The organism is Mangrovimonas xylaniphaga (genome assembly GCF_001280435.1).
In the GTDB taxonomy this organism is placed as follows: domain Bacteria; phylum Bacteroidota; class Bacteroidia; order Flavobacteriales; family Flavobacteriaceae; genus Mangrovimonas_A; species Mangrovimonas_A xylaniphaga.
This window is the reverse complement of the sequence record NZ_LBIP01000016.1, coordinates 1-115343: the sequence shown is the minus strand read 5'-3', so window position 1 is coordinate 115343 and position 115343 is coordinate 1. Positions and strand designations below refer to the sequence as shown.

Sequence of the window (115343 nt, the reverse complement as noted above, 5' to 3'; positions counted from 1 at the left end):
CAAAATGGAGAACATCGAGGAGCTTTTAAATGGTATTAAGGATTTCGTTGAAGGTCAAAAGGAATTGGCAGATGCTACGGGATCATTGACTGAGTTTTTGGAGGATGTTGCATTGGCAACCGATATGGACAAAGACAATGAGGATGATGATAAAGTCGCGTTAATGACCATTCACTTGGCAAAAGGATTGGAATTTCCTTATGTGTATATCGTTGGGATGGAGGAAGACCTGTTTCCGAGTGCTATGAGCTCGAATTCCAGAAGCGATTTGGAAGAAGAACGCCGTCTGTTTTATGTGGCGCTTACTAGGGCAGAGAAGCAGGCATATTTAACCTATACAGTTTCGCGTTATCGATGGGGGAAATTGGTAGATGCCGAGCCGAGTAGGTTTATTGAGGAAATCGATGATCAATATTTGGAAATCTTGACTCCGGTTCAAGAACAACGCTTTAATCCAATGTTGGATGCGGATATTTTTGGAGACGTGCCACCTAATAAGGTAAGGTTCAAAAAGCCTCCAATGAAAAAGATGTCAGAAAAGCAGCCGCCTAAGTTTATTCCGCCTGCCAAATTGAAGCCGATGGCAAAAGCTAAAGAGAATGAAGTGACCAATTTATTTGATGGGGAGCTTACTGTGGGCAACATTGTAGAGCACATGCGATTTGGAAAAGGAGAGGTCTTGAAGATTGAAGGACAAGGTGCCGACACCAAAGCGGAAATCAATTTTGAAGTAGGTGGGGTTAAAAAATTATTACTCCGCTTTGCAAAATTGAAAATGCTAGGATAGTTATTTTACCATCATCACAGAATTGATGTAGCCGTGGTCATCGTATTCCTTTACAGGATTGTCTGGATCTACGATCCAGTTGCCATCTACAATGTATTTGTAATGGTGCTTTCCTCCTGAAAGGAGTATGGTTGCGGTCCATCCAGTTTTAGTTTTGCTCATTTCAATTTGCTGTTCATTCCAATCATTAAAAGAGCCCGCTAAAATTACTTTTTCTGCATTAGGATAGCCGTTAAGAATAAACGTAACATTCTCCTTAATGCTGATATGGGAATTGTATTCGCCAAACTCATTGGTGACTCTGTCTGGATTTGTAGGGTCTTCCATCCAAAGGCCATCAACAATGTAGCGGTATTGATAATCGTTTGGTCTTAGTTGCAGGATAATTTCCCAGCCTCCATCAATTTTATACATTTTAAAGGCATGCTCGTTCCACTTGTTGAAAGAGCCGGATAAAATCACTTCTTTGGCATCTTCATGACCTTTCAGCCTGAATCTAACATTGCCATCTTTTGAAGGGTAGGCGCCTGTAAAAAGGTTTAGATTAAGTACGTTAAGATGGTAGCCATCTTTAGTGGCTTGTACCGTGTTGCTTACCTGAGCAGAAGGTTCGGCCCAATATTCATGGTTAATGACAAATTTAAATTCCCATGAAAAGGCATCTGTAAAGTCGCTGAGTTTCTTACGAAGTTCGTAGGTGTTCTCATCCACTTTCTTCATTTTCCATCGATGCATCGACCAATTGTTGAATTGTCCAGCAACCACGACATTATCGATAGTGAGGTTTTCAAAAGGGATGGAGGGTTTAAAACCGTCGGGAGATACAGATTGGTAGTCGTTTCTGTTGAATGTGAACACAACCTCGTCGCCTTCAATTCTATATCCTTTCACGTTTTGGTTTTGGCAAAGAGCGCTTGTGCCCACTAGTATGAGCAGGATAAACGCAATATAATGAACAATTTTTCTCAATGCCGTTGTAATGGATATTGTACAAAGTAAAGTTTTTCTTTTTTATAATTGATGATTGTTCGTTTTTGTTTGAAAAATTCATATCCCAAAATGCCGTCCAAAGTTGTCCCGAAGGCTTTGTTGAGATTGTCTAAATTTGTTACAATGGTTTGCATCGGTCCTAGGTAAACAGTTTCACTTAGTTTAACACGGTGCAAATTTCCTGCCAAAACTTCAATTTGTTTATTACTGGCCCCTGTAAGCATTAGGCGTCCCTTGGGGTGGAAATACTTTAAGGCTTTTCGGGAGGCTTTGTTATTAATTTGGTTGACTTCGGCAGCTGTATCCACTCCAAACGTTAAAGGTTGCCCATTGATGGAGGCATTTACCACAATGGTGTGGTTTTTCAATTTAAACCCAACGCTATCAACTATTTTTTCCAAATAGCCGCGAGGATCTAATTTAACTCCTTTGTTATCAGTTTTGGATAAGGTAATTTGGTTAAGATATAGGTCGACAAAAATTTCGTAATCTTTCAAAATACTATAACCAATCACTCCTAAGAGTTTCATTTTCTTTGAAGTTTCAATATGGGACAAGTCAATGATATCTGAAGTTTGGTTTTCCAAAACAAGATTTTCAATGACAAAAGAATTGAGCTTTCTTTCAAAAGGGTTGTCAATAATGCTTACAACCCCAGTCATTTCTTGACGCTTTCTGTTGTGGGCATATTTTTGAGGGAAATGAACTTTATTGAGGATAAGGGCCTCAGAGCCTGTATCGATAATGAAATTCCCCTTCTTTCCCATCAATTCCGCCTTTACTACAATAAGGTTGTCGATAAGTTGAAAAGGGATGCGGGAGGTATATTGATTGAGGATTTCAGCTTGAGGAAAGGAGACCTGATTGATAGCCAAATTGGCAAACGCTGTTTGAAGCCCAAAGATGAAAACTATTATAAAAATGAAAACCCTCATGTATTTAAGACTCCAAAAAGTGAAAGATGTTACAGAGTTTAAATGTCTTAAGTTATGATTTTTGTAAAATGGGAATGTTGCTTAAGTTTTTTAGGCTAGTGAATTGTTAGTTTGGTCGGGGCATAAGGTTTGAAGTAATGTTGTTTTTTGAATTGACAAAATACATTTTCATGATGCCTCTGTTTTTTACTTCAACTTTGCCGCGATATTCGCAATGAAATTCGTCTTTTACAATTTTGTAAGTATTGTGGGAAATATTGATTTTTCCTGGTAGAGAGCAGGATTCCATTCTTGAGGCTACATTTACGGTATCTCCCCAAATGTCGTAAGCAAATTTTTTGGTACCTACCACACCGGCCACCACGGGCCCTGTGTTAACTCCAACACGAATATCGAAATTGGAAGCTAACTGTGTGTTTGTTGCTTTTGCTTGATTAACAAAGTCAACAATATCCATTGCTGCCAAAAGCATGTTATGAGTATGGTTGCTGCTATGGTTGTGCAATCCACTAGCACACATATAAGCGTCTCCCACCGTTTTTATTTTTTCCAATTGGTAACGACCGATAATTTCATCAAATTTTGAAAAGTAGTAGTCAATGCTTTCCACCAACTGCTGAGGGGGTAGATGTTCTGAATATCTTGTAAAGCCTACAAAATCGGTAAACAATACTGTAGCGTGCTTAATTTTTTGAGCTTTTACTTTGCCGTGTTGCTTGAGTTCTTCGGCGGTTTGTTCGGGAAGAATGTTTTTGAGTAAGTCATCTGATCGTTTCTTTTCATTTTCAATAATGATTTTGGTTTTATTAATGAATTTATAACGTCTGTAAAGGCCCCATGCTAAAAGAGAAATCAAAAATATAATAGCGGCAGTGGCATAAATGGCAGCTCTTTGCCGACGTGCTTTGAGTTGGGATATTTCGGCTTCTTTTTGAAGGATATTAACTTCGGCTTCTTTTTTTGAAACCTCATAATCGGTTCTTAGGGCAGACATTTTTTGAATATTCTCTAAGTTTGCAATACTGTCCCTATAGGCTATATGTTGTTTGAAATTAAAATGGGAATCCTTGAAATTTCCTTGCGCTTCATAAAGGTTTGATAATTGTAAGTAGGTTTCGCTTAACTGTTCATCGAGCTGGTGTTTTTGCGCAAGGTGAAGGCTCTTGTTGGCATAGGCTAAAGCTTTTTTTATCTCTCCCTTTTTTGAATAGATATCGGCCATGTAAGTTAGAAATTCTGATATAGGGTAGTAGTCCTCAAATTTTTCAAGAGTTACGATAGCGGAGTTTATTTTTTCTAAAGCAAGTTCATCCTTTTCCTTTTCTGCATATACTCTTCCTAGGTTGCCATCTACATAGGCTAAAGCTCTAACGTCATTTAATTTTTCAAAAATATTGCCAGCTTCTTTTGTGTAGGAAAGTGCATCATTGGAATTGCCAGTTTTTAAATATTGATCTCCCAAATTGTAAAGGGCATACCCTAGTTTTATGGAATCATTGGTATGTTTTAATTTTTCGATTCCTTCTAGGTAATACTTTTGGGCGTTGGATGGATTTTCTACAATAGAGTAGGTGTCGGCTATTCCAATTAGAGCAGCTCCAATAAAAGCGTCGTTTTTGGTTTGTTCTGCATATTTCAAACTCGAAAAGTAACATTCCAGCGCTTCGGGAAAGTCAGCTTTTTCACTAAAGGCATTGGCTTTTTGTAAATGGCCCGAATACTGCAGTTTTAAGGAGTCTTTTGGAGCTTTTTCAAGGAGGAGGTTTGAGAATTTTAGTTTGGTATCTGCATTTAATGATTCATTTATAATCTTGAAAATTAAAGAAAGGTTGTTTTGATTGGACACATTGGTTTCGTAGACAGCAATTAAGCTATCAGCAGTTTTTTGGTTTTGAGAAAACCCAGTCTGTAAGAATGTTGCAACCAATATCAGGGTTATGCAAATTCTCAATACACTAAAGCGCATATAGTATGTTGAAAATAAATTATATTTTGTCTGTCATTTTTAGTTTTGGATCTAAGACATAGGGATTAGAAGTATCATTATTGACAGTAAACACTACATAATAGTTTTCCTCTCCTTCTATATCACTGTCATGAATTTTTCCGGAAACATTTCCGAGGCTATCTACTTCGATTATAGATTTTTTTAAAATTTTGGCACCCCCGCTATCTCCTGGTTTTCGTGCTACCAAGATAATTTGGACAGTATCACCGGAATCCGGATATTTTGGGAGGCCTTCCCAGGTAACAGATTTGTTTTTGTCGACTTTGGAGATAAATTTACTTGGGACACCTGCAGGATAGGAGACATCGTCTCTATTGTCTGAAAATATGGCCGTGAAATTTACATTGCCTAAGTTGATTTTACTTGTATCTACAGTGAGATAAACCTTTGTGTCTTTTTTGTCATTATCGGAGTTCATATTTCAATTATTTAATGGTTACTTTCATTTTAAGTGCTATTAAATAATGAAATGAGGCAATTATCTGTCTTAAGGAGAGCGATATACAATTAAAGATAGTGATTTTTTTTAAATCACTGATTTACAGATGTTTAAATATATTTTCTAGGCAGGTTCTATTGGGAATATTTAACTACTTTTATAGTGATATAAGAAACTTGAAAAATGGCCCAGTTTATTAGAATATATGAGGAAAATCCTAACCCAAGAGAGATAGATAAAGTAGTCAAAGTTCTTAAAAATGGCGGGTTGATAATTTATCCTACCGATACAGTTTATGGTTTGGGATGTGATATTATGAATACGAAGGCACTGGAGCGTGTAGCCAAAATAAAAAAAGTGAAGCTTGAAAAGGCCAACTTTTCATTTATATGTGAGGATTTGAGCAATTTAAGCGATTATGTAAAGCAAATAGATACCAGTACCTTTAAAATTTTGAAAAGGGCCTTGCCTGGGCCTTATACCTTTATTCTTCCAGGTGCTAAAACACTTCCGTCTGTCTTTAAGAAAAAGAAAACCGTAGGGATAAGGGTGCCTGCTAATAATATTGCTTTGGAAATTGTGAGGCAGTTGGGGAATCCCATCATTTCAACCTCTATTCGTGATGATGATGAGATTTTGGAGTATACTACTGATCCAGAATTGATTCATGAAAAGTGGGATAATTTGGTAGATCTTGTTATAGATGGTGGTTATGGGGATAATGAGGCCTCTACGGTTATAGATTTTTCAGAAGAAGAACCTCTTATTGTTAGAGAGGGAAAAGGATCTCTTGAAATATTTTAGAATTCTATTGTTGGAGTATGGGCGTAACAAATGGGTTGTACGGTTAATAATTTAACGGACAACTAAGGGCTTTGTTATGTAGAAGAAATACACTGAAAAAGTTCAAAAAACACTGCTCTTATTGAAGTTTTGTGCTGAACTGGACATCTTGTTGTAGGTGTGTTCTACAATGATAGATTCGGCTTCATGGTACTTTTCAGATTTGATAACATTTAATAACCAATCGAAATGGTTTTTTGAACGTCTTTTAAAACGATAGGGTAATGCTTGTTCCATGGGTTAAATAAATTAGAAGCAGGCATTTACAGTTTTAGTTCTTAGAAAAAACAAAGGTAGCTTTGGGTCTTATAAATATAAGTGATGCGAAATTATAAAGTGCTGTTTTTCTTTTAATTACCGATTTTAATCGTTTAATGGATAAAATTTAAATTCCTCGTAAGACAAACTTCACAAAAAGAACGGATAGAAGATAATTATCTGTTTTTGTGAGGTTTAAATTAGTCGTTTTTTCGACTTTATAAAAGAAGATTAACAAAAAAAGCCCACCATTTGGTGGGCTTGTAATTTATAATGTTTTGAAGAATTAACCTTCGTTACTAAGGTTTTTCATTTCTTCCTCGATCATGTCGTAGAACTGATCAATTTTTGGAAGTACAACAATTCTTGTACGTCTATTTTTAGCTCTGTCTTCAGAAGTATCGTTAGAAGCTAAAGGCACGAATTCGGCACGTCCAGCAGCAATAAGCTGTTGTGGGTTTACGTCTAAGCTTTCCAATACTCTTACCACAGAAGTTGCACGCTTCACACTTAAATCCCAGTTATCCAATAACACCCCTCTTTGGTAAGGTACATTATCGGTATGGGCTTCTACCATAGCTTCAAAGTTTGGCTTGCTGTTGATAACTTTAGCAACTTTAGCTAAAACTTCTTTAGCTCTTGAAGTTACATTGTAGCTTCCGCTTTGGAATAACAATTTGTCTGCAATAGAAATAAATACAACTCCTTTTTCAACATTGATTTCAATGTCTGGATCGTTAATACCTACTTCTTTTTTCAAGCTAGATACAATGGCAAGAGTGACACTGTCCTTTTTGGTTAACGCTTCTTGAAGACGCGTGATTTTTAAATCCTTTTCTTTTAGACTTTCCAATGATTTCTCAAGATTTTCAGCACCTTTTTGGGTTAAGGTTGTCAAATTTCCTTTAGTATCAATCAAGTCTTGGTTGGTTCTGCGCAAGTCGGCAAGTTGTTCTTGCATCCCTTCTAAACGAGCAGTGGCTGCTGCTTTGTCTGAAAGACAGCTGTTTAGTTTTACGGTTGCGCTATTTAATAAGTCCTCAGTTTCTTTGTGTTTGGCTTCAAGTGCGGCATATTCTTTTTTAGATACACAAGATCCGAAAAGCAACATGGCCGAAGCACTCAATAACATTAGTTTTTTCATAATTGTCCGTGATTATTCGTTGTTAATTTAACGTCCCAAAATTATAGAAAAGAATTTTCGTTTGGGAATAAGTTAACAAAAAGTTTAACAAAATTTATAAACAAAATATGAGGGCGAAAAAAAAGCCAAACCGGCTTCAAAATATGAAGTGGTCTGGCTAAAAGCAAGGTTGGTTGAGTTGTTACTGCTAAGATTAAACTTTTGTAAAAAATCCCTGCTTCTGTTAAAGGTAAAGGTAACTACATTTAGCTCTTATTTAGTTCAAAATATTACCTGAACCGAAAACCTTTATAATGTTAAATTAATAATCAAAAAAATATAAATGTATGACACACACTTAAAAAATTCTGAAACCGAAACTAAAAATTAAAAAAGGCTTGAAGGTTAAATTAATGTTAATGGGTATAAAAATATTAAAACCGTCCAACTTTTTTGATTATTAGTTTGACTCCTGCTTTTTGTTATCCTTTTTTTGAGTTCATTTGTCTTAATCTTTTAGAAATTGGTGTTACTCTTTTACAAATTGTCTAGTGAAATTGCCTTTGTCGGTGGTTACTTTTAAAATATAAACACCAGCGGTAAGGTCTTCAACATTGATTTCTGCTTCAGTGTTACTCAATACTAATTGTCCTAAATTGTTGTATATTTCTGATGAAGTGATATTAGTAACACCTTTAATGTATATGATGGAGGCCGTTGGGTTTGGATAAATAGTTACTTGTTCCGCTGATAATTTGGGTATACTCAAAGCTTCAGTTGTAACGACTAAGTTATCAAAAATAATAGGAGTAGGCTGATTTGCAGTTACTGTAAATGAGGTTATGCCAGTCCATTTAAGCGATACTTCGGAAGCATTGCCTGTAAATTCAACAACTACAGGTGTATTTGTACCTCCTGTAGGAGTAAATGTATAAGTTTCAGGTGGATTACCATTCATGGCAAGAATCGAAATGACATTTACGGCTGTGTCAAAAGTAAATACAACACTACTTGAGTTATTGCTAAAAATACAATTTCCAGATCCACCATATGAAATATTAGCTAAGGATACAACTTCTTTTGATGAGTTGGAGTCTGAAAAAGTTACAGTTATACCATCTCTTGTCTCGCTTAAGGATGTGGATCCAACTGGAGAAGGGAGCGTTTCCCAATCAAAAGTTGTTTGTGATAATGTGGCTGTTGTTTGAATGGCTAGTGATAAGAACAAAAAAGTAAGTTTTTTCATGGGATTGGGTTTTGATTTAAAAGTTCACCGGTTCTAATAAGGAAACGGTACGTTTGGTAGTTACAAATGACTTTAGGTTGTTTTTACTGTTTTATAAATTGTTTTGCGAAGTTTCCTTTATCGGTGGTTACTTTTAAAATATAAACACCGTTGGTAAGCGGTTCTATATTTATTTCTGAAGCAGTAGTGCTCAATACCAATTGACCTAAACTATTGTAAATTTTTGAGATAGTGATAGCTGTAAGTCCTTTTAAGTATAAGGTAGAATATGCTGGGCTTGGGTAAACGGTTATTTCTTCCATTGATAAATCAGGAGAACTTAAGGAGGTGTTTTCTACTATTATATCATCAAACCAAGCAAATTCTTTTGCTTCAGAGGATATAGTAAAGGACGTTACACCTTCCCAATTTAATTCAACAGTGGCGTGATGATAGTCTAAGGTTACTATAACCGGTGTGTTGTCTCCACCGAAAGGCGTAAATGTATATGTGATGTCAGGATCCGAATAGCTCATTGCAATTATGGAAATTAAATTCACTGGGGTGTTGAAGCTGAATTCTGTGGAATTTGTGTATTGTGAATGGAAAAATTTTCCAGAACCTCCATGGGGGCTACTCGAGCCTAAGGTAACATTTCCATCACGACAAGAACCGGTAATGGTAATACCATCTATAGTTTCCGACTTAGTTTTAGCTGCGCCACTTGGAGCTGTTTCCCATCCAAAAGTTGTTTGGCCAATAGTATTGGTAGTTCCAAATGCTGCAAAGCAAAATAAAAGTAGTAGTTTTTTCATGGTTGTTTTTTTAGTTGATTTATGGTGTGTAAACTAAAAACTACTTTTTTTTTGAGAGTTAAATCAAGGTTAATGTGGGAAATCACATATATGTTTTCTGTCCTTTAATATAGTATCTCGTAAGTATCGAAGTGTATTTATAGTAGTGCTTTTGCTGGGTGATTTGGTTACGCTGTTTAATTAATTGGGGTAAGTGGGCATAGTAGCTGAAATGCGCTTTTAAAATGGATAAAATATGTTTGAATTTTAATTCAAACAAAAATTTAAGGGCAGCAATGCCATCTAAAACCAAACGTGTAAAAACCAATATAAAAATTGGTCCGCTGGCATTTTTGGTAAGGGTGTAGAGGCTGTTCCTAAAATTAAGATAGGTTTTCCTAGGGTTGCTGGATTGAAGTGTGGCGCCTCCCACATGATAAACAGTGGAAGTACCTATATACTTAGTGGTGTACCCTAAATTGAAGGCGCGCCAGCAAAGATCGATTTCTTCCATATGGGCAAAAAAATCCTCATCAAAACCATTTAAGGTGTTGAAGACTTCTTTTCTAATAAAAAAACAGGCGCCGGAAGCCCAAAAAATGTCGGTGTTGTCACTGTATTGTCCTGTATCGGCTTCAACCGTTTCAAAAATTCTACCTCGGCAAAAGGGGTACCCGAACTTATCAATAAAACCTCCTGCGGCCCCTGCGTATTCAAAGTGATCTTTTCGTTTGTAATCTAGAAGTTTTGGTTGTACAATGGCGGTGTTCGAGTTATTATCAAACTCCGTGATGATTGGAGGAAGCCAGTTTGGGGTCACTTCAATATCACTGTTCAATAAGCAAAAAATATCAGCGTCTACCTGTTTAAGAGCATCATTATAGCCTTTAGCATAGCCACCATTTTCCTGATTTTGGATGATGGTAATTTCTGGATATTTAGCTTTTACAAAGGCTACGGAATCATCCGTAGACGCATTATCGGCCACATAAATGTCAGCGCTTTGGGAATGTGATACCACAGAAGGCAGAAATTGCTCCAAAAGTTGTTTTCCGTTCCAGTTTAAAATGACAATAGCTATACGTGTGCTCACAGAAATGGTTTCAGGGGGTTGAGGGATTGGAATCATAGGAGGGGAGCTCTCTTAAAAAAGTGTAACGCTCCTCTTCAAAATCCATTTGACAATAATAATGATTAATTCCGTTGGTTACCATCAAAAATGAGGCATCCAAGGTTAAATTGTATCTCGCAATTTGGTCGAAGGTAGCTTGACTGATAGGTACAGAAGGTGCTTTGCATTCCACAATAAGGTGAATGCTTCCGTCTGTGTTGAATACCACAATATCGTAGCGTTTCTTCAAGTTGTTTACGGTCAGCTCCTTTTCAACATTAATAAGTGATTTGGGATAGTTTTTCACTTGCATCAGGTAATGCACGCAATGCTGGCGCACCCATTCTTCGGGTTGGAGAATGATGAATTTTTTACGAATCTCATCGAAAATAGAAATTTTATTTTCGCTACTTTTGAAACGGAATGAAAACTTTGGAAAGTTTAGGTTTTGCATGCGCGCCACTTGAATTTTTTCAAAAATACACTACATATAATAAATACCAAATGCCGGCTTTAGTTTTTCAATGGGCATTTGGATACATGAAATTTTACGCTTTTGGACGAGGTTAAACAGATAGTAACAGATATTAGGAACGGAAATTTAAAACCTATCTATTTTTTAATGGGCGAAGAACCTTATTATATAGATAAGATATCCGATTATATTGAAGACAATGTGCTTGCGGAAGAGGAGAAGGGCTTTAACCAAATGGTGTTGTATGGACGTGATATTTCTGTAGATGATATTGTGAGCAATGCCAAGCGTTTCCCAATGATGGCAGAACGCCAGGTGGTGATTGTTAAAGAGGCCCAGGACTTGGCACGGCAAATTGAAAAGTTGGCTGCTTATGCCGAAAATCCTCAGCCTTCAACCGTTTTGGTGCTCAATTATAAGTACAAGAAAATCGATAAGCGTAAAGCGCTTTATAAAAGCATTAAAAAGACAGGTGTAGTTTATGAAAGCAAAAAACTTTACGATAACCAAGTGGCCGATTGGATTAGACGTGTGCTTTCTGGGCAGAACTACAGTATTACACCAAAAGCCGCCCAAATGTTGGTGGAGTTTTTAGGAACCGATTTGAGCAAAATCAGTAACGAGCTGGATAAACTTAAAATTATTCTTCCAAAGGGTACTGAGATTTCTGCGGAACAGATTGAGGAAAATATAGGGATTAGTAAGGACTATAACAATTTTGAGCTCAGAAAGGCAATAGGGGAACGTAACACTTTAAAGGCTTTTCAGATTGTTAACTATTTTGCAGATAACCCAAAAGATAACCCTATGGTGATGACGGTATCCTTGCTGTTCAGTTTCTTTTCTCAGTTATTGCAATTTCACGGATTGAGTGATAAAAATCCAAGAAATGTGGCTTCAGCCTTAAAAATCAATCCTTATTTTGTAAACGAATACACCGTAGCCGCACGCAATTTTCCTATGCGAAAAGTGAGTGCCATTGTAGAAACCTTGCGGGACTTTGACGTTAAAAGTAAAGGGGTGGGGGCCAATGCTATTCCTCAAGGTGATCTATTAAAAGAGCTGTTGGTGAAAATCTTCAATTAACAACAATTTCACAAAGGTTAATCAAGTGTTAACGGTACACTTATTTTAAAGGTCAGGAAAGGCCTTTTGGTTACCTTTGCAACGTAGTTTTATAAATGAATTGAAGATTTTTTTAGCTGTCATTTGTTTGAATTTCAGTACTCTAAGATCATTAGATTTTTTTATTAAGTTAAGTTTTTAGTTGATTAAACGAATTCAAATTATAAGGAAGTAGTTAGCCTTAAAATTTGGACGCAAAAGGCCTTTAAGGTCTTATGCAAATTGTGTTATGTTATTAAAGAGTCAATCCTTTTGGGTTGGCTTTTTTTGTTGGGTTAAATTAAGGTTAAACGAGGTTTGTATAGATGAGGATTATTGAAGGCTTATTTATTTTCGTTGCAACAAAAAATTAACAATTATGATAAAAAAACTACACAAGAAAATGCTTTTACCTGCATGTTTTGCGGTGTCTATGTTAACTTCCAATGCACAAAATGGTTTGGAATTTGATGGTATCAATGATTATATAACCACCACGGCGCCTTCTATAGAAGGCAGTGCTTCTAGAACAGTTGAAGCTTGGATTAATGCTTCATACGACGCAGGTCAGAGGTTTATTGTGGGTATGGGCTCCATGGATGGTGGGGGAACACGATTTTCATTTAAAATTAATCCAGGTGCTTCGGTTATCAGGATTGAAGTTGGTGGAGGTGGATTAAACGGCACAGCCTATATAACAAATTCTCAATGGCATCATGTAGCGGTAGTGTATGATAATTCTCTTTCCAGTAATAAATACAAGTTATATGTTGATGGTGCATTGAATGTTGAGGGGGATATTACAAGTCAAACTCTGAATGTAGGAAGTAATAATATTGTGATAGGACAAAGAAATGATATGGATCCATCTACCTCATTTGATGGAAAGATAGCTGAAGTGCGTATTTGGGACGTGGCAAGAAGTGCAAATGATATTGATCTTAATAAAGGGGTTACATTGTGTGGGGATGAAGAAGGTTTGGTAGCTTATTATCAATTTAACGAAGGAACTGCCAGTGGAGAGAATGCAGGTATTACGACAGTATCCGAGCTTAAAAATGGCTATAATGGAACGTTGCATAACTTTTCTTTAAGTGGTGCTTTTTCTAATTTTGTTTCGGGTCCAACACTTACAAGTTCTGTTGATAACACGGTTACATTAGATGGATCTACACTTATGGCAACTGGAACAGATGCAACTTATCAATGGTTTAACTGTACAGATGGAAATACAGCTGTAGATGGTGCCACAGGGCAGTCGTTTACTCCAGAAGCATCTGGAACCTATGCGGTTGAGATTACAGATAGTGAAGGCTGTACCGTAACATCAACTTGTATGGCGGTAGAGGTTGAGGCATTAGGAGTGGAAGATACCTTATTTGCCAACAGTTTAAAATTGTATCCTAACCCAACTTCAGGAAATGTAAATGTAACTTTAAACGGTGTGTACCAAACTGTAGATGCACAATTGGTATCTATCACAGGAAAAGTGGTGGCAACATACCAATTCAGCAATACCAATGAATTTGCAATCGATCTTAACAATTTCAATTCGGGGCTTTATTTCTTAAACCTTAAGGCAGATCATTTAGATGCTGCTACAGTTAAAGTGGTAAAGATGTAATTGTGTAATGTGTTTATTTTGAAAAGCCAACCTTTTTAGGTTGGCTTTTTTTTGTTTGATGAAATTGATTATATGGTTAAGGTTCAGGTTTTTGTGAAATTTACAAGTTAAATTAATGTTAATAGGTCTATTTAATTTAGTGTCACCTATAGTGTGCGGTAATTTTAAGAAACAACTAAAATTTAACAATTATGATAAGAAAACTACGCAAAAATATGTTTTTTACTGTATGTTTCATGGTTTCTGTGTTAACTTTTAATGCGCAAAACGCATTGAATTTTGATAAGGTTAATGATTATATACAAACACCTTATGCGGGCGTGCTTGGATCGGCCAACAGAACTTTTGAAGCTTGGATTTACATACCCTCCTCTTCACCAACATCCAATTTGGCAATTTTAGATTATGGATTGAATCAAACCGGAGGTAGAAATACGTTTGCGGTTGGCGGTGATAGAAGTTTAAAATTTATCGCCGGATCAGCCAATGTATCTACCGAGGCAGATACCGTACCGTTGGATACCTGGGTTCATGTGGCTTTTGTTAAAAATGGTACTACAGGTTATTTGTATATAAATGGTGATGAAATGGGCTCCGCTTCTGTCACTGCACTGAATACACCTTCTACTGGTGATAATCTGAAAATTGGAGAGCGCGTTACAGGAGGGTCTATTTTGTTTCAAGGTAATATCGATGAGGTTAGAATATGGAATATTGCAAGGACCCAGGCGGAAATCCAATCTACCATGAATACTGGAGTATGTGAAGATGTGGCTGGATTACAAGCCTATTTTAAGTTGGATGAAGGGATTGCCGAAGGAGATAATTCAGGGGTAACAACAGCCATTGATGCGGTCAATGGGAATGATGGTACCTTAATGGGATTCGATTTGTCTGCAGGAGCCGTTTCTAATTATGTGGAAGGTCATGGTTTGGTTGCGCTGGAAGGAGCTGCCCTTACAGCGGCTCAAACAGGAGCTACTTACCAATGGGTAGACTGTGATAATGCCAATACAGCAATTGTTGGTGCTACAGAACAGGTCTATACACCAGTAGAGCCGGGGAGCTATGCTGTAGAAATTACTGTAGATGGTTGTACCACGACTTCGGAATGTGTAGAGGTGTCTTCATTGGGAGTGGAAGATGAGTTGTTTGCCAACAATCTTAAATTATATCCTAACCCAACCTTAGGAAATGTAAATGTAACTTTAAACGGTGTGTACCAAACTGTGGATGCACAATTGGTATCTATCACTGGAAAGGTGGTGGCGACATATCAATTCAGTAATACCAATGAATTTTCATTAGATCTAAACAAGTTCAATTTGGGGCTTTATTTCTTAAACCTTAGGGCAGATCATTTGGATGCTGCAACTGTTAAAGTGGTAAAGATGTAATTGTGTAATGTGTTTTTATGAAAGCTAACCTTTTGGGTTAGCTTTTTTTTTTTTTTTACACGGGGTCAATACGTTAGTGTTTCTGTGGGTTAAAAATAGGTTAAAAGCTAATGTTTTATTACTCTTCCGTGCGGATTGGAATATTTTTAAAGACAACTAATAAATTAACAATTATGATAAAAAATCTACGTAAAAAACTATTTTTTACTACGTGTTTTGCGGTGTCTGTGTTAACTTCTCAGGCGCAAACAGGTTTGCATTTCGATGGTTCCGATGATTATATTTTAACAGATCTTGGTGGAGTTTTAGGAAATTCGCCGAGAACAGTTGAGGCTTGGGTAAAATGGAGTTACCAATCTCGCCAAGCACTTATTGTGGAATGGGGTGGTGGAACTCCAACAGAGAACGGGGGGCCTCGTTTCACCTTTAAAATCCAGAGTAGTAAAGTGAGAATTGAAACGGGAGGGACTAATAATTACTTGGATGGTTCAACTTATTTAAATTCAAGTTGGCATCATGTGGCCGTAACTTACGATCCATCTCAAGAAAATGAGTATAAATTATACGTAGACGGGAATCTAGATGCTGAAGGTAACTTTACTGGCACTGGTACAGATACTCAAGATGCAGCTAATATTCAATTAGGGGGTAGGAATGTTAATATTGGAGCAACAGCCTTTAGCGGGACTATTGATGATGTGAGAATTTGGAACGTGGCAAGAACTCAATCTGAGATTCTGGCAGACATGAATAATGAGTTATGTGATTTGCCAGCTGAATTGGTTGCTTACTATAAGTTAAATGAAGGGACGGCAAACGGAAGTAATTTAGCTATTACTTCGGTTGTAAATGAAGTGTCTTCTACAGATGTTAATGAATTGAAAAACTTTGCCTTATCAGGAAATGCGTATTCAAATTATGCGGCAGGAAAAGTAACTTCTGGTATTGATACTACGATAACTAGTGATGATGTTACATTAACAGCGAATCAGGTAGATGCTGTTTATCAATGGGTAGATGTGGACAATGCTAATGCAGAAATAGAGGGAGCTACAGCTCAGGATTTTACTCCTAGTGAAAGTGGTAATTATGCTGTAGAAATTACAGTAGGGGATTGTACAGAAATGTCCGTTTCAATGAGCATTGTATTGGCAGAGCCTGTTTTTAACAAACGTACGGGGCTCCATTTTGATGGTGTTGACGATTACGTACAAGGAACCTCAACTCCTGTTGCTGGAAGTACAGCAAGAACTGTTGAAGCTTGGATAAGAACCACAAAAGATTCGCGCCCTGCTAGTGATGGAGGGGATGGGCAAAGTGTAATATGTGATTGGGGGTACTCAAGTTCTGGTATGCGATTTACTTTCAATCTTTTATGGAGTAATAGTATACGTTTGGAAACCGCAGCGGGAGGAGTGTCTGGTACTACACCTGTAAATGATGGTACCTGGCACCATGTGGCAGCAGTTTATGATCCATCAGCTTCACCTACAGTAAAAGTATTTGTGGATGGTGCAGAGGATGCCTCTGGAAATCCTACAGTTAATACTAGTACTATAAGTAAGATTAGATTAGGAAAAAGAGTTGATGGAGCTGGACTATTTGAAGGAGATATGGATGAAGTTAGAGTATGGAATATTGCCTTGACGGAAGCGCAAATAAAAAGCAGAATGAATGTAGAGCTTTGTGGAGATGAAACGGGGCTTGTAATCTATTATCCTTTTGGAGAGGGAACTCCAGGAGAGGACAATACGGGGATTACTACACTTACAGATAAGAGTACTACTGGTGACGATGCTACCCTAAACAATTTTGCTTTGTCAGGTACTGAGTCTAACTGGGTTGAAGGCCATGGTTTATTGAGTTTGGAGGGAACTACCTTAACAGCGGTTCAAACAAATACAGAAACTACTCCAACCGAGCTTGTTGCAACATATCAATGGGTTGATTGTGATAATGGCAATGCCGTTATAGATGGCGCAATAGAGCAAACTTTTACTCCGGAAGTTTCAGGTAACTACGCTGTGGAAATTACTGTAGATGGTTGTGTAACTACTTCGGCCTGCATGGCAGTAGATGTAAATGCCTTGGGGGTTGACGAAAACTTAATGGGCACTTTAAAAGTGTTTCCTAACCCAACATCGGGAACTTTGAATGTAGCGATGAACGGTGTTTACCAAACTGTAGAGGCCCAGTTGGTGTCCATTACAGGAAAAGTGGTTGGTCAATACCAGTTCAACAACACCAATGGTTTTGAATTAAATACCAACAATTTTAATTCTGGACTTTATTTCTTGAAACTTAAGGCGGACAATATGGATGCTGTAACTGTTAAAGTTGTAAAGATGTAATTGTGTAATGTGTTTATTTAAAAAGCCAACCCCAGAAGGTTGGCTTTTTTATTACATAGTAAAGAGGAAGATGTGATTCTTTTGTTATTCAGTATTTTGTGTTCTGTTTAGGTTAAATTAAAGTTAAAGGACTGTTTTTTTGTGTGGGTTCTATATGTCTAAAATACTTTTAAAGACAACTAAAATTTAACTATTATGATTAAAAAACTACACAAAAAAGTGTTTTTGCCTGCATTTATCGCGGGATCTGTATTGATTTCCAGCGCTCAGACTGGATTGAATTTTGATGGTACGGATGATTATGTTCAAACAGATTATGCGGGTGTACTAGGTGCGGCCAATAGAACCTTTGAAGCTTGGATTTATGTTCCATCTCCTGTTCCTTCGTCTAGTTTTGCGATTTTGGATTATGGTACTAATGATGTTGGATCAAGGAACACCTTTCTTGTTAAAAATGATAACAGCTTGAAGTTTGTTTCTGGGGGTACAAATGCAAATATGGGAACCGATCCAGATACGGTGCCTTTAGATGTTTGGACACACGTAGCTTTTGTTTTAAACAATGGAACTGGTTATCTATATATTAATGGTGTGGAGAAAGCTACGGCAAATTTAACAACTGTTAATACGCCTTCAGGTAATGAAAATGTGCTTATTGGAAATCGTGTTTCTGGACCTAATACTATGTTTTTTGGAGGTTCTATGGATGAAGTTAGAATTTGGAATGTGGCTAGAACCCAAATTGAAATCTCAGATAGTATGAATGCTGAGTTTTGTGAGCTTCCAGAAGGTTTGGTAGCTTATTATAAATTAAATGAAGGTGCCGCAGGAGAAGATAATACAAGTATTACAAATGTTGTTGATGAAGTAAATTCTTCAAGTGTAAACACGATGGAGGGATTTGTTTTGTCGGGTACAGATTCTAATTATGTATCTGGTAATGTTGATAGTGATATAGATGCTACAGTAAGTGTTGATGGATCTGGCTTAACGGCTAATCAAGCGGATGCCACTTACCAATGGGTAGATGCTGACAATGCTAATGCAGCTATCGACGGTGCCACAAGCCAATCATTTATTCCTAGTGAAACAGGTAATTATGCTGTTGAAATTACGCTAGGAGCGTGTTCGGTAATGTCTGATGCTGCGAGTTTTGTGGCTGAGCCAGCTTTCAACAAGCGTACTGGTCTTCATTTTGATGGGGTAGATGATTATGTGCAAGGAACAACAATTCCTGTTGCTGGAAATGGAGCAAGAACCGTTGAGGCTTGGGTGAGAACTACCAAGGATTCACAGCCGGCCAGCGCAGGGGGAGATGGGCAAAGTGTGATTTGTGATTGGGGATATTCAAGTTCTGGTCAAAGATTTACTTTCAATCTTTTATGGAGTAATGGTATTCGTTTGGAAACCGCAGCGGGAGGAGTGTCTGGTACTACACCTGTCAATGATGGAGCATGGCACCATGTAGCGGCTGTATACAACCCATCGGCTTCACCTACGGTAAAAGTATATGTGGATGGTACAGAGGATGCCTCTGGGAATCCTACGGTAAATACTAGTTCAAGTAGTTGGGCGACAAAGATTAGGTTGGGTAAAAGAGTAGACGGGTCTGGTCCATTTGAAGGAGATATGGATGAAGTAAGAGTATGGAATGTAGCCTTGACTGAAGCGCAAATCCAAAGCAGAATGAATGTAGAGCTTTGTGGAGATGAAACAGGGCTTGTAATTTACTATCCGTTTGGAGAAGGAACTCCTGGAGAGGACAATACAGGCATTGCAACTCTTACTGATATGAGTGCTACAGGCGATGATGCTACCTTAAACAATTTTACATTGTCAGGCGCTGAGTCTAACTGGGTAGAAGGCCATGGTTTATTGAGTTTGGAAGGAACTACTTTAACGGCGGCTCAAACAAATCTAGAAACTACTCCTACAGAAGTTGTTGCTACATATCAATGGGTTGATTGTGATAATGGTAATGCTGTTATAGATGGGGCGACAGAGCAAGCTTTTACTCCAGAGGCGTCTGGTAACTATGCTGTGGAAATTACTGTAGATGGTTGTGTAACTACTTCAGGCTGTATGGCAGTAGATGTTAATGCATTGGGAATAGAAGAAAGCTTAATGGATACTTTAAAAGTGTTTCCAAACCCAACTTCTGGTAACTTAAATGTAGTTTTAAACGGAGTGTACCAAACAGTAGATGCGCAATTGGTGTCCATTACAGGAAAAGTGGTTGGTAAGTACCAATTTAGCAATAGCAATGGGTTTGACTTGAATTTAAGCAATTTCAATTCTGGACTTTATTTCTTGAAACTTAAGGCAGACAATATGGATGCTGTAACCGTAAAAGTGATTAAAATGTAATTGTATTTTGGGGTTATTTAAAAGAGCCAACCTGATATGGGTTGGCTTTTTTGTTTTTAGTTGTCAGTAAGTTAGTTGATTTAGGGTGTTAAGGAAGGGTTAATGGTCGTTGAATATGTTTAGCTGTGTTAACTTTTTTAGTTCCTTGTAACAAAAATTAACTTACTCATGATTAAAAAAATACACAAAAAATGCTTTTTTGCTGCTTGTTTGGCAGCTTCTATGCTAACTGCCAATGCGCAAACTGGATTAAGATTTGATGGTTATGGAGATTATATTTTAACAGACCTCGATGGACCACAAGGTAATGCACCAAGAACGGTTGAAGCTTGGGTTAATCACTCTGGTAGCGGCCAGGATATTATTGTAGAATGGGGTGGTGGTGATTTAACTCCCGAGGGAGGGCCTCGCTTCACCTTTAAATTTCAAGATTATTATCTAGAGGTAGAAACAGGAGGAGGGATAACAAATAGACTTACTGGAACCACTCGTAATCCTATGGGATGGCACCATGTGGCCGTAACTTATGACCCTTCCTTGGAGGAGAATCAATATAAACTTTATCTTGATGGAGTAATAGAGGCTCAAGGGAATTTCACAGGGACAGGGACTTATACTTCTAATTTTGCTCCTATCCAAATTGGAGCTAGAGCTAAAAACCCATCTGGTACAGGCTATAGTGGTACTATTGATGATGTGCGAATCTGGAAGGTAGCTAGAACTCAGGGCGATATTCTAGCAGATATGAATAGTGAACTTTGTGATTATTCAGATGAATTAGTAGCTTATTATAAATTGAATGAGGGGGTTGCTGGTGCTGATAACACTGCAATTACTACAATTGTAAATGAAGTCTCTCCGACGGATGTTAATGAATTACACAATTTTGGCATGAATTTGTTTAACTCAAACTTTGCTGAGGGGTATTTGACTTCAGGAATTGATACTTCTGTTGCAAGTGATGAGACTACTCTATCAGCTAACCAAGAGGATGCAACTTACCAATGGCTAGATGTTGACAATGACAATGCTGTAATTGAAGGTGTAACTACCCAAACGTTTACACCGTCTCAAAACGGTAACTATGCTGTGGAAATCACTGTTGGAAACTGTACTGAAATCTCAGAGACAGTTAATTTTGCAAGTAGTACATTGGGTATTGAAGACAATCTGTTTGCTAATGGACTTCAATTGTATCCTAATCCAACTTCTGGAAACTTAAACGTGTCTTTAAATGGTGTTTATGAAACTGTTAACGCTCAATTGGTAGCTATTACAGGAAAAGTTATTGGGCAATACCAATTCAATAATACCAATGGCTTTTCATTAGATCTTAATAATTTCAATTCTGGGGTTTATTTCTTGAATTTGAAAGCAGCTGAATTGGAAGCTGTAACCTTAAAAGTTGTAAAAATCTAATCGGGAGAATTTACATTTAAAAAAAAAGCCAATGCATTACGCATTGGCTTTTTTTTTAATTATAGCTTTTGGTATATGATTTAAGAAGTGGTAAGATCCACTATAAAACAGTCTGGATATTTTTCTTCAACCTTATCTCTGAAATTTTCAGCTTTACTACGGGTGTTGAATTTTCCCAAAATCAGGGAATAGATTTTTACACCATTAATGGTTTTTACCTGAACGGTAACTTCTTTTTGATAGCTTACTTTTAGGTTGTCGGCCAGACGAATAAGGTTGGCCAGCTCTTGGAAACTGCCTATCTGAACGCCAATCCAATCTGGTTTTACTCTATCAATCGCTAGTTCGTAAAACTCAGATTCTATGGGGGCTGCGGTTACGGGATTAGGACTCTCGGAAGTGTTTTCCGGAGTAACTGCGATGGTTTCTTCTGTAGTTTGGATGGACAAATCTCCAGCATCCAATACTTCTATAACAACATCGGCAACTCCAGCGGCTACAAAATCCAATTTTTCCGCGATAGACTTTGACAGATCAATAATACGGCCGCTTACAAAGGGACCTCTATCGTTTACTTTTACATAGGCCGTTTTGTTATTGGCAAGGTTGGTCACTTTTAGCATGGTGCCAAAAGGCAAACTTCTGTGGGCTGCCGTAGCATTTTTGTGCGAATAGGGCTCTCCACTTGCAGTTAAGCGTCCTTCAAATTTATCGCCGTAAAAGGAGGCTTTACCAGTCTGTACCTGAGCGGAAAGGAGTGAGGTGAACATGGCAAATGCTAATAAAATAATAGGTTTCATGGGGTTTTGGGGCATTGATTAGTTAAACTGACCGGCAAGATACAGAAAGTAGATAAGAAAATTCAAGTAAGAATTATAAGATTATTCTAAAGAAATCTAAAGTGTTTTAGGAAAGTGTGCCTTTAAAAATTACGTTTGTGGTAGTGTTTTGGAATTGTAAGGTTAAATAAGGGTTAATCGTTTTTGTCTTAACATAACTCTTGTTTGGAATTGATTTTTTTTGCAAAAAAAATAAAATTATGATTAAACAATTACACAGAAAAATAGCGGTGTCAGCTTTAATGGCGGGTTCGTTTTTGATTGGAAATGCTCAAACAGGAATTCATTTTGATGGGGAGGATGATTACATTCAAGGAAATACAGTACCTGTTCAAGGAACTGATCCTCGAACTATTGAGGCATGGATTAAAACGACTAAAAATTCGACGGCTTATAATGCAGACACTAATCCAACTGGAGAAGGACAGAGTGTGATATGTGATTGGGGAAAGGAGAGTAAGGGTAATCGATTTACATTTAATATTTTACCTAATAATGCTTTAAGACTTGAAGTCAATGGGGGAGGTGTAAATGGTGTTAAATCTGTAAATGATGGTTTATGGCACCATGTGGCTGTGGTTTTTGAGTCTTCTACTTCAACGAATCATTCTGTGAAATTTTATGTGGATGGAAAATTGGATGCAGAAACGACTCTTGCTAAATATGCGTATACGTCCTCTTATGGCGAAAAACTTAAAATAGGAGTGAGAGTTGATGGGGTTAACTTTTTTAGAGGTGAGATGGATGAGTTGAGAATTTGGAATAAAGTATTGAGTCTGGAAGAGTTAAAAAGTAGAATGTACACAGAACTTTGTGGAGACGAAACTGGTTTGGTTGCTTATTATCCATTTAATGAAGGAATTCCTAATGCCGATAATTCTGGAGTTAGTACAACTGTAGATGGAAGTCCAACAGCAGATACGGGAACTTTAAAGAATTTTGCATTGACGGGAACTACTTCAAACTGGGTAACAGGACGCTCTTTAGTTTCGGTTGAAGATAACACCTTATCAGCAAACCAAGAGGAAGCTAGTTATCAATGGTTAGACTGCGCGAATGCCAATACAGCTATAGAAGGAGCTATTGGGCAAACTTTTACACCAGAGGCATCTGGAACTTATGCTGTTGAAGTGACAGTAGGAACTTGTGTAACTACTTCAGAATGTGTGACAGTAGATATAAATGCATTGGGGCTTGAAGAAAATTTAATGGACACTTTAAAAGTATTCCCTAATCCAACTTCAGAAAACTTAAATGTTGCTTTAAATGGTGTTTATCAAACAGTAGAGGCACAATTGGTGTCTATTACAGGAAAAGTGGTAGGGCAATATCAATTTAACAATACTAACGAGTTTCAAATTGAATTGAGCCAGTTTAATTCTGGAGTATATTTCTTGAACTTAAAGGCAGACCAATTGGATGCCGTAACAATAAAAGTTGTTAAGATGTAATCGAAAGATTATGCCTTTAGTGATGAAGCCAATGCACTTGCATTGGCTTTTTTTTGCGGCATTAAATTGAAAGGATAATTGGGTTTTGAATCATTCAGTTAACGCTTCCAATTCTAAAGTATAGTCGTATTGTAAATCTTCGTGCAACACGGGAATTTTCTTTTTGAGCCCATTTATTTGCCGGTCGAATAGATTGTTTAAAGTGACATTTTCAAATATAGAAGGGCTAAAGTCCTTAAGTTTATGGCAGAAATAGAGCAGTAATTCCACTTCGGTTTCCTTTTTAAGGGAATAACGAATATACTTCTGCACGCTTCTTAAAATTTTACGCACACTTTTTTTGATGTAGAAATAGCTGTTGGTATTGATCTGTTCAAATTGGGAGTCCATATCCATTTTTACAGCATCAATGTAGCCTTGTTCGTCATGCGATTCAAAAAGGAGGTATGTAAGTAACTCTTTGTTTTCCTTTTTAAAACGAGCCAAGCGAAGGCATAGGTTGGTGAGCTCTTCATGGCTTCGGTGCTGCAATTCTTTTTTGATATTAGAAACGGTTTCTGTGTGCATAAATGATGTTTAATCAGGCATTGTAGTGTTTTCTAATCAATCGTCTCACGTAAATTAAACGAACAATGCCAATGGAAAGAATAATGGGAGCAACAGTAATAAGAATGATTCCAAAGGGTTTCATACTGTTGAAAATTTCGATTTTTAAAATGGTGATACCCGTTCCCAAAAACACGATTGCAGTTCTAAAATACGCCAAAAAGGTGCGCTCATTGGCAAGTTTAGTACGCTCAATAGCTAGCCAATCGCGAGTGATTAATTTAGGTTTGGTTTCCGAAGTGTTCATTTTTTTAAACGATTATCCAAAGAGTAACTCCCAGGTCCCATTAAAAATATAGCGATATAAGCAGCAAGATACAACAAGGCTTTTTCTTTATTCCCAATAGGGTCTTGTAAATGGACTACAAAGGCAGCAACTGCCATGGTGATGATTATTGGAATGCTGCTCAGTTTGGTTTTAATACCTAAAATTACAGCTATTGGAGCTAAAACTTCGGCTATTAATGTCAATATTAAGGAAGTGGTAGCCCCCAAACCTATGGGGTCTGCAAATTCAATGGGTGTTGCAAAAAGTCTTGGAATTTTAGGAATGCCATGTGTGAGCATTAATCCTGAAAACACAACTCTTAAAATTAGTAAGGCAAAATCTGAATGTGGTTTTTTCATATAATGGGCTAGGATGAAACTCCTTTAAATAAATTAATACTTACTGTTGCTAGGTCACTATTGGGGAATTTGGAGGTATACTGTGCTACCGGGGCCAATCCAGCCTCTTTCGCCAAGGCTATAAAGATATCAATTTCCAAGATATATTGGTCGCTATAGCCATGGGTGGCGTCATAGGCAGTAGCTGGGGTTTTGCCTAGGTTTTTGCTTATCAATTCTGGAGCAATAGTGTGCAATTCTATAATTAGCAGGCCAAACCGCTCCACATAGGGTTTCCAGCGCTGAAAATGTTCTAGGAGCGAATCTTCCACCAAGCTATTTTGAAGACGCTCACCTTTATAAGCGAAAGCACCAGAAGAGATACTGGTTCTTTGGGTAGGATTTTGTGGCGCTGTCCAAATCCTGTTGTGGTCTAAAAAGGTTCTTACATTCAATAAATCTCCTAAATCGATACCATAATCTTCTTTTAGGTCTTGAGCCAATAAATCAGGTCTGCCTACATCGCCCCAAATCACTTTGGCCCAAATATCGGCAGAAATTAAATTGGCTCTGGTGACTTTCAATGCAGCTTGGTTCAAGTCGGCACCAACCAAAAGTAAAGGATGTTCCTCTAGCATTTTTCCTCTTAGGGTTTGGTGTTCGATGACATCGAAAATATGTTGAAGAAAAGCTCCGTTACCACAGCCCATGTCTAAAATTCCTTTTGGTTGCTCATCGATGGGTTTGTTGAACAATTCAATAATCACTTCATCTATGACCTTGAAATAGGTGGAATGGGCGCCACCGCTGCCCCAAACATTCATTTCTCTGTCTACATGCTTTTCCGTTTCGTTTATATTATCGGTTTTTAAGATGATGGGATTTCCAAAAATAAGCGCTTCAAGATTTATAAAGGTAGGGAGGTAGGATACGGTAACGCCATAAGCAGTGGCTCGCTTGGCAAAAAACAGACCTGTATCAGTAAATTGATAAGTGTTCTTTTTTTTGGTAAACCATCCCAAATAGGCAAAAAAGTCTAGGATCTTTTTAAAACTTTCAGGGTTTCTATGGTATTCTTCTGCAGTAAAAGAGGCTTCCATAAAGTATTTGTGGAACAGCCCGCGAACTCCCATCAGCACAATAATAGGGGCTACTATTACACCTTCGATATGTTTCAGAATTTGGAATTCCAGACTATCTTCTGGCGGTTTTTTCAATCCAAAATGATTTTCATAGTTCTTGAAAATACGTTCCAATGCTAAAAAGGCATCCGGACCAATGCGTTCCTCTGGAAATTTCACGGAATAGGATAGGAGTTGAACAGCTTCTTTGTACAATGGAATGAGTTGAAAAGCCTTTTTACTTTGGTCATTAATAGCGTACTGAATGGTATTGTTCTTTGTTATTGGTTCTTGGTTCAGCCAGCCTTGAGCACAAAGAATTCGCAGAGCCACATTTAAATAGCCCTCATTTGCCTTGAATTTTACCGTAAGTTGTTCTAGATCTACTTGTTGCTGTTGCAATATGTAATTGAGCACACCCTTTTCATGCAATGCATGGGCAGTGGTAGCCGTAGCAATACCGTCAAGATGCCTAAAAATAGTGCTTCTTAACCGCTGTTTGTCATGTTGAGTAAGCATACAAGGAATGTGAGTTCCTTATAAATATAAAAAAACCTTTTAGGAAGTCCTAAAAGGTTTTGTATATAAAGTTGATAATAAATTGCTTATCTCAAACTTGGGAAGTTTGTAGGGTTTGTTTCATGCATCATGTTGTAAACCGCTTCAAAAATGTCTTCGGCAGAAGGTTTTGAGAAATAGTCACCATCTGTACCGTAGGCAGGTCTGTGCTGTTTAGCTGTCAATGTCTGAGGTTGACTGTCTAAATATTGGAAAGCATTTTGGGTATTCAAAATTTCATCCAAAATATAAGACGAAGCACCTCCAGGAACATCCTCGTCAATTACCATCAAACGATTTGTTTTTTGAACACTTTTCAGGATGTCGTGGTTCAAATCGAATGGTAACAATGACTGTACATCAATAACTTCAGCATCAATACCAACTTCCAATAAATCCTTAGCTGTTTGCGCTACAATATTTAAAGTCGATCCGTAAGACACCAAAGTAATATCTGCACCTTCCTTAACGGTTTCCACGACACCAATAGGTGTTTTGAACTCCCCAAGGTTTTCTGGCATTTTTTCTTTAAGTCGGTATCCGTTTAGGCATTCCACAATCAAAGCAGGCTCGTCACTTTCCAACAATGTGTTGTAGAAACCAGCAGCTTTGGTCATGTTGCGAGGTACTAAAACATGCATACCGCGAACCAAATTGATGATACCTCCCATTTGGGAACCAGAGTGCCAAATACCTTCCAGTCTGTGGCCTCGGGTTCTAACAATTAAAGGCGCTTTTTGTCTACCGGCCGTACGATAATGTAGCGTAGCCAAATCGTCACTCATAATTTGAAGTGCGTACATTAGGTAGTCCAAATATTGGATTTCGGCAATGGGTCTTAAACCTCTCATGGCCATTCCAATTCCTTGTCCTAAAATGGTAGCTTCTCTAATTCCTGCATCAGAAATACGGAGGTCTCCGTATTTTTCTTGTAAGCCTTCCAAACCTTGGTTAACATCTCCAATATTTCCAGAATCTTCACCAAAAATCAAAGTGTTTGGATATTTGTTGAAGATAGCATCGAAGTTATCACGGATCACCACACGGCCATCTACATCAGTTGTATTATCAGCATAACTAGGAACAACTTCTTTTACATTTAAAGCCGACTTTTCATTTTCTGAATATAGATGTGAACTGTATTTAGGTTGTACCTCTTCAAAAAACTTGTTGATCCAATTTTGAAGGGCTGTTTTTTCAGCAGTATTTTCTGTAATTACGTAACGTAACGCCTTTCTAGCTACAGAAATAACATCTTTTCGAATCGGTTCTTTTTTTTCTGAAAGCTCATTGGCCAATTTGCTAATAAATGCCTTGTTGTGGCTAGAATTTGCCAATTGGTTAAGCAAGGTGATAGCTTGCTGTTGTTCTTTTTTTATAGGCTTTAGATAAGCATCCCAAGCCAGATTTTTGATGTTTCTAACATCTTTCTTTATGGTCTTTTCTATCTCGCGCAATTCTTCTTCGGTTGCCATATTGTTGGCAAGCATCCATTCGCGCATTTTTGAGATACAGTCGTGCTCTGTTTCCCATTCCAAACGGTCTTTACTCTTATAACGCTCATGCGATCCTGAAGTAGAGTGCCCTTGTGGTTGGGTCAATTCCAACACGTGAATCAATACAGGTACGTGCTCTTCTCTGGCGATGCGAGCCGCTTCTTGATACGTTTCAATCAAAGCTACATAATCCCAACCGTTTACTTTTAGGATTTCATAACCATTACCGTTTTCATCTCTTTGGAATCCTTTTAATATCTCGGAAATACTCTCCTTGGTAGTTTGATATTTGGCGTGAACTGAAATACCGTATTCGTCATCCCAAACACTAATTACCATAGGCACTTGTAATACACCGGCAGCATTGATGGTTTCAAAAAACAAACCTTCACTGGTACTAGCGTTACCAATGGTTCCCCAAGCTACTTCGTTTCCTTTTACAGAAAAGTTAGTAGTATCAATTCCTTTTACATTTCGGTAGATTTTAGAGGCTTGTGCCAATCCCAACAATCGTGGCATTTGCCCAGCGGTAGGAGAGATGTCGGCACTGGAGTTCTTTTGTTTGGTCAAGTCCTTCCAATTGCCATTGGCATCTAAACTATGGGTGCCAAAGTGACCTCCCATTTGACGTCCAGCAGACATTGGATCGGCTTCAAGGCTAGGATGCGCATATAAACCAGCAAAAAACTGTTGCACGGTCAATTCGCCAATGGCCATCATAAAAGTTTGGTCTCTGTAATAGCCAGATCTAAAGTCTCCATTTTTGAAAGCTTTGGCCCAGGCTAATTGAGGTACTTCCTTTCCGTCTCCAAAAATTCCAAACTTAGCTTTCCCAGTAAGTACTTCTCTTCTTCCTAGCAAACTACACTCTCTACTGGTGACAGCAGTTTTATAATCGTTGATAACTTCTTGTTTAAAATCATCAAAGGTTATGTCTTGTATAGTGGTTGTTTCAGTTTGCATAGTGTCGATTTTATAGTTGTTGCAAATTTAGGTAATCTTTCGAAGCTTTACAACGATGGAATGTGTTATAATTTTGATGATTTGATAAGGAAAATACTCTTTTTTTGTAAAAAAATTATAATAATGCAAAAAATAGCATTTTCGCTGAGAAATCGCTAAAACCACCTTCTGCGGAACAGTCCCAGAAGCGCTTTAGGGTCTACCGTAAACTTGAAGCGAATTTTTTGGTCGTATTCCGGTTGGCCTACTTCCCATCCTAAATTGGAATAGATGGGGAAGTAGATTTCAAAATAATCGGTGACCAAATCAAGTTTGATACCCGAGTCGTAGACAAATTCGGCATTATTATATTTGTTTTTTACAACTCCCATGTCTCCATAGGCTTCAATATAGCGCCAAATGGTGGTACTCAGGTTCATGGTTGCCATCCATTGGTTGGCAAATGCCGGATCCAATTTCGATTTAAAACCTCCTTCCGCAATGATAATTTGCTGACTGAAAATCCCTGATTGCTCAGAGCGTCCCAAATAATCATAATCAAAAAGGTAGTCCGTAGGTCTATCTAGTGCAAAACTAAAATAATCGGAATCATCTGCGTTGTTGTTGTAGATAAAAGTTCCGGCAAAGAATCTTAAATTTAATTGGCGGTTGTTTTGGTAAAGCTTTCTGTACTCATAATTCACGGCCAACTTTCCAAATTTGTCAGCCAACTGAAAATCGGTATACCATTTGGAATAGTTCACCAAACCTGGGTTAGCGTAGATGTAGCGTATGTTGAAAACACCATAATCCGGCGTTTCGGACGGTACTACTAAAGGATCGTTATAGGTTCTTGATATATCTACATAGCGCATGTTGATATATTGCGATTGGTTGGATCTAAAGTTCTTGTCATCCCTAAAACTAAAGGTTAGGGAAGGAGTGAAAATAGACACAAAGGCATCTTTAGCAAAAGAAGAATAGCTGGAATGTAAGCCGTATGTAATGTTGTATAAATCCTGATTTTCCAAATTATGAGTATAGGATACGGATGCGGACCCCGTTAAAATATTGGAATGGGTAGCGTATTTAGGTGAAAACTTATAGTTGAGACGCTTGCGTAATAAGGTTTTATTGTAGAGTTTGGTACCAAGGGTTAAACCATCGTAAATATTGCGGTATTCAATAATTGGCATCACGAATACTTGGTTATAATTAGGATCTTCAATATCCTTGAATAGGCGAATTTGCAAAGGTTTGTTATTAAAAAACCAGCCTTTGGGAGATTTCCAATTGTCTCTTAGGTTGATTTCAGGAATAACTTTATCATAGTTAAGTACCAATTTGTCAATACTGTCTTCTGGAATTTTAATGGTCCTGCTGCCATGAATATTCTCAATCCAAGTTTTGGAAAGCACACTGTCCTCTGCCATTGTAAAAAAGGATACCGGCATCGAGTTATGCCGTTTATTTTTTATGGTCAGGCTTATCGAATCATTTTCGCGTTTTACATTTTTGATTTTAAAATCAATTTTCTTCCTCGTATTGATGTAATCTTCAAAGAACCAATCAATGTCTTTGGAGGTGTTTTGTTTCAATAGGGCTTCAAAATCTTTGGAATAAGAAAGCTGTTCATGATGTGCTTCAAAATATTGGGAAATGGTTTGGTCCAAAATTTCAGGTTGGATAAAATCGCCCAAATACTTCAGACCAACTCCTGCTTTATATTTACCCGCAATATTGGCATTGAATTTTAATAGGGAATCTTTGGGCATGGTAAGCGGTTGATCTCTATTGGTACGTGCCATTTGCATGAAAAACAAGTTGTATTGATCGTTGTACTTAAGGTCTGAAGCGTGAAAAGCCCGGATTCCCCAAATGTCTGCCAACATCCCTAGAAATTTCATGTCTGGGTAATACTCCTCAATATATTTCATCAAGAAGTACACTTGCAACCCATCCTTAAACCAATAATCATCCCTTGGATTGAGCAATAAGGTGTTTTCAAGATAATTGTTCAGGGCTGTTTTCAATAACTTTAATTCATACTGAAATCCATCGGGGAAAGGTCGAATAAAGTTTGGCAACTGGTTGAGTCCGTACAGCGGATTCTTTTTGTACTCGATTTCTGTAAGTAAAAGGCGATCATGTGGATATGGAATCATGTTCTCACTCATAAAGTTGACAATTTTGTCCACAACTAAGGCTCTTTCATGAGGTTTTAGCCCGCCGTCATCAATGTTGGTAACCACCGTGACATTATTGGCTTTTACATATTTATAATTAGGGAATTTCGTTAAAACAAAATTGGTGTTTACCCTGTTTTTACCATTCAAAACTACAGTTTGTGTAGAGTCTGTTTGTCTTAAAGAAATGGTATTTAGTTCAGAAATCAAGGCATAGTTTCTAGGGTGTACTACTTCCAAGGTTATTTCGGCAGGTGGTGTATAGAAATCATCCAAGTTTTTATTACTGTAATAATGCCATTCGCCATCATATACGGCTGGTGCCAAATACCAATACTTCAGATTAAAATCCATACCGTCAGAGACCCCATAACCTGTAAAAGTGTTATTGGGAACCAGTAGGTTGTAATGTAAAATAATAGTATAGTTTTCGCCAGGAGGCAAAGGCGTATTCAAATCTATTTTCAAAACATCTAGATGGTCCTTTATTCGGTCGTAAGGTAACTCAACACCCAAGGTGTCCTTTACCGAAGTTACAATGGTATAGCCACGTTGGTCGCTTTTGGCAAAGTGGAACTTGTTATTGAATTCTTCCGTAAAACGAGTGGCCAAAGGCGTGTTTTTGGTAGAATAACTATTGTTCCAGTCGTTTAGGTAGATGGTTTTTAAGGTGTCCTTTGAGGTATTCTTCCAAGCAATGTACTGCTTAATTTGAATGGTTTTGTTGGGAACATCGAAAATGGCTTGCATCTCAATTTTGTTTTGAGAAAAAGCGGAGGTGCTAATCAAGAGCACGAGAATGAGTTTGAAATATATTTTCAATGTGCTAGAACAATCATTAATCGGCTTGCCAAAGGCACAAAACATGACAAAAGGCAAGTTACTTTACTAACGTATTTTTTTTAATTATAGTTTTTTGGAGAGTTACAAAACGCCCTGCATCCTTCCATATAAAATATAATATTACAAAGTTTTGTGTGAAAAGAAAACCTTTAATATCATAGATTTAATGTTGAAACCTGTTGTTTTTGTTATGTTGTTTTGATACAAGGAGTTAAGTGTGTTAGAAATTTGGACTCAAGTTGAATTCTTGGTAGAATTCATCTAGAATATCAATAACTTCTTCCGGGGTGTCCACAATATGAAAAAGGTCTAAATCTTCTGGGCTGATGTTGCCAGCTTCCAAAAGGGTAGATTTGATCCAATCCATGAGGCCGTTCCAAAATTCGCTCACCACCAAAATAATGGGGAAACGCTCAATTTTGTGGGTCTGAATAAGGGTGATGGATTCAAACAATTCATCCAAAGTTCCAAAACCTCCGGGCATCACTACAAAGCCTTGTGAGTATTTTACAAACATGACCTTTCGCACGAAGAAATAGTCAAAATCCAAGCTCTTATCAGAATCGATATAAGGGTTGTCATGTTGTTCGAACGGTAATTCTATGTTGAGTCCTACCGAAGTGCCTCCGGCAATATGGGCACCTTTGTTCCCAGCTTCCATAATACCGGGGCCACCACCTGTAATGATACCGTAGCCTTGGTTGACAATTTTCTCGGCAATGTTTTCGGCCAGTTTATAATATTTGTGGTCAGGTTTTGTTCTGGCCGATCCAAAGATGGATACACAGGGACCTATAAGGCTTAACTTTTCGTAGCCATTAACAAATTCCCCCATGATTTTAAAAATGGCCCATGAATCATTGGTTTTTATCTCGTTCCATCGTCTGTGATGTTGTTCTCTGGTCATATTTGAAATTTTAAAAAGGTATCAGGGCGTTGTATTCAAAATTCTTAAAACTGCCCTTTTTTAAGGATTTCAAGATACAAATTAAAATTTGGTAAGCATGTTAAATGGGAGTGACTTTACGGTAAAAAAAGAGACGGAATGAATTCCGCCTTTTCTTAATTTGAAAGTTATTTATATAAAGATGTTTCTATAATGGTTTCCTGCCAGAGATGATGTTGTAAAGAATTGCGATAACGGCAATAACGAGCAAAATATGGATTAAGCTACTAGTTCCAATTCCTTCCACGATCCCGAAAAATCCCAGAATCCAAACAAGGATACAAATAACGGCAACAAGCCAAAGTATACTTCTCATAATAGTTGTGGTTTTGATGTTATGATACTAATATACTAAAGAATTTTCCTAAATAATAGTAAAATGTTGATTTTTACTAGTTTAAATTGTTGAAAACTAATTTTTTATCAAAAAATATTACTCCAATTCTTTCTTAAGAAACCTGGCTGTATGGCTTTTTTTGTTTTTGATAATCTCTTCAGGAGTACCTTCCGCAATAATTTGTCCGCCACCTTTTCCGCCTTCATAACCAACATCGATAATATGGTCAACGGTTTTAATGACATCCAAGTTATGTTCTATAATCAGTACGGTGTTGCCTTTGTCAACCAATTTGTTAAGTACCAGCATCAACACACGGATATCTTCAAAATGCAATCCTGTAGTAGGTTCATCCAAAATGTAGAAGGTGTTACCGGTGTCCCGTTTGCTCAATTCTGTAGCCAGTTTGATGCGTTGGGCTTCCCCTCCAGAAAGCGTGGTACTCTGTTGCCCCAATGTGATGTAGCCCAATCCAACATCCTGAATAGTTTTCAGTTTTTTATGGATTTTAGGAATATGCTCAAAGAAGTCTACTGCTTCGTTAATAGTCATGTTCAAGACATCACTAATCGATTTGCCTTTGTAACGAATTTCTAAAGTTTCCCTGTTGAAACGTTTCCCTTGACAGGTTTCGCACTCAACGTAAACATCAGGTAAAAAGTTCATTTCAATCACTCGAAGTCCACCACCTTGGCAGGTTTCACAACGCCCACCTTTCACATTAAAGCTAAAACGTCCAGGTTTGTAGCCACGAATCATGGCTTCCGGTACTTTGGCAAATAAACTACGTATTTCGCTAAAGGTTCCAGTGTAAGTCGCAGGATTACTTCTTGGGGTACGCCCAATAGGGGATTGGTTGATATCGATAACTTTGTCAATATGCTCCAATCCTTTGATGCTTTTATAAGGCATCGGTTTTTTAACCCCGTTAAAATAATGGGCATTCATAATAGGGTAGAGGGTTTCGTTGATCAAGGTGGATTTTCCACTTCCTGACACCCCCGTAACACCTATCATTTTTCCTAGAGGAAAAGTTACCGATACATTTTTGAGGTTGTTTCCTGTGCAGCCTTTCAACTCGATGGATTTTCCGTTGCCTTTACGGCGTTTTTTAGGAATTTCAATCTGTTTGCAGCCGTTTAGATAATCGGCGGTAAGGGTGTGATGGGTTTTGAGTTCTTCGGGAGTTCCAATACTAATGATTTCCCCACCGTGTTTTCCTGCTTTTGGACCAATATCGATTACATAATCGGCACGTTCTATCATGTCCTTATCGTGTTCTACCACAATCACAGAATTACCTATATCTCTAAGTGACACCAAGGAATTGATCAATTTTTCGTTGTCACGTTGGTGCAATCCTATACTTGGTTCATCCAAGATATAAAGTACACCCACCAATTGTGAACCAATTTGTGTGGCTAATCTTATACGCTGCGCCTCGCCTCCAGAAAGCGATTTTGAGCTGCGGTTTAGGGAAAGATAATCCAGTCCCACATCCAGCAAAAACTGAAGTCGGGCCTTGATTTCCTTGATAATTTCTTCTGAAATTTTAAGCTGCTTGTCACTGAGGTGATTGTGTAAATCTGCAAACCATTGGGACAGATCCACAATGTCCTTATGTGCCAAATCGGCAATGCTCAATCCGTTGACCTTGAAGTATAGGGATTCTTTTCTCAGTCGAGATCCTTCACATTCGTCACAAACCACTTTGTCCATGTATTCCTTGGCCCATCTTTTCAAGGAGGTAGAATCGGAATTATGGTACTGACTTTCTATAAATTTAGCAACCCCTTCAAAATCGATTTTATAATCGCGGGTCACGCCTAAAGTTTTACTTTGGATGGAGAACTTTTCATTGCCTCCATAAAGAATCATTTGTTTGGCTTCCTCGGGAATGTCTTTGTAAGGGGTGTTAAGGTCGAAATTGAAGCGTTGACCAATAACCTCCAATTGTTTGAAAATCCAACTGTTTTTTTGAGGTCCATGAGGCGCTAAAGCGCCATTTTTAATGGAGAGTGTATCGTCTGGAACAATTTTCTTTTCATTGACTTGATACAGTCTGCCAATCCCATTACACTTTGGACAGGCACCTTTAGGTGAGTTGAATGAAAAGTTGTTGGGTTCTGGATTGGGGTAAGAAATACCGGAAGAAGGACACATTAAATTTCTACTGAAATAACGCGCTTCCTGAGTGTCTTGGTCCAAAATCATCAAGACATCATCACCATGGTACATGGCCGTATTGATGGTTTCTGTCAAGCGTTTATCGTTGTCGGCCGAAGCATCAATTTTCAATCGGTCGATGACAATTTCGATATCGTGGGTTTTGTATCGGTCAAGTTTCATGCCTTTTACAAGGTCCTTGATTTCACCATCGGTACGTACTTTTACAAAGCCTTGTTTGGCAATCTGTTCAAACAACTCGCGGTAGTGTCCTTTACGTGATCTGATGACAGGCGCCAAAATATTGATGCGTTTGCCTTCGTAACTTTCTGTGATAAGTGCTTTGATTTGCTCATCGCTATAGCTCACCATTTTTTCACCAGTATTGTAGCTATAAGCATCACTAGCCCTGGCAAAAAGCAATCTCAGGAAATCATAGATTTCTGTGATGGTTCCCACGGTGGATCTTGGCGATTTACTTGTGGTTTTTTGCTCAATGGCAATCACAGGGGAAAGACCGTCAATCTTATCTACATCGGGGCGTTCCAAGCCACCCAAAAATTGGCGGGCATAGGCCGAAAAGGTCTCAATATAGCGACGCTGTCCTTCGGCGTAAATGGTGTCGAAAGCCAAAGACGACTTCCCACTTCCAGAAAGTCCAGTAATGACTACCAACTGCTCCCTTGGGATGGTAACATCGATGTTTTTTAAATTGTGCACACGGGCACCCTTAACTTCAATATGTTCTTCAAATGCGCTCATAAAATTGGCAAAGTTGCAAAGGTACAGATTATGAACTGAAAAAGGAAGTATCCCTTATTTTGTATACTGTTAATTATTGTAAAACTGAGGTAGATAAGTTCTGTTTTTAAAGCCAATTAAAACAGTGAAAAACTACTGTATTTAGGTTTAAAGCTCTTAGAAAATGCTTCAAAAATTGTTATACTTGTGCTGGTGCATAGTTAATGTGTCAACTGTATTTAAAAATTAATCAAAACCTATTAAAATAGGTCAAAAAATAAAGCATATGAAATTATTGGGAATAGGGTCTAGGATAGACCATCCAGAATTGGGAAAAGGGGTCGTGACCAACGTAACCTCCAAGCACTATTGGGTGACTTTTATTGAAAGTGGTTTGGAAACTATCGATTTAGATAGTGAGTTTGAAATTATCGAAGCGATGGAAGATGATGTGGACACTATTAGTTTTGCCGAAGTAGAGAGTAGTTTGGTGCAAATTTTGAAACGTTGGAGCGATGTGACCGAAGTGGTGCCAATTGGTGATAAATGGAAGGGAGGAACTATGATTTTGAAACCAGAAGATAGTTCGTTACAAAGTAAGGAAATCCCTATTGATAGTTTTTTTCATAAAATCACTATGGTACGTGATCGCTTGCGAGTAATGGAACAAAAGATCAATAGTAGTAATTTGGACGAAAGTGAAAAGATAGATTTACAGCAATACATTACCCGTATTTATGGCAGCTTAACCACCTTTAATGTGTTGTTTAAGTTGAAGAATCATCAATTCGTTGGTCAGAAATCTGCCAAGTAGGGTTATTTGGTAGCCGTAATATGGTTAAGTTGGATTCCAAATACCAAGAATTTATGAAAGGTAGGCAATTGGGCCCCACTTTCGGTGGTGGTCCAATCTTTCCAAGACATTTCAATACCTCCAAAAGGAAGTTTCTTGGTCCACATTTTTAAGCTTTTGGGGAAGTTGTTTTTGTCCAGTTTCCATACATAGGATTCTTTGGGGGAGTAGGTGGCCATTAATCCTTTACTGCCATCTTCTAAAGTTACAATGCTTCTGGTAATGCCTTCATCAAAAATGGTATAGGGAGCTACCAACCAAAACGAATCATTTTCAAAATAGGAAATAGCGTCTTCTAGCAGGTCATCGCCGGTGTCTCCGTCAACCTGGAAATTATGCACATAGCATTTACTTTTACTATAATCGGAAAGGTTGAGGTCTACTTTGTAGTCTTTCCAGTAAACTGTACAACTGCCTTCCTTTTTTTTCCATTTGTAATGTCGACGTTTCTTGTGGGTCCATTCAATAAAGTTTGTTTGCTTGTATGCTTCATAATTAAGTGCGTCCAACATATTTTTTGCCATAATATCGGCAGCTTCACTTGGGGAAGCTACAGGCAAAGGTTCGCCATATTTAAAGTAGGCGAAACCAAAGAGCAAGAGGCTAGGCAAAGTAAAAAAGATGATGACACCTAAGATTATTTTTAAGGGCTTGCTCAATCGCATACACGTTGGTTTTGATCTTTACTAGAGATTTTAAGGTTTTGAGGCATATCTCGGAATTCCCTACTTAGAAGACTTTTTCTGAAGCAGTTTTCTTTTAAATGTAATAGTTTTTTTTGATTGTTTTAAATTAATACGCTCAGCATCCAAATGCATCGATTAATAACCGGCCGCTGTATCGTCGCCTCTATGGTCGGCTCCGCCTTCCAAATTACCGTTGTCAAGGACTAAAATGGCATCAACCCTAGCGGAGATTGGTGGCGCCGTTTCATTGATAGGATAGCCGTGGGCTTCGAGTTGGTTTTTAAGGGATTCTGGAAATAAATTCACCTCCATTCTAATTTCATCTGGCAACCATTGGTGGTGAAAACGCGGGGCATCTACAGCCTGTTGCATACCCATGCCAAATTCCTCAACGTTTAAAATAGTCTGTAACACTGAAGTAATGATGGTGGAGCCTCCTGGTGTGCCCAACACCATAAATAGTTTTCCGTTTTTTTCTATAATGGTTGGAGTCATGGCGCTTAGCATCCGTTTTTGTGGTGCTATGCTGTTGGCTTCGGCCCCCAAGAGGCCATAGCTGTTGGGAACTCCCGGCTTGCTGCTAAAATCGTCCATTTCGTTGTTTAAGAAAATACCAAGTTCATCCACATACAGTTTGGAGCCATATGCCCCGTTAAGGGTAGTGGTGACCGATACTGCATTTCCAAAAGCATCTACAATAGAATAATGAGTGGTTTCATTACTACCAAAACCGACAATATTGCCATAGGAAAGCGCTTCAGATTTGGTGGGAGTTTCAAAAGAGAAATTGGCCATGCGTTCTTTTAAATAGTCGGTATCCAAAAGCGTTTCGGTTGGAATCTCAACAAAATCGGGATCTCCCAAATAGAAACTTCTATCGGCATAGGCTCGTCGTTCGGCTTCAACCAAAACTTGAATGGTTTTTAGAGAATTATGACCATAAGATTTGAGGTCGAAGGGCTCGACCATTTTCAGGATCTGTCCCAGACAAATACCACCACTAGATGGAGGAGACATGGAGGTAATCTGTAAATCTTTATACTGAAATGTAATGGGGTCGCGCCACTTAGCTTCGTATAGCGCTAAATCTTCCATGGTGATGATGCCTCCCTTTTCCTGCAAATATTTCACTAGTTGCTGCCCAGTTTGGCCTTCGTAGAATTCTTTTTTGCCATTTTGGGCAATGCGTTCCAAAGTTTTGGCGAGGGAGATATTTTTAATGGTATCTCCAGCTTTAATAGACGATGAAAACAAGATGTCTTTTCCGTTTACAGCTTTAAAAATACTGTCGTAGGTATCGAAGCGTTCTTCTTGGTATTTCGTCACCCTAAAGCCTTTTTTTGCTAATTCAATAACAGGAGCTAGAATGTCTTTTACAGGAAGTGAACCAAACTTTTCGTAAGTGGCAAACAAACCCGCAACAGTGCCAGGTACACCAACAGCAAATGGACCAACTGTACTTTTGTTGGGAATAACGTTTCCTAAGGAGTCTAAATACATATCCCTAGAGGCTGCTAAAGGGGCCTTTTCCCGAAAATCCAAAGCACCTGTTTCCCCATTGTTCAATCGGTAGACCATAAACCCGCCACCACCTAAATTTCCTGCATAGGGAAAGGTGACCGCCAAAGCCATTTCGGTAGCCATCATAGCATCGAAGGCATTACCGCCATTCCTTAAAATGTCTACACCAATTTTGGAAGCTTCCTCTCTTGCGGAGACCACCATGGCATTTTCGGTAATCAGTCCATTGGGGGAATTTTTGGAAGCTTTAGTACAGGAAAATATAAAAATACTAAGGAGTAAGTAGGGCAAAAGTTGTTTCATGGAGAAGGATAGTATTGTTGTTTCAATTGATGGAGCTTGTTGTTGGAAAAAGCCCTAAGTTCCTCAAAGAACTCGGTGAATTCAGTTTCAAATTCAGTGTAATATAGTTTCAGTTCGTAGGTGGCCGTATGCATTCCGGATTTGTGGTTGGTTCGTCTGTTCATACCGTTCAAAACCCGCTGTATACCTTCAATTTTGGCATAGCTCAGTAGCCAATTATCGGCAATCATATAGGGAGTTAAATGCTTTATCCTAGAGGTGAGCAATTCTCCATTGTTGGAAAGGCTGTCATAAAAATCATCTACATAAACGCTCAAAGGCGTATCGGAATATCGAGTCCAATTTCGGGCTAAAAAATGATCATAAAGAATATCCACAATCACAGAGCTGTAGTGGCTGTAATTAGGGTGCAAGCGTTTGGTGCTCTGTCTCACAATGGGGTGCGAGTCTGTAAAGGTGTCGATTTCGCGGTGCAGTAAAATACCAATTTGAATATCTGTAGGGAAACTTTTGTATTGGGAACCCTTGATACCATCAGCCATAAAATTACCAATACGGACAAGTTCGTCGTCTCCAGAGAGATAGATGTGTGCGAGAAAATTCATTAGGGTAATTTACAAATTAGATGCGATACTTTGCCGATAGTTTTAAGAATTTGAATTGTTATCTTTGCTGAAATCAAGAATACAAACATATGACACTTATAAAATCAATTTCAGGAATTCGTGGTACTATCGGCGGTTCAGTTGGTGATAATTTAACGCCGATTGACGCTGTGAAATTTGCTTCGGCTTATGGTACTTGGCTCAAACAACAACGTCAAAAAGATCGGCATACTGTGGTAGTTGGAAGAGATGCCAGAATTTCGGGAGACATGATTCAAAATTTGGTGATGAACACTTTGGTAGGGCTTGGGATCCATGTGGTGGATTTAGGCTTGTCAACCACCCCAACGGTGGAGGTAGCAGTGCCTTTGGAACATGCCGATGGAGGAATCATCCTTACGGCGAGTCATAACCCAAAACAATGGAATGCCCTAAAGTTATTGAATGCCAAAGGTGAATTTTTGAGTGGTGCTGAAGGCGCTAAAATTTTGGAAATTGCCGAACAGGACAGCATGACTTTTGCCGATGTGGACAGTTTAGGGTATATCACTAAAAATGATGCATATATCGACATGCATATCGATGAAGTTTTGAAATTGAATCTGGTGGATGCCAATGCTATTAAGGCGGCTAAATTTAAAGTGGTTGTAGATGGTGTAAATTCAACGGGAGGAATAGCAGTGCCTTTATTGTTGGAGCGTTTGGGAGTGGAAACCATAAAATTGTATTGTGAGCCTAATGGGCATTTCCCGCACAACCCAGAACCATTAAAAGAACATTTAACCGATCTTTCCGAAGCTGTGGTAAAAGAACATGCCGATTTGGGTATTGTGGTAGATCCAGATGTAGACCGTTTGGCCTTTATGGATGAGCGAGGCGAGATGTTTGGGGAGGAATATACCCTTGTGGCCTGTGCCGATTATGTGTTGGGTAAAACACCTGGTAATACCGTAAGCAATATGAGTTCTACCCGTGCCTTGAACGATATCACCAAACAACACGGTGGGACTTATGAGGCCAGTGCTGTTGGGGAAGTGAACGTTGTGGAATTGATGAAAGAAAACAATGCTATTATTGGAGGGGAAGGTAATGGCGGCATCATTTATCCTGAACTACATTATGGTAGGGATGCTTTAGTGGGGATTGCTTTGTTCTTGAGTTTGTTGGCAGAAAAGAAACTGTCGGTTAGCGCTTTGAGAGCCTCTTATCCAAACTACTTTATGAGCAAAAAGAAAATAGAGTTGACGCCAGAATTGGATGTGGATGCTATTTTGAAAACTATGGCAGAAACGTATTCCAATGAAAAAATTACAACTATTGATGGCGTAAAGATCGACTTTGCCAACTCATGGGTGCATTTAAGAAAAAGTAACACGGAGCCTATCATTAGAATCTATACGGAAGCGCCTTCACAAGAGGAAGCCGATACTTTAGCCGATAGATTTATTGCTGAAATCAAGGCAATTGCAAATAGCTAAAAGCTGATGCTTATATAAAATGAAAGAGCTCCAAATTGGAGCTCTTTTTATTTTTAGGATTGATATTCCTCAGGGACACTGTCTCGGTGTTTCCAACGCTTATGTGTCCACAAGTAGTATTCTGGGGCTTCTTCGATTTGTGCTTCTACCAACTTGAAATAATGGTCGGTAATATCGTAATTATCGTATTCTTTTGGGTTTAGGGTAATGGTTTCAAAAGTGGTTTGGTAATACCCACGTTTGAGACGTTTCACCTTGAAGAAAACAACAGCGAGATCTAAACGTTTGGCCAACATTTCGGCTCCTGTGTGCATAGGGACTTTTATCCCCATAAATTCACCCCAATGGAAGGCTTTGCTAGGTTTAGGTGTTTGATCGGAAACAAAACCGCAGATAATTTGTTGTTTGTTAGCTTTTGCTTTCAATAATACCGGAATGGTCTCCTTGGTAGTGATGAGATAACTGTTGTATTTTGCTCTAATTTCTTTGACCAATTTGTCAAAATATTTGTTTTCCAAACGTTTGTAAACGGCATATCCCTTGACATCACAATAGGTTTGCAATACAAAAATCCACTCCCAACTTCCGTAATGGGCACACATTAAAGCAATACTTTTTCCATCGTCCACTGTATTTTGTATTAGGTCCACATTGGTAAAGGTGAAGCGTTTTCTCATTTCTTCTTCAGTAATCGACATGGATTTAAGCGCTTCTACAATCATATCACATAAATGATGGTAAAACTTCTTGGTAATGGTGTTGATTTCTTCTTTGGACTTATTTGGGAATACCAAATTGAGATTTTCCTTCACTACTTTTTTGCGGTAGCCCACAACGTAGTATAGCAGAACGAAAATACAGTCGGAGAGGGCGTAAAGGAGTCTGAAAGGAAGTTTGGAAATGAACCAGATAATTGGGTAAACCAAAATGTAGACAAGAAATTGCATTTTTTAGTATTAGATTTGCAAGAGCAAATATATGCTATAATATAAATATACCTCTTGAGTTTATGGATTTAAGTTTAGTGACCATCGTTATCATTGCGGCCAATGTAATTGTTTCTTATAAAGGTTTTGGAGATTACGGCTTTTTTGAACGCTATAAATTTAATGTAGGAGGCATCAAGAGGGGAGAGCAAATCAGGATGTTCAGTTCTGGGTTTTTACATGTGGATACTGCCCATTTATTGTTTAACATGCTTACTCTGTACTTTTTTGCCGATGTGGTAATTAGCTATCTGGGAAACCTTCATTTTATCATTATTTATATCAGTAGTTTGATTTTGGGAAGCTTGTTTTCTTTGTTTTTTCACAAGGATGAATATTATTACAGTGCTGTGGGAGCCAGTGGAGCGGTAACCGGTATTTTGTATTCTGCCATTTTGTTGAATCCGGGAATGAGTTTGTATATGTTTTTTATTCCCATTCCAATTCCAGCCTATCTTTTTGGGATTGGGTATTTACTGTATTCCATCTACGGAATGAAAAATAAGGTGGGTAATATTGGTCACGATGCGCATTTTGGTGGTGCAGTTGGAGGCTATCTGGTAACGCTTATTTTGGCACCTTATTTATTGCAGACCAATTTATCGATGGTATTGCTTTTGGCAGTCCCAATTATTATTTTGTATGTCATGCACAAAACAGGAAAGTTATAAAACAAAAAAGTCTTCAATATTGAAGACTTTTTTGTTTGTATATGTTTCATGAAAGAACTTAATCCAAAAGCTCTGCAATTTTAGCTTCCAAAGCTGGACCTCTCAAGTTTTTGGCTACGATAATTCCGTTTTCATCCAAAATATAGGTTGATGGAATCGATCTGATGTTGTATTGCTGTGCCACCGGGTCCTGGAAATACTTTAGGTTAGAGACATGGTTCCAAGTTAAATTGTCGGCTTCAATCGCTTGTAACCAACGGTCTTTTTGGCCTTCTTTATCCAAAGATACGCCAATAATTTCCAGACCTTTGTCATGATATTTTTCATAAACCTTTACCACATTTGGGTTTTCTCTACGACAAGGACCACACCAAGATGCCCAAAAATCGATAATGGTGGCTTTACCTCTTAGGTCTTTTAAAGCAACCACATTACCATTGGTATCTGGAGCTGAAAATTCAGGAGCCGGTTTTCCAATTTCTAAATAGGCAGTTTTAGCAGCCTCTTGTTCTTTTTGTTTGATTTTTCCACCAACAACTACACCGTATTCCGAGTTTTTGATGTCAGCATCTAAGCCATTGTAAGCTTCAGTAAGTTTGGCTAAATCGCTATCTTTTCCTTGAATCAAGGATTCAATTAATAATAAAGAGAAGAAGGAAGGTTCTCCCGTTTTTAGGAAATCGTATGGGTATGTCTGCATTCTCGTGGTAAGCTCCGAAAGGTCTTTTCTGGCCTTTGCAATGGCTGCAGTATCTTTAGCCTGACTGGCTTTTCTGAAATCGGAAGTGATATTTTGACGCTCCATAGACATGGTTTTCATCGCTTCGTTGTAATCAGAAAATATTTCGTTGGAATGACTTCCGGTTACTTTGGAGGCATGCAGACTGTCCTTGTAAACAGTAGCTTCAAATAGGGCATTCTCCATTAAAATAGGTTTTAAGCCATTTACATTATCAATGGAAAGGAACCATAGTTTTGGAGAGGCAATAGAACCTTCAAATTTAAATTTACCATCCATTACCACGGCTGTATCTTGAGCTACGGGTCTTCCGCGGTCGTCCATGGTATTTAGGTAAACCCTAATGCCATTGGTAATACCGTCTGCGGTTCCATCAATTACATAGCCATCGTGTTTCTCTGGCGATTTACATGCCGTAATAAGTAGGGAAAGAGATAATACACTAAGTATTTTTTTCATTGTTATTTATTTTTTTGAGTTGCACAAATATAGGAAGTCTGCCTTTAGAAAGTCAACCCTTTTATGGTGAAACCCCAAAGAAATGGTGCTCAATTGGGCAGAAACAGCAATTTTGCAATACATTTGCTTAAAAATTATCCATCATGTCTCATAATGATACTATAGTGGCTTTGGCAACGCCTTCGGGCAGTGGCGCCATTGCGGTGATTCGTTTATCTGGGCCAGAGGCCATTAATATTGCCTCAGGTGTGTTTCGCTCTGTTTCTGGAAAGGAATTATACAAACAACGTACCCATACGGTGCACCTAGGTCATATTGTGGACAATGAAAAAGTGGTGGATGAAGCTTTGGTGACCATTTTTAAAAATCCAAATTCCTATACGGGTGAAGATGTGATTGAAGTGTCCTGTCATGGAAGTGTCTACATTCAGCAGGAAATCATCCAACTAATGTTGCGTCGAGGTTGCAGAATGGCCAATGCGGGAGAGTTTACCCTTAGGGCTTTTTTAAATGGTAAACTCGATTTAAGTCAAGCAGAAGCTGTAGCCGATTTGATTGCCAGTGACAACGAAGCATCGCATCAAGTAGCCATGCAACAGATGCGTGGTGGTTTTTCTTCGGAAATTGCTAAACTTCGTGAAGAGCTTTTGAATTTTGCCTCTTTGATTGAATTGGAATTGGATTTTTCGGAAGAAGATGTAGAGTTTGCGGATAGAAGTCAGTTTAAGGAATTGGTGGAGCGCATTGTGTTTGTATTGAAACGACTAATCGATTCCTTTGCCGTTGGAAATGTGATCAAAAATGGGATTCCTGTAGCGATTGTTGGAGAGCCTAACGTTGGAAAGTCAACTTTGTTAAATGCTCTTTTAAATGAAGAGCGTGCTATTGTAAGTGACATTGCGGGAACTACCAGAGATACTATTGAAGATGAAATTTCCATTGGCGGGATTGGTTTTAGGTTTTTTGACACGGCTGGAATTCGTGATACGAAAGACGTGGTGGAGAGCATAGGGATTAAAAAGACCTTTGAAAAAATTGAGCAGGCCCAAGTGGTGATTTATTTGTTTGACAGTACACAATACCAAGAACAAAGTGACAAGTTTAAGGTGGAACTTGAAAAAATCAAAAACAAATATCCACAAAAACCGTTGATTATTTTAGCCAATAAGGTGGATAAAATTGATGCCGAACAACAGGCCAAAATGAGAGCGGAAATTCCTGAAATACAAATGCTGTCTGCTAAAACAGGAGAAGGTGTGGAAGACTTGACCAAAAACCTTCTCGATTTGATCAATACAGGAGCGTTGCGAAATAACGAAACCATCGTTACCAATTCACGCCACTACGACGCCCTGTTAAAAGCTTTTGAAGAAATCCAAAAGGTAAAATACGGTTTGGAAACAGGCTTGTCAGGTGATTTATTGGCCATTGATATACGCCAGGCCTTATATCATTTTGGAGAAATAACTGGACAAGTCACCAATGATGAGTTGTTGGGGAATATTTTTGCTAATTTCTGTATCGGGAAGTAATTTTCTTGCTACTTCAATTCAAAATAAATTACTTTTTCTTTGGGCAAGGTCCAATATTAAATTTTACTGCTGCCTGTAAACTTAACATTGCCCTTTTGTTAATTCAATGTATTTTTGCCAGCCTAAATTAACTAATCGTTATGAAAACCTTAGATACAACGCTTTTAAATTTAATTACCTCAAAGATTTGCAATTTCGAAAAAATGGATAATATTGAGTTTTTGAAAGAGGACAGCAGTGAGGATTATCAATGTTTTAAAATGTCGTATTTCACCAACCCAAGTGGTGTTCATGTTTGCCGAGTGGAAGTTAATTTTAAAAAGGAGAAATTTTCTATAGGTGTTGAGGGGGATTCGTTTTTGGGAACCTTCAAGTTTTCTAAAGCCAATCCAAATGACAAGAAAGCTGAGGCTTGTACTTGCGAGACTGAGGAGTTTAGTTTGTTTTGCTAATAATTGAAAGTATAATCATCATATAAAAAGCCGCTTATTTATAATTCGCGGCTTTTTTCATGCTTATTTCCAACGCTCAGTTAGGGAGGACTGAATTTTTTTGAAATCACATGAAAACTCAATTTTTTAGTTGATGGAGCGTTTTTGATAGCAACGATCTTAGGTTTCCTACTTGGGAATAAAAGGCTATCTTTAATATAAAAAGCAGTTAATGTTAACAACCATCCAAATTATTACCTTGCTCCAAGGAGTATTTTTACTCTTTGTACTTTTTAAAAATAAAGCAAAATATAGGAGGATTACTTTCTGGTTGTTTAGTTTAAGTATAGTTTCAATACTATTGTTTATCATAGGTGATGACGACAATAATCTCTTTCGGGAACAGGCAAATTGGTTTCTGTTTGATGCTTCACTTTTTATCACATTTTTATTTCTGTTTTTTAGGTATTATAAGTCGGGCAAGGAAGTGTTCGATAGGAAAGATCTCCTCTTTTTTATTCCAAACCTCTTGTATTTCACTATTGAAATAATTGAAAAGATAGGTCTTGAAGGGCATGTGTTTTTGGAAGCAGCGGAGTTTGTTGTAGAACTATCCTTTTTAAGCTATTTGGTTTATATGCTATACGACCTTTTTAAGAATAAGAGCAACAATTGGATACTGTATACGGCCATTCCAATTGTGCTTATTTTAAGTTTGAAATACATCAATGAATTTTTAATGCCCATCGGAAAGGAACCTATATTCAATTTAAATAATTCCGATTTTAGTAGTTATTTGCTCATTGTCATGGCTTTTTTGTTTTATGTCATTACGTTTTATTTTATCACTTCCCCAAAAGAGTTGTTGCCCACCGAAAAGCAAAAAAAATACAAAACCTCCAATCTTAATGACAAACTTATAGAACGGCATAAAACAGCTTTAATAAGTGCTATGGAAAAGGACAAACTCTATACAGATCCTAAATTGTCTATTCATAAGCTGTCTGAAGAACTCCAGATTCCTCGTCAATATATCTCAGAAGTACTCAACCTTCATTTGGAGAAAAGTTTTCTGGATTTTATAAATGAATACCGTGTTGAGGAGTTCATAAAAAGGCTTAAAGATGACCAGTATGCTCATTTAACACTCTTGGGCATTGCTAATGAGGTGGGCTTTAATTCGAAATCGACCTTCAATGCTACATTCAAGAAAATTAAAGGAATAACCCCTTCGGAATACAAAAACTCCCTTCAGCAAAACGTCCAATAGGTCCAATATAATTAGTCTGGACATCATTTTGGTAATTTCTCTCACAACAACTACGTTATTTGAACAGAGAATAAACGACCAATTCCATATAGGTTGGTGTGAATTTTGACTGTGAAGACAATCATTTTTCAGGAATTGAAATTTTACGGACTAAAATACCTCACAACAATCTTCTTTGGTTTCAATTATCATTTTAATGGACACCATCAAAAGGTTTACACGATCCATAGATATCGTAAACACTAAATTTTTATTGGGAAGCTTGGCAGTGCTTCTATTTGTTTTGCTGTTAACTTCCAGCAAATATCCCTTGGCCGAAACCAGTGAAGCCCGTTATGCCGAAATAAGTCGCGAAATGTTAGTTAGTGGCGATTTTTTGCATCCGCAATTGTTGGGAATTTACCACTACCATAAACCGCCAATGACCTATTGGATCACTGTAGCAGGCTATAAACTGTTTGGCGTCAATGAATTTGGTAGTCGTTTTTTTCTGCAAATAGCGGTCATTTGCCAAGTAGTTTTGGTCTTTCTTTTAGGGAAGCTATTGTATAATGATAAACGGGTAAGAGTTCTAAGTGCATTGACCTATCTAGCTTTTCCCATTGTGCTTATTTCAAGTAGAAATTTAACCACCGATGCCTATCTAACAACTTTTATTATGGCTTCGGTTTTCTTTTGGTTGAAGCATTTTAAAACGGGAAATCCCCTTTATTTATATGCTTTTTTTATTGCTATGGCGGCTTCTATAGTTACCAAAGGACCGGTATCTCTAATTTTTATCCTCAGCTTTGTAGTCTTGTTTTGCTATTCCCAGAAAATGGGATTGAAATTGACTTGGAACCATGTTTTAGGGTTCCTTTTATTTCTAATATTAGCTTCAGGATGGTTTATATATTTGATACTGGAAGATTCGAAACTATTGGATTATTTTGTGGTAGATCAATTGGCGCATCGCATTAGTTCGGATTCATTCAATAGAGGCAAGCCTTTTTGGTTCTATATTCCTGTGGTATTGGGCTTGTTGTTGCCATGGGTTTTACTACTGATTTTTAGAAATAGAAAAATTTTGAAGGAATTTGAAATTCAAACTAGCGACAAAGCGCTATTGATGGCATCGGTTTTGGTTTTTGTGGTTTTTTCACTTTTTAAAACTAAGCTGTTGATGTATCTATTGCCCATGTTTTGGATGTTGGCACTACTGATAGGGCATCAACTCACAAGGATTTCTAAACTAAACGTAAGGGTTTTGATGAATGTGGTTTTAGGGATTACCTTACTTGTGGCGTTAGTACCCATTCTGCTAAGTTGGCTCAAACCTAATTTCATTGCATCTTCAGGAATATTAAGGGCATTGGTGTTGGCCGTGATACTACTGGCAAGTATAGTAGCTTATGTTTTTAGAAACGCGCCTCAAACGAAATTGGTATTACAGTTTATGGTATTTATCATTTCTACACTCGCCATGGCTCAAGTAGTGTTGATGCAAAATCCGCATTTGTCCAATAGTGTCAAGCCCATGTTAGCGAAAATAAATGAATTGGATCAAAGCAGGAATGATAAGGATACCATTTTGGTTTATGATTATTTGTTGTCTTCGGCACCCTTTTATTCCAATCTTAAAACTATTACACTTCATTACGATCATAATACTTCCGAAAGGGATTTGCAGTTTCAACACAGTGAGGAATGGAAAAATGGTTTAGTGGATTTAAAGAATGAAAATGATGTCTTTCGTTTGGCGCCAATGTGCGCCAATGGTAATACATATATGTTGGTAAGAAGAAAGAAACCAGTAGCGGAAGAATTTTCATTTTTAAACAAGTCCTTTTCTCATCATATCGACTATCCCAATTGGATTTTGTATTACAATTAAAGGGGAGGAAGGCTTATTAAGACAGATTATCCCTTTAGGAACAATTGTAAATGATATTGCTTCAAAATTACTTTTTGTTAGTGGTTTTTAAATCATTTAGTTGTCCTTTGTAAATAAGGGTGTCCCTTCTAACACTATTGTCTTCTAAATTTAGTTGCTCTTCATAGGCCTTTGCATATGCTTCGCGTTCACTTTCACTAATCCAACCGCCTCCTAAAGCTTTGTAAAGTGTTATGTATGCCAAAAATACCTCTTTATAGGTTTGTGAATATTCCAGTTTGGCTGCAAAGGTTTGCCTTTGATTTTCTATAACTTCCAAATAACTTGTGACTCCTTTGTCATATCTTAAGCTAGAAAGATAGCTGGCACTTTCAGCTGCTTTGTATCGGAACTCTTTTATTTTTAGTTCTTCCTTAAGGGTTTGGACAGTAATCAAGGCATCATCTACTTCCCTAAAGGCATTCAATACCGTATTTTCATAAGCGAATAAAGCCTGCTTAGCACCTTCTCTTTCAATATCAACTCTCCTTTTGTTTTTGCCCCATTCAAAAAGAGGTCCTACAAGACTACCTTGTACACCCCATCCCAACCCATTGGAAATGATATTGGACAACTCTGGACTTCCATAACCTAAAACGCCTGTCAAACTTATCGTAGGAAAGCGTAGGGCTTCGGCGACTCCTATTTTGGCATGTTGCGACCAATAGTCATATTGGGAGGCGATGATATCTGGACGTCGCAATAGCAAGTCTGAGGGGAGCCCGGCAGGTAGTGAATCGGGCAATTTTTTTTCTATGAGGGTTGCAGGGCTGGGTACTGGGCCGGGATAATTGCCTAAAAGTAATTTTAATCGGTGCTCTGTACGGGCAATTTGTCGCTGATAGAGAGGAATGGCCACTTCTGCAGTGGCACTCTGAACTTCAGCTTGATTGACATCCAATAGCGGGATAATGCCCTTTTCGTAGCGCAATTTAATAATGGTCAAGGCGCTGTCCCTAACCTTAAAGGTATTTTGGGCAATGACCAATCGGGTACGGTAATCCAACAAATCATAATAGCTGGAGGCAACCTCACTGATCAAACTTAGTTGCGTGGCTCTTTTTGCATAGGCCAGAGACAACAAATTTGCTCGAGCAGATTCATTGCTACGTCTTATGCGGCCCCATACATCAATTTCCCAGTTCAGGAATGTTTGAAAGGAATAGTTGCCTGTTACCTCATCAACCGTGACGTATTGAGGGTAATTGGTAGGTGTTAGGTTCCCTGAATAGCCTATGGCCGGTCCAAAATCGGCTTTACTGACGCCCAGTACAGCCCGAGCCTGTTCTATCCTGCTACTGGCAATTAATACATCTCTGTTATTTTCCAAGGCGGCTGTAATCAAGGAGTCTAGGACAGGGTCTTTAAAAAGTTCCCACCAATTTAGATTGATAACCGTATCCTGTTGAACATTAAACCTGAAATCAACAGGTTCGTTAACTTTTGGAGGTGTAAAATTAGGTCCAACGGCACAGGAGTAAATGGCTGAAATCAGCGTAACAAAGAGGCTATATTTTATGAGTTTGCGTGTCATTCCTCTTTATTTTCTATAGATTCCGAAGTCGCCTCTTTCAAGCGTTTTTTCTCATAACCAAATAGTTTGCCTACAAATACAAATAACATGGGATATAGAAAAACACCAACGAAGGTGGCTACAACCATGCCTCCCAATAAGGTCATTCCCATTACTTTTCGTGCTTCAGCTCCGGATCCCGTGGCAATGACCAAAGGGAATATCCCGAAAATAAAGGCAAAGGCCGTCATGAGAATGGGTCTAAAACGTTCTTTGGCAGCCATTATGGCTGCATCATACAAGCTTTTTCCGTTGTGGAATTCTTCCGTAGCAAACTCAACAATAAGAATCGCATTTTTGGCTGCCATACCAATAAGCATGACGAAGGACACTTGGGCAAACACATTGTTTTCAAAAGAAGGGGATAGGAACCTAGCAATGTACAATCCCAGAAATGCTCCAAAAATGGCAAAGGGAGTTCCTGCCAAAACACTTATGGGTAGGGACCAACTTTCGTATTGCGCAGAGAGAATTAGAAAGACGAAAATCATGGAAAGTCCCAATATGGGCAGCAAACCTCCAGAGGCCTTTTTCTCTTGATAGGAAAGCCCATTCCACGAATAGCCTACATCGCTGGGTAATACTTCTGCAGCTACTTCCTCTAGAGCGTCCAAAGCTTGCGTGGTACTATAGCCAGCGGCCGCTGCTCCAGAGACCTCAATAGATCTAAACAGGTTGAAACGATTGGTGTAATCTGGTCCTGAAATATGTTCCATGTCAATGAAGGTAGACATGGGAACCATATCGCCATTCCTGTTTTTCAGAAAGAAACTATTCAACCCCGATTCATCCTGACGGTATTCAGGTTTGGCTTGTATATAAGTTTTATAGAGCCTTCCAAATCTGTTGAAATCATTAACATAGGTCCCTCCCATATAGGCACCAACAGTGGCATAGATGTCATTTAAAGGGATGCCTAGTTTAAGGGCCTTTTCTTTGTTGATTTCCAATAAACGCTGGGGTACCGAAGCATTGAAAGGGGTGAAGGCTCTTCCTATTTCAGGGCGTTCCATAGCTTTTTGCGTAAATATATTGGCTTGTTCGGCTAGATATTTTGGAGTATTGCCTCCTCGGTCCTGTATCATAATGCTGAATCCTGATCCCTTGCCCAAACCGGGAATAGGAGGAGGACCAAAGGCCAAATTGATACTGCCCGGTATTTTTAGGAGCTCTTGATTGATGTTTTCAACAAACGCTTTGGCAGTAATACTCCGTTCATCCCAATCTTTTAGTTTCACGAACATCACTGCCGAATTATTTAAAAAAGAGGTAGACAGCAAACTGTAGCCCGTTACATTGGTAACATATTGCACATCTTCTTTGGCTACTAACAAATCTTCTACTTGTCTAGTGATGTCGTTGGTCCGTTGAATAGAGGCTGCAGGTGGCAACTGAATATTCACAAAAAAGTAGCCCATGTCCTCTTCAGGGATAAAGCCCATAGGAACTACTTTTGATAAGACTCCCATACCCAAAATCAAAATTCCTATAAATATCAATCCTCGTTTGATCTTACCTGTAACCACATTGGTCACGGACATATAGCCACCGGTAGATTTTTTCATAAACTTATTGAACCCTCCAAATATTTTGCCTAAAACGCCTTTATAAGGCTTGGGTTCTTTTAAGAGTAAACTACAGAGGGCAGGCGATAGGGTTAAGGCGTTTACAGAGGATACAATCACAGACAAAGCAATGGTAATGGCAAACTGTTGGTAGAGTTTTCCTGTGATACCGGACATACCCGCCACAGGAATAAAAATAGCTACCAATATTAAAGTGGTTGCAATCACGGGACCTGTAACCTTTTTCATGGCATCGATAGTGGCTTCTTTGGGTTGCATGCCTCTTTCAATGTTTACTTGTACCGCTTCCACCACAATAATGGCATCGTCCACCACGATACCAATGGCCAAGACCAAGCCCAACAGCGATAGGACATTAATGGTAAATCCTAGCATTGGAAAGAATATAAAAGCGCCTATAAGCGACACAGGAATCGCGAGACAAGGGATGAGGGTGGCTCGCCAGTCCTGAAGGAATAAAAACACCACGAATATTACCAAGATTAAGGCAATGATTAAGGTTTCAATAATGTCATCAATTCCTGCAGTAATGGCCAAAGTGGTGTCTAAGGAAATGTCATAGGAGATGCCCTCGGGAAATCGTGTGCTCATAAAGGCCATGGCTTCTTTTATGCCATTGGCAACTTCCAAAGCGTTGGATCCTGGCGCTTGGTATATGGCAATCACGGTACAGACTTCTTTATTTAATCGGGTGAAAGCATTGTATTTTTCAATGCCCAATTCAACCTCTGCGATGTCCTTTATTTTTATTTCGGAGCCATCGGGTTTTTCCCGAACAATGATATTTCCAAATTCTTCTTCGGAATTAAACCGAGAGGGCATTCTAACGGTATAGGTGAATTCGGTGCCTTGAGGCGCTGGTTCTGCTCCCAATTGGCCTCCTGGTACCAAGACATTTTGTTCATTAATGGCTTTGACAATTTCCGGTACCGTCACTCCCAATTGGGAAAGCCTGTCCGGTTTCACCCAAATCCGCATGGAATAATCGGAGCCAAACACGGTAACATCCCCAACGCCGGGAAGTCTTAAAAGTTCGTCCCTAAGGTTTATCAACGCATAGTTCCCCAGAAATTCTTGGTCAAAACTGCCGTCGGAGGCAAGTGTAACCACCATCATTACATTAGACATGGCCTTTTTGGTGGTAACTCCTAATTGCTTGACCGATTCTGGTAATCTGGCCGTAGCCGCGGCAGCTCTGTTTTGGACCAAAACCGCATTCATATCTGGATCTGTTCCCACATCAAACGATACCCTAATGGCCATAGTACCATCATTGGAATTTGTAGACAGCATATAAAGCATATTGTCCACCCCATTAATTTGTTGCTCTAGAGGTGTGGCTACCGATTCTTCGATGTCTATGGCGTTGGCGCCAGGATATTTGGCTCTCACAACCACTTGTGGTGGACTCAGACTAGGGTATTGTTCAACAGGGAGTCCTGTTAAGGTAATAGCGCCAACTAGCGTAATGATGATGGCAATTACCATTGCTAATACGGGTCGACGTACAAATAAGTTACCCTTTGAATCGGACATAAAATTGGATATTAGTTTTCTACCTTGCTTTGATACTGAACTAATTTGGGGGCAACTTTCATTTTGGATTTTACTTTTTGAACTTCGTCAACCACAATTTGTTCACCGGGCTCAAGTCCTTTTTCAACAATGTAATAATCCTTATAATTTTTAAACACTTCGATATTTCGTATTTGCACAATGCCATCATTACCCACCACAAACACCATATATTGTCCTTGAATTTCCTGGACGGCCTTTTGAGGAACTAAAATGGAATTCTCCCGCATGTTGACCAAGGCCCTTACCTTAGTGAATTGCCCAGGACGGATAAGTCTATCCGGATTGGGAAATGAGGCTTGAAGCAATATAGAGCCTGTACTAGGGTCGATATTGCGGTCTATAAAGTCCAAGTGCCCTTTGTGGGTATGTATGGAATTATCGGAAAGAATCAATTCCAAGATTTGCTTGTCTGCCAAAGTTTTGAATTTTTTATCGGTATCACCTTTTTTTACCAATAAGCGTTTCATAAATGTGAGGTATTCTGCTTCCGAGAGAAAGAACTGCACTCTTATTGTGTCAATATCCGAAACCGTATTTAAGATGATAGGGTTGGGTTGTTTCCCAACATATTCGCCTTCTCGAGCCAACGTTTTTCCAATGACCCCATTTATTGGAGCATAAATTTTACAGTGCCCTAAATTGATGGTTGCAATTTCTAGGGAAGCAAGGGCCGCTTTAAGCTCTGCATCTGCGGCTTCTTTTCTTGCCGTGGCTCCATCCAAATCACTTTTACTAATGGCATTCAAATCGGCCAATGGTTTAATTCTGTTATAATCGCTATTGGATTTTGCCAGTAGTGTTTTGGCGGAAGATACTGCACTGTTGACTCTGGCAACTTCGGCTTCAAAAACTTGGGAATCGATACTGTAAAGAAGTTCTCCTTTTTCCACCCGATTGCCTTCTTCAAAATGTATGCCTTCCAAAAAGCCGTCCACACGCGCACGGATGGGAATATCCTTGATGCCAAATACCTGTCCTACAAAATCTTTGTAAATGGGCACTGTTTCGGTTTTTAGCTGTATCACGCTTATGGGAGCCGCCTGTGCGATGGGCTTTTCCACTTCATGTTTGCAGCCAAAAAGGAATAGTACTAAAAGAACAATGGAGTAATTTTGGTTTGGCATGTTTTGTACTTTAGTTCCTATAAAAATATGAAAAATCTAAAGAAAAACATTGTGATTTGAAATGTAAATAATTGTTTTTTAGTTAGTTGTGTTTTTTTTGTAAGTATTGTGATGTGCTAAAAAGAATAAGGACTTTGCCCATAGACTGACTGCAAGTCTTTTGAAGGTTGCCTATCTATAATTCATCTAGGCTATTGGAGGTCAATTTTTGAATGTTCTGGGTGATTTTTTCTATGTCCCAATGCCACCACTGCAATTCCAAAAGCTTCTTTATGGTGTTTTCGTCAAATCGTTTCCTTATTTCTTTGGCAGGATTGCCACCTACAATAGAGTAGGGCGCCACGTCCTTAACTACTGTGGAATTTGCGCCTATAATAGCGCCGTCCCCAATGGTAACACCCGCCATAATTGTGGCGTTATGCCCAATCCAAACATCGTTTCCAATGATTACATCGCCTTTATAGGGATATGTTTTTCCTTCCATGGCTTTTTCCCAACCATTTCCGAAAATGGCAAAGGGATACGATGAAATTGAATTAGTGAGATGGTTGGCGCCATTCATGATAAAGGATACCCCAGAAGCAATCATGCAGAACTTGCCAATTATTAATTTATCGCCTGTAAAATCAAAAAGGTATTTGACGTTCCTCTCAAAATTGTCAACATTTTCAAAGTCGTCATAATAGGTGTAATCGCCTACAATGATATTCGGATTTTTGATAATGTTCTTTAAAAAGCAAAGTCTATCATAATTTTCAAGGGGAAATTTTAGGTCTTTGTCAGGGCCGTTCATTATAGTTTCAATGTTTTGTGGAATTGATAGCTTTAAAGATAGGGAAAGGAAAGTAACTTTAGAAGTTGCACGTGCTTTTCCGATAAGGAAATCTAAAGCAATACCTATTGCATTTTGAAAAAGGTTGGCTATTGTATGCTATCAAAATACATTGTTAGTCTGGCTATGACAGTAATAATTATTGCTATGAAAAGAATAGTGATGCCAGAATTGATGATTAACCCTATGATTTTTTTGGGAGTATTGGGTTCTTTTAGTCCCTTCATTGATTTAATAAACCCTATAATGCCAATAATAATTGTTGTTAGTGATAAGACACCAATAATTTCGTCAAAAATTTTAAAATTACTTTCAAGTGAATATTGAATTTTTTGAAATAGAGATGAATAAAGGAATACGTTGATTAATAGCAACAGTCCAATAATACCATATTTAAAGGCACTTTGTGAATATCTATTAAGGTTTTCCATGGTTGGGATTAGGGGCTTTTTTGGTTGTGACACTTCAAAATTCACTTGCTTTAGTTGCTGTAGGAGTAAAGGTAATAAAACTGAGAGGATTTTCTGTCGCGCAATGGGCCCAAAGTTGGAACTTGCGAAAGCAAAATCCAATAGGATTTTCGAGTTAATAAATCAAGAAAGTAAAAGTACGAGAATTTTCAGCTAAAGCATGAACAATGAGATATGCCTTTATAAGCAATAGTTTTTATATCGTTGCTGAGATATCCGATTCCTTTTTTACAAAATACCTTACATATATGAGCACTAAAAGAGGCACAATAATCAAACCAGTTGTAAAATTCAATAATGAAGCCCAATCGGTCAACTCTTTCCCGCCCTGAGAAATCAGGACTAAGTCTCCCAAGGGCCCTTTTGAAAATAAGGTGTTGTAAACAAAATTCCATCCCAAATGAAGTCCAAAGGGTAACATTATAGATTTGGTTTTGGCAAAGGCCCAGGCCCACGCGTAGCCCATTAATCCAGTTCCGATAAATACCAAAATCATTGCCATGACATTTCCTAAAACACCATATGAGAACCAATGATAGACTCCAAACGCCATTGCGGAAATCAAAATACTTTTTCTTGGGCCTATTTTGTAGATGAGAATATAGAGTAGGGCGCCTCTAAACATCAGCTCTTCTGTCAACACCGATTTAAAATCCCACCAAAATGAGTTGAAAACAATTCTGGTAGTAATGGTATCATTCAAAACCCAATTCGAAGCTTTTAAATAAGCCTCAAGATATTGCACAAGAACACAAAGTATTCCAGTGACTAAAAACCCCATTGAGAATTGTTTTAGCCTTTTTGCCAAGGGCAGAATTCCTAAGGCTAGGATACTCTGCCTCTCAATGAGATATAAAAGCATCCACGAAACGGCAATTGCAACTAAAATTCCTATCATTTGGTTGGTTTTAAATGATTCCTAATGGGGTGTTTATGGTTTTGTGATTGGGAAATCTTTTAGGATTTGTGAGTTAGATCTCAAGATAGCAAAAGTTCTAGGATTTTCTGTTAGGTTAGGAACTCGAAGTGATAACTGGCAAAGCAAAACTTAAATTGATGAATTACCCTTTGTTACCAACCGTTTTTCATTTTTTTGAAAGTTCTCTTTTTGATTTCATTTGGAGAGTAAAATTTATGGAGCTCCTCAATTTCTAGTTTGTCACTGTCTAAATAGATTATTTTCCATATTTCATTTATGGAGTCTTCATTAAGAGGGAAATAGATAAACCTATTGGTGGAATTAAGTTTCCACTCCATGACTTTGATTTCGTTATATTGCTTTATAAAAAGCGAGTCCTTTTCAAACTTCAAATATAACTGACTATCAATAGAGTCTTCCGGGCTTGGATAAGGAGGAGGAACAGGAAGGTTATTGTTATCATCAAAAGGGCTTACCCAATATCCTGATAGATTAATATCTTTTGTTAAGTTGTTAATTTTGGTTAGTTTAAAGTTTTTAATTCTTGGTCCGAAAAGTTTAAGGTTTATTTCTTGATTATTATATTCCTCAATTAGAAAAGTTGTTGATTTAAAATCATCAAGTATTAGAAAATTGAAAGACTTATAAGTGTATAAAGTCCAATTGGAAACCCTATTATCATTATTGTAATTATTTCCCAGATGGAGCAAAGCTGAATCATTTAAAAAGTCTAATGAATCCAGATAATTTGGTCCTGCAAGTTCAAAAGCTTTATTGGCTATTTGAGGCAGTTTCTTTTGAGTTTTTGGTTTAAGTTTTTTGAAAATAATATCTCTTTCATAATCTGCATAATAACTAAAAACCAAACTGTCTTTAGATACGTTTTTTACATTTAAGGTATCATTTCCAATTATTAATAGTTCATTTTCAAGAGTGAAGTTTTCAATAGTTTTAGTATCCACATTCTTAAATATGTGGTAATCGATATTTCTTATGATAACCTTATTTGAGGAGAAATCAAGAATCGAGTTGAATGGTGTAATAGTTGGAGTTTCACCAGAGTGATGTATCCGGTAAGCTCCAAGCCATATTCCTTCCAATTGACTTTTTGTATTGCAGGAAATAATTGTTATTGAAATAAAAAGTAGGAATATAAAATTCTTCATTATGGTTGGTAAAAGTCTTTATAATACCACCATTGCGGTATTGGTGGCTTTAAAGATAGTTAAAGGAAGTTAACTTGAAAATCGAGTAGTGATTTCCGATAGAAACAAACAAAGTATAGACTGAAAACTGAAAGCAAAGTACTCTAAATAGTGCTGCCTGCCATTATTTTGTACTATTTCACAAAAACCTTAAAAGCCCATGGATCCATTTCAATTTTGGTGTTTTTATTGAGTTCCACAGGTTCATTTGAAATGAAGTCTTTATAGTTCCCATAACACAAAGATTCCTTAAACTCTACAGTCCTTTTGTTTTCTGAAAAATTAAAAACGGCAAAAACTTTATCCTTGTCATTTTGCCTAACAAAACTAAAAACTTCACTTTCTGCATTGTTGGGAACTTTTATCATGGTTGTGCCCCATTTGGCATGCCATAAAGCCGTGTTGGTTTTCATTAGCGCAAACAATTTCTTGTATAAATCGCCTATATAGTGTTCTCGCCATTGAATAGGATCCTTTTCAAAAAATGCCAATCTCTTTTTGTTTCCTGCTTCCTGACCGTTATATATCAAGGGCATTCCTTCCCCAACAACAGAAAGTACAATTGCAGCTTCCAAACCGTCTCCAAATTGCTCCCACATGGTACCTTCCCAAGCATTCTTATCGTGGTTACTTACAAAGGTCATGCGCATACTATTTTGAGGAAAGGCACATTCATTCCAAGAATAGTAAATATACAGGCCATTAACATCTGCTTTTCCGGTACAGATCTTATGGACAGTTTCATTCCAGCTCCAAGCATAGGTCATGTCAAAGGCTTTGGCATGTAAATCTCTAAATTCCCATTCGGCCAGCATAAAAACGGGTTTTATGGCATCGAGCTCCTCACGGGCATTATTCCAGAACTCTACAGGTACAAAACCAGCAACATCACAACGGTAGCCATCAATATCAGCTTCCTTAACCCAGTATTTCAAAGCGCCTGTCATGTTTTTTCTAACCTCGGGATTGTTATAATTTAGATCAATGATATCGTCCCAATTCCACCATGGGGTAGGTCTAAAATCTCCCTTATAATCTTTCTCATACCAATCGGGGTGCTCTACCACCCAAGTATTATCCCAAGCCGTGTGATTGGCAACCCAATCTAGAATGACATACATGCCTTGTTTATGGGCATCATCAACAAAGTTTTTTAAGTCCTGTAAATCGCCAAATTCAGGGTTGACGCCATAATAATCTTTTACCGAATACGGACTGCCTAAAGTTCCCTTTCTGTTTTTGACACCAATGGGATGGATGGGCATTAACCAAATAATATCTACCCCTAATTCCTTTAAACGAGGCAGTTGCTTTTGAGCCGATTCAAAGGTACCCTCGTCCGTAAACTGTCTTGTGTTTAATTGATAGATCACGGCATTCTTTGACCATTCTGGATGAGTGAGCTTGACATATTCCTGAGGTTGATACCTATCTTCAATCTTAGGCTTAACATGCTCTTGCTTGTTTTCTTTTACATTGTTTTGACATGCAGTAAGAAATGCTATTAAAAAGAAGTAGTAGACTGTGTTTTTCATATTGATGATTTTAATAGCAGGCAATGGTTTTGTTTAATTTGATTAAGAGGAAACCTCAAAACAATAAAGGGACATGGTGTTGATATTAGTTTATTTGTTTCAATACTTTTATTTGGTTAACTAACTTGTTCAAGCCATCATAAACTTCTTTACAAAATCCAAATTTTGTTTCTTCATTATTTATTTTTAAATCTATTTCATATCCTGTACCACCGGCATATCCGCCACATCCTGAATTCGATTCTTTGGCTTCACTTTCAAAAGCAATAACTAAATCAATCAATCCATTAATAGACCCTGAGAAATGCTCGGTTTCAGATTCCTCATTCGTTGATGAATGATAAAAAAACATTTTTTTGTTCCGTTGTGTTATATAGATTCGACCATAATTTAAATCGACGCATCCTGATAATTGTTTGTATATTATTTCGATTTCTAAGGAATCAGTGTTTTTGAATTTTTGACTGATTATCTCGGGATACGTTTTATCTATCTCAGTTTTATGTTTTAATCCACTACAACTAATTGAAATTATAAGAATAAAAAGTACTGAGTTTAGTTTCATTAAATTTTAAATTAATGTCAAGCCTTTTATAAATATAGTTGTTTTTGTGCTTTATAAAGCTATCAGTTTCTAGAACTCTCAGACCGCTTAAACAAATATTCCATTACAAAGCAGCTAGCAATAATTACAAAGGATACCAAAATGCCAAGCAAATTAGTGCGATACTGTTGCTGAATGAGTACCACAAGGGCGGTCATGCACAAAACAAAACCAATTAAAGGAATGAATTTATAACTTCCCGTGTCTTCAGCCAATCTGAATCCAACCAGATTAACGATTCCAAAAATTAATAGAAACCCAATACTGCCAGCTGTGGAAATGCTTTCCAATTTCAAAACATTCACCAGAATCAAAGTGGCGATAGAGGTGATGAGTAACCCAATAGGGTGGTTCCAGAATTTGGCTAAAAAGTGATGCGGTAGTTCATCATCTTCGGCAATTTCATAATTCACCCTACTACCGCCGTAAAGCGAAGCATTAATGGCAGAAAAGGTCGAAATCAAGGCTGCTATGGTGATAATAGTAAAGCCTACTTGCCCCAACATGGGTTTGGCGGCTTCGGCCAATACATAATCCTGTGCATCCGCAATATTTTGGAAAGGTAAGGAGCCCACGGTAACCAAAGCGATTATGAAATATAGGACAATCACAAAAATGACTGAAGTATAATAGGCCCTTGGAATATTGCGGCTGGGATTGGCAATATCTGGAGCGGCATTGGCAATGAGTTCAAAACCTTCATAAGCCACAAAAATAACCATACCTCCAGCAAACAAATGGATAAAGGGTTCCCAATTGGTAACGGCCAATTGTTCGATATTAGGATTCCCCATTAAACCATAGGCCCCAATACCAATAAACCCGATAAGAATAATCAGTTTAATAACGACGGCATAAGATTCAATTTTACCAACCACAGCAATACTGTAATAATTAATGGCCGTGGCCAATACAATAATGGCACTGGCGTAAATATGAAAATTGATGCTTTTGTCATGTGTGATTTGCCACAGGTTAGGGGCATAGGCTCCAAAGGCCGAGGCATACAAAGACAACATGATGATATAACTTACCCATAACAGATTATTCATAGCACCACTAAACACCGATTTCCCAAACCCTTGATTGATAAATTTTACAGTACCGCCGCGGTCAGGATAGTTCAGGGAGAGTTTTACGTAAGAGTAGGAAGTAATCAAGGCAAGAAGTCCTGCCCATAAAAAAGCAATTGGTGTGCCGCCTTTTGCCAAACTTACGGCTAGACCCAACACTGCAAAAATGCCGCCACCAACCATACCGCCAATGCCTATGGAAATCGCTTCTTTAAGGCCTATCTTTTTGTTCATATAGAGGTGTCATGGTTGCACATTACTTGGATGCGGTTTTATGGGATGTTACCCCGTTTTTTGGGTAAGAAATAAGGCATTCAAAATATTCACCGTATTGGTAATGGCTAATTGTGGGGTGAGTGCTGTATCGGAGATGCCTGAAACCACCTTGGATATATTGTGGTCTACAGTGCCTTTTTTTTGCCATACCGAATTAGGGGCAACGGTTAAATAGGCCGAAAAATTATGGTGGCCCGAGCCTGGACGTTCCCCGATGATATGGACGATACCATGAGGCTTTGGTTCATTGGATGTATTGCCAAACAGAAGTTCTCCACAGGCATATCCGGCACGGACACGACCGTTGGTTATCATGATTGGTTGCTTGCTTAGGCTGTAGCCCTGTGATTTCATTGCTTTGATCAATCCATCCAAAAAGGGAATCAAATGGCCTTCATCCATCAATGCTCTGGCATTAAGTCCGTCTGAAATGATGATTTGAATGTCTGGAGGGCTTTTCCAAGTATTTTTTAGGGAGTTAACCTGGTGTATGGCATCGGGGTTTAAAACTTCACCCGATTCTGGATGGTACACGTAATCTTTTCGATTATGGGAAGCCGTAGCAATAGCTAATGATGCTGGAATGCTTTGTACAAACTCAGGTTGCATTTCAGTCCAAAGACTGACCTTGGCATCATCATATAAATACTGTACTTGCTTCTCCAGTTCCGGCTTTAAATCCCAATAGTTTTTGCCGTAACCCTTAGCAATAGGGACACCGCGGTTTTCTATACGTTCAATGGCAGCTTTGCCTTCATTGTAAATAACCTCCAAAGTTCTAGTGTCATTCTTGGCTTGTCGGTATTTATAATACACCCAGATAGGATCTCCAAAATGTTTCGTGGGGCGTCCTTCCTTGTCGATAACTTCTAATTTTTTAAAGAAGTCCCACATGGTATCATTCACTTTATAACCAAAGTCTTCTCTAATTCTGACATGATTATTGAAGGCCGTAGTCAAATAGCTCAGCATAGGATCGTTTTTGGTGGGAAGTGCCATTAAATAGGCTGGATTTGCAGGCATGACTTGTTCGATACACCAGTCCAGATCCTGTAAATTCACATCCATATGCAGGGTGGAACAGATGTCCAATCCTATGGTGAGGCCGTGGAGTTTGCCCATCACGGTATCTTCCAGACAACAGCGTACCAGTTGTTCTTTGGTTCTAAACACTTCAGGACCAATAAATCCGGCGACATCATTCACGTGGACCCAGGAGTTGTTATCTCCTTTTAAAGCACTGATTTTTTGTTTTAAAACCCTCAAGAAACCATATTTCCGAGATTCATGCATTACCATATCAAAGCCTTCGGCATGGCCGTTGGTGAAATCGGCGCCTTGTCCTGTTTCGGCATAAAAGCCAAAATGCCCATCACGAAGCGATGCATATTGCAGCATTTTATCGATGGTTACATCAAAGGTATTGTTGGCATTCACTGTGCCGGCAATACTCTGAAACCAGATGCCGGTGCTTCCTGGATGTTGACGTTCCACTTCCGCTTGCACATCTACATGGGATAGCACACAGTTTGGGATGGTAGTTTCCAAACCAAAACCTGAAATAATGTCAAACAAGGTTTTTTCAATAGCAGCTACAGATTCGGGGTCACTGGAGACAGGATTGGTGCCCAACACCACATCACCAACCGCATAAGACCAAGAATTAAACACCTGCCATGAAATATCTTCGGTATTATCTGTGGGGGAATTGGGTTGTACACGAGCGCCCATATACCCATTACTGCCGATGTTACTGTTGGGCAGCGGATTAAACACCTTGCTTCCAATGGCAATGAGCTCGTCGTTGGTCATTAATTTTACCACACAGGCTATGGTGTCACTGCTAAGGCTTGGCATGATGTTTTTAATATCACCTTCGGTACTGTGTAGCAAAAATTCTTTGAGCTGTTGTAAGGTCCAGGAATCGACCTTGGTGTTGGTAGAGAGTGAGTTTACAATCAAGTCCGATAGTTCATCTTGAAACACATTGTGAGCAGAAAGGTCTTTGATAGCGGTATTGCCTAGTAATTGTCTAGCATGAATCCTGGATTGTTCATTGTCTGCAGCTATGTTCAGGGTTTGGTCACCTTCCTTAAAGTCGTTTGCGGCCCCTAAAATCTGTTTGTAAAGAGTATTGTCAAAACTGCCTTTAACCCTGTTGATGTATCCAAAAACGTCTTCATCCTTTTGGGGTTGTTCAATGTTAGGGGCTTTTGGGCCAGAAAGAGTCGTTTTAGAATCAGAGGCTAGGATAGGAGAGCCATTCAACAATAATAGGGAGGCTCCAGTAATACCTACTTGTTTTAAAAATTCTTGTCTGGTCATAGCGGCACGGAATTTTTAGTGAATAACCAAGATACTGAATTTCAAAGTAATTTCCGAAATAAGACTGGATTGGGATTCCTTAAAACCCATTTGTGCTCAGTTTCTACCTAAAAATCATCTCATGTAAGCTTTCGTCCTGTTCCATCACTCGTTTGGCATAAGGACACAGAGGCAGGATTTTAACTCCTTTGGATTTGGCATATTCCACACCTTTTAGCACCAATTGTTTGCCGTAGCCCTTGCCTGAAAACTTTTCAAAGGTTTCGGTGTGGTCTATAATGAATTTGTGTTTACCGGCCCAAACATAGGTCATTTCTCCTGCGGGGATGCCATTTTCCAAAATGGTAAACTTTCCTTTTTTGTCCTGCTCTTCTCGAGTAAAGCTCACAATATTCTTTGGTTTATTATAGTTGGGCAGAGGAACAAATTCCTCTTCATCTCCAGGCACTTTTGGAAAGGCCTCCAGATTTTGTTCACTCCAATTGATTTTTGCTTGTTCTAAAATGTTTTTATTTGAACTCACAAAATTCCAATGGATAAAACGTTCTTCAGGAAATGGAGTCCCTCCAAAAATGTACACCGTAGTATTGGCTTCCATTTCAAATGCGCACAGAGTACTGTCTTTGGCAATTAAAATTTGCTTGGGACCATATTGATGGCCATCACTTTTAATGCCCCCTTCCAAGATGTAAAGGGCCGATTCCCCATAAAGATCTTTGCCAATCGATACCATTTGCTCATTGCCGCTTTTTAACTCTAAAAAGTACAGGGAACTGTGAACCGGTACAGGTGATGTTTTGCCAAAGGCTTCCCCTGCAATAAGTTTGATGTGGATATCATTATCTTCCCACGAGGGGATGTCGGAGGCCTCAATATGGTGAAAAGACGGTTCCGATTGTTCCAATTCTTTAGGAAGACCTACCCAAATTTGAAGGCCGTGGAGTTTTTTATCCGTTGTTCTCAAGTAGTCTGGAGTCCTTTCTGAATGGACCACACCTTTACCGGCGGTCATCCAATTAACCGCTCCAGGTTGTATTTCCATGGCCGTTCCCAAACTGTCTCTGTGAAAAATAGCGCCTTCAAACAAATAGGTGAGGGTAGATAAGCCTATATGCGGGTGTGGTGGTACATCCAAATTTTGATAGTCCTTAAGTTCAGCCGGTCCCATATGGTCAATAAACACAAAGGGCCCCACGGCTCTTTTTTGGCGAAAGGGCAAAAGTCTACCAACTAGAAAATTGCCAATATCGGCAGCGCGTTCTTCGATAATCAATTGAATGTTGGACATGGTGGCATGAGTTTTTATTGAAAGATGGATTAAGGGGATTTTTTATTTGAAATACCGTCAAAAAAATAGCCACCTAATTAGCTTAAAGGTGACTATTTTTTTTGGAACCTGCAATCCCTTTTTATGGAATGTAATGACTGTTAAAGGGTTATTTTGGGGCAATATCGATGTTGACTTCCACGATTTTACCTTCATAGGCAAAAGGTGGGTGGTAATTTTCCGTTACTGGAGATCCCGTGTCTTCACCAATGCCGAAAGTGTCAATTCCAAACCTTCCGGGAACGGTGTGTTCCAATTTGGCTTCCCCCACTTTTTCATTATTGATATATAAAGTAACATTGGCTCCTTTTCCAGCTCCACCACCATCGTATTTAAAGTCTACCTTCACAGAGGCCAATCCATCTGGGAGTTTCTTTTTCGATTTTATAGTAGTGACTTCTGCTTCAAAGAAATTGTAAATAAAAGTAGGGTAGCCGTCTTTTACATAAAGTGTGTACCCAGCTCCAAGGCCTCCAATGGCATTAATAACCCCGTCTTTTTCTTTAGCAGTGGTTTCCAACATCGCTTCTAAAGTCCATGAGGTGTTTTTGGTATTGGGAGCCGCGGTTTCAGGAATACGCGTAGCACCTTCATAATAGGTGAATTTGGTACGATCACCCAAAGGCGAGGGTTTGGGTACGGCCAACCTTGCAGCCCCACGATCATCCAATGGGAATACATGGTACTTTTCTGCTTCCTCTTCCCATATAGCTTGAAGTTCCTTTAACTTGTCTGGGTATTTATCGGCTACATTCACAGCTTCAGAGAAATCCTCCTTGACATCGTAAAGCTCCCATACTTCATTTTCAAACCCTGGGGCAAGATCTTGTCGCCAAGGGAAGGTGTGCTGATGGGCTGCTACCCAACCATCATGGTACAATGCTCTGTTGGCAAAAACCTCAAAATACTGAGTCGTTCTTATTTCTGGTGCTTTTGGATTCGTAAAGGTAGAATAGAATGATTTTCCATCCATGGGGCGTTGTTTGACACCTTCTACATAGTCAGGAAAGGAAATACCCGTTGCTTCCATAATGGTGGGCACCACGTCTATAAGGTGAAGGAACTGCGAACGCATACCGCCTTTATCCTTGATTACTTTTGGCCAAGAGACCACCATGGGGTTGCGGGTGCCACCAAAGTGAGATGCTACCTGTTTGACCCAAGGGAAGGGCGTGTTCCCTGCAAAAGCCCAACCTACTGGGAAGTGGGGCTCTGTAGTGGGGCCGCCAATTTCATCAGCTTTTTTCAGGTTTTCCGAAATGGAACTTGGAATCCCATTGAGTCCTTTTACTTCATTAATGGTGCCTTCCAAACCTCCTTCGGCACTGGCTCCATTGTCGCCAACAATGTAAATAATTAACGTGTTATCGGCATCTGGCAATTCGTTTATGGCATCAATCAATCTGCCTACTTCATGATCGGTAAAGGCGAGATAGCCTGCAAAATTTTCAAACAACAAGCTGTAAAACTTCTTTTCTTCCGCGGTTCTTGAGGCCCAAGTAGGAACGGAGTCGTTACGAGGGGAAAGCAAAGCGTCCTTAGGAATAATACCCATTTTCTTTTGTCGTTCATACACAATTTCACGCTCCTTGTCCCAACCATGGTCAAATTTGCCTTTGAATTTATCACGCCATTCCTTGGTAACATGGTGAGGGGCATGTGTGGCACCAGGGGCAAAATACATAAAGACGGGTTTATCAGGCGAAATGGATTTTTGCAATTGGATCCAGCTAATAGCCTTATCCGTCATGTCCGTCATAAAATGATAGCCTTCTTCTGGAGTAGTGTCGGGCTCTACTGCAACGGTGTTTTCAAAAATAACGGGATAGTACTGATGGGTTTCACCAGCATTAAAACCATAAAAATAATCAAACCCCAATCCTGTTGGCCAACGGTCGAAAGGCCCTGCCGCACTGGTTTCCCAATCAGGTGTGTTGTGGTTTTTTCCAAACCACGAAGTATTCACGCCATTATATTTCAAAACTTTAGCAACAGTAGCAGTGCTTTTTGGAATCATAGTGGTGTAACTTGGATATCCCGTAGCCCATTCTGCAAGGAAACCACTTCCACAGTTATGGTGGTTTCTACCGGTAATCAAAGCGGCTCTTGATGGACCACAAATGGCAGTGGTATGGAAACGGTTGTAGCGCAAACCATTATCAGCGAGTTTGTCAAGGTTAGGTGTAGGGATGGAGCCTCCAAAAGTACTGCTCATTCCAAAACCAACATCATCCAAGAGAATAATGACCACATTAGGCGCTCCTTTGGGCGGTGTGGGAAGCTCTGGCCAATCCATTTTGGAGTCTTTGTAGGTACGGCCAATCTCTCCATGGAATTCAGGATCGTCATGGGGTAGCTTGTTTCGTTCTTGTGATTGCAAGGGTGAAATAACAATAAGGGCAAACAGAATAAATAGAATTCTTTTCATCTCGAATTATTTAATTAAAATACACATTGGCCTGGCTAATGGAGTCTTGTTGATGGTATTAGCATCATTCAAGAACTCCCATAGCTGATTGCGTAGGTGACAATAAATTGGTTCTGAATTTATTTGGGAGAATAATTTCTCCTAAAGATAAAATAATTTGAAGAAAAAAAAATGTTTGTTCTTGTTAATCAATGTGTTAAGTATGTGTTTTTTTCAATTTTGAAGGGTGTTTTCAATGCGTTTATCAGGGATGATCCACATAATGGCGACTATAACATAGCATAGGATTCCAATTACAGGAATAAAAAATGAGGCTACCACGCCTACAAGGTACAAAGCAAGGGAAGCGTATTCTTTCTTGTTTCCGGAAAGGGCCTTGCCAATTTTGGAAGTTTTACCTTCAAATTTAATCGCTGCTTTTTCCAAAACTAAAAAGGCAATGGCAGCCAATAGGAGGTTCATACCATAAAGAGCAACAGGGTAGGTGTCAAAATGGTTTTCACCCATCCATCCCGTAGTAAATGGCACCAAGGACAAACTGAACAATAAAAATAAATTAGACCACAGAACACTGCCGTTTACTTTTTCCATAGCCTGAAACAAATGGTGGTGGTTGTTCCAATACACCCCCAAATAGATAAAACTTAAGACATACGACATGAATTTTGGGAGTACAGGTTTTAGGGCCTCCCAACTGGAGCCTTCCGGTACTTGCATTTCCAAAACCATAATAGTAATGATGATGGCCAGAACACCATCGCTAAAGGCTTCTAATCTGTTGGTAGTCATGGATGTATTTTTAGTGTTGGATTGATTAAGGTAAATTACACCAAAAATGCGTGATGGACAAGAGGGAAGTTTTTGGCAGATTTAGAGTTTTTTTACACTAAAATCATCAATCCAGAAGCTGCCGGGTTGGAGCAAGTTCAATTGCACACGTAGCCATTGCTCCTTGGGAACGTCAACTTCATAAGAAAACTGTTGCCAATTCTCAATTTTGGAATCGGTATCAATGAAGGTAATCATGTTGCCTGTTTTTGCAGAGACACCACCAGCGCTAAACTTAAATCTAGTCCCGTGGTTACGGATCCAAAAACTTATTTGATACTTGGCGGGACCTTCATATTTTCCAATATCAAAAAACTCATTGGTAAACCCAGGTGAATTCCAACCACCATCGGCTCTGCAGGAGGTAATATCGAACTTTAAGGATTGCTTTCCTTCTTTATAGATGATGGTGTCCAATACAATTTTGAAATCGGCATTGGGAACTGTGTTGGGGGTATACAATAACCAATTTACAGGTATGCCGTTTTGGGAAACTTCAAAGCTGCCATTGAGTCCCGCAGAGGGATCTGTAACCTTTTCACTCAATTGTCGGCATGAAGTCAATAATATGCTGAATAAAACAAGGAATGTTAAACAGGATCTTGTATATCGCTTCATGATATGGGTTTTAGAAGAATGAGGTGTTATTCAATTAACTTTTCACCGTATTCTAGATAGTGGTTGATGGCTTTTTCCCAGCCTTTCATGGTTTTCTCAAAGGCCTTGTCAAGTTCAGTAGCAATCCATTTATTTTTACTGTCGTTAAGCCCTGTGTACTCATAAGTAATATTTGCAGTAGTGCTGCCATTGTGATTATTTTCCAGGACAATGTAGATTCTTACCACTTCTTCCTTGGGGGTAATTCTAACAAATTCTACCTTATAGTGTTTGGGGTCATGTTGGGTAACATACCAAATTGTGGGTTCTTTGCCGTGATGGGGTGTTGAAAATACGCAGCCTTTTTCAACAAGTCCTGACTTGGAAAAAATCATGGTGTAATCCCAACCGTCAATCCAATCCTTTTCCCTAACAGGGCACAATAATGGAAATACCTCATCCGGAGTTCCATTGTTGATTTGTTGATAGGATTTTGTTGCTTGAATTCCTTGAAAAGCCATGGTTTTGCCTTTTAATAATGCCTAGTTGTAGGCTCTATATACGATAGTTGGGGAAGAAAAAATGCTAAGTTAAAGGTAAGGAATTTTGAAGAAGTATGTTAGTAGCAGGAGAGGAGCTAGTTGTTATTGGCAGTTGGACTGCAGTATGTTGTTTTTCCACTGAAACCAATATTCCTGAAGGCCTTCTGGAGTGGTTTTTTAATCGCTTATATGCAACTCATGTCCTTCCATGAGGGCTTTAGAGAGTTCTTGCTTTCTTTTGGCTAGGGCGGGCGTATGATTCCAACCTCCAACATGGTCAAAGGAGGTATAGGCGTCGCAGGCTTCTTTTACGGTTACAAATGGAATAGATAAAGAATACACAACGTGGCCAGTTCCCATGCCCTCCGTACTCATTTGTATGTTTGAAAAATCTACCTTACCGTAAAGCTCATTTTTATAAAGCTCTTTTAATTTATCACCTACGGCAGCCGACATTTTGTTGGAAAATTGATGGGCAACATCAGAGCCGTTGATAAATTCAGGACCAGTATAAGTGCCCATGCAACCTTTTTCGGAACATTGTATGCTCAAGTCTTGTTTTATATTTTGGACAAGATTTGTTTCTGTTTTCAGACCTGTGAAAATACAAATGCTTAGAAGTAGACTGGAGATGAATTGATTCATGGTAAAAAGTTGTAGCTATACAACCAATATACTAAAAATGGAGGTTTATTCCGTTATCAAATTAAAAGCTCCTTTCACCAAAAATTCCGTGTTGGGATCAAATGCATCAGCATTCAGTAGTTGGGTATAGCCATTATAAGAGCTTCCAACGCTTACAGGGGTCTTTTTAAAGGTCGTGTCATTCTCTTTAACCAACACAAAATAGTCCTTATCAATATTGGAAATGGCATCCGAAGGTAATGCTGGATACTTTGAGGAAGCCGTCACAATTTCTCCTTCTATATACATGCCTGGAGCAAACAGTTTGGCGTCTTCGGGATTGTTTAAATCTCCATGGATATCAATGGTTCGTTCCTTTTCATTTATGGCTCTATTGATGAGGTGTACGCTTCCTTTATAGATTTGCTCATTGTCATTTTGAAGCCGTATGTTGATAGGTTGCCCCATTTTTACCTTTGGAAGGTCTTTTTCGAAGATTTTCAATTCTATATGAAGCTCGTCCGTATTGGTAACAGTCATGGCCACATCACTTGGGTTGAGGTACATGCCTTTACTAGCTTCTATGGAAGTAATATATCCCGACAGAGGGGAAGGGACTGCAATCACCGAACGCATATTGGCTCCCGACAAGGTGTTGGGGTCTATATGCATTAATGATAACTGTTTTTGGAGTGCTTGGAATTGGGCCAAGGTCACCTCATAATCCGATTCAGCCTTTAAAAAACTCTTCTGCGAGGTTACATTGTCGGCCATCAAGGCTTTTTGCCGTTCATAATCCGATTTTAAGTAGGCCAAACGACCCTTGGCTTCCAAAAAGTTCTGTTGTATTTGGATGTATTCGGGGTTTTCAATGGTAAATAAAGTCTGTCCCTTTTTTACATAGTCTCCGGGTAGCAGGCTGATGTTTTTTACATAACCCGCAAAGTAGGCACTCACGTCGGCCTGGTTTTCTGGAGGTACGGCAAAGCTTCCGTTGGCCTTAATGGTGGTGTTGAATTCCTGTGTACTGATTTTTCCAAGTTCCATTTGCCCCAATTGGAACTGCTGAGCCGTTAAGGTAATGAGATTAGGATCCTGTACCTCGGGACTGATTGCTGTGTTCGGAGTTTTGGACTTAGAATCGCAGGAGGTAACAGAGGTGCCCAAAAGTATACCAAAACTAGTGAGGAGAAAGGGTTTTAAGATATGTTGAATAGTCTTGTCCATGAGGAAGCTAAAAGGTTAAAAAGTTGATTTCTAAAACAGTCGTGTTGTATTGGGAAAGATTTTCCAGATAGTTGATTTCTATCGTTTTGGAACTTTCCAAAATCTGAACGTATTGCAGGAAGTCTATTTCACCATTTTTAAAGGCTTTGGTGGCGGTTTTGGTCAATTCTTCAGAGAGTTGTGCCCCAGTGGTTTCATAATAGTTCACAGCCTCTTCATACTTTTTCAAATCAGTCAACAGACTTTGGTATTTGGCGGTCAATTGACGCTTGTAGTCTTCAAATTCATCACTAACGATAAGGGTTTCGGTTTTTGCGGCATCAATTTTTGCCTTGTTGGCTCCAAACCATAGAGGAATAGAAATACCGGCTTGAAATCCGTTATAGCGTTTAGCATTATCACCATTGTTGGTACCTTGAAATACCGAAATGTGCAAATCCGGGAGTAAGCGTTGTCTTTCCAATGAAAGACTATAATTGCTCAATTCCTCTACCGAATTAAAATATTGAATGCCGAGGTAGGCTTCCATGTCAAGTTCCTGCAGCTCCAACCGAGGCAATTTGATGTCCTCTACGGTAAAAACAGAATCTATTTGCATCCATTGCTGCAATGAAGTATAGGCTTTATGGATGTCTTCTTGGGTTTGGGAACGTGAAATGGCAATTTCCTTTTGTTTGGCTTCGGCCGTAAGTTTTTCCAATAGATTGGTTTCGCCTACCTCATATCTTCTAGTGGCGGCCATTGAAAATTGCCCATATAGACTATCTAAAAAGGTATAGCGTTTCAGGACATTGTTGAGGTACACCACGTTGTAATACGCTTTTTGAACCTCTTTGGTTACGTTTCTCTGATGAATGAGATACTGTTGCGAGCTTATAAGCGCTTTTTGTTTGGCTACTTTTCGCTGTGCGCCATAAATAGTGGGGAATTGTAAAGATTGGTTGATTCCAAAAACATTTAAAGGCTCTCCATTTTCAGCAATATTGTTTTCGTCGTAATGGTAGTAAATCTCTGGTTGATCCAAATCGAAGGCACTGCCAACCAAGCTTTGCGATTGCTCTGTTTTTTTTGCATAGGCTTGAAGGCCTTTGTTGTTTTCTAAAGCAAAGGTAACGGCTTCATCAACGGTAATAGTGTGTTGCTGGGCCTTAGCAATAACTGGAATGCATAGAAGAAATAGGAGCATTGCTGGTTTTAATGGATTGTATTTTTTTGGTTTGGATGCGGAAGGTTTTCTGTCGAATATGGAATAAAGTACGGGCAGCACTATCAGGGTTAAAGCCGTAGCGGTAATTAGCCCGCCCACCACAACGGTGGCTAAAGGGCGTTGTACTTCGGCGCCAGCTGAGGTAGAAATGGCCATGGGCAAAAAGCCTAAAGCCGCCGCCGCCGCGGTCAATAATACAGGGCGTAACCGGTTTTTGGTCCCTAGAAGAATCCGTTCCTTGATGTCGCTCACACCATGGGCTTTCAGTTCTTTAAACTCTTCAATAAGTACAATCCCGTTGAGGACGGCTATCCCGAAAAGTGCTATAAAACCAACCCCTGCGGAAATACTAAAAGGTAAATCCCGAATATAAAGTAGCATCACACCTCCAATGGCAGAAAGTGGAATGGCACTATAGATCATCAGGGCTTCTTTCATGGAGCTAAAGGCAAAGTAGAGCAGTACAAATATGAGGGCCAAAGCTATGGGCACTGCAATTTTCAACCGGTTTGAAGCTGTACGAAGGTTTTCGAACTGTCCACCGTAGCTTATGGAATAACCCGTTGGAATGCTAATGTCCCGCTCAATGATATCCTGAACATCCTTGACCACCGATTCTAAATCACGATTCCTCACATTTACCCCAACCACAATGCGTCGTTTGGTATTGTCTCTAGAAATTTTTGCAGGACCTTTGGTGTACGTTATGGAGGCAAATTCGCTTAAAGGAACCCGCTGTCCGTTGGGCAAGGATACCGATGCGGTTTCTATATGTTCAATATCCTTTCTGTGGCTTGGCTCATAGCGAAGGACTAAATCAAATTGCTTTTCGCCTTCAAAAACGGTGCCTGCGCGCATCCCTGCAAAGCCCATCGTGATGATATTGTTTAAATCTTCAATGTTCAAACCGTATTTAGCTATTTTTCTCCGGTCGAAACTCACGGTCATTTGTGGTAGTCCAACCGTTTTTTCTACGGTGATATCGGCTGCACCTTCTACATTTTTGATGGCTTTTTCTATTTCCATAGCTTTAGAATAGAGTACGTCCAAATCTTCTCCAAATATCTTGATGGCCAAATCGGCACGTACTCCTGTAATCAATTCGTTGAAGCGCATTTCTATGGGTTGTGTAAACTCAAAATCGACCCCGGCAATTTCGGAAAGGGCTTCCTTGAATTTGTCGGCCAATTCATCTTTGCTCGATGCCGATACCCATTCTTTTTTGGGTTTCAGTTTGATGATGACATCACTTTCTTCCATAGACATGGGGTCTGTAGGCACTTCAGCAGCGCCTATTCTGCTAACCACCTGTTCTACTTCGGGGAATGTTTTTAAAATGCGTTCCATACGCGTGGTGGTGGCAATGGTTTGGCTTAAGGAAGTCCCTGTTTTGAGCACGGGTTGAATGACAAAATCCCCTTCATCAAGAGTGGGGACAAATTCTCCTCCCATTCGGTTGAATAAAAATGCAGTGAACAACAACAAACTTATGGCAAGTCCCAAAACGGTTTTTTTGTGCTGCAAGGCCCAATTGATGGTAGGCGTGTATTTGCTTTCCAAAAAGGCAATTAGTCTTGAAGAAACGGTGCGTTTTTCGGTATTGGAAGGTTTTAGAAATAGCGACGCCATTACAGGGATATAGGTGAAACATAGCAGCATAGCTCCAATCAAAGCGAAACAAAATACGAGAGCCATAGGTCGGAACATTTTCCCCTCTACATTTACCAAGGACAGAATGGGGATAAACACGATAATGATGATCAATTGCCCAAATACAGCAGAGTTCATCATTTTGGTGGCTCCGTTGTAGGTTATCTTGTCCATCAACTGTTGCCGTTCTGGTTTTGGAAGGGATAACAGCTTGGTGCGGTCACTGGTTATTTTAAAGGCGATAAATTCTACAATGATGACGGCCCCGTCAATGATGATTCCAAAATCAATAGCACCAAGGCTCATGAGGTTGGCGTCTACACCAAAAATATACATCAAGGAAAGCGCAAACAGTAAACTTAAGGGGATAACAGAGGCGACCACCAAACCAGATCGAAGGTTGCCCAAAAGCATTACCACCACAAAAATGACGATCAAACACCCCAATATTAGGTTTTCTGCAATGGTAAAGGTGGTTTTGCCAATAAGCTCGCTACGTTCCAAAAACGGATTGATATAAATGCCTTGGGGAAGGGAAGGTTGAATGGCGGCCACGCGTTCTTTTACAGCTTCAATGACGGCGTTGGAATTCGCATCTTTAAGCATCATGACCTGTCCCAATACTTTTTCTCCTTCACCGTTTCCTGTAATGGCGCCAAAGCGGTTGGCATATCCAAAACCTACCGAAGCCACATCTTTTATGTAAACGGGAATATCGTTTGTTTTAGAGACTACAATATTTTCAATATCCTGAATGGAATTTATCAAACCTTCCCCACGGATAAAGTAGGTTTGGTTGGTTTTTTCGATATACCCACCTCCGGCTATATTGTTGTTTTGTTCCAAGGCATCATAAACTTCAAAGATAGAAATGCCCATAGCACGGAGTTGCTCGGGGTTGATGCTTACCTCATAGGTTTTTAAATGCCCACCCCAAGTGTTGACTTCTACCACGCCTGGTATTCCGGAGAGCTGGCGTTTTACCACCCAATCCTGTATAGTTCGGAGATCGGACAAGGAGTATTGGTCCTTGTATTTTGGATCGACGTCAATGATATATTGGTAAATTTCCCCCAAACCAGTAGATACGGGACCCATAAAAGGTGACCCAAAGCCAGCTGGGATTTTCTCTTCGGCACTTTTAATTTTCTCGGCAATAAGTTGGCGGGGAAGATAGGTGCCCAAAGCATCTTCAAATACCACGGTCACAACCGACAGTCCAAATTTGGATACTGAACGGATTTCCTTAACACCGGGAAGATTGGCCATTTCCAATTCTACAGGATAGGTCAAGAATTTCTCCACATCTTCCGTAGCCAAGTTTCTGGAAGTGGTAATGACTTGCACCTGATTGTTGGTAACATCCGGAACGGCACCAATAGGGATGTGGGTCAAGGAATACAGACCAAACCCAATAATACCAAAGGTAAATAGCAGTATAATAAGTTTATGGTGGATACTGTATTGGATAATGCGTTCTAGCATCTGTGCTGGTTTAGTTAAAAGCCCTTAAATAGAGATCATCGAGAAAAAGTAATAGAGGTATTTAAGGATCTTTTTGAAATTTTACTCAAAAAAATTAACTGTACTAATGTAAGAAATTTTGCTAAGCACTTATGTATCAAAAGATACTGAGAAGTAATTTGGAATGCTTATTAATTATGATGAGAAATAAAAGATTGCTTCATTCCAAATTGAGAACAAATTTGTTGCAGGAATAGACGAAAAGAGAAATAGCTCAATTCGATTTATTGGAAAGGGATTGTTTCTATTTGAAATGTTCTTCTAAAAAAACTTTTAGGGCCTCGCCATGCAAGTTTTTGGCAATCACCACCCCGTTTTCATCCAAGATAAAATTGGCAGGAATGGTCTGCACACGAATATGTTTTAAGAAATCAGCATTGTCTCCTTGTAAATCTGATACTTGTAGCCAACGGTCCGCTCCATCAAGTTTTGAAGCAGCTTGCCATGTGGCTGCCTGGCTTTCCAAGGCATAGGCAATAATTTGTAAACCATCGTCATGATAAGTGTCCCAAAGGGGTACCAAAACTTCTCGGTTTTCCTTTCGGCATGGGGCACACCATGAGGCCCAAAGGTCAATAATGGTGAGCTTACTACCTAAATGTTCTCTAAGTTGCAGTGTATCCTTCGTCAAGGTAGGAAGTGCTGCGTCAGCAAATACATCGCCTATTAAAACCGGCAAATTAGTCGCATCACTCATTTTACACAATTGTTGTGTCCAAACATGTTCAGCTTGTTGTTTTCTCCATTTGGCGCATTGCCTCACCAAAAATTCAGGGACACGCTCATAATCATTTTCCGGACTTACCCAGCGTAGGGCTACCACGGCAGGCAGAAAGTACTCGGTAGCATCTGCAAAGTCCATCAATTGGGTTTGGTATTCCAAGATGGCGTGTTCTTTTTCCAACAATTCACTGCCATCTTCAACCTGCCATTCTTTACCTGCTAGATAGTTTTGGTAAGCTTGGTATTTTAGGTCTCTTAGGTTTAGGAGTGCTGTATTAGCTTTGGAAGGGTTTGTTATTTGAAAGGTCTTTTGAAAGGCCTTCCATTCCGCAGAAATTTTTAAAGTTTCTCCAGTTTGCCATACTATGGGCATATAGTTCGCACTTTCTTGAGCTTCAGTTTCCAAATAATTCGGGGATTTTCCAGTAGGTTGTACGGCCAATTCCAATAATCTCTCCGTAGATGATAAAGGCATATTTCGGAACTCAAAACTTCCATCATCCTTGATGGTTGCAGAATCGATAACTTTAGCAAAATAGGGAGCTCCCAAATCTTGTAAATTTTCAGGTTCCAGAAGGTAGATTTTGGAACCTTTTTGCTCAGCTCCAGTTATTACTCCTGAAATGTCGGCAGGCGATTGGCAAGCTACAATAGTTAAAGCGGTGTATGCAAATAGGATGGAGTGTTTTAGGCTCATGAGTTGTTGGGATTGTTTTGCACAACAAATCTAAGATTTTTGGTTTGTTGTATAGCCATTCGTAAGTGGATAATTGGGATCAAAAATCAAAACGGTTTAGCCAATCTGCCAAACCGTTCTGAATTTAGGATTAAGGTTTTCGCAGATCATAGGTCCAAAAAGCACCGCTGATATCGGTTAGTTTTAGGGTATAGTGACCTTTTGGTAAATTTGCCAAATCTGAATGAGATAATTGCAATTTAGCTTTGGCTCCCAAAGGGATAAGCAAACTATGCTTACCAGGCTTTATTTTGGCAATATAATAATTGTCAATAGAGGTTTCTGGCAATGAAGCCAAGGCTTCCTGGGAGTACTTTACAACGGCATTGTTTTGTGCGTCCAATAAGTCTATACCTATGAGCCATGAGCCATACACATCAACACCCTCGGTTCTAAAAACGTCAAAAGACAAGATTTCGTTATCCAGTGCACCATTGCTAATTTCTAGTTTGGGTTTTACGGATTTATTGTGCAAAGGTCCCCATAATCCTCCATGGAATACTTGATTGGTCATTAAGGTAATCCCTAATATGCACAGAGAACCTATCAATACAAATTTTGGAAATAGACGGTCCTTAATAGGCAAAGCTCCAGATCCCAACCAAGTAAACCATGATTTTTTGGTGAGAGAGAAGTTATGTTTTCTTAAATAGTTGTCCAACGAATATTGGCCGCTTCCCGTAAGGAATAGTACAAAGCCAGCCGCAATGCCCAGTACACCAATTTGCCATTCGTCCAAGCAGGTTGTGCCTATCCAACCAGATCCCAAAAGGATGCCCATGGCTAAACCAAAGACTCCAATACTCATCAGTCGGGTGAACAGTCCCAGTAAAATAAACAAGCCTACAATGCCTTCAATGATGGTGAAAATGACCATGTTTAGCCAAAGCACATCAGGGTTTTCAACCAAATATTGAATAATGGGTTTGATGCCTAGGGCATGGGGTAAAAAGTGATTGAATTTCTCACCGATATAACCGGCTACTTCAGGGTCTAGTTTGTCTGCTAAAATGGTGCGCCTCCAAAAGGCCGAAAAATAGGTCCAACCTACGACTAATCTCAGTGCTAGGGACAAAAGTCCCGCGTTATTTTTTATTTGGGTGTTTTGCATGTTGTGGGCCTTAAATGGTGAGCGTATTAAATCCTTGTTTGGTAAGTTGAAATCCATATAGAATACCGTTTTCAACCACTGTGATGTTTTTTGGTAACTGTTTTTGGTCTACATTGAATTTTTTCATGGAAATACCACAAACAAAAACTTTAATATTCTGGGATTTGGCGTCCTTCAAAAGCTTTTCAAATTCGGGGTTGTTTGGAATGTCGCTTACTGTTTTTCCACAAAGGATGACATAGAAATCACCATATGCTTTGCCATCTTCTTTTTCAAGATCATTGGCAGTAATCAGTACGGGATTGAGTTGTTGGATATTTTTGGATAGGATTAAATAATTGTTCTTTTCAGGATCGAAATCCTGAGCAAATAAGCTGTTGCTGCCTATTGACAAGAGGCATATAAAGGCGATATAAAAAAGTTTATGTTTCATGACTTTCTAAGTTTTGATTGTATTAAAAAGGGGAGTACCCATAGTTGGGATTCCTGTTGTGGTCAATATATCCTGAGAGTACGCCTGCAGTGTATGCGAGCCATTGTTATAGGATATAAGAAGACATCGTACCAAAGAATTTCCTTGGTAGCCAAAATTAAAAACGAAGAGAACTTAGAGGTAGTTTTTAAAGTTGCGGTATAGTATATACAGCGGAACTGAAGTTCCCAAAGGGGCTTTGGTTTCTGAAGAAACGAAGACTTTATTGTCTGTTTCCGAAGCCCAAAGCTTTTGGGAAAAAGAGGCCATTGCAGTGTTAGCCAATCTATCCTTAGCAGTCTTTTCTTTGGAAGACGCCAGTATCGTTTTGGCAATCTCAAAGTCACTGCAAGTACTTTTACCAAGAGTAGATTTACTCTTATTGGAAGCTTCTGTGGTGGCTAAGCCAAACTCGCTTTGGATATAATTGCGAACCTTGCACGGAGATAGCAACAGCAAAAGCATAAGCCCCAAAACAGGGGGGATATGACCAATAGATTTGATGTTGCTTTTGTTTTCCATGTGTCAAAACTAACAAAAGAAACCCAACGAAAGGCTGTTGTGCTTCTTAATAAATGTTAAAGTAATGGAGATCTATGAAAATGAAAGATGTGTATATTATAAAAAAAACCGAGAGCATGTGCTCTCGGTTTTTTTATAAATGTTTATTATTTCAACGAAGAGATTTAGCTTTGGTTGTCGGTAGCTATGATGGTTAATTCATCGATGATATTTGACGCATTGGAGTAAGTCTCTATTAACCAAAGCAGGTACCTAACATCTACATTGATGGTACGTTGCAAATCCTTATCAAAAATAACATCACCGGCCATTGCTTCAATGTTGCCATCAAAAGCCAAACCTATTAATTCTCCCTTGCCATTCAATACTGGCGATCCAGAATTTCCGCCTGTAATATCATTATCTGTTAAGAAATTTATAGGAAGCTGCCCTTGGCTGTTGGCATATCTCCCGTAATTTTTCTTTTCGAACATCTCAAGCATCTTTGCAGGTAAATCAAACTCTTCATCATTAGGCTTGTATTTGTTTACCATACCTTCTAGGGTCGTGTAATTGTTGATGCTGGCATCGTTTCTTGAATCTTTTGGCAAAGCTCTTACTTTTCCATAGGTCAAACGAAGTGTTGAGTTGGCATCTGGATAACTGATCTTGCTCAAACCAGATTTGCGCAAACCATCAACTAGCAATCTGAAGGATGCTTGATAGTCGTTTAAAGGTTGTACAAGATGCTCTGGTTGCTCTCTATACTTGGTCAGCAAGGCTTCAGAAAGGATATAGAGTGGGTCATTGGCCAATAATTCGGCATTAGGGTAATCCAAGAAGGCCAATGCGCCTTCTTTGGTTGTAAACATACTTAATTGGAAACAAGCATTGACAAAGGTATCTAGGTTGTCCTCAGCCTTTACATTGGCAATAACTTCTGGCAATTGGTAATTGGATTTTGAAGCATACAATTTGAGTTGCTCAGCCAATATTTCCTTTTCAAGTGGTAAACAGTGGTCCTTGTACAAAGCTTCAATATAGGCCTTGATTTTTGGAGACAATTCTTTACGTTTGGCCTCATTGGATGAGATGTAGGTTTCAAAAATTTGACCTATTTTATATGGTAAATTAGAAAATGTGCTGGAGCGTAGAATAACTCTTAGGTAGTTGTCGTGTTTCGCCTTGTCATTCGTTAAACTGTAATAGTTATTGATATTGGAAACAACATTTCCGTAGGTGTCTTTGTTTGCAGATTTGTTGGCCCATTTGTTGAACTTGCTTTCTGTTTTACGCTTGGTTTCGGCAGTTTTATGAGCCGTTAGGGCGTCAATCATGCCTTGACGGTTTTTCCAATAATTCGCAATAACGGCATATTTGGAGGCGTACATTAAGTTGATGGACTCGTCTTGGTCCATATACTTTTTCATGACATCCATGCTTAATTTAGAGCCTTCTACCCAAGCAGGGTAAGCATAATTAACATTTTGTTCAATCCCTTCGGCTGGCATCCAACGGTTGGTTCTTCCTGGATAGCCCAAAATCATGGCGAAGTCATTTTCTTCCACACCATCAATATTCACTGGTAAATGATGTTTGGCCTTTAAGGGAACATTATTAGTTGAATACTCTGCAGGCTGTCCATTGGCATCTCCATAGACTCTGAAAAGTGAAAAGTCTGCTGTGTGGCGAGGCCATTCCCAGTTATCGGTGTCACCACCATATTTTCCTAAGCTTTTAGGAGGTGTTCCAACCAATCTTACGTCGGTATAATCTTCATATACAAAATAGTAATACTCGTTTCCTTGAAAGAAGGAACGTACAGAAACTTTGTATTTACCGTTCTCGCTATTTTCCTGTTCAATTTTTGCAATCTCTTGATTGATGATGGCTTCGCGCTCTATTTCAGTCATTGAAGCATTTACTTTAGATAAAATGCGTTCAGACACATCGTCCATTCTCACAAAGAATCTTACGTACAATTGTTCTGGTTTTAATTCTTCGTTTAAAGACTTGGCCCAAAACCCATTTTTAAGGTGGTTTTGCTCTGCTGAAGATAGCTCGGCAATAGCATCATAACCACAGTGGTGATTGGTAAGTAAAAGCCCGTTTTCGGAAATAATACTGGCTGTACATCCACCATTGAACTGGACAATGGCATCCTTTAAGCTTTGGTTATTTATGCTGTAGATTTCCTCTGGAGTCAATTGAAGCCCCATTTTTTGCATATCGCGATGGTTGAGGCGTTCGATGTGCATCAAAAACCACATGCCTTCATTGGCAAATAGGGAAACCGGTAATGAAATCCAGAAAACAAGGATTAACAGACTAATTTTCTTCATTTTTATTTTGTATTTAGTTTAATAATAAGTGTCCTTAAGACTAGGAATTTATTTTATGCATCGAAGTCCTCTGAACAAGGCGCAAAAATAGGGGTAATATTTTGATTCGGGCCGTACTTTGTGTAATCATTAACGCTTGGCAAATTGGTGTTTGTAAAGCGGTTTTTAAGTGCGGTTCAACTCATTCAAAGTATTCGAAATTTTATTCAGAGTTTAATGCGTTGCGCTTAAAATACTGAATCCGATCACGAGGCTTATTTTTTTGATTTTTTGCGCTTCTGCTTCCAAATGATAAATCCGGTCACGGATAGAAAAGGCCCTGATAAACCTATGAAACAGTAAAGTAGTTTGATGAACATGCCTCCATATTGCCCAAAGTGTAAAGGAGATACCATACTGTCCAAGCGGGTGAGGAGAGAGGCTTCCGATACTTTGGTAACTGATGAAATAGCTCCGGTATTACTGTCTATAAGGATCTTGTTGAAATATTTGCTGTAATAAAACGGATCGGAATCAAACGTACCGTTCACAGTGATTGGCGCTTCTTTTGTTTTAGGAAAACGCAAATACGAAGGAGTGAAATCAGGGTAGTTATCCGTGATGGTTTTTAAACTTTCTTCAATAGAAATAGTCACTTGCGGTGGTTCTGGAAGTTTAGGCGTCTGTAACGCCGATCTAGATACTTTAAAGGCCAAAACGGTTCCTGTAATCACCAATACTAAATTGAACAACAAAGCCCAAACGCCTACATAACGGTGTAGGGCCGAATAGAAATTACGACTGTGGGAGCGTTTTATCTTCACTTTAAACAGTAAGGTTTTAACCAAGACCTTACGGTATAAGATAAGCCCCGTGATTAAGGACAAGAAAAAGAGCACCCCAACAACAAAGACCAAAATTCGGCCATATACTCCAGCATGAAAGGAATAGTGCAATTTCAAAATCCATTTGGCAACGGTTGTATTGGCATCAATGTTGGCAATAATGGTTCCGCTTTCGGGATGTACAAACACAAAACGTCTGGCATCGGGAAGCCGCAAATTAAATAGAATGGATTCCCCAGGTTGAAAATGCACAATTCTGGTTTCCCATTCTGGAAATTGGCCTTGCACGGTATGAATGGCCTGATCCAAGTTTAGTGTGCTTTCAGAGCTAACCTCAGCTCTATAGGCTCTAAAAGTAATATCATCTATGTCTTCATTAAAGGCCAAAATTGCACCGGTAAGTCCTATTACCAATAGAAAAAGTCCAGAGATCAACCCTAGATACGAATGATATTTTAAAAGGCGTCTGTTATTCACGTTTCAATTAAAGTGCAAACATTGGGATAAAATGGATTATAACAAAAAACATCCTGCAAATATATTACAGGATGTTTTAATGAGATAGGGAGTGGTTTAAAGTTTCACGGTAAGTGATACATTAAAACGGGCTCCGTTGGCTTTTATATAATCGTTATTACGTGCTGCAAATTGTGACAACAGGTTATAGTAATCTTCATTAAGAAGGTTTTCAATTCCTAAACCAATAGTTGTAGATGGCGACATCTGGTAGCTAGTGCTTAGGTTTACTAGGTTGAAACTAGAGATAGGACCTTGTCCGTATGAATAATCACCATTCTCGTTAGCCTCGAAATGATCTCTACTACCTGAGTAGATGTAAGAGATTCTTGCATTGAAGGCATTACTTAAATTATATCCTAAATAAAGCACACCTTTCACCGGAGGAATACGGTCACTGTTCATGTAAGTGTCGTAGTTGTCGTTGTTTTCTACATCCAATTTACCTTCAGTATAGGAGAAGGATCCTCCTAAGTTGAAATATTGGGATAATTTGGTGTCAGCAGCTACCTCAAATCCGTAAACGCGTTCTGGCTGACGGTCAATTTCGAAAATACCGCTTGGTAATTCAGTATAAGTGGCTCCAAATTTTGAAGTACTGATAAAATACGCGCCACTAAAATTGGTTTGTCCAATACGACTGTTGAAACCAATTTCGTAGTTGTTGGCAATCACCGCATCCGAATTGATTTGGCTTACGGTGCTTTCTGTAGCCGAACGCAACGTACGTCCTAAATCGGCAATAGAGAAACTTTGTGAGAAGCTCACAAACGGTTTGAATACCGACCATTTATTGTAACGTAATCCTACGTTAAAAGTCGTGGCATTATAATCCAAATCGCCACCATCAACAGCAACACCACCACTACTAGGCGTTGTCGCTCCGGCTGCGTAACGGGTTAGGGTTACGTAATCAGGAATGTGGATGCCAATGTTCTCAAAACGGACACCTGCTTTAAATACAAAATTCTTGTAAAGTGTTTTCAACTGTGCATATGGTGCAATGTTAGTCATGTCGGTTTCTGGAACCCATGGTCTGCCGTCTATTAATTCTTGAGCAGTCACATCGTTCAACACGTCCAATCCGTATAAAACGTTTCCAGATACCTCACCAAATTGATAAGTAGTATTGAAATTGAAACGCGCTCCCATTTTGGTAGAGATGATAGACGATTGTCCGCCGTCAAATCCTAAATTAGGATCGTAGAAACTTGTAGTATATCCGTAAACAGTTCTAAAATCCTGGGCGTACAAGTTTAGTTTGAAATCGGTGTTCTTAAAGATATTTGTGAAATCGTAGGTCAACTGTGCATTGTGGTTGTAACGGTTTCCTTGGTCTACAGCCAAATCTTCTCCCAATACTCCAATAGAAGGTGTTACCCCATACTCTCCAACCTGTGCAACATAGTCAGAATTTTGGTTGCTGCTGAAGTAGTTGTACATTAATTCCACCTTGTGGTTGTCTGCAATTTGATAGTTCAATTTTCCAAACAAACTGTATTGATCGGTTTCTCCAATTCCGTAATACGGAGAAATAACTTCCCCGTCGGCATCGCGGAAGACACCTGTTTGTCTGAAGGTTCCGTTGACTACATAGCCCAACTTATCCAAATTTCCAGAGAAAGTTTGGGAAATGTTCGCACCTACAGTTTTTTCAATGGTTTTTAAGGCTCCAGTGCTTCCAATCATGGTAGTGCTTTCAAAAGGCTTGGCCGCATCTGTTTTCTTGGTAATATAGTTCACAATACCACCATCGGCACCGTTTCCATAAATGGCAGTAGCCCCTTTAATTACCTCAATACGTTCAATGGTATTGGGGTCTATGGTATTGATATCTCTACTTCCGTTACGCAATGGCGTAGACTGTGGGATTCCGTCAATCAAAATCAACATTTTTCTACCTCTCAAGGTTTGCCCTGTATTACTGGTTTGGTTGGTGCTTAAGGAAATTCCTGGAATTTCCAACAATACGTCAGCTATATTGGTACTGGTTTGTTGGTAGCTTTCAATTTCTTTGGAAGAAAGCACAGAAACAGAAGATGGTACTTCATCCAAAGTTTCGCGAACTCGGTTGGAAGTAATCACCACTTCGTTTAACGCTTCTAAATCGGTTTGTAAGGTGAAGTTGATCTCTAAGCTTTCGTTGATTTTTAAGTCAATTTGCTGAGTTGCCTTAATGTAGCCTACTGCTGAAAATACAAGCGTATATTGGCCTGCTTCAAGCTGCTCCAAACGGTAGCTTCCTTGGTCATTGGCCATGGTGCCTTTAGAGGTTCCCTTTAAGCTTATGGTAGCATAAGGTACAGGTTGGTTGTTTTCATCGGAAATGGTTCCGTAAATGGAAGCGTTTTGGGCATAAAGGCCGAAAACACTCAAAAAAAACATACAAAAAAGTAGATGTTTCATCATTGTATTTATTTAGACTTATTATAAATGACTGCAAAAATAGGATATTATTCATTTTAAAAAGCATAAAAAAGTGACTTTGTAAGTGGAAAGTTTTAGTTGGGTAAAAGTGAAAGACTTATAAATGGAAATGGTATGCAGGGATTGGGCTACTCATTCAAAGTATCCGAAATTTTTTACAGATTTAAGCTTTTCACTGTCGTTTGAAAGATGTAATGTTAAGTAATGGTATTCATTTTAACATGTATTTGCTTAATTTACTAAGAATGGGTAATTTTATAAAGAGCTGATTATTAGTGTTTTTTTTGCGGCTGAGCTACTTTTTTAGAAACAGCCGTAATGTATTGTGTAATTTTATAAACATCTAGTAGTCATGAGTTCACTTCACTTTATTCGTTTTTATTTTGTTATTAATTTTTGTTTGTCACTTAGTGTTGCGGCGCAGGAGCCAACACTTATTTTAGAAAATGCTCGTGTAATTATTGGAAACGGTACAGTGCTAGAGAAAGGTACGGTAGTTGTGTCTGGCGATCGGATTCTTTCTGTGACTAAGGAACCAATTATATCCTCGTCAGCAAATCGTATAGATGCTTCAGGAAAAACAATAATGCCGGGTTTAATAGATGCGCATGTACATTTGGCAATACCAATGGTTGAAGATATAGATTCTTTTAATGTGTTCATTTCGGACAGCCTACCACATGTTTTGAAAGAATTCCTTAGGCATGGCATTACCACGGTTAGGTCGACTGGGGATTCTTGGCCTTATATTGGTGAGGTAAGAGATCAAATTAATCAAGGAAAATTGGAGGGGCCACGTATAATTACCAGTGGACCAGTACTAACATATAATGGAGGACATCCAGCCACTACAGTCTGTAAAGACAATCCATTATGCCGAAAATTAGTAACCCGTGAGCTAAGTAGTCCAGAAGAGGCCAAATCAGTGGTAAAGCAATTGGCTGAAGAAAGGGTTGATTTCATAAAGTTTGTTTCCGATAGCCTTATTTATCCGGTCTCACTTCCTAATGACATAGAAGAGGCTGTCATTCAACAAGCTCATAAGGAGCGTATTCATGCGGAGGCTCATATTGCAGAGGTGTCATTTGTAGAAAGGGCAATAAATAATGGACTTGATGGTTTGGTACATCCTCCAAAGATGCCAATTTCAGCAGACACTGCTAGAGAAATAGGAACGCTTTTAGCTCGACATCATGTTCCATATACAACAACTATTACTGGTTATATCTTCTTTAGTTCACCTAGTAAAGAGGCGTTTAAAACAGAAGGTGTAAGAAAAAGAGAGGAGGCTATATCCCGTTTTAGACAGATGAATGACATGGGGGCGAAAATGCTTGTAGGTACTGATTGGTTTTACCCACTTACTAAAGTTAGCCCTAATTTGGGACCAGGAGCTATGACATATACTGAAATAGAACATTTAGTTGGTGGAGGGTTTTCGGAAGTAGAAGTTATTAAGGCAGCAACAATTAGTTCAGCCGAAGCCTTAGGGCTCGTTGAGAAAATTGGGAGTCTTGAAACAGGTAAGCAGGCTGACATCCTTATTGTTGATGGTAATCCTTTGGAGAATATCGAAGCTCTTAAGGAAACAGTGTACGTAATAAAAGACGGAAAAGTGGTGTTTTCACAATTGTAGTTTGGATAATCTTTTAGATCAGGAAAAGAGAAGATAATCCTCAAAATTATGGAGTCTACTCATTCAAAGTATCCGAAATTTTCTCCAGATTTAAGCTGTTGGCAGCAGCCTGAAAAATCTCGTAATAGGTAGATTGGTTTTTGTAAAGCTCATCGTGTGTGCCTTGTTCAATAACCCGACCATGGTCTAAAACAATCACGTTTTCGGCATCGATAATCTGTGAAATACTGTGCGAAATAATAATCACGGTACGTCCTTGTTTAATAGCATCGAGACTCTTTTTGATTTGTTCTGTGGCCACGGCGTCCAAACTGGCCGTTGGTTCGTCTAAAAAGATAATCGGCGGGTTTTTTAAAAACAATCTGGCTATGGAAATACGTTGTTGCTGCCCTCCAGATAGTAACTTGGCTTTGGAGGCATAGCCATTGGGTAAAGCCATAATGTCGTTATGGATGTAGGCCTTTTTGGCCGCCAATTCCACGTCTTCCTGTGTGGCTTCATTATCGCCATAAAGAATGTTTTCACTTATGGAACCATTAAAAATATGGTTTTTCTGTAGCACCAAACCAATGTGTTTTCGTAGCCAATCGGTATTGTACTCCTGCAAATCAACGCCATCTAAAGAGATATTGCCTTGGGTAGGTTGGTAAAACTTGTCCAAAAGGTTTACCACTGTACTTTTTCCAGCACCGCTCAAACCAACCAAAGCGGTAATTTTATAGGCAGGAATGTCCATGGATACATCGTGGAGGGCCTTGGTACCGTTCGGATATTCAAAATTGACGTGACTTAGTTGGATGTTGCCAACAATGGTGTCGGGTATATAGTTGCCAGAGGTTTCCTGTTCCTCATCAGCATCAAGAATATTAAAAAAGGCTTCGGAATAAATCAAGGCATCGTTCACTTCGTCATAAATCATATGCAGTCTGCGTATGGGGGCGGAGACATTGTTGAACAACATAATATGAAACATGATCATCCCAATGCTCATAGTGCCGTTAAGCACAAAGTAGGCCGTTAGAATAATAATGAGCACCACTCCAAATTGTTCCAAAAAGGTTTTTAAACTGTCAAACAGAAACCCAATTTGATGGGTTCTCATTTGGTTTTCTGTAATCTCGTATTGGATCTTTTCATGCTTGTCTGCCTCCAAATCTTCCCTAGTAAAGGATTTTATCACTGAAATGGATTCAATGATACTAATAATCACATTGCTTTTGGTCTCTCGATAATGCCGCATACGGCGCCTAAAACCACTCAGTTTATGGGCCTGAACTACGCTTACCCAATAGTAAATGGGAATGATGGCTAAACTCACCATGCCAATCCAAAAGTTGGCTGTAAACATGGCAATGAGGGCAATGAGGGCATTCGCAAACAGAGGGAGGATATCGATAAAGAAATTTCTAACCAAGCGGGTGAGGCTGCTAATCCCCAAATCTATTCTGGCCTGCAGTTTCCCGCTCTCATTTTCGGAGGAAGTGTAAAAGGCCATGTGATAGGAAAGGATGCGTTCTACCACCGTTTGAGAGAAATCACGCGAAATATAAATACGGAGTTTTTCCCCAAAGAATTTCTGTCCGTACTGCACAGCAGCATAAATCAATTCTTTCCCCAATAAAATGGCACTGATTACAAATAACAAATGCATACCCTTTTTTAAAGGTTCATGCTGCTCCACCAAAACGGTAACCTCATCTACGGTATAGCGTAAAATATAGGCATTTACCTGTGCCATCACCGATCCAATCAGCGTAAGGACCAAAGTAGCCAATACCAAGACGCGATACGGTTTTACAAAGGCCCAAATTTCCCTAAAAAGCTCAGAGATGCTCATGGTGCGTTCGGGCTTTTCTATGTGTGTTTGTGATTGCGGCATTTATAAAGTGGATGGTCTTGGTATAAGTTTATTGAAAGATACTAAATAATAGTGTGTCAATTCTTTATAGTATTGATTTTAACCATTTTAAATACTGTAAGCTAAGCTCATTTTAGTTCAGCATTTTGGGATAGAATGTTCGTTAAAAATTTAAAAGGGTGTCCTAAGTTCATTCTAAGGGATAGTTAAGGTCATACTGTTATAAAATTCAAACCGAATTAATAGCACAATGTGCTTAATTATGGATGGATGTCATATTATAAATAAACTTCACTTCTTATTTTTGTTGTAACATTATTACTATGAAACACTACAAACCAAAAAATAGACTGTCTGCCCAAGCCTACATTGACGGGGTACTGAAAGGAGACCGTATGGTGTTATCTCGTGCCATTACGGTTATTGAAAGTAATCTGGAAAGTGATAAAGCTCTGGCAAAGGAAATTATCCAAAATATATTGCCTGCTTCTGGTAACTCCATGCGTATTGGGGTGACAGGCGTTCCTGGTGTGGGGAAAAGTACCTTTATTGAAGCGTTTGGGAAATACCTCATTTCCCAAGGTCATAAAGCGGCTATTCTGTCTATCGATCCTAGTAGCCAGCGTTCCAAAGGGAGTATTCTTGGGGATAAAACCCGTATGGAAGAGCTTAGTGGGATGGAAGCCGCTTACATCCGCCCTTCAGCCTCAGGGGAAACCCTTGGAGGGGTTGCCAATAAAACAGCCGAAAGTATGTTGCTTTGTGAAGCTGCTGGTTACGATATTATTTTAATTGAAACGGTAGGGGTGGGCCAATCGGAAACGGCTGTTCATGGTATGACCGATTTCTTTTTGTTGCTCATGTTGGCCGGTGCCGGAGATGAATTGCAGGGGATTAAAAAGGGCATCATGGAAATGGCCGATATGGTAGTCATTAACAAAGCTGATGGGGACAATGTCAAACAGAGCGATAGGGCAAGGTTGCAATATCAAAATGCATTGCACTTGTTTCCGCCTTCAGAATCGGGGTGGACTCCAACAGTTACGAAGGCTTCCGCTTTGCACAATACGGGCATTGCAACCATTTGGGAAAATATCTTGAGTTATAAGGAACTGGTTGTTGGCAATGGCTATTTTGTTGAAAATAGAAATCAGCAAAGAATACAGTGGATGTACGATACCATTAATGAAGAGCTAAAACAACTGTTCTATGGTTCTGAAACCATTGCAAAACAATTGCCAAGATTGGAAGCCCAAATCATGGCCTCTCAAATTTCTCCTGTAAAGGCAGCCGAAGATATGATTGCCAAGTTTAAGGAGGTGTTGAGTTTCGAGACGAACTAAATTGTTTGAAAAAACGGAATTTTAAATTAAAGAAACGCTTTATTGGGATGTAGACTTTCAGTAAATTTACTTGCCCATTCGTGTCAAAGTAGATAGGATTGGGAAATTGCCTTTTTTGAAATACCTTACTTTTATTGTGGAATTTAACTAACACCAATGGATTTTTTGCACACTTCGTATCTCGCCTTTTTTTTAATCATCTGTTTAGGATTTGTCATCGGAAACATTAAAATAAAGGGGATCTCTTTAGATATTTCAGCAATAATTTTTGTGGCCCTTTTGTTCGGGCATTTTGGTGTATCCTTGCCGGATATTCTTCAGAAAATTGGCTTGATATTGTTTATTTACACCATTGGGCTACAAGCGGGGCCCGGTTTTTTCGATTCTTTTAAGGAACAGGGTAAAAACCTTGTGATACTGTCGGCTTTGGTGATCATTTCCGCAGCATTGATTACCTACCTTGCTATGGTTTTGTTACATATAGAAAAGCCCATTGCCATAGGGTTGATGTCTGGTGCTCTAACCAGTACACCTGGGCTAGCAACAGCTATAGACGTCACAAAGTCGCCATTGGCCTCCATAGGTTATGGTATAGCTTATCCTTTTGGAGTGATAGGGGTGATTTTATTTGTAAAACTGTATCCTAAGGTGTTTAAAATAAGTTTGAAAAAGGAAGAGGAGGATTATGAAGAAAAAGTACATGGCCATTATGAGGCCATTCTAAGAAGTACTTTTATGGTAGAGAATGAAGGCGCGATAGGGAAAACCATTGCAGAGCTACGAGTGCGTTCTATGACCAAAGGGGTGATTTCTAGGGTACAGCATGATGGACATGCATTTATTCCACAAAAAGATACGGTGTTGCACAAAGGTGATTATATTAGAGTAGTGGGAAGCGAGGAAGCACTAAGACGTGTAGAACTGCTTATTGGTCCACCGGCCAATGTTGAAATTGAACTGGGTAGGGAATATGTGGTGCAATCCTATTTAATGACCAAGACTGAATTGGTAAACAAATCCTTGGGAGAGCTCAATCTGAGAGATAATTTTAACGCAACCATCACACGTATTAGAAGAAGTGGTATCGATTTATCCCCAAATTCAACACTCAGATTGCAAATAGGGGATAAATTGATGATTTCAAGTGAAAAGGAAAGTGTGCCCCAAATTTCTGAATTGATTGGGGATAACAAAAGCAAATTGTCAGATACAAATTTCTTCCCCTTGGCCTTAGGGATTGTGATTGGGATTTTGGTAGGCGAAGTTTCCATTTCCTTCGGAGATAGTTTTAGCTTTAATTTGGGCTTAACTGGAGGGGTGTTGATTGTCGCCATGATTCTCGGGCGATTGGGGAAAACTGGCCCGATTTTATGGGTGATGAGTGGTAATTCCAACCAGTTGCTGCGTCAATTTGGACTGATGTTATTCTTGGCCGTGGTGGGAACCAAGGCAGGAGCGACCCTGGTGGACACTTATTCACAGTATGGTATTAAACTGTTTCTTATTGGTGGCGTTATTACCTTTTTGCCTATGTTTTTGGCAGCTGTAATAGTTAAGCTCTTCTTCAAAATAAACACACTTACGTTATTGGGAACCCTTACCGGTTCTATGACTAGTACACCTGGTTTGGCGGCTGTTGATAGTATGACTTCTACTGATGCTCCTTCGGTGGCCTATGCTACGGTATATCCAATTGCCATGGTACTACTGATTATCTGTACCCAAATCCTGGGGTTACTTTTCTAGAGCAAAGAGCATATTACTTCATAAATCTTTAGTAGGCTTAAATAAAAAGCTCCAAGATGTAAAACCTTGGAGCCTTCTAAAGAACAAATCTAACAATAAAATGGGCTATTAATCGAGTGCTAAATATTTGTCCATAATCGTGATGGCAGACTTCGCAATCACGGTTCCGGGACCAAATACAGCAGCTACTTTACGGTCTAATAAGTATTGGTAATCCTGTTCAGGAATCACACCTCCGGCAAAGACCAAAATATCAGGTCTTCCTAAGCGTTCCAATTCGTTTATTAACTGTGGAATTAAGGTTTTATGCCCAGCGGCTAAACTAGAGGCTCCCACAAAGTGCACATCGTTTTCTATGGCTTGTTTGGCTACTTCCTCAGGGGTTTGGAACAACGGTCCCATATCTACATCAAAGCCAAGATCGGCAAAACTGGAAGCGACTACCTTAGCGCCTCTATCATGGCCATCTTGTCCCATTTTGGCAATCATGACTCTTGGTCTGCGCCCTTCAATTTCAGCAAACTTATCTGCCAATTGTTGGGCTTCCTCAAAGGTATAATCATCTTTCACCTCTTTTCTGTAGACCCCACTGATAAGTCTGGTGTCTGCTTTATGGCGTCCAAAGTGAGCTTCCAAAGCATCGGAGATTTCTCCTAAAGTGGCAAAGTTTTCGGCAGCATCCACGGCTAATTCCAGTAGGTTACCCTTGCCTGTTTCGGCGCAGCTGGAAAGTGCTTTTAATTTCGCGTCTACCACAGCTTGGTCTCTGTTAGCTTTAAGGCTGTTCAAACGTTCTATTTGAGACGTTCTCACTGCGGAATTATCCACTTCCAAGATTTCAATATCCGATTTCTCCTCGGTTTGGTATTTGTTTACACCTACTAAGATATCCTGACCAGAATCCAATCTGGCTTGTTTTCTAGCAGCGGCTTCTTCAATACGCATTTTTGGCACCCCTGTTTCAATGGCTTTGGCCATACCACCCAATTCTTCAACCTCTTCAATAAGTTTCCACGCTTTTTTGGCGATCTCTTGGGTTAGGTATTCTACATAGTAAGAACCTGCCCATGGATCTACCGCTTTGGTGATTTGGGTTTCCTCCTGAATGTAAATTTGGGTATTACGTGCAATCCTTGCCGAAAAATCCGTAGGAAGGGCAATCGCTTCATCCAAAGCATTGGTGTGTAAGGATTGTGTGCCTCCCAAACCGGCAGCCATGGCTTCAATACAAGTTCTGGCCACGTTATTGAACGGATCCTGTTCACTCAAGCTCCATCCGGAAGTTTGGCTATGGGTACGCAATGCCATGGACTTCGGATTTTTTGGGTTGAACTGTTTAATGATTTTTGCCCAAAGCATACGTGCCGCACGCATTTTGGCAATTTCCATAAAATGGTTCATTCCTACAGCCCAAAAGAAGGAAAGTCGCGGGGCAAATTCATCGATTTTTAGGCCTGCGGCCAATCCTGTTCTAATGTATTCCAAACCATCTGCCAAGGTGTAGGCCAATTCAATATCTGCCGTGGCACCTGCTTCCTGCATGTGGTACCCGCTAATGGAGATAGAATTGAACTTAGGCATGTGTTGGGTGGTGTATTCAAAAATATCCCCGATAATCTTCATGGAAGGTAACGGTGGATAAATGTAAGTGTTACGCACCATAAATTCTTTGAGAATGTCATTTTGAATGGTACCACTCAGTTGGTCTAAAGCCACGCCTTGTTTTTTGGCAGCTGCAATATAAAAGGCCATAATGGGCAGTACGGCACCGTTCATGGTCATGGAAACCGACATTTTATCCAAAGGAATCTGGTCGAATAAAATTTCCATATCCAAGATGGAATCGATGGCAACACCTGCCTTACCAACATCACCGGTTACCCTTGGGTGATCGGAATCGTAGCCTCTGTGTGTAGCCAAATCAAAAGCTACCGAAAGTCCTTTTTGCCCAGCAGCCAAATTTCTTCTGTAAAAGGCATTGGATTCTTCCGCAGTGGAGAAACCTGCATACTGACGAATGGTCCATGGACGTAAGGCATACATGGCACTATAAGGCCCTCTGGTAAAAGGAGGTAAACCTGCTACAAAGTTTAAATGTTCGGCTTGGTCTATGTCTTTTTTTGTAAAATGAGTTTTAACAGGGATGCCTTCAGGGGTATTCCAAACGGTTTTTTTGCCTGCAGCTTTGGGTGCCTGTGTGTTATGGTCTAAACTTAGAGTTGAAAAATCTCGTTTCATAAGTCATTATTTTTGTGAGTCAATGGTCATTCACAGGTTAGTGTGCAACTAGGCCATTTAGTTTATGTTGTATCCCCGAAATAGTTTGAATAACATCCGATTTGATATGGATGCAATCATCCAATCCTGCCTCTTTTAGGGAATCTATAAGCGCTACGGGATTTCCGGCCAGTAACAGAATTTTGTCTTTGTTGATAGCTCTAAAGGCTCTTACAAAGTCTAGAGCATACGTTTCGTAATCTTGGTCGGAGCTACAAATTACTACGACATCTGAGTTGGAAGTGGCACTGCTTTCGGCGGCTTCTTGAGCTGAAGTATAGCTTTTCTCTTGCCAAACCTCAAAACCTGAAACCCCTAAAAAGTCATATGAAAAAGCAGCTCTTGCTTTTCTCATGGTGAGATTTCCGAAACTGCTAAGCTCTACGATAGGACGTTTTTTAGTGGTCTCTATAAGTTCTTCAGTAGTTCTTCTAAGTGCTTCAATTTCCAACGTAGCGCGACGAGGTGTCAACAATTTTCTGGATTTGGAGCTTCCTTCTGATAAGATATTGGAAGGAATACGTTCCATAAGGTTAGGATATTTGTTAACCCCCACCATAGCCAAACGACGCTGACTTAAAAGGGTAAGTTTTCTTTGACGGATTTCAGCTATTTGTTGTTGGATATATTCGCTTTCAAAAGCTTCGTAAAAACCACCTTGAGATTCTACCTCCTTAAACAAAGCCAATGCTTTATCGGCTATTTTGGAGCTAACATCTTCTATGTAATAGGAACCATCCACAGGATTGGCCACTTTTCCGAAGTAAGATTCCTCTCTTAAAATCGTAGAGATATTGCCGGCAATTCTATTTGAAAACGCTGAGGTTTCCTTAAACTCCTTGTCAAACGGATCGATAACAACGCCATCTACATTGCCCAACAGCGCCGACATGGCTTCTGTGGTGGCACGTAACAGGTTGGTGTAGGGATCGGTGACGGATTTGCTCCAAACGGAAGTTTTAGCTGTTAAACTATGGCTGTATTCAGTCACACCATAAGTTTTGGCAATGGCTGCCAACAGGCTATTGAAAGCTCTAAATTTCCCAATTTCAACAAAATACTCCGAACTTATTCCTAGTTGCACATGAAGATTGTTGAACAAAGCTTCAAGATTGCCTTCAATTTCCAAGCAGCTTTCGATAAGATAAACTAATGCATTTAAGGTAAAAGCTACTTCTTGTACCTGATTGCTTCCGGAATCTAAAAATGCGGTACCTGAAATGCTCAACGTTTTATAATTTGGGTAAGCATTGCTTAACTCCACCAAACGATTGAGACTATCTAGTTTGGATTGTGAAAGGTTTCCTGTGGTAACATATTCGGTAATCAGATTCAGATCTATAAACCCTTTTAGGTTTTCTGGAGCGATTAAATGATTGTTGGCATAGGAAAAGAAATTGGCTGCAAATTGCAAGAGTCCATCTTCCAGTTGGAAGGATACACTAATGGAATTAAGGTCAATATCTTTTAGCAGTTGGACTACGGAAACTTCAGTTTTTACGTCAAAAATCAATCCTGTAATGCCTTCCGTAATGGCCTTTAAAGCTTGAGCGTTGGCTTCTGATGCGGAATCAACGTTGATATGTCTGTAGTTTACAAATGAAGCGGCATTTTCTCCTGTATTCGTCACGGGAGTAATGGCATCTTCAGGAGTGTAAAGAGGAGGTAGTGTAATATCGTTTAAATTTCTCCAAACCAACTGCTTGTCGAAATTGCCTCCTTTTAAGTCGATGTTCACCTTTTCCAACCATTCCTCTTTGGTAACGGGCGCAAAGTTGGAAAAGAGTGTGTTATTTTGAGTGTTCATACGTTTGTTTTTATGTTGAACTTTGCGTGGCACTTATCTTCCGAATCGTTCAAAAATAGCTTTGTCCAATTCTTCTCTATGGTCTGGGTGCGCAATGTTTCTAAGTGCTTCGGCACGTTTTTTCAAGGTTTTGCCAAATAATTCGGCTACCCCAAATTCGGTAACTACATATCTGGCATGGGCTCTGGTAGTCACAACCCCGGCACCTGGTTTTAAAATAGGTGCAATTTTAGACACACCTTTCAATGTGGTTGAGGTCATGGCAATGATAGGTTTACCTCCTTTGGAAAGAGCAGCCCCACGCATAAAGTCCATTTGGCCTCCTACACCTGAGAACATTCTGGTTCCTATGGAATCGGCACATACTTGGCCTGTAATATCGATTTCAATCGCTGAGTTGATCGCGGTCACTTTTGGGTTTTGACGAATGACGGCCGTATCGTTAACATAGGCGATATCGCGCATTTCAATTTCGGCATTGTCATCCATGAAGTCATAAAGACGTTGGGTTCCCATGGCAAAACCGGACACTATTTTATGTGGATTGATTTTTTTGTTGGAGCCATTGATCACCCCTTTTTCAACCAAACTTACAATACCATCGGAGAACATTTCGGTGTGAATTCCAAGGTTTTTATGGTTGGTCAAATAGGATAATACAGCGTTAGGAATTCCACCTATTCCCATTTGTAAGGTAGCGCCATCTTCGATAATTTCTGCAATGTTTTTTCCAATGGTAGCTTCTTCTTTGGTAGGTGGGGCCAATTGCATTTCGTAGATAGGTTCGTCTACTTCTACACAGGCCGTAAAGTTGCTAATGTGTACAATACCATCTCCAAACGTACGTGGCATTCTGGAGTTGATTTGGGCAATAACCGTTTTGCCTGTTTCTATGGCAGACACAATAATGTCTACGGAAACTCCCAAAGAACAGAAGCCGTGTTTGTCTGGTGGGGATACGTTCACCAAAACCACATTCAATTCCATATAGCCTTCTCTAAAAAGACTAGGGATATCACTTAAAAAAATAGGAATATAATCTGCGGTATCGCCAATACTTCTGCGGATGTTGCCGCCAATAAAGAAGGCGCTTGTATGAAAATTATCTCTCAATTTCGGATCTACATAACCACATTCCCCTTCGGTATGTAGGTGTACAATTTCTACGTCTCTTAACTCAGGTCCCCTTGCTACCAAAGCTCTTACCAAGGTTTGAGGGGTGGCCGAAGCACCTTGAATGAGTACGGTATCTCCAGATTTTACCAATTTTACAGCTTCTTCTGCAGTCATCACATTTGGTACACTAGATACTTTTGGTGGATTCATTACATTTGCTAAACTCATAACAATAGTATTTTAGATTGTTGCTTGTATTTTTATTATTCAGTGTTTAAGCTAAAAAGCTCAGTAGGATACCTGCTGCAATGGCCGATCCTATAACACCCGCAACATTTGGTGCCATAGCGTGCATGAGCAAATAGTTGGTAGGGTCTGCCTTCAGACCTTCGGCATGTACAACCCGAGCGCTATCTGGAACTGCAGATACTCCCGAAGCTCCAATTAGTGGGTTTATTTTCTCGTCTCCCTTAAGGAAAACGTTCATTAGTTTTGCAAACAATAGTCCTCCCATAGTGGCAATTACGAAAGAAATGGCTCCCAATCCGAAGATTAGCATCGAGTCTTTGGTAATAAAGATGTCTGCTTGGGTGGATGCTCCTACGGTAACTCCTAAAAGAATGGTTACAATATCGATAAGTTTGGTTCTTGCGGTTTCTGCCAAACGTTCGGTACGTCCTGATTCTTTCAATAAGTTTCCAAAGAACAACATTCCTAAAAGGGGTAAAGCACTAGGCGAAATAAAGGTGGTTAACAACAAGGCGGCCACAGGGAAGATCATTTTTTCCTTTTGGGATACCGCTCTTGGGGGTTTCATTTTGATAAGGCGTTCCTTTTTGGTAGTCAACAGCTTCATGATTGGCGGCTGGATTACCGGTACCAATGCCATGTAAGAGTAGGCGGCAATGGCGATAGGGCCAATCAGGTTTTTCACGGTTGTACCATCAGGAAGGATGTTGATACCATTGGCTAATTTAGAGGATAGGAAGATGGCGGTAGGACCATCAGCTCCTCCAATAATGCCTATGGCGCCGGCTTCAGGCAGGTTAAATCCAAGATATAGGGCACCTAAGAATGTCCCGAATACTCCAATTTGCGCTGCGGCTCCCAACAACATTAGTTTAGGGTTGGCAATGAGCGAAGAGAAATCGGTCATGGCTCCAATTCCCAGGAATATCAAAGGCGGATAAATTCCCTTGACCACTCCAAAGTAGAGGTAGTTCAATACAGATCCAGTTTCATAAATACCGGTTTGGTTCCCCATTACAAAGGGGATGTTTCCTATAATGACTCCCGTTCCTATGGGAATCAATAAAAGGGGCTCGTAATCGAACTTGATGCCTAGGTAGATAAAGACAATTCCTATGATAATCATGATGATGTGGCCAGATTGGGCGTTGGCAAAACCTGTATAGGCATAAAATTGCTTAATGCCATCTACAGCTTCCGTTATGAAGTTATCGTCATCACTTGAGGTATTTGTGTTTGTGTTAAGTGCGGCTACTTCGGTGGTGGTTACATTGGTATTGCTTGTGGTGAGACCTAGGACTGGTTTTATAAAAAGCAACATTGATATAACTCCAAATATTACTGCTAGTTTTTTCATTTTCTCTAGTTTTTGGGCTTGTTAAAGCACTTTTGTGCTCCGTGAATTCCTAAGAAAACATGGCGGGTTTTATTCTATTTCTATCAAGGCATCACCTTGCAATACTTGTTTGCCAACGGTGACGTGAATGGCTGTAACCACTCCCGATTTGTCGGCCATGATGTTGTTTTCCATTTTCATGGCTTCCAAGACCAAAAGCGGATCGTTTTCTTTAACTTGATCACCTACCTTAACATTTAAAGCCAAAATAACGCCTGGAATTGGAGCGGAAATAGCCCGTTTGTTGGAAGAAGTAGGATTAACTACTTTAGGTTTTTCTGTATTGGCAGAGGAAGATCTTCTGGCCAAAACAGGGGTTTTTTGTTTTTTGATTTCCTGTTCCAGTTCTACACAGTAGCTCGTGCCATTCACCTCTAGGTTGATGGTATTGTCCTCGTGAGACAAGATTTTAACCTTGTAACTGTTTTTGTTTATGTTGAATGTGAAATTTTTCATGATGTAAGCTGTCTATTGATTTTTAAAATCGATTATTGTAGGCTCCGTAAATTTTAGAACTCCAAGGGGAGTACATTTTGCGAGCTTGCTTAATGGTTAATACTGCATTTTCATTATCATGTTGTTCATCTAGATACAAATGAATTCCCATGGAAATGGCGGCAGCAACTTCACCTGTAAATTCATTTCCTGGTACCTTGCAGGTGATTTCTTTGTTAGTGTTTTTAGGTCCTGGTTTTAATCCGTTGTAAAATTTTAGGATGAATGGCAAACCGTACTTGAAAAATACCGTCAAGGTTAGAAGACCCGAAAACACGATTAACAATCCCGTTAGAAGAATTACATAACCTTCGTCTATATTGCTTATGGATAATGGTATACTCATGATTATAATGGGATATTTGAGTGTTTTTTAGGAGGATTTACCTCTTTTTTGTTGGCTAGTAATTCCAATCCTCTAATAATTCGGAAGCGGGTATTTCTAGGTTCTATGACATCGTCGATAAAGCCGTATTTGGCAGCCACGTATGGGTTGGCAAATTTGGTAGTGTATTCATTTTCTTTTTCTTCAATGTAGTTCAGCTTTTCATCGGCATCTGTAATCTTTCTAATGTTGGAGCCTTCCAATACTTCAACGGCACCTTTGGCACCCATTACAGCAATTTCGGCTGTTGGCCATGCGTAATTCAAATCGCCGCGTAGTTGTTTACAGCTCATTACATCATGGGCTCCACCATACGATTTTCTTAAAGTAATGGTGACTTTAGGCACAGTAGCTTCTCCATAGGCGAAGAGTAATTTTGCGCCATGCAAGATGATTCCGGAATATTCCTGTCCGGTTCCAGGTAAAAATCCAGGAACGTCAACTAAGGTTACTAGAGGAATATTGAAGGAGTCACAAAAACGAACAAATCTGGCTGCTTTTCTAGAGGATTCACAATCTAGAACCCCAGCATAAAATTTTGGTTGGTTAGCGACAATCCCCACCGAATGCCCATTGAAACGGGCAAAACCTACTACAATGTTTTTGGCGTAGTTGGAGTGTACTTCCAAAAATTCGCCATTATCGGTGATAACTGAAATCACATCCAGAATATCATAAGGTTGGTTTGGGTTTTCAGGGATAATGGTGTTCAGTACGTCATCCAATCTATCAATAGGATCTGAAGTAGCAATGGTTGGTGGCTCTTCAAGATTATTGGAAGGAAGGTAACTTAATAGTTTTCTGATGAGCATTAAGTTTTCTTCATCATTTTCAGCTAAAAAGTGGGAAACCCCAGATTTGGTAGAATGGATGGTAGCGCCTCCCAATTGTTCTGTGGTAACATCTTCACCAGTTACCGATTTAACCACTTTAGGTCCCGTAACGAACATATAACTGGTTTGATCGGTCATAATCGTGAAATCGGTGAGGGCAGGAGAGTATACGGCTCCTCCAGCGCAAGGCCCCAAGATGGATGAGATTTGGGGAATAAGTCCAGAGGCCATAATGTTTCTTTGGAAAATTTCAGCATAACCTGCCAGAGAGCGTACACCTTCCTGTATACGGGCCCCACCACTATCATTCAGTCCAATAACGGGTACCCCAATTTTCATGGCCATATCCATGATTTTACAAATTTTCAACGCATAGGTTTCTGAAAGCGAGCCGCCAAAAACCGTGAAGTCTTGGGAGAACACATACACAATGCGGCCGTCGATGGTACCGTGACCGGTTACCACTCCGTCCGATAGGTAGCGCTCCTTGTCCAGACCAAAGGATTTGGTCCTGTGGGTAACGAACATATCAAATTCTTCAAAGCTATTTTCATCCAAAAGGATTTCAATACGCTCGCGAGCAGTTAGTTTTCCTTTAGCGTGTTGCGAATCGATGCGTTTTTCTCCGCCTCCTAATCGGGCTTCAGCGCGTTTGGCGATGAGCTCATTTATTTTATCTTGATTTGCCATGGGGGTGTTTTTTGTTACCGTCTATATAGTTTTGTTGGTACTTATTTTGAACAAAGTTCAGTTAGGACTCCTAAAGTAGATTTTGGGTGAAGGAAGCCTATGTTCAGGCCTTCGGCTCCTTTACGGGATTGTTGGTCTATTAATTGAACGCCTTTGTCTCCTGCCAATTGCAACGCTTCGGTGGCGTCGTTTACGGCGAAAGCGATATGGTGAATGCCCGGCCCTTTTTTGGCAATGAATTTTCCAATAGGTCCATCTGGGGAAGTACTCTCTAATAATTCGATTTTGGTTTGGCTAGTACCGACCAAAAAAAAGGCTGTCTTCACTTTTTGATCGACAACCTCTTCTATAGCATAGCACTTCATTCCTAAAATCTGTTCATAATATTTGATGGCTTCTTCTAGGTTTTCAACAGCAATTCCAATATGCTCAATGTGCGAAATATCCATGATTCATAGTTTATGTTATAATTCCGTTTGGTACATCAAAGCTATTGTAGGATTCCATTTTATATTATGATATATATCATGTAATAGGCCATTTTTTAGGGAAATAGTTAACGAAAACGTAATAGTTGACAACTTTTTACCTGTTTTAAAATATAATTTTTTGCTTTTTATGGTCTGAATGACCAAAACCAAAGTGTTTTGTGTTTAATGTAGGGGCAGATTTCTAGTTTTTCGATGCTCTCAAAGGGTATCATAAATGGTTGGGCACTCCTTATATAGCATCCCTATAGCTGCCCCATAGCAACCCTATGGATACCCTATGGATACCCTATGGGAACCTTATGGGAATAATTGATGCAGAAAAGTAGCAAAAGGCGAAGATGAAGTGGGTGTGAAAAGCTTCTAACGTCCCAAAAAGATGTAGTACCTTTATACTCAATTTGGGAATTTTCTTTTGAAGTTGGCCTTCGTGAAAATCCTTACACTATTCAATATAATATATTACATATGGTTCATACCTATCATATACATGGCATGTCCTGCAATGGTTGCAGAAAACATGTGGAAGCCACCTTGTCTAAAGTAGCAAATGTTTCTAATGTCAATGTGAATTTGGAAGCAGCTGAAGCCACCATTGAAATGACTTCGCACATTCCCATTGAAACCTTTCAAGATGCCCTAAAGGCAGATGGCGGACGTTATAGTATACACATGCCGGGAGAAATACAGCCTAAGCCGGCAAAAAAAGAAGCACTTCCTAAAGGACAGGGAACAGGAGTGTTTTATTGCCCGATGCACTGTGAAGGCGATAAAACATACGACAAACCAGGTGATTGTCCTGTCTGTGGAATGGATTTAGTAGAAGAGCAAAACTTGGCTGCAGTGGCATCTCAGCAGTGGACTTGCCCAATGCATCCTGAAGTTGTTAAAGATGAAGCAGGTGATTGCCCTATTTGTGGAATGGATCTGGTACCTGTAAAACCACAACTGTCTGCCGAAGAGCAGACCTATAAAAAGCTTTTGAAAAAGTTTTGGTTGGCGGTAGCTTTTACACTTCCTATTTTCTTGATTGCGATGAGCGATATGTGGCATAATAATCCCTTGAACACTATAATGTCGCAAAAATATTGGAATTGGGTGCAGTTTGTATTGTCATTGCCAGTAGTGTTTTATGCGGCTTGGATGTTTTTTGAACGAGCCTATAGAAGTGTCAAAACCTGGAACTTGAATATGTTTACCTTAATAGGTATCGGTGCAGGGGTTGCTTGGGTGTTTAGTGTGGCCGGTTTGGTAGTACCAAATGTATTTCCAGAGCAGTTCAAAACAGACTCAGGAGTTGTACATGTGTATTTTGAAGCCACTACCGTGATATTGACTTTGGTATTGTTGGGACAATTACTGGAAGCAAAAGCGCATAGTAAAACAAATTCTGCCGTTAAGGAGTTGTTGAAATTAGCACCTAACAAGGCTATAAAAGTTGTGGATGGTGAAGAAGAAGTGGTAAACATCGACAAAATTGTTCTTGGAGATTTACTGAAGGTGAAGCCCGGTGATAAAATTCCAGTGGATGGGGAAATCGTACAGGGAGAATCGGCTGTAGACGAATCTATGATTACCGGGGAGCCTATCCCAGTAAATAAAATGGAAGGAGACAAGGTAAATAGTGGGACTATTAATGGTAACCAGGTTTTCATCATGAAAGCCGAAAAGGTGGGAAGCGATACACTTTTGTCGCAAATTGTACAAATGGTAAATGAAGCCAGTAGAAGTAGGGCACCAATCCAAAAATTGGCCGACCGTATTTCTGCATATTTTGTTCCTATAGTGGTTTTGGTATCCATCATCACCTTTATAATTTGGGTGGTTTGGGGGCCTGAGCCTGCTTATGTATATGCTTTGATCAATGCTATTGCGGTTTTGATCATTGCGTGTCCCTGTGCTCTGGGATTGGCAACACCCATGTCCGTAATGGTGGGAGTGGGCAAAGGGGCCCAAAATGGCGTGCTCATAAAAAATGCCCAGGCTTTGGAAACCATGGACAAGGTAGATACCTTAATAATAGATAAAACTGGAACCATCACGGAAGGGAAGCCAATCGTAGAACAAATAGAAGGTTTTGAGAATGGAAGTGACGACCATGATCTGTTGGAGCAATATGCGGCATCCCTTAATAGTAATAGTGGACACCCTTTGGCAGAAGCTATTGTAAAGCATGCTAAAAGCCAAAACATAAAGGTTTTGGAAGTAGATAAATTTGAATCCTTGACAGGGAAGGGTGTTCAAGGAACTGTGAATGGGGTAGCTGTGGCTTTAGGGAATTTGAAATTGATGAAAGAAATAGGGGCAAGCATCACTCCCGAAATGGAGCAGGAAGTTCAAACTTTTCAAGAGCAGGGAAAAACAGTGTCTTATTTGGCTATGGATGCAAAAGTGAAAGGCTATGTGGTGACTGGCGATAAAATAAAGGATACCAGTGCTAAAGCTATCAAAGAACTTCAGGATTTGGGAATAGAAGTGCTAATGCTTACAGGTGATAATGAGAAAACGGCCCATGCCGTAGCATCGGAGCTTAATGGTATTCATTTTAAGGCAGGATTGATGCCAGAGGATAAACTGAAGGAAGTAGCGCAGCTGCAAAGTCAAGGAAAGATAGTTGCTGTAGCAGGTGATGGTATCAATGATGCGCCAGCCTTGGCCAAAAGTGATGTGGGGATTGCTATGGGCACGGGCACCGATGTGGCTATTGAAAGTGCCATGATTACTTTGGTGAAAGGTGATTTGCAAAGTATTGTCAAGGCAAAAAATCTGAGTCATGCCGTCATGAAAAATATCAAACAAAATTTATTCTTCGCGCTTATTTATAATACCATTGGAGTCCCTGTTGCGGCAGGAGTCCTCTATCCGTTTTTTGGGGTGTTGTTGTCGCCTATGTTGGCCGCCCTGGCTATGAGTTTTAGTTCGGTATCGGTAATTGCCAACGCTCTTAGGTTGCGACGTACGGTTATTTAAATGTTAAGGGTTTTAGGTTTTATAGTTGATTGTTAGAGAAATAGAGCTGTGGTGGGCACTACAGAGCTTCTAGGTGAATATTATGTAAAATTTATGAAAAAAATCGATGAAACGCTTGTTTTTTACGTTTAATTGCATAAATTTGCTACAGTTAACGCCTTAAATCTAAACTATGAAAACTAAATTTACCCTATTAAGTATTGTTTTTATACTTGTTACGGGCATTGGTTTTGCCCAAAAGAATAAAGAGGAGTCTCCTAGTATTATTAGCGGTAAGGTCTCTATTGCAAAGTACCATGACAGAGATCAGTTGGAGCATATGCAAAAAGGAGAGTTGTTGGAGCTCTATAAGGAGCGAATTGAAGTTATCGTAAAAATCTTGCCTAATATTGCATTTGCTACCAAGCCTGGTATTACAATGGCGTCTATGGGAATTCCTGAGACAAAGGATAACAAAAAAGCCCTAGAGGATAATATTGAAGCTTCCAAGGACTATTTTGAAAGTACCATCGAATTTCAAAAACGTATTTTACCTTATTCAGATAAATCAAATTTAATCATGGCTATTCTCTTTTATGAGGAAACATTAAAATCGTTACATACGTACGACGATTTTTAATAGTTCATAAAACGAATAGTGTATAAGGTATGCTATCAAAACTCAAAAAGAAACCCCAATATGATGATGGGTTTTTTTTCCGAGTTGGAGAAGCAGTAGTTAAAAAAGTCATTACAATATCATAATATAAAGTGTACCCCTGCTTTTAAAATTGAGAAGTAATATTGTAACGACCAAATAAGTTAAGATTGAAATTTCTTAAAGTATTAAAGAAATTCTGTAATGTATTGAAAGTAAGATGATTCTTTCCTTAAAATTATAAAAAGTAGGCTTTAGACTACAGTTATATTGAAAAGATGTATTTGAACGACTTTTTTTGTATTTCGTAGAATTTGTTTATACTTTTGATGTATCAACAGTTAGAAGACCCTTAATCTATTAATAATTACATTACTTATGAAAAACTTTACTCAGACTCTATGTTTGTTTCTTTTGGCTGCGGTTAATCTGTTTGCCCAACAGGAGAAAGGAATCATAGGAACCACAAACTGGTTAAACAACTGGACCGAATTTAGACCCAACCATGTAGACTATGGTGAGCCAACTCAAATCTTGAGTGGGAATATTTCACAAGACACTAAGCTTTACAAAAAGGATACCTATTTATTATTAGGTAGCGTGTTTGTAACAGAAGGAGCCACACTTACAATTGAGCCAGGAACTGTAATCCTTGGTGATTTTAAAACCAACGGAACTTTGGTAGTAAGTAAAGGTTCAAAAATTGTTGCCGACGGAATGGAAACCGACCCGATTATTTTTTCTTCCAATAGAAGCGTGAAGAAAGAAGGTGACTGGGGAGGAGTGTTCATTCTTGGAGATGCACCAATCAATAAATTCGGAAACGGATCTTCTGTGAATTACGGATTACGTCCTACTTCTTTTGAATATATCAACTATGGAGGAGAGAATGTGGAATCCGATTCTGGAATCTTTAGATACGTAAGAATTGAATTTGCGGGAAGACGTACCAAGGAATTTGGGTTCTTCAACGGATTGACACTTGCGGGTGTTGGAAATAAAACCGTTGTTGAAAATATCATGGTAAGCTATTGCGAAGGAAATTCATTCATTGTTATTGGAGGAGAATTCAATATGACACAGATGGTGTCGTACAGAAGTAGTAGCGATGACTACAAATTTAACTACGGTGCACAATGTCATATTACCAATTCATTGGCTATCCGTTCGCCATATGTATCTGGAGCCGATGGCTCTAGATGTATGTATGTTGCTTCTTATGAAGATAAGAATGAAGTAGACCTTACGAAAAAAGGAACGGTTGTAAAAGCTGAAAACCTAACTTTGGTAAATGTTAGCGACAATTTAGCTTCCGATATCGAAGTTGGTTTGGTTAAAGAGGCGCTGTACATTGCACAACATGCATCGTTGGAAATGAGTAAGAGTGTCATCTCTGGTTTTAATCCAGCGGTAATTCTTGACGACCACATTACTATCAATAATAAGAACTTAGACCGTATCAAGTTCAGTGAAATGTATTTCAACAACTGCAACGGAAATATTTTCACCGAGCACAATTCCAATAATGAAGATTTGGAAAACTGGTACGGAAACCGCGCGTTTTTTAACGTATACTCTAAAGGAAGTGACTCTGAAACGTTTATCGATTTAGCCAATTCAAAACGTCCTGACTTTAGATTGCGTATCAACAAAATTTATGCTTCCAATGCCGACTAGGCATTGGAAGATTTCCTAAGATGATTTTATAGGAGATACAATAGGGTGTGCTAATATTTCAAAACAACAGGAGATATAAGCAAACCCTTTTAGACCCTAAATCGGATTGATAAAACTGAAATCACGATATGACATTCTTGACCTTTAAGGTTTAAGAATTTGAGAATGAATAATTGCTAAATGTAATTGAATGCAAAAAACTACTATCTTAAACAGACTTACTTTGCTATCTGGTTTCTGTATTTGGTTGTTCGTGCAACAAACAAATGCCCAGTTGGTCATTGGTACGCCTAACTTAGGATTTAGTCAGGCTTGTGCCAGTGAGTCGTTCAATACATATAATGTAACGTTCGTGTTTTCTCCAGAAGCTATATTGGAAGCTTCCAACCAGTTCATCATCGAAATGTCAGATCCCGAAGGGGATTTTTCAACCCCTACAACAATATTCACTTCACAGCCAGGAGCTGTTACTGTGTCACCGGCAACTTTAAGTTTTTCATTGCCGACCACTACAGCTGGAGAAGGGTATAAGCTGAGAATAAAAAGTACAGCTCCTGTTGCTACAAGTGCAAAATCTACGGCCTTTGCGGCCTATTATAAAATTCAGGATAGCCCTTTTTCAATTAATAACTTGGTGTCCACTGGCGCATTTTGTTCTGGCGGAAGCTATTTGTTAACTATTGATAATCCTGGAACGGGAGAAAATGATTCTCCTTTAAATTATCCATCCCTAACCTTTAATTGGTTTAAGGAAACAGGACCTACTACGGCGGTTTTCATTTCACAGGGAACAACGTTGTCGGTTAATCAGGAAGGAACCTATTTTGCTGAAACCAATTATGGAACCTGTACTTCCAACTCGTTCTCAAATAGAGTAACTATTAGTGAAGTGTCTGCTGGTGAGGCCGATGCTACAATTGCTTCAAGTTTGGGAAATCCGTTTTGTCCAGATCAAGGTATGACCACTTTGGCAACCATAGGTGGTGTAAGCTACCAATGGTATAAAGATGGAGCGGCCATTTCTGGAGCAACAGAGCAAACCTATCAAACTAATGAATCTGGATTTTATTCAGTAGAAGTTGATTTGGGAAGTTGTGAAACCTCTGGTTCTATTGATTTGATCAGTGAAAGTTTTGAAAGCGAAATTAATGTTCCTGAGGATAATCAATTGGAAGAGGGAGACTATTTGTGGGTAGAAGTTACTACAACGGCTAATAACCCTATTTATGAATGGTATTTTAATGGCAGTTTGATTCCTGAGGCTACAGAACCTAGTTATGAAGCTTATGACTACGGTTCCTATAAAGTTGTGATTACAGAAACCACAGGATGTGAGACTTCACAAGAATTCACCTTTGTAATTGGAGAACCTATCGATCCCTTCCCGGAGGTAGGGAACATCCCTAATCTTATCAGTCCTAACGGCGACGGTATCAATGATACTTGGGTAATTCCACAGCAATATGTGAGTGGTTCCAATACAGAAATTGTGATTATGGATAGCCGAGGGAAAGTAGTACATCAAACCAATAATTATATGAACAATTGGCCTGAAAACCAATTGGGAGTTAGCAGTGTAACTCAAGTATTTTATTATATCATCACCAGTCCTGGACAAGACTCTAAAAAAGGTTCTATAACCGTTGTAAAGTAATATGAAAGCGTATCTTTTGGCCATAGTACTACTAGTCTGTTCCGTACAGATGACCTATTCTCAAGAAGAGGATGGGGTAGTATCGTTAGCTATACCGGTACGTAATTCTTTGCGTTTCAATAGATATGTGTTAAATCCAACTTTCAGTTTTGTAAGAGAGCAACACAAATATCTTAGTTTCAACAATAAGAGGGAATTGGTGCAGTTTGAAGATGCCCCACAAACCTATTTGGGAAGTTTTTCTGGTAGGTTTAAGGAAAATATTGGAATGGGAATTGGACTGTTCCAACAAAATTATGGAGTCCTGACTACTTTTGGAGGGCTTTTGAATTTCGCTTACAACGCACAATTAAATCGTGAAAACAATCTTACGTTCGGGTTGAACGTAGGCGCTTATAAAAGTGGTGTGAACAATGGAAATGTTGTGACTAATTATGACGATCCTTCATTGAACAACATCCCTTCCAATTTTTTACTGACCATAAATCCTGGAATCAATTATGGTACAGGCTTTTTCGATTTCGGACTGGCGTTGACCAATTTGGTGCTTTATAATGTAAATGCTTCTCAGCTTATCAAGGACATTCCAGATCAGGGAATACAAGGACATGTTATGTATACAGGTTATATGGACAGCCGAGGTTTCTTCGATCAAAGTAGATTCCAAGCTTTGGTAAGATCGGAGTTCAGATCAGATGAAACCATTGTATCAGGTTTGGCTATGTTAATGGTGCCTAAAGGTATTTGGGGACAAGTGGGATACAATACATTATATGGAGCGTCCGCAGGAGTGGGATTGAACATCACCTCGCAAATTGCCATTGAATATAATTTTGAAAAGGCTGTTGGTGAGTTCACCGATTTTGGTCCTTCACATGAAATCACTCTTGCCTACAGATTTAATAATACAGAACGTTTTTATTATAGTAGAGAAGACAAGGTGAGTGCCATTGTCTTCCCTGAAAAGAGAAGAAAACCTGTTTCCAAAAAGTCTAAACAACAGGCAGAAGCCAATAGAAAAGCGGCTATTGCTCGTAGAGAAGAAGCAAAGGCTAAGGCTGAGGAGGACGCTAAATTAGTAGCAGAAGCTAAAGCATTGGCAGATGCCGAATCAGCAAAATTGGCAGCGGAGGCTGAAGAGACACGTTTGGAGAAAGAAGCTGAAAGCAAAGCATTAGCTGAGGAGCAAGCTAGAGTAGCAGAGGAAGCAGCAGCTAAAGAAAAGGCTGAGGAGGATGCAAGGTTGGCTGCAGAAGCTGAAGCTCAACGATTGGAAGAGGAAGAACGTGCTAAGGCCGTTGCGGAAGCTAAGGCAAAAATAGCAGCTGAGAAGAAAGCAAAAGCAGCAGAAGAAGCTCGTTTGGCTGCTGAGGCTGCAGCAATAGCAAAAGCTAATGAGGAAGCTAGGTTGGCTGCCGAAGCAAAAACTAAAGCACAAGCTGAGGAACAAGCAAGATTGGAATCTGAAGCACAAGCGAAGGCTCAAGCGGAAGAAGAAGCTCGTTTGGCTGCAGAGGCTAAAGCAAGAGCCCAAGCCGAGGAAGAAGCAAGGGTAGCTGCTGAAGCTGCAGCAAAAGAAAAAGCAGCAGAGGAAGCTCGATTGGCCGCTGAAGCAAAAGCTAAGGCTGAGGCAGAAGAGCAAGCAAGATTGGAAGCCGAAGCATTGGCCAAAACTCAAGCTGAAGAAGAGGCCAGATTGGCTGCTGAAGCAGAAGCCGCAAGATTGGCGGAGGAAGCTAAAGCCAAGGAAGTAGTCTCTGACAAGCAAAAGGCTATGGAGGCCACAGACGATTTGGCCAAGTCTATGAATGAAATTACGAAGTTGACCGAAACGGACAGTACGGCACAAGTAGACTTAATCACGAGGTATAAGGAAGCCATCGCGATAAAGAATCAGGATCTTAAGGATTTGAAAGAGGAAAATGATTTGGGTGATCAAGGAATTGTAGTAGCTCCAAAACCATTTAAGAGTATCTCTGCCGAAAACAGAGCCATCGAAGCCTTGAAGGCAGATATCGATCATATCATCGATACCCGTACCCAGCGTATTGAAGAATTGGAAGAGCTATACGAGCAAAGACTTCAGTTTGCGCCAATAGAAAATGATCCTGTAATGTTGTATTACAAGAAAACTATTAAGCGATTAAAGTCTGAACAATTGAAAGCCATGGATACCAAAGCAAGTTTAACCACCACTTTGGAGGGCATCAACAGAGCTACCGAAATAGAAAGAAAACGTAGAATCAAACGTGCAGCCTATGACAATGAAGATGACAGATACATGCGCGATAGGTTGGCATTGAAAAATATCAAGCAAAGTACGCCATTGAGATCAGCGCCATTAAAAACGGAAGAATTCAATTTTGGAGAAGACCTTGGAGGAAATATCCAAATCGTGAAAAATGTTAAGAATGTAGAAAGTGGTTATTACATGATTTTGGCGGTCCATAACGATGTTGCCAAGAGAGATGATTTCTTAACGAAGGTAGTGTCGTCTGGAAGAACCGATGTGGATTTCTTCTATGACGTAAATACCAGTAAATATTACATCTATTACCAAAAATTTGATGCCATCGAACAGGCTAATGAAGCGATGAAATCAAAAGGTAATAGACCATATAATCAGAAGCTATCAATAATTAAAATAGAGAATTAAGTATTTAAAAATTAGAAAATTGAATTAATAGTAGTAATGGCAAACCTGTTTTCTGCAATGCCCCTTGGAGGAAATAGGATTTAAAAACAGAAACACCATGAAAACGCCTACTTATTATAGACCTTACCTTTTAGGTTTATTTCTGTTACTGATGAGCTTTGGTACAATGGCCCAAACCTATGAACCATTTACCATTAGAGAGAAAATAGAAGTAAAAGGGAGTATGCTGGTTATAGGAAACAATATCCTTGGTCAAAATAATTTGCCAGGGAATAATAATTCCATCGATAATCAAGATGTCAGCATGCAATACATTGATATAGATTCGGACACTTCTACATTTAGTTCTAGTAGTGCCGATATCGTATTACCTCCTCAAGAAGACGGTAGTGAAACTACTTGTTATTCGGTAGCTTATGCCGCTTTGTATTGGGGAGCGACGCTTCAAAATGGAGATCGAACCAATATAAATAAGGTTAAGTTCAAAACTCCGGAAGGTACTTCTTATGTAGATATTACAGGAGAACTTATATACGATGCCGTTGTAAATCCTATTGTCTCAGAAACTGGTGAACCAGGAAACACGCCTTATGCTTGTTATGCAGAGGTAACGGATATATTGGGAGATTTAACTGACGTGGAAGGGACCTATACGGTTGCCAATGTTATTTCTAGTGAAGGATCCAATTACTCAACGGGACTATCGGCAGGATGGACTCTTTTTGTGATTTATGAAGACCCTAACCTTCACATGAAATCCTTCACAACCTTTGATGGTTTCAGTCATATTTACGATGATCATTATGAGGAAATCCCTGTGGATGGCTTTACGACGCCTCCAGCAGGACATATCGATTTACAGTTTGCTTATGCTGTTTTAGACGGAGATAAAAATAATAGAGCCACTAAGCTTGAAATCAATAACAAAGAGGTTACCACCCCTTTAAGACCTGCCAACAAATTTTTTGGATCTGTTATTGAAAACATGAATGGAGTGTCTTATCCTAGAAATCCTTCAGGGACAAATACTTTGGGGTATGATACAGGTTTTTTGGAAATTGTAAATTCAGAGCCTGAATACATAAACCACAGTGAAACCTCTGCATCTTTTACACTACAGGTAGCCAGAGGACAAGCGGATCCATTGTTTTCGTTTTTCAGTGCTTTTGCTGTGGATATCATTTCACCAGAAATAGAACTGGTAAAAATTGTAGAGGATGAATTTGGAAATGAAATAAATGGAGACGATGTTATTTTAGGCCAAAACCTGTTCTACGAAATAAGCTATCAAAACATAGGAAACGAAGATATTACCAATTTTACGTTAACCGATATTCTTCCTGAAAATATTGTTTTTGATCCAGCTACAGATATTGATTTGACCAACTCAGGAGGCGCAACATTGTTATCTTACGATCCAGTAACACGCACTATTGTGTTCGACATTCCTGATGAATCTGTAGAATTTGGAGATCCTGTGTTTGTGATTCGTTTAGCGGTACAGGTAGTTCCAAATTGTTACGATTTAAGTCAGGCTTGTTCCAACGAAATCGTAAATCAGGCTTTTGCCACCTACACGGGAGCAATTAGCTCTATCACTGTGGAAGACCAACCAAGTTATGTCTCTGTAGAATGTAACAGCTTCCCGCAACCAACCAACTTTTTAGTGGATATTTCTAATTGTGATTATGAAAGAGAAGAAGTGCTGTGTGGAGGAAGTGTTGAATTAACCGCTGCCGATGGTTATGAATCATACTCTTGGTCAACTAGCCCATCTGGGTCACCGGTTATAGGAACAACACAAACCATTACGGCAACCGAAACAGGAACTTATTATGTAACCAATACAGCGCCTGCAACTTGTTTATCTATTGAAGAAGTGGTAACCGTGACCTTGTATGGAACCACCCAAACAAATCCAGTGATTCCTTATGCAGATGAAGTAGTCATCTGTCCAAACGATGGTAAGGAACTGCCGAATATCTTTTTATGTGGGGCTAACGATTCACGTGATATTTTAACCGGAATTAGTGATGCTGCTTCTATTATTTGGGAGAAATTGGATGAGTCTAGCTGTGAAGCTGTGGCAACGCCAGATTGTGCCAACGAAAATGATGCCTGTACTTGGAACCAAGTAGGAACAGGTCCAGATTTTACAGCTAACACCTCAGGACAATTCAGGTTGGTAATCAACTATCCAGGGGGTTGTTACAGTATTTTTTACTTCAATGTATATCAAAACTTATTGAATCCTACAGCAACAGCTCAGGACATCATTTGTGAAACACCTGGCCAAATTACCGTAGGAGGTGTACCTTCTGGATATGAATACAGTATTGATGGTGTGAATTACCAATCTAGTAATGTGTTTACGGTGAATTCCCCTGGATATTATACCATTTACATCCAACAAATAGGAGTAGACACCAACCCTTGTATTTTCGAGACACCGAGTGTACATGTGATGGAAAGAGAGTTTTCTGTGGTTAGTAACATTACCCAACCAGAATGTTATGGTGACTTTGGAAGTGTGCATTTAGCAGTTAATGAAGCCTTACCGCAATATTACTATAGCCTTTACCAAGGCGGAACTTTTGTAGATGGCGTTGGACCTATCATGGCGAGCGATTATGAATTTGCCTCATTAAATCCTGGAAATTATACTGTTAATGTAAGTACCGATGATGGATGTTTGCATTCAGAAGAAATTGAAATTGTAGAGCCTCCAATGATTGAGGTGTCTGCAGCCTTAACAACACCGCTTACCTGTACGGATGGGGTGATTACGGTTTATGCTTCAGGAGGAACGCCTCCTTATTACTATTTTGTAAATAGTGATACAGATTTCCAATCATCTCCTGAAATTGCAGTGTCCACACCTGGATTATATGAAATTACGGTGATGGATGCCAATAACTGTACGGCAACTACGTCTATAAATGTGGAAGCAATCCCTGCACCAGAATATACAATTTCTCAGACGAATATTACTTGTATAAGTTCTGGCGATACGGGAACTATAACTATTGAAGTTGTAGATGCCAATGGGAATGCATTGCAGTTCAGCATCGACGGGGGATTGACTTTTGTAAGTTCACCGGTGTTCACGGGTCTTGCGGAAGGGGACTACGAAGTAGTGCTCCAATATACCTTGGGAAGTTCGGTGTGTCTGACGGAGCCACAGACGGTG

At 39.3% G+C, this 115343-nt stretch carries 83 protein-coding genes and 2 pseudogenes (1 of these 85 running past the window's edge); 25 read left to right on the top strand and 60 right to left on the bottom strand.

Annotated features, from left to right (window positions below; all coding sequences use genetic code 11):
- A protein-coding gene (locus ZA06_RS09240) for an ATP-dependent helicase (protein WP_053977187.1) crosses the window boundary here: on the top strand, window positions 1–787 show its final stretch. The gene continues 1532 nt to the left of window position 1, outside the view; the window shows 787 of its 2319 coding nt (coding positions 1533–2319); its start codon lies off the left edge, out of view; its stop codon occupies window positions 785–787.
- On the opposite strand, the gene ZA06_RS09235 is transcribed toward ZA06_RS09240, so the two are convergent.
- From ZA06_RS09235 to ZA06_RS09220, 4 genes are all read right to left on the bottom strand, one after another.
- Entirely contained in the window at window positions 788–1678 is an 891-nt protein-coding gene (locus tag ZA06_RS09235) for a hypothetical protein (protein ID WP_157503207.1), read from the bottom strand.
- A gap of 74 nt (window positions 1679–1752) precedes the next feature.
- Window positions 1753–2712, bottom strand: a complete 960-nt coding sequence (locus ZA06_RS09230) for a retropepsin-like aspartic protease (RefSeq protein WP_053977185.1) — start codon at window positions 2710–2712, stop codon at window positions 1753–1755.
- Between the two features lie 106 nt (window positions 2713–2818).
- Window positions 2819–4639: an adenylate/guanylate cyclase domain-containing protein gene (locus ZA06_RS09225; protein ID WP_240472233.1), complete on the bottom strand. Its 1821-nt coding sequence runs from the start codon at window positions 4637–4639 to the stop codon at window positions 2819–2821.
- Between the two features lie 58 nt (window positions 4640–4697).
- Window positions 4698–5138 carry a hypothetical protein gene (locus ZA06_RS09220; RefSeq protein ID WP_053977183.1) on the bottom strand — a complete coding sequence of 147 codons (441 nt, stop codon included), beginning with the start codon at window positions 5136–5138 and terminating at the stop codon, window positions 4698–4700.
- A gap of 204 nt (window positions 5139–5342) precedes the next feature.
- On the opposite strand from ZA06_RS09220, the gene ZA06_RS09215 reads away from it, so the two are divergent.
- Window positions 5343–5963, top strand: a complete 621-nt coding sequence (locus ZA06_RS09215) for an L-threonylcarbamoyladenylate synthase (RefSeq protein WP_053977182.1) — start codon at window positions 5343–5345, stop codon at window positions 5961–5963.
- Between the two features lie 102 nt (window positions 5964–6065).
- On the opposite strand, the gene ZA06_RS16925 is transcribed toward ZA06_RS09215, so the two are convergent.
- The 6 genes from ZA06_RS16925 to ZA06_RS09190 all read right to left on the bottom strand — a co-directional run bounded on the left by ZA06_RS16925 (window position 6066) and on the right by ZA06_RS09190 (window position 10967).
- Window positions 6066–6239, bottom strand: coding sequence for a hypothetical protein (locus tag ZA06_RS16925; RefSeq protein WP_157503205.1), 174 nt, complete (start codon window positions 6237–6239; stop codon window positions 6066–6068).
- A 307-nt stretch (window positions 6240–6546) separates the two neighbouring features.
- Window positions 6547–7404 (bottom strand): OmpA/MotB family protein, encoded by an 858-nt coding sequence (locus ZA06_RS09210; RefSeq protein WP_053977181.1) that lies wholly within the window; start codon window positions 7402–7404, stop codon window positions 6547–6549.
- Between the two features lie 508 nt (window positions 7405–7912).
- A complete protein-coding gene (locus tag ZA06_RS09205) occupies window positions 7913–8629 on the bottom strand; it encodes a T9SS type A sorting domain-containing protein (protein WP_053977180.1) in 717 nt (238 codons plus the stop codon).
- A gap of 83 nt (window positions 8630–8712) precedes the next feature.
- Complete coding sequence (locus ZA06_RS09200; RefSeq protein WP_053977179.1) at window positions 8713–9423, bottom strand: T9SS type A sorting domain-containing protein; 711 nt, start codon at window positions 9421–9423, stop codon at window positions 8713–8715.
- Window positions 9424–9505: 82 nt separating this feature from the next.
- The gene (locus ZA06_RS09195) at window positions 9506–10531 is read right to left on the bottom strand and encodes a glycosyltransferase family 2 protein (protein ID WP_053977178.1); all 1026 of its coding nucleotides are present in this window, start codon (window positions 10529–10531) and stop codon (window positions 9506–9508) included.
- The gene (locus ZA06_RS09190; RefSeq protein WP_053977177.1) at window positions 10506–10967 is read right to left on the bottom strand and encodes a type I restriction enzyme HsdR N-terminal domain-containing protein; all 462 of its coding nucleotides are present in this window, start codon (window positions 10965–10967) and stop codon (window positions 10506–10508) included. The genes ZA06_RS09195 and ZA06_RS09190 overlap by 26 nt, the downstream gene beginning before the upstream one ends.
- A 102-nt stretch (window positions 10968–11069) precedes the next feature.
- Between ZA06_RS09190 and holA the strand changes: the two genes are divergently transcribed.
- The 6 genes from holA (at window position 11070) to ZA06_RS09160 (ending at window position 21250) form a co-directional block, all read left to right on the top strand.
- Complete coding sequence (gene holA / locus ZA06_RS09185) at window positions 11070–12074, top strand: DNA polymerase III subunit delta (RefSeq protein WP_053977176.1); 1005 nt, start codon at window positions 11070–11072, stop codon at window positions 12072–12074.
- A 397-nt stretch (window positions 12075–12471) separates the two neighbouring features.
- On the top strand, window positions 12472–13716 hold the full coding sequence (locus ZA06_RS09180; protein ID WP_053977175.1) for a LamG-like jellyroll fold domain-containing protein: 1245 nt from the start codon (window positions 12472–12474) through the stop codon (window positions 13714–13716).
- Between the two features lie 191 nt (window positions 13717–13907).
- A complete protein-coding gene (locus tag ZA06_RS09175; protein WP_082331992.1) occupies window positions 13908–15113 on the top strand; it encodes a LamG-like jellyroll fold domain-containing protein in 1206 nt (401 codons plus the stop codon).
- A gap of 173 nt (window positions 15114–15286) precedes the next feature.
- Window positions 15287–17464 carry a LamG-like jellyroll fold domain-containing protein gene (locus ZA06_RS09170; protein WP_053977173.1) on the top strand — a complete coding sequence of 726 codons (2178 nt, stop codon included), beginning with the start codon at window positions 15287–15289 and terminating at the stop codon, window positions 17462–17464.
- Between the two features lie 195 nt (window positions 17465–17659).
- Window positions 17660–19831 (top strand): LamG-like jellyroll fold domain-containing protein, encoded by a 2172-nt coding sequence (locus ZA06_RS09165; protein ID WP_053977172.1) that lies wholly within the window; start codon window positions 17660–17662, stop codon window positions 19829–19831.
- A 168-nt stretch (window positions 19832–19999) separates the two neighbouring features.
- Window positions 20000–21250 carry a LamG-like jellyroll fold domain-containing protein gene (locus ZA06_RS09160; RefSeq protein WP_053977171.1) on the top strand — a complete coding sequence of 417 codons (1251 nt, stop codon included), beginning with the start codon at window positions 20000–20002 and terminating at the stop codon, window positions 21248–21250.
- Between the two features lie 80 nt (window positions 21251–21330).
- Here ZA06_RS09160 and ZA06_RS09155 read toward each other — a convergent pair whose 3' ends face one another.
- Window positions 21331–22050 carry a septal ring lytic transglycosylase RlpA family protein gene (locus ZA06_RS09155; protein WP_053977310.1) on the bottom strand — a complete coding sequence of 240 codons (720 nt, stop codon included), beginning with the start codon at window positions 22048–22050 and terminating at the stop codon, window positions 21331–21333.
- A gap of 239 nt (window positions 22051–22289) precedes the next feature.
- Here ZA06_RS09155 and ZA06_RS09150 point away from each other — a divergent pair, with 239 nt between their 5' ends.
- Window positions 22290–23540: a LamG-like jellyroll fold domain-containing protein gene (locus ZA06_RS09150; RefSeq protein ID WP_157503203.1), complete on the top strand. Its 1251-nt coding sequence runs from the start codon at window positions 22290–22292 to the stop codon at window positions 23538–23540.
- Window positions 23541–23630: 90 nt separating this feature from the next.
- Here the strand turns inward: ZA06_RS09150 and ZA06_RS09145 are convergent, their stop codons facing one another.
- The 9 genes from ZA06_RS09145 to uvrA all read right to left on the bottom strand — a co-directional run bounded on the left by ZA06_RS09145 (window position 23631) and on the right by uvrA (window position 36109).
- On the bottom strand, window positions 23631–24107 hold the full coding sequence (locus ZA06_RS09145) for a hypothetical protein (RefSeq protein ID WP_053977169.1): 477 nt from the start codon (window positions 24105–24107) through the stop codon (window positions 23631–23633).
- A gap of 13 nt (window positions 24108–24120) precedes the next feature.
- Complete coding sequence (locus tag ZA06_RS09140; protein WP_053977168.1) at window positions 24121–24393, bottom strand: DUF202 domain-containing protein; 273 nt, start codon at window positions 24391–24393, stop codon at window positions 24121–24123.
- Window positions 24390–24773 (bottom strand): DoxX family protein, encoded by a 384-nt coding sequence (locus ZA06_RS09135; RefSeq protein WP_053977167.1) that lies wholly within the window; start codon window positions 24771–24773, stop codon window positions 24390–24392. Before ZA06_RS09135 ends, ZA06_RS09140 begins: the two co-directional genes overlap by 4 nt.
- Window positions 24774–24781: 8 nt before the next feature.
- Window positions 24782–26392 carry a class I SAM-dependent methyltransferase gene (locus ZA06_RS09130; protein ID WP_053977166.1) on the bottom strand — a complete coding sequence of 537 codons (1611 nt, stop codon included), beginning with the start codon at window positions 26390–26392 and terminating at the stop codon, window positions 24782–24784.
- A gap of 86 nt (window positions 26393–26478) precedes the next feature.
- Window positions 26479–28890 (bottom strand): alpha-ketoacid dehydrogenase subunit alpha/beta, encoded by a 2412-nt coding sequence (locus ZA06_RS09125; RefSeq protein ID WP_053977165.1) that lies wholly within the window; start codon window positions 28888–28890, stop codon window positions 26479–26481.
- Window positions 28891–29045: 155 nt separating this feature from the next.
- Window positions 29046–31805: a gluzincin family metallopeptidase gene (locus tag ZA06_RS09120; RefSeq protein ID WP_240472231.1), complete on the bottom strand. Its 2760-nt coding sequence runs from the start codon at window positions 31803–31805 to the stop codon at window positions 29046–29048.
- Between the two features lie 313 nt (window positions 31806–32118).
- Window positions 32119–32805, bottom strand: a complete 687-nt coding sequence (locus ZA06_RS09115; protein WP_053977164.1) for an LOG family protein — start codon at window positions 32803–32805, stop codon at window positions 32119–32121.
- 187 nt (window positions 32806–32992) lie between these two features.
- Complete coding sequence (locus ZA06_RS16920; RefSeq protein WP_123812133.1) at window positions 32993–33160, bottom strand: lmo0937 family membrane protein; 168 nt, start codon at window positions 33158–33160, stop codon at window positions 32993–32995.
- Between the two features lie 117 nt (window positions 33161–33277).
- Window positions 33278–36109: an excinuclease ABC subunit UvrA gene (uvrA, locus tag ZA06_RS09110; protein ID WP_053977163.1), complete on the bottom strand. Its 2832-nt coding sequence runs from the start codon at window positions 36107–36109 to the stop codon at window positions 33278–33280.
- Between the two features lie 265 nt (window positions 36110–36374).
- Here uvrA and ZA06_RS09105 point away from each other — a divergent pair, with 265 nt between their 5' ends.
- Window positions 36375–36902 (top strand): hypothetical protein, encoded by a 528-nt coding sequence (locus tag ZA06_RS09105; RefSeq protein ID WP_053977162.1) that lies wholly within the window; start codon window positions 36375–36377, stop codon window positions 36900–36902.
- A 2-nt stretch (window positions 36903–36904) separates the two neighbouring features.
- Here ZA06_RS09105 and ZA06_RS09100 read toward each other — a convergent pair whose 3' ends face one another.
- From ZA06_RS09100 to ZA06_RS09090, 3 genes are all read right to left on the bottom strand, one after another.
- The gene (locus ZA06_RS09100) at window positions 36905–37606 is read right to left on the bottom strand and encodes a hypothetical protein (protein ID WP_053977161.1); all 702 of its coding nucleotides are present in this window, start codon (window positions 37604–37606) and stop codon (window positions 36905–36907) included.
- A gap of 156 nt (window positions 37607–37762) precedes the next feature.
- Window positions 37763–39451: a gamma-glutamyltransferase gene (ggt, locus tag ZA06_RS09095; protein ID WP_053977160.1), complete on the bottom strand. Its 1689-nt coding sequence runs from the start codon at window positions 39449–39451 to the stop codon at window positions 37763–37765.
- Window positions 39448–40056 (bottom strand): acyl carrier protein phosphodiesterase, encoded by a 609-nt coding sequence (locus tag ZA06_RS09090; protein WP_053977159.1) that lies wholly within the window; start codon window positions 40054–40056, stop codon window positions 39448–39450. Before ZA06_RS09090 ends, ggt begins: the two co-directional genes overlap by 4 nt.
- 89 nt (window positions 40057–40145) lie before the next feature.
- On the opposite strand from ZA06_RS09090, the gene glmM reads away from it, so the two are divergent.
- Window positions 40146–41534 (top strand): phosphoglucosamine mutase, encoded by a 1389-nt coding sequence (glmM, locus tag ZA06_RS09085; protein ID WP_053977158.1) that lies wholly within the window; start codon window positions 40146–40148, stop codon window positions 41532–41534.
- 53 nt (window positions 41535–41587) lie between these two features.
- Here glmM and ZA06_RS09080 read toward each other — a convergent pair whose 3' ends face one another.
- The gene (locus tag ZA06_RS09080) at window positions 41588–42481 is read right to left on the bottom strand and encodes a lysophospholipid acyltransferase family protein (protein ID WP_053977157.1); all 894 of its coding nucleotides are present in this window, start codon (window positions 42479–42481) and stop codon (window positions 41588–41590) included.
- Between the two features lie 62 nt (window positions 42482–42543).
- Between ZA06_RS09080 and ZA06_RS09075 the strand changes: the two genes are divergently transcribed.
- Window positions 42544–43191: a rhomboid family intramembrane serine protease gene (locus ZA06_RS09075; RefSeq protein WP_053977156.1), complete on the top strand. Its 648-nt coding sequence runs from the start codon at window positions 42544–42546 to the stop codon at window positions 43189–43191.
- Between the two features lie 58 nt (window positions 43192–43249).
- On the opposite strand, the gene ZA06_RS09070 is transcribed toward ZA06_RS09075, so the two are convergent.
- Window positions 43250–44389, bottom strand: coding sequence for a TlpA disulfide reductase family protein (locus ZA06_RS09070; protein WP_053977155.1), 1140 nt, complete (start codon window positions 44387–44389; stop codon window positions 43250–43252).
- A gap of 143 nt (window positions 44390–44532) precedes the next feature.
- Here ZA06_RS09070 and mnmE point away from each other — a divergent pair, with 143 nt between their 5' ends.
- From mnmE to ZA06_RS09050, 4 genes are all read left to right on the top strand, one after another.
- Window positions 44533–45921, top strand: a complete 1389-nt coding sequence (mnmE, locus tag ZA06_RS09065; protein ID WP_053977154.1) for a tRNA uridine-5-carboxymethylaminomethyl(34) synthesis GTPase MnmE — start codon at window positions 44533–44535, stop codon at window positions 45919–45921.
- Window positions 45922–46061: 140 nt separating this feature from the next.
- Window positions 46062–46373 (top strand): hypothetical protein, encoded by a 312-nt coding sequence (locus ZA06_RS09060; protein WP_053977153.1) that lies wholly within the window; start codon window positions 46062–46064, stop codon window positions 46371–46373.
- Window positions 46374–46584: 211 nt separating this feature from the next.
- On the top strand, window positions 46585–47622 hold the full coding sequence (locus ZA06_RS09055) for a helix-turn-helix domain-containing protein (RefSeq protein ID WP_053977152.1): 1038 nt from the start codon (window positions 46585–46587) through the stop codon (window positions 47620–47622).
- 196 nt (window positions 47623–47818) lie between these two features.
- A complete protein-coding gene (locus ZA06_RS09050; RefSeq protein WP_053977151.1) occupies window positions 47819–49495 on the top strand; it encodes an ArnT family glycosyltransferase in 1677 nt (558 codons plus the stop codon).
- Between the two features lie 67 nt (window positions 49496–49562).
- On the opposite strand, the gene ZA06_RS09045 is transcribed toward ZA06_RS09050, so the two are convergent.
- The 26 genes and pseudogenes from ZA06_RS09045 to ZA06_RS17190 all read right to left on the bottom strand — a co-directional run bounded on the left by ZA06_RS09045 (window position 49563) and on the right by ZA06_RS17190 (window position 86198).
- A complete protein-coding gene (locus ZA06_RS09045) occupies window positions 49563–51068 on the bottom strand; it encodes an efflux transporter outer membrane subunit (RefSeq protein WP_053977150.1) in 1506 nt (501 codons plus the stop codon).
- On the bottom strand, window positions 51065–54229 hold the full coding sequence (locus ZA06_RS09040; protein WP_053977149.1) for an efflux RND transporter permease subunit: 3165 nt from the start codon (window positions 54227–54229) through the stop codon (window positions 51065–51067). The genes ZA06_RS09045 and ZA06_RS09040 overlap by 4 nt, the downstream gene beginning before the upstream one ends.
- An 11-nt stretch (window positions 54230–54240) precedes the next feature.
- A complete protein-coding gene (locus ZA06_RS09035; protein ID WP_053977148.1) occupies window positions 54241–55395 on the bottom strand; it encodes an efflux RND transporter periplasmic adaptor subunit in 1155 nt (384 codons plus the stop codon).
- A gap of 175 nt (window positions 55396–55570) precedes the next feature.
- On the bottom strand, window positions 55571–56188 hold the full coding sequence (locus ZA06_RS09030) for a CatB-related O-acetyltransferase (protein WP_053977147.1): 618 nt from the start codon (window positions 56186–56188) through the stop codon (window positions 55571–55573).
- Between the two features lie 705 nt (window positions 56189–56893).
- The gene (locus ZA06_RS09020; RefSeq protein WP_053977145.1) at window positions 56894–57595 is read right to left on the bottom strand and encodes a CPBP family intramembrane glutamic endopeptidase; all 702 of its coding nucleotides are present in this window, start codon (window positions 57593–57595) and stop codon (window positions 56894–56896) included.
- A 173-nt stretch (window positions 57596–57768) separates the two neighbouring features.
- Complete coding sequence (locus ZA06_RS09015) at window positions 57769–58782, bottom strand: hypothetical protein (protein WP_053977144.1); 1014 nt, start codon at window positions 58780–58782, stop codon at window positions 57769–57771.
- Window positions 58783–58955: 173 nt separating this feature from the next.
- Window positions 58956–60356, bottom strand: a complete 1401-nt coding sequence (locus ZA06_RS09010) for an alpha-amylase family glycosyl hydrolase (protein WP_082331998.1) — start codon at window positions 60354–60356, stop codon at window positions 58956–58958.
- 85 nt (window positions 60357–60441) lie between these two features.
- Entirely contained in the window at window positions 60442–60921 is a 480-nt protein-coding gene (locus tag ZA06_RS09005) for a hypothetical protein (RefSeq protein ID WP_053977143.1), read from the bottom strand.
- A gap of 62 nt (window positions 60922–60983) precedes the next feature.
- Entirely contained in the window at window positions 60984–62267 is a 1284-nt protein-coding gene (locus ZA06_RS09000; RefSeq protein ID WP_053977142.1) for an APC family permease, read from the bottom strand.
- A 48-nt stretch (window positions 62268–62315) separates the two neighbouring features.
- The gene (eutB, locus tag ZA06_RS08995) at window positions 62316–64634 is read right to left on the bottom strand and encodes an ethanolamine ammonia-lyase subunit EutB (protein WP_053977141.1); all 2319 of its coding nucleotides are present in this window, start codon (window positions 64632–64634) and stop codon (window positions 62316–62318) included.
- 103 nt (window positions 64635–64737) lie between these two features.
- Window positions 64738–65022 (bottom strand): GNAT family N-acetyltransferase, encoded by a 285-nt coding sequence (locus ZA06_RS17085; protein ID WP_262493379.1) that lies wholly within the window; start codon window positions 65020–65022, stop codon window positions 64738–64740.
- A gap of 24 nt (window positions 65023–65046) precedes the next feature.
- Window positions 65047–65922: pseudogene (locus ZA06_RS08990) on the bottom strand (pirin family protein); the annotation flags it as partial.
- A gap of 148 nt (window positions 65923–66070) precedes the next feature.
- Complete coding sequence (locus ZA06_RS08985; protein ID WP_053977140.1) at window positions 66071–68389, bottom strand: arylsulfatase; 2319 nt, start codon at window positions 68387–68389, stop codon at window positions 66071–66073.
- A 213-nt stretch (window positions 68390–68602) separates the two neighbouring features.
- Window positions 68603–69178: a TMEM175 family protein gene (locus ZA06_RS08980; protein WP_053977139.1), complete on the bottom strand. Its 576-nt coding sequence runs from the start codon at window positions 69176–69178 to the stop codon at window positions 68603–68605.
- Window positions 69179–69259: 81 nt separating this feature from the next.
- Window positions 69260–69835 (bottom strand): hypothetical protein, encoded by a 576-nt coding sequence (locus tag ZA06_RS08975; protein WP_157503201.1) that lies wholly within the window; start codon window positions 69833–69835, stop codon window positions 69260–69262.
- 26 nt (window positions 69836–69861) lie between these two features.
- Window positions 69862–70335: a hypothetical protein gene (locus tag ZA06_RS08970; protein WP_053977137.1), complete on the bottom strand. Its 474-nt coding sequence runs from the start codon at window positions 70333–70335 to the stop codon at window positions 69862–69864.
- A 198-nt stretch (window positions 70336–70533) separates the two neighbouring features.
- The gene (locus ZA06_RS08965) at window positions 70534–71001 is read right to left on the bottom strand and encodes a hypothetical protein (protein WP_053977136.1); all 468 of its coding nucleotides are present in this window, start codon (window positions 70999–71001) and stop codon (window positions 70534–70536) included.
- Window positions 71002–71046: 45 nt separating this feature from the next.
- Window positions 71047–72207, bottom strand: a complete 1161-nt coding sequence (locus ZA06_RS08960) for an efflux RND transporter periplasmic adaptor subunit (RefSeq protein ID WP_053977135.1) — start codon at window positions 72205–72207, stop codon at window positions 71047–71049.
- 7 nt (window positions 72208–72214) lie between these two features.
- Window positions 72215–76549 (bottom strand): CusA/CzcA family heavy metal efflux RND transporter, encoded by a 4335-nt coding sequence (locus ZA06_RS08955; RefSeq protein ID WP_053977134.1) that lies wholly within the window; start codon window positions 76547–76549, stop codon window positions 72215–72217.
- Between the two features lie 283 nt (window positions 76550–76832).
- Entirely contained in the window at window positions 76833–78008 is a 1176-nt protein-coding gene (locus ZA06_RS08950) for a TlpA family protein disulfide reductase (protein WP_053977133.1), read from the bottom strand.
- Between the two features lie 130 nt (window positions 78009–78138).
- Entirely contained in the window at window positions 78139–79158 is a 1020-nt protein-coding gene (locus ZA06_RS08945; RefSeq protein ID WP_053977132.1) for a TQO small subunit DoxD, read from the bottom strand.
- A gap of 10 nt (window positions 79159–79168) precedes the next feature.
- Entirely contained in the window at window positions 79169–79591 is a 423-nt protein-coding gene (locus ZA06_RS08940) for a DsrE family protein (RefSeq protein ID WP_053977131.1), read from the bottom strand.
- 174 nt (window positions 79592–79765) lie between these two features.
- On the bottom strand, window positions 79766–80152 hold the full coding sequence (locus ZA06_RS08935) for a hypothetical protein (protein WP_053977130.1): 387 nt from the start codon (window positions 80150–80152) through the stop codon (window positions 79766–79768).
- Window positions 80153–80316: 164 nt separating this feature from the next.
- Window positions 80317–82473, bottom strand: coding sequence for a S46 family peptidase (locus ZA06_RS08930; RefSeq protein WP_053977129.1), 2157 nt, complete (start codon window positions 82471–82473; stop codon window positions 80317–80319).
- Window positions 82474–82727: 254 nt separating this feature from the next.
- Window positions 82728–83774 (bottom strand): PepSY-associated TM helix domain-containing protein, encoded by a 1047-nt coding sequence (locus ZA06_RS08925; RefSeq protein WP_082331989.1) that lies wholly within the window; start codon window positions 83772–83774, stop codon window positions 82728–82730.
- Between the two features lie 96 nt (window positions 83775–83870).
- Window positions 83871–86198 (bottom strand): TonB-dependent receptor, encoded by a 2328-nt coding sequence (locus tag ZA06_RS17190; RefSeq protein ID WP_053977127.1) that lies wholly within the window; start codon window positions 86196–86198, stop codon window positions 83871–83873.
- A 394-nt stretch (window positions 86199–86592) separates the two neighbouring features.
- On the opposite strand from ZA06_RS17190, the gene ZA06_RS08915 reads away from it, so the two are divergent.
- Window positions 86593–87876: an amidohydrolase family protein gene (locus ZA06_RS08915; protein ID WP_082331987.1), complete on the top strand. Its 1284-nt coding sequence runs from the start codon at window positions 86593–86595 to the stop codon at window positions 87874–87876.
- A 55-nt stretch (window positions 87877–87931) separates the two neighbouring features.
- On the opposite strand, the gene ZA06_RS08910 is transcribed toward ZA06_RS08915, so the two are convergent.
- On the bottom strand, window positions 87932–89713 hold the full coding sequence (locus ZA06_RS08910; protein ID WP_053977307.1) for an ABC transporter ATP-binding protein: 1782 nt from the start codon (window positions 89711–89713) through the stop codon (window positions 87932–87934).
- 344 nt (window positions 89714–90057) lie between these two features.
- Here ZA06_RS08910 and meaB point away from each other — a divergent pair, with 344 nt between their 5' ends.
- The gene (meaB, locus tag ZA06_RS08905) at window positions 90058–91077 is read left to right on the top strand and encodes a methylmalonyl Co-A mutase-associated GTPase MeaB (RefSeq protein WP_053977125.1); all 1020 of its coding nucleotides are present in this window, start codon (window positions 90058–90060) and stop codon (window positions 91075–91077) included.
- A 156-nt stretch (window positions 91078–91233) separates the two neighbouring features.
- Window positions 91234–92823 carry an aspartate:alanine exchanger family transporter gene (locus ZA06_RS08900; protein ID WP_053977124.1) on the top strand — a complete coding sequence of 530 codons (1590 nt, stop codon included), beginning with the start codon at window positions 91234–91236 and terminating at the stop codon, window positions 92821–92823.
- A 108-nt stretch (window positions 92824–92931) separates the two neighbouring features.
- Here the strand turns inward: ZA06_RS08900 and scpA are convergent, their stop codons facing one another.
- From scpA to mce, 8 genes are all read right to left on the bottom strand, one after another.
- Window positions 92932–95061, bottom strand: a complete 2130-nt coding sequence (scpA, locus tag ZA06_RS08895) for a methylmalonyl-CoA mutase (RefSeq protein WP_053977123.1) — start codon at window positions 95059–95061, stop codon at window positions 92932–92934.
- A 37-nt stretch (window positions 95062–95098) separates the two neighbouring features.
- The gene (locus ZA06_RS08890; RefSeq protein WP_157503199.1) at window positions 95099–96907 is read right to left on the bottom strand and encodes a methylmalonyl-CoA mutase family protein; all 1809 of its coding nucleotides are present in this window, start codon (window positions 96905–96907) and stop codon (window positions 95099–95101) included.
- Window positions 96908–96940: 33 nt separating this feature from the next.
- Window positions 96941–98251, bottom strand: coding sequence for an acetyl-CoA hydrolase/transferase family protein (locus tag ZA06_RS08885; RefSeq protein ID WP_240472230.1), 1311 nt, complete (start codon window positions 98249–98251; stop codon window positions 96941–96943).
- A gap of 46 nt (window positions 98252–98297) precedes the next feature.
- Window positions 98298–99629 carry a sodium ion-translocating decarboxylase subunit beta gene (locus tag ZA06_RS08880; protein ID WP_053977121.1) on the bottom strand — a complete coding sequence of 444 codons (1332 nt, stop codon included), beginning with the start codon at window positions 99627–99629 and terminating at the stop codon, window positions 98298–98300.
- A 69-nt stretch (window positions 99630–99698) separates the two neighbouring features.
- The gene (locus tag ZA06_RS08875; protein ID WP_053977120.1) at window positions 99699–100124 is read right to left on the bottom strand and encodes a biotin/lipoyl-containing protein; all 426 of its coding nucleotides are present in this window, start codon (window positions 100122–100124) and stop codon (window positions 99699–99701) included.
- Between the two features lie 22 nt (window positions 100125–100146).
- The gene (locus ZA06_RS08870) at window positions 100147–100509 is read right to left on the bottom strand and encodes an OadG family protein (RefSeq protein ID WP_053977119.1); all 363 of its coding nucleotides are present in this window, start codon (window positions 100507–100509) and stop codon (window positions 100147–100149) included.
- Window positions 100510–100511: 2 nt separating this feature from the next.
- Window positions 100512–102071, bottom strand: a complete 1560-nt coding sequence (locus ZA06_RS08865; RefSeq protein ID WP_053977118.1) for an acyl-CoA carboxylase subunit beta — start codon at window positions 102069–102071, stop codon at window positions 100512–100514.
- 41 nt (window positions 102072–102112) lie between these two features.
- Window positions 102113–102520 carry a methylmalonyl-CoA epimerase gene (mce, locus tag ZA06_RS08860; protein ID WP_053977117.1) on the bottom strand — a complete coding sequence of 136 codons (408 nt, stop codon included), beginning with the start codon at window positions 102518–102520 and terminating at the stop codon, window positions 102113–102115.
- A 507-nt stretch (window positions 102521–103027) separates the two neighbouring features.
- On the opposite strand from mce, the gene ZA06_RS08855 reads away from it, so the two are divergent.
- The 6 genes and pseudogenes from ZA06_RS08855 to ZA06_RS08830 all read left to right on the top strand — a co-directional run.
- Window positions 103028–105529: a heavy metal translocating P-type ATPase gene (locus ZA06_RS08855; protein ID WP_053977116.1), complete on the top strand. Its 2502-nt coding sequence runs from the start codon at window positions 103028–103030 to the stop codon at window positions 105527–105529.
- A gap of 172 nt (window positions 105530–105701) precedes the next feature.
- Complete coding sequence (locus tag ZA06_RS08850; protein WP_053977115.1) at window positions 105702–106148, top strand: hypothetical protein; 447 nt, start codon at window positions 105702–105704, stop codon at window positions 106146–106148.
- A gap of 396 nt (window positions 106149–106544) precedes the next feature.
- Complete coding sequence (locus ZA06_RS08845; protein WP_053977114.1) at window positions 106545–107843, top strand: hypothetical protein; 1299 nt, start codon at window positions 106545–106547, stop codon at window positions 107841–107843.
- Window positions 107844–108033: 190 nt separating this feature from the next.
- Window positions 108034–109497, top strand: coding sequence for a T9SS type B sorting domain-containing protein (locus ZA06_RS08840; protein WP_053977113.1), 1464 nt, complete (start codon window positions 108034–108036; stop codon window positions 109495–109497).
- A gap of 1 nt (window position 109498) precedes the next feature.
- Window positions 109499–112153 (top strand): PorP/SprF family type IX secretion system membrane protein, encoded by a 2655-nt coding sequence (locus ZA06_RS16765; protein WP_082331986.1) that lies wholly within the window; start codon window positions 109499–109501, stop codon window positions 112151–112153.
- Between the two features lie 97 nt (window positions 112154–112250).
- A pseudogene (locus ZA06_RS08830) lies at window positions 112251–115343 on the top strand (T9SS type B sorting domain-containing protein); the annotation flags it as partial.

Bases quoted from the DNA above. Each gene is read 5' to 3' on its own strand.
- ZA06_RS09230 (WP_053977185.1), bottom strand. From the start codon at position 2,712: ATGAGGGTTTTCATTTTTATAATAGTTTTCATCTTTGGGCTTCAAACA.
- ZA06_RS09220 (WP_053977183.1), bottom strand. From the start codon at position 5,138: ATGAACTCCGATAATGACAAAAAAGACACAAAGGTTTATCTCACTGTA.
- ZA06_RS09215 (WP_053977182.1), top strand. From the start codon at position 5,343: ATGGCCCAGTTTATTAGAATATATGAGGAAAATCCTAACCCAAGAGAG.
- ZA06_RS16925 (WP_157503205.1), bottom strand. From the start codon at position 6,239: ATGGAACAAGCATTACCCTATCGTTTTAAAAGACGTTCAAAAAACCAT.
- ZA06_RS09210 (WP_053977181.1), bottom strand. From the start codon at position 7,404: ATGAAAAAACTAATGTTATTGAGTGCTTCGGCCATGTTGCTTTTCGGA.
- ZA06_RS09205 (WP_053977180.1), bottom strand. From the start codon at position 8,629: ATGAAAAAACTTACTTTTTTGTTCTTATCACTAGCCATTCAAACAACA.
- ZA06_RS09200 (WP_053977179.1), bottom strand. From the start codon at position 9,423: ATGAAAAAACTACTACTTTTATTTTGCTTTGCAGCATTTGGAACTACC.
- ZA06_RS09195 (WP_053977178.1), bottom strand. From the start codon at position 10,531: ATGATTCCAATCCCTCAACCCCCTGAAACCATTTCTGTGAGCACACGT.
- ZA06_RS09190 (WP_053977177.1), bottom strand. From the start codon at position 10,967: ATGCAAAACCTAAACTTTCCAAAGTTTTCATTCCGTTTCAAAAGTAGC.
- ZA06_RS09180 (WP_053977175.1), top strand. From the start codon at position 12,472: ATGATAAAAAAACTACACAAGAAAATGCTTTTACCTGCATGTTTTGCG.
- ZA06_RS09175 (WP_082331992.1), top strand. From the start codon at position 13,908: ATGATAAGAAAACTACGCAAAAATATGTTTTTTACTGTATGTTTCATG.
- ZA06_RS09170 (WP_053977173.1), top strand. From the start codon at position 15,287: ATGATAAAAAATCTACGTAAAAAACTATTTTTTACTACGTGTTTTGCG.
- ZA06_RS09165 (WP_053977172.1), top strand. From the start codon at position 17,660: ATGATTAAAAAACTACACAAAAAAGTGTTTTTGCCTGCATTTATCGCG.
- ZA06_RS09160 (WP_053977171.1), top strand. From the start codon at position 20,000: ATGATTAAAAAAATACACAAAAAATGCTTTTTTGCTGCTTGTTTGGCA.
- ZA06_RS09155 (WP_053977310.1), bottom strand. From the start codon at position 22,050: ATGAAACCTATTATTTTATTAGCATTTGCCATGTTCACCTCACTCCTT.
- ZA06_RS09150 (WP_157503203.1), top strand. From the start codon at position 22,290: ATGATTAAACAATTACACAGAAAAATAGCGGTGTCAGCTTTAATGGCG.
- ZA06_RS09145 (WP_053977169.1), bottom strand. From the start codon at position 24,107: ATGCACACAGAAACCGTTTCTAATATCAAAAAAGAATTGCAGCACCGA.
- ZA06_RS09140 (WP_053977168.1), bottom strand. From the start codon at position 24,393: ATGAACACTTCGGAAACCAAACCTAAATTAATCACTCGCGATTGGCTA.
- ZA06_RS09135 (WP_053977167.1), bottom strand. From the start codon at position 24,773: ATGAAAAAACCACATTCAGATTTTGCCTTACTAATTTTAAGAGTTGTG.
- ZA06_RS09130 (WP_053977166.1), bottom strand. From the start codon at position 26,392: ATGCTTACTCAACATGACAAACAGCGGTTAAGAAGCACTATTTTTAGG.
- ZA06_RS09125 (WP_053977165.1), bottom strand. From the start codon at position 28,890: ATGCAAACTGAAACAACCACTATACAAGACATAACCTTTGATGATTTT.
- ZA06_RS09120 (WP_240472231.1), bottom strand. From the start codon at position 31,805: ATGCAAGCCATTTTCGATGTTCCCAACAAAACCATTCAAATTAAGCAG.
- ZA06_RS09115 (WP_053977164.1), bottom strand. From the start codon at position 32,805: ATGACCAGAGAACAACATCACAGACGATGGAACGAGATAAAAACCAAT.
- ZA06_RS16920 (WP_123812133.1), bottom strand. From the start codon at position 33,160: ATGAGAAGTATACTTTGGCTTGTTGCCGTTATTTGTATCCTTGTTTGG.
- uvrA (WP_053977163.1), bottom strand. From the start codon at position 36,109: ATGAGCGCATTTGAAGAACATATTGAAGTTAAGGGTGCCCGTGTGCAC.
- ZA06_RS09105 (WP_053977162.1), top strand. From the start codon at position 36,375: ATGAAATTATTGGGAATAGGGTCTAGGATAGACCATCCAGAATTGGGA.
- ZA06_RS09100 (WP_053977161.1), bottom strand. From the start codon at position 37,606: ATGCGATTGAGCAAGCCCTTAAAAATAATCTTAGGTGTCATCATCTTT.
- ggt (WP_053977160.1), bottom strand. From the start codon at position 39,451: ATGAAACAACTTTTGCCCTACTTACTCCTTAGTATTTTTATATTTTCC.
- ZA06_RS09090 (WP_053977159.1), bottom strand. From the start codon at position 40,056: ATGAATTTTCTCGCACACATCTATCTCTCTGGAGACGACGAACTTGTC.
- glmM (WP_053977158.1), top strand. From the start codon at position 40,146: ATGACACTTATAAAATCAATTTCAGGAATTCGTGGTACTATCGGCGGT.
- ZA06_RS09080 (WP_053977157.1), bottom strand. From the start codon at position 42,481: ATGCAATTTCTTGTCTACATTTTGGTTTACCCAATTATCTGGTTCATT.
- ZA06_RS09075 (WP_053977156.1), top strand. From the start codon at position 42,544: ATGGATTTAAGTTTAGTGACCATCGTTATCATTGCGGCCAATGTAATT.
- ZA06_RS09070 (WP_053977155.1), bottom strand. From the start codon at position 44,389: ATGAAAAAAATACTTAGTGTATTATCTCTTTCCCTACTTATTACGGCA.
- mnmE (WP_053977154.1), top strand. From the start codon at position 44,533: ATGTCTCATAATGATACTATAGTGGCTTTGGCAACGCCTTCGGGCAGT.
- ZA06_RS09060 (WP_053977153.1), top strand. From the start codon at position 46,062: ATGAAAACCTTAGATACAACGCTTTTAAATTTAATTACCTCAAAGATT.
- ZA06_RS09055 (WP_053977152.1), top strand. From the start codon at position 46,585: ATGTTAACAACCATCCAAATTATTACCTTGCTCCAAGGAGTATTTTTA.
- ZA06_RS09050 (WP_053977151.1), top strand. From the start codon at position 47,819: ATGGACACCATCAAAAGGTTTACACGATCCATAGATATCGTAAACACT.
- ZA06_RS09045 (WP_053977150.1), bottom strand. From the start codon at position 51,068: ATGACACGCAAACTCATAAAATATAGCCTCTTTGTTACGCTGATTTCA.
- ZA06_RS09040 (WP_053977149.1), bottom strand. From the start codon at position 54,229: ATGTCCGATTCAAAGGGTAACTTATTTGTACGTCGACCCGTATTAGCA.
- ZA06_RS09035 (WP_053977148.1), bottom strand. From the start codon at position 55,395: ATGCCAAACCAAAATTACTCCATTGTTCTTTTAGTACTATTCCTTTTT.
- ZA06_RS09030 (WP_053977147.1), bottom strand. From the start codon at position 56,188: ATGAACGGCCCTGACAAAGACCTAAAATTTCCCCTTGAAAATTATGAT.
- ZA06_RS09020 (WP_053977145.1), bottom strand. From the start codon at position 57,595: ATGATAGGAATTTTAGTTGCAATTGCCGTTTCGTGGATGCTTTTATAT.
- ZA06_RS09015 (WP_053977144.1), bottom strand. From the start codon at position 58,782: ATGAAGAATTTTATATTCCTACTTTTTATTTCAATAACAATTATTTCC.
- ZA06_RS09010 (WP_082331998.1), bottom strand. From the start codon at position 60,356: ATGAAAAACACAGTCTACTACTTCTTTTTAATAGCATTTCTTACTGCA.
- ZA06_RS09005 (WP_053977143.1), bottom strand. From the start codon at position 60,921: ATGAAACTAAACTCAGTACTTTTTATTCTTATAATTTCAATTAGTTGT.
- ZA06_RS09000 (WP_053977142.1), bottom strand. From the start codon at position 62,267: ATGAACAAAAAGATAGGCCTTAAAGAAGCGATTTCCATAGGCATTGGC.
- eutB (WP_053977141.1), bottom strand. From the start codon at position 64,634: ATGACCAGACAAGAATTTTTAAAACAAGTAGGTATTACTGGAGCCTCC.
- ZA06_RS08985 (WP_053977140.1), bottom strand. From the start codon at position 68,389: ATGAAAAGAATTCTATTTATTCTGTTTGCCCTTATTGTTATTTCACCC.
- ZA06_RS08980 (WP_053977139.1), bottom strand. From the start codon at position 69,178: ATGACTACCAACAGATTAGAAGCCTTTAGCGATGGTGTTCTGGCCATC.
- ZA06_RS08975 (WP_157503201.1), bottom strand. From the start codon at position 69,835: ATGAAGCGATATACAAGATCCTGTTTAACATTCCTTGTTTTATTCAGC.
- ZA06_RS08970 (WP_053977137.1), bottom strand. From the start codon at position 70,335: ATGGCTTTTCAAGGAATTCAAGCAACAAAATCCTATCAACAAATCAAC.
- ZA06_RS08965 (WP_053977136.1), bottom strand. From the start codon at position 71,001: ATGAATCAATTCATCTCCAGTCTACTTCTAAGCATTTGTATTTTCACA.
- ZA06_RS08960 (WP_053977135.1), bottom strand. From the start codon at position 72,207: ATGGACAAGACTATTCAACATATCTTAAAACCCTTTCTCCTCACTAGT.
- ZA06_RS08955 (WP_053977134.1), bottom strand. From the start codon at position 76,549: ATGCTAGAACGCATTATCCAATACAGTATCCACCATAAACTTATTATA.
- ZA06_RS08950 (WP_053977133.1), bottom strand. From the start codon at position 78,008: ATGAGCCTAAAACACTCCATCCTATTTGCATACACCGCTTTAACTATT.
- ZA06_RS08945 (WP_053977132.1), bottom strand. From the start codon at position 79,158: ATGCAAAACACCCAAATAAAAAATAACGCGGGACTTTTGTCCCTAGCA.
- ZA06_RS08940 (WP_053977131.1), bottom strand. From the start codon at position 79,591: ATGAAACATAAACTTTTTTATATCGCCTTTATATGCCTCTTGTCAATA.
- ZA06_RS08935 (WP_053977130.1), bottom strand. From the start codon at position 80,152: ATGGAAAACAAAAGCAACATCAAATCTATTGGTCATATCCCCCCTGTT.
- ZA06_RS08930 (WP_053977129.1), bottom strand. From the start codon at position 82,473: ATGAAGAAAATTAGTCTGTTAATCCTTGTTTTCTGGATTTCATTACCG.
- ZA06_RS17190 (WP_053977127.1), bottom strand. From the start codon at position 86,198: ATGTTTTTTTTGAGTGTTTTCGGCCTTTATGCCCAAAACGCTTCCATT.
- ZA06_RS08915 (WP_082331987.1), top strand. From the start codon at position 86,593: ATGAGTTCACTTCACTTTATTCGTTTTTATTTTGTTATTAATTTTTGT.
- ZA06_RS08910 (WP_053977307.1), bottom strand. From the start codon at position 89,713: ATGAGCATCTCTGAGCTTTTTAGGGAAATTTGGGCCTTTGTAAAACCG.
- meaB (WP_053977125.1), top strand. From the start codon at position 90,058: ATGAAACACTACAAACCAAAAAATAGACTGTCTGCCCAAGCCTACATT.
- ZA06_RS08900 (WP_053977124.1), top strand. From the start codon at position 91,234: ATGGATTTTTTGCACACTTCGTATCTCGCCTTTTTTTTAATCATCTGT.
- scpA (WP_053977123.1), bottom strand. From the start codon at position 95,061: ATGAAACGAGATTTTTCAACTCTAAGTTTAGACCATAACACACAGGCA.
- ZA06_RS08890 (WP_157503199.1), bottom strand. From the start codon at position 96,907: ATGAACACTCAAAATAACACACTCTTTTCCAACTTTGCGCCCGTTACC.
- ZA06_RS08885 (WP_240472230.1), bottom strand. From the start codon at position 98,251: ATGAGTTTAGCAAATGTAATGAATCCACCAAAAGTATCTAGTGTACCA.
- ZA06_RS08880 (WP_053977121.1), bottom strand. From the start codon at position 99,629: ATGAAAAAACTAGCAGTAATATTTGGAGTTATATCAATGTTGCTTTTT.
- ZA06_RS08875 (WP_053977120.1), bottom strand. From the start codon at position 100,124: ATGAAAAATTTCACATTCAACATAAACAAAAACAGTTACAAGGTTAAA.
- ZA06_RS08870 (WP_053977119.1), bottom strand. From the start codon at position 100,509: ATGAGTATACCATTATCCATAAGCAATATAGACGAAGGTTATGTAATT.
- ZA06_RS08865 (WP_053977118.1), bottom strand. From the start codon at position 102,071: ATGGCAAATCAAGATAAAATAAATGAGCTCATCGCCAAACGCGCTGAA.
- mce (WP_053977117.1), bottom strand. From the start codon at position 102,520: ATGGATATTTCGCACATTGAGCATATTGGAATTGCTGTTGAAAACCTA.
- ZA06_RS08855 (WP_053977116.1), top strand. From the start codon at position 103,028: ATGGTTCATACCTATCATATACATGGCATGTCCTGCAATGGTTGCAGA.
- ZA06_RS08850 (WP_053977115.1), top strand. From the start codon at position 105,702: ATGAAAACTAAATTTACCCTATTAAGTATTGTTTTTATACTTGTTACG.
- ZA06_RS08845 (WP_053977114.1), top strand. From the start codon at position 106,545: ATGAAAAACTTTACTCAGACTCTATGTTTGTTTCTTTTGGCTGCGGTT.
- ZA06_RS08840 (WP_053977113.1), top strand. From the start codon at position 108,034: ATGCAAAAAACTACTATCTTAAACAGACTTACTTTGCTATCTGGTTTC.
- ZA06_RS16765 (WP_082331986.1), top strand. From the start codon at position 109,499: ATGAAAGCGTATCTTTTGGCCATAGTACTACTAGTCTGTTCCGTACAG.